A 115,343-nucleotide genomic window follows, 5' to 3' on the forward strand; every position below is an offset into this window, starting at 1 on the left:
TTGGGGTGAGTGCACAGCTGCTTCATCATATTGAGCGCGTAGTCATTGGGGTAGCAACCGGGAAAGCCGATTAAGTGCACCTGATCGGTGTTGTTCTGCATTTGGCTGCGCATGACGATTTGCCGAGTGACATGGTGGGCACATTCCACCAGATACGCCACTGCTATGACGTTGCGTATGCCTTTGCGGCCATCTTGTCGTAAATAACCGTTCATTTTTACCTCTATTGGCTAATGCCTTCCCGTGTATAGCTGGCGATATAGTCGCTCTTCATATTGTGCAGGTGCACATGGCGGCCGGTTTCGATAACAGCGGTGGCGGAGCCAATGGGCGCGCCGTATTTAAGGATTTTGTCGCCGTCGCTAATGTCCGCCAGAGCTACCTTATGGCCCACGGGAATATTTTCAGCGACGCGCACGGCCTGGCCATTGATGGTGATCATTTCATCCACGCTCAGGTTGCGGCGGCTGACACCAATATTGTCACTGCCGTGCAGCCGGATAATGTCGTCGATGGTTTCAGTCATCCCTATACCTCCTGTAGCTGGTAAAACACTGCGGCGTTTTTGCCCAGCAGCTGCTGTTGTTCGTGTTCGGGCAGCTCGGCCATCAACGCCAGACTCAACGCTCGCCAGTCGCTGTAGTCCATACTCAAATTAAGCACTGGCCAATCGCTGCCCCACATCAAACGATCGCCACCAAAGCTGTTGTACAGATGATCAAAGTAGGGCTGCAGATGCTCTTTGGCGGTACGCTCACCGGCTTCGGTCACCAGGCCAGAGACTTTGCAGTAAGCCTGAGTGTGTTCGGCAATAGCGGCGATATCGGCCTGCCATTGACTGCTGCTGTCGTTGGCAATATCTGGCTTGGCGCCGTGATCAACAACGGTGCGCAAAGTGGGGTAGCGCTTTAACAGGGTCAGCAGATTGGGCAGGTGCCTGGGCAATACCAGTGCGTCAAAGCTGAGTTTGTTGTCGAGCAGGGCATTAAACGCGCTATCCAACTCTGCGCGCAGCATCCAGTCATCGTCGGCGATGTCCTGGATCATTGGGCGAATGCCTTTTAAATAGGGGTTTTGCGCCAGCTCGCCAATGCATTCGGCGGCATCGCTGGCGGCCATATCCACCCAGCCCACCACACCGGCAATAAAATCCGTTTGCTCAGCCAGCCCCAGCATAAATTGGGTTTCTGCTTCGCTGTCGGCGGCTTGCACCAAGATGGTTTTTTTAATGCTGGCATCGGCGAGCATGGGAGCCAGATCGGCGGGCAAAAAATCCCGATAAATTGGCCCCAGATCCTCCGTCAACCAACCGTAGTCGCCCCGGGCAATTTGCCAAAAATGTTGGTGGCTATCGATCACAATCAAGCGCCTCCAGGTAGGGGTGCGGCATCTGCAACCAGACTTTTGCTGCGCAGTGCTTGCCAGAATTCGTCGGGAATCTGGGTGTCGATTAGCGTTTGGGTTTGGGCGATACGCCTTGCACTGCCCATGCCGGGAATCACCGAGGCCACTGCAGGGTGGGCAAGGGGGAACTGAAGGGCCGCGGCGGCCAGCGGAATACTGTACTCATCGCACAGGTCTTCCAGCTGACGCACTTTATCGACAACGGTCTGAGGGGCAGGGCCGTAGTCGTAGTGCAGGGTGCCGCCGCCGCGGGTTCCGGTGGCGAGGATGCCTGAGTTGTAGGCGCCGCCAATCACAATGGAACAGTTACGCTGCTCGCACTTGGGTAAAAAGGTTTGCAGGGATTCCTGCTCCAGCAGGGTGTAGCGCCCGGCCAACAGGAAGCAGTCCCAATCACCGTACTCTAGCGCCTGCTCGCATACTTCATGCTCGTTAACGCCGAGGCCGATGGCTTTTACCAAACCCTGGCTGCGCAGGCTGTCCATGGCTTTATAGCCGCCGTCCATGGCGATGGCAAAGTGGTGATCGTTGGCATCGCCGTGGGTGACGCGGCCAATATCGTGCATATAGAGGATGTCCACCCGGTCCAGGCCCAGCCTTTGCAGGCTGTCCTCGAAGGAACGCATAACCGCGTCGTAGCTGTAGTCGTAGTGAATATCGAAAGGCATGGGCGAACGGTAGCAGTGGCGTTCTTTCGCGTAGCCTGCCGGCTTCAGCAAACGGCCTACTTTGGTGGACAGCACATAATCATTGTGGCCGCGCAGAATGTCGCCGGTACGGCGCTCTGATAAGCCCTGGCCATAGTGAGGAGCGGTATCAAAATAGCGGTAACCACCGTCCCATGCAGTCTGTAGCGTGTTTTTAGCGTCTTCGTCACTGATTGGGTTGTAGAGGTTGCCCAGTGGCGCGCAGCCAAACCCAAAGGTGTGTATAGCCAGGCCGGTATTGCCTATTTGCCGTTGTTCAACGCTCATAGACTTGCCTTTTCTTTGTTTGCCAGCTTGGCGATACGTTGGTTGGCGATAAAGTCCACCAGCTGCGACAAGCCGTATTGCCATTCGGGGATGCGGTCGCAGTGGTTCACCCAGTTCACCAGTTTGCCCAGTTTGGCGGAGGATATTTCTACCCGGTCGCCTATCTGGTGAGTAAAGCCCAATCCCGCTTCGCCACGGTCTTCGGTGGGGGCAAACATGGTGCCCATAAACAGCACCAAACCGTCCGGGTATTGGTGAGAGCGATTGCAGGTTTGCGCGACCAGGCTTTCCGGGGTGCGACTGATTTGACTCATTTTGTTGGCACCGGAAGAGCGGAAGCCGTCTTCGCCCACCAGAGTCAGTTCCACTTCTGCGCTTTTCACATCTTCCAGGGAAAAGCTGTCGTCGAACAGACGGAACAGCGGGCCCAGGCAGCAGGTGCCATTCTGATCTTTGGCTTTGCCCAATAGCAGGGCACTGCGGCCTTCGTAGTCCCGCAAGTTGACGTCGTTACCCAAAGTAGCGCCAATGGCCCGGGCATCCGGTGTTACCAACAACGCGATTTCAGGTTCTGGGTTGTTCCAGTGGCTAGTGGATAGTACGCCCAGCTGAGCACCGCTGGTGATGGCGGACAACACCTGAGATTTAGTAAACACCTCGGCGTCGGGGCCGATGCCCACTTCCAGATACTGTGACCACATGCCTGCTTTGATCAGTTCGTCTTTCAGTGCCATGGCGGCTTCGCTGCCGGGCACCAGGCTGTGCAGGTCATCACCGATACTGTTGCGAATTACGGCGCGGATTTCGGCGGCTTTGTTGGGGTCGCCGCCAGCCCGTTCTTCAATCACCCGCTCCAACATGCTGACGGCGAAGGTAACGCCGCAAGCCTTAATGGCTTGCAGGTCGTTGGGAGCCAGCAAATGGGGTTTGTCGGCTTGAGTGGCATCCTCTGGCAAATTGTGAAACAGGCTGTTTTCCAGCAGCTCTTCCAGTGAGCAAACGGTGTTGCCGTTGGCATTGCGCACCGCACTCACCGGGTCGTCTTTGCTAACCAGGTCGGCGATGGTTTCCAAATGGCCAGATAGCTCGATGACCTGCTTATCGCGCACGGTAATCAAGTGCGGTCCCGCGGTGCCGGTGGGGCTGTAGCTGGCGGGCAGCCAGGCACGGCCTACCCAGGTACCTTCGCGGCAATTGTCTGGCAGGCTATTGGTCAGTGATGCGTCTTTGACGGTGTTGTAAGCAGCGATAGTCATGGGTTTTTATGCCTCCTGGCTAACGGCAGTCTGGGTAAATTGGCCATCCACTAAGCGCCATAAGCCCAGGGGGTTGGCGTTTTGCAGCTCCGCTGGCAGCAGGGAATCCGGGCAATTTTGGTAGGCGTTGCGCATGGTAAAGCGTGTTGCCGCGGCTGTGCCGACACTGGTGGCCACCGCAAAAGACGAAGCCGGATAGGGGCCGCCGTGTTGCATAGACGGACATACCTCCACCCCAGTGGGGTAGCCGTTAAACAGCACTCGGCCGGCAACTCGGCTTAGTTGCTGTAGCAATTCGCTGACTGCAGGACTGTCGTAATCTTGAGTGTGAATAGTGGCGGTGAGGTTGCCTTCCATCGCTTTGGCAACTTGCTGCATCTGTGCCACGGAATCGCATTCCACCAGCAGAGCGGCGGGGCCAAAGACTTCGTGCAACAGCTCAGGTGTGGCCAAAAAGCGCTCGGCGTCGATGCGCATCAGGGTATTGTTGGGCTGCAGTGGTTGATCGCCCACTGGGCCGCCTGCAAGCACATCAATGGCCTCATTACTGGCGCGCTGGGACAGGGATGTTTGCAGGGATTCAGCGATACCGGGGTTAAGCATTACTCCCCGGGCTTGAGCGGACAACTCATTGGCCAGTTGTTCGCCCAGATCACCTTTCAGGGTCACAATCAGGCCCGGTGAGGTACAGAACTGGCCCACACCCATGGAGATGGAGCCCGCCAGGCCGGTGGCAATCAGATTAAGATTGCTTTCCAGTGCGTCTGGCAAAATAAACACCGGGTTGATGCTGCCCATCTCAGCAAATACGGGGATGGGCTGTGGGCGTTTGGCGGCGATATCCATCAATGCGCGGCCACCGGCTACGGAGCCGGTAAAGCCCACTGCTTTAATGGCTGAATTCTCAACCAGGGCACCGCCCAGGGCATTACCGGTGCCTTGCAGCAGGGAGAATGTGCCCGCAGGGAAACCACAATTTTTGATGGCGCTATCCATGGCTTTGGCAAACAGGGTAGAGGTCATGGGGTGGCTGGGGTGGCCTTTCACTACGATGGGGTTGCCGGCTGCTAGCGCCGCTGCGCTATCGCCGCCGAGGCTGCCAAAGGCAAACGGGAAGTTGGAGGCACCAAATACAGCCACTGGGCCGATGGGATTGAGCAGGGCGCGCACGTCCGGTTTTGGCAGCGGTGCTCTGTCTGGTTGCGCAGTATCAATACTGGCCTGGCGCCAGGAGCCTTCTTCCACCATATCCGCAAAGGCGCGAATCTGGCCGCAGGTGCGCCCGCGCTCCCCTTGCAGGCGCGCTTCCGGCAGGCCAGTTTCGCTCATGCCAGTGGTGATCAATTCGTCCCCCAAGGCTTCTATTTCTGTAGCCAGCTGGCGCAAAAAACCAGCCAGTTCAGCAGGGGTCTTTTTCGTCAGTTCGTTGGTGGCGGAGACTGCCGCTGCACAGGCTAGAGCGATCTCGTCATCTCCGCAGGTGCCGCAGCTTTGCAGTGCCTGATCCGCGGTCGGATCCCAGGAGCTGAAGGTTGAGGCAGTAGGGGAATGCCATTGACCGGCGATATAAGACTGTGGGGTACTGGACATGAGCTTTCCTTAAACAGATTCGTTAGAGTCATCTACCAAGCAGTTGGGCAAATCCGCCACGGTGGCGCAGCCCAGCTGGTTCATGACCTGGGTTAATTGGGTAGTGAGCATATTGATGGTGTGTATACCGCCCTTGTCACCGAGGGCGCCCACGCCATAAACAAAGGAGCGCCCCAGAAAGGTAAAATCCGCGCCGCAAGCCATAGCGCTGGCGATGTTGGAGCCAGAATTGATGCCTGAATCCATAAATATCTTGATTTTGTCACCGTAAGAGCGCGCTGCTTTTTTCAGCGCTGGCACCGGAGATTCACCGGGATCGAGCTGGCGGGCGCCGTGGTTGGACATCACCACCGCATCGGCCCCCAATGAGATAGCGCTGGCTACGTCTTTTTCGTTAATCAGGCCCTTGATCACCAACGGGCCTTTCCAGAAATCCCGAATCGGCTTCAGCCCTTCCATATCCACCCGGCCCATCACGGTTTTGTTCATAAACGCGGCCAGTTGATCGGTGGGCATGCCCTTGGGCATATAGGGTTTTAAGGTCTGCATTTCAGGCTTGCCAGCTTTGGCCGTAGCCAGTAGCCAGGCGGGGCGGGCCAGCATCTGGCAGATGTTGGAAAGCGACATTTTTGGCGGCATGGCCAAGCCATTGCGAATGTCCCGTGGCCGGTAGCCAAAGGTGGGTACATCCACAGTGACCACCAATACTGGGTATTGGGCGGCGGTAATGCGTTTGAGCAGATCCTCTCGAATGGCAGGGTCTGTAGGGTTATACAGTTGGTACCAGGCTTTGCCTTCGGACAGTTCGGCGATGTCTTCCAGCTTGGCGGAAGACACCGTGCTTAATACAAACGGAATGTTTTTCTCAGCTGCGGCTTTGGCCAGAATCTCTGGTGCCTTGGGCCACATCAGCCCCTGCAGGCCTACTGGTGCAACCCCAAAGGGGGCGGAGTAGGTGTGACCAAACAACTCTACTTCCAGGTTGCTGCCAGAGAAAGGTTTAAGCAGTTCACTGCGCAGCTGCACTGCCTGAATATCCTGGCGGTTGCGTAACAGGCCAATTTCTTCGTGACAGCCGCCCTTTATGTATTCGTAGGCAAAGCGAGGAATGCGCTTTTTGGCCTGTTTTTTCAGGTCGGCTGTGCCGGGGAAGCGAGAGTCGAAGAATTGACTATTCATTTCATTTCTAAAATAATTTTTCTAATGTGAAAATTAGATAATGCTCGACTCGATAAGTCAAGTGAAAATTGGCCTTTCGAAGGAGGCGCTTTTAGGTGAAAATGGCTTTCAAATGAAAAAGAGTATGGATATCCAATGACCGCTAAAAAAACGGCAGCCCCCGCCTCTCGACGTCAATCCTATTCGGCACCCGCTTTAGAGAAAGGGCTGGATGTTCTTGAGCTGCTTTCCCGTGAGCCGGACGGGCTTAGTTTGAGTGATATCGCCAAACGCCTTGGGCGGTCAGTGGGGGAGCTGTTTCGCATGCTGGTGGTGCTGGAGCAGAGGGGTTATTTGATATTGCCCGCGGGCAGTGATCGCTACCAGCTGTCATTAAAATTGTTTGAGCTGTCTCACCAGTTCCCGCCGGTCAAGCGCCTTACTGCTGCCGCTACCAAGGTCATGAAACGACTGGCGTATCAAATAGAGCAGTCCTGTCATCTGGTGATTTATTACGAGGGAAGAGGGCACGTTGTGGTACAACAGGATGCCCCTTCAGCGCGAATTTTTAGTGTTCGCTTGGGAGCTGAAGCATCTTTGGTAGACACCTGCTCCGGACACATACTGCTTGCTTATGCGGATGAGGCTCAACAGGAGGCTATGTTCAATAGCATCCCCAAACACCACAAAAAGCCCACCAAAAAACTGGTTAAAGAGCTAAGTAAGCGAATCTGTACTCAGGGTTATGAAAGCATTTCCAGCGCTCAGGCTCACGGGGTGGAAGATATCGGTTGCCCTGTATTCGATCACAATGGTTCTATTGTCGCTGCTTTAGTCATGCCATTCCTCTCCTATAAAGATGGTTCACACCCCAAAACGCTGGACGAGGCTTTGGAACAGTTGCAAAAAGCAGCGGTGGATATTTCCGAGGCGTTGGGCTATCGAAGCGAGTAGCTTTACAATTCCCTCATGATCAAAACCATTGTTCGCCGTTCCGCTGACATGGGCGGAACGCATTTTTCTTCTGATATTCCATCCTTGTTGCAGCGTGTCTACGCCGCTCGTGGCGTGCGCGATGACAGCGAACTGCAAAATCATCTCAAACACCTGCCCAGCCCTCAGCAATTAAAGGGGGCAAACCGGGCGGTTGATTTATTGTGGGAGGTCCTGCGAACTCAGCAGTCCATCCTGATCGTTGGTGATTTCGATTGTGATGGTGCCACCAGTACCGCTCTGGGTGTTCTGGCGTTGACTGCCATGGGCTTTCAGCGGGTCGATTATTTGGTGCCTAACCGTTTTGATTACGGTTACGGCTTGACGCCGGAAATCGTTGGGCTGGCCGCAGCCAATAAGCCCGATTTAATTATTACCGTGGATAACGGTATTTCCAGCATCGCGGGTGTGGCAGCGGCGCAACAGGCAGGTATCAAAGTGATTGTTACCGATCACCACCTGCCCGGTGAGCAGCTGCCAGATGCGGATGCCATTGTGAATCCCAATCAAGCGGGCTGTGATTTTCCCAGTAAAAACCTGGCGGGTGTCGGGGTTATTTTTTATGTGCTCAGTGCACTCAGGGCTATATTGCGGGAAAACAACTGGTTTTCCGAACAGGGCATTGCCGAACCGAGTATGGCAACTTGGCTGGATTTAGTGGCACTGGGTACGGTGGCAGATGTGGTGCCTCTGGATCGAACCAACCGCATTTTGGTGCACCAGGGCTTACAGCGTATAAGAGCCGGTCGCTGTCGCCCGGGCATACTGGCGTTAATGGCTGCCGCCGGGCGCGATTATCGCCGCGCTGTGGCCATGGATTTCGGCTTTTTTGTGGGGCCGAGGTTGAACGCCGCGGGTCGCCTGGACGATATCAGCCACGGTATTGAATGCCTGCTTACCGACAGCCCGGATATTGCCCGCGAATTTGCCCAAGAGTTGGATGGGCTGAACCGGGATCGCAAACTGATTGAAGCGCAAATGCAAAAAGAAGCGGTTGCTTTGGTGGATCAGCTGCAATTGGATGATGATGGTTTGCCTTGGGGTTTGTGTTTGTACAATGCCGATTGGCACCAGGGTGTCGTGGGGTTGTTGGCGTCTCGTATCAAGGAAAAAGTCCACCGTCCGGTAATTGCCTTTGCAGACGCCGATAACGGCGATGTCAAAGGTTCTGCCCGTTCCATTCCTGGCTTACATATTCGCGACGCGCTGGATGCGGTGGCCGCTCGTCACCCGGATCTATTGAGCAAGTTTGGCGGTCACGCTATGGCGGCGGGTATGAGCTTGCCGGTGGAAAAGCTGGGCGACTTTAAAGCGGCCTTTGACGACGAAGTGCGGCGCCAGCTTCGGGATGATGATTTACAGGCTGTGCTGCACAGCGATGGTGAAATGACGTCGCAGGATTTTACCCTGGAGCGGGTAGAGCAGCTGCGCGACGGCGGCCCCTGGGGGCAGCATTTCCCGGAGCCGCTGTTTGATGGGGAATTTCGTTTGGTGCAGCAGCGCATCGTGGGGGAAAAGCACCTAAAGCTGGTGCTGGCCCATGATTCCGGCGAGGCCATTGACGCCATTGCGTTCAATATCGATCTCAATCAGTGGCCGGCAACCGATGTGGAGAGGGTACGATGTGCCTTCAAGCCGGATATCAATGAATGGCGAGGTAATCGCTCATTGCAACTGATTGTGGAGCAGATGGATAAGGTGGCCAGCTGATGCATTACGGTGTGGATGTGGGCGGTACCAAAATAGAATTGGCACTCTTCGATGAGAGCCTGCAACCCGTGGATTCCTGGCGAGTGCCAACGCCCAAGCACGATTATGCAGAGTTTGTGGATACGATTGTCGGGATGGTTGAAAGGGCGGATGCACTCACTGGTGTAAAAGGCTCAGTGGGGATTGGTATTCCAGGTTTTTTCGATGCGAACGAAAATACAGTGGCGGTGAATATCCCCGGTATCCATGGACGTCCGCTGTCGGTGGATTTATGCGCCAGGTTGGCTCGCCCGGTTGTATTTGAGAACGACGTGAATACATTGGCATTGTCGGAGGCTCATGGCGGTGCTTTGGCGGGGCATACTTACGCCATGGGGGTTGTATTGGGCACGGGTGTGGCCGGTGGCTTTGTGGCCAATGGGCAACTTTGCAAAGGCAGTCAGCACATTGCCTGTGAGCTCGGCCACTTACCGCTTTCCGCCCGGTTGCAACAGAAATACGACCTGCCTTTGCGCGACTGTGGCTGTGGCTTGCAGGGGTGCATTGAAAATTACCTGTCTGGCCCCGGGTTGGGCTGGATGTGCCAATATTTCGAGTCTGGTTACAACAGTCCAGAGTCTATGGCCGAAGGTTTAAGGCGCAAAGAGCCCAAGGCACAGCAGGTGTTTGATATCTATGTCGATTGCCTTGGCTGCTTTTTAGCGCAAGTCACGCTGAGTTACGACCCTGGCGCGATTGCACTGGCAGGAGGGCTTTCCAATTTGGCGGAAATCTACCCACGCATCGGTGAGTCCATGTCGCGGTATTTATTTTCAGCGGCAAAGCCGCCAGCAGTGGTACCTGCGCAATTTGGTGATTCCAGCGGCGTACGGGGTGCTGCTTTGTTGGGTCTTCAGGCCATGGAGAGCGGATGAAAACAGCGTTGATCAATGGTTGTGTCTTCGACGGTGAACAGCAGTTCGACGGCAGGGCGGTAATACTGGATGGTGGTCGTATTGATTCGCTGGTGGCTGACAAAGACCTTCCAGCTGATGTTGCCAGTACCGTCGATTTGCAAGGACACTTACTGGTACCCGGATTTATTGATCTTCAGGTCAATGGTGGAGGGGGAGTCATGTTGAACAGCTCGCCCACCGTGGATGCTATTCGCACGATGGCGTCAGGCCATCGTCAATATGGAACTACCGGGTTGCTGCCCACGTTGATTACGGCCAGTTTTGGCACTATGAGGCAAGCTATTGATGCGGTCGACCAGGCAATGGATGAAGGGGTTCCCGGTGTGTTGGGAATTCATTTGGAAGGGCCGTTTTTAAACCCGGAAAAAAAAGGCGCTCACGATGCTGGAAAATTCTGTACTTTGGATGAGCAGGGCCTGGAGTTGGTGTGCTCACTGAAGCGCGGTAAAACCGTTGTTACTATTGCACCAGAGTTAACGTCGCCAGAAATGATTGCCGACCTCAAAGCCCGCGGAGTAATTGTTTGCGCTGGCCACAGCAACGCTAGCTATGAGCAAGCCAGGCAGGCACTGCAAGCGGGTGTTGAGGGCTTTACCCATTTGTACAATGCCATGACACCATTGCAGAGCCGTGCTCCCGGTATGGTGGGTGCGGCTCTGGAAGATCCCAAAAGCTGGTTCGGCATTATTGCAGATGGCCACCATATGCACCCGGCGGCCTTTTCTGTGGCCGTGGCCGCAAAGCAAAGGGGTGGAGTTATTTTGGTGACTGATGCTATGTCTACTGTGGGTGCGGAAGATACTTCCTTTGTGCTTGATGGCGAGGTGATTCACGCGGAGGGGGGGCGCTGTATCAACGCTGCCGGTAACTTGGCGGGCTCTGACTTGAATATGATGTCTGCGGTGAATAACGCCTGCCATTTTGCCAACATTGATTGGCAGGAAGCGGTGCGAATGGCATCTGTTTACCCAGCGAAGGCACTGGGATTGGAGCATGAGCTGGGCTGTATTAAACCGGGTTTTCGGGCAAATTTTGTGTTGGTCAATAGCGACAAAACCGTGCTAAAAACATGGATTGACGGCGTTGCCAGTGACTGACTAAATCCCGTCGTCATCAGAATCGGGCGGACTATTTGTGAGGCAACCCCCCAAAGCCGCTCAGTGCCTCAATCAAACACTCTGTTGATGGGTCCCATTCGGTTGTCGCATCGTCGTTGGCCAATTGTTTGGCGATTTTTTTGCCCAATTCTACGCCCCACTGATCAAAGGAATTGATGCCCCAGATAACGCCTTCGGCAAACACTTTGTGCTCATAAAGAGCGATTAATGCCCCCAGGTTAAAAGGCGTGAGCTGATCCATTATTAAAGTTGTGGAAGGGCGATTGCCCGGGTATTTAGCATGGCCAGTGCCGCTGGGGTCGGATTGCCCCTTCATCAGAGCTGCGCCTTGGGCCAACATATTCTGAAGCAAGATGTTGTGATGTTCCGGGTTGCTCAATTCATCATTGGCCGCGCCAATAAATTGTACCGGTATTAAATGGGTGCCTTGGTGCAGTAGCTGAAAAAATGCGTGCTGACTGTTGGAACCAGGCTGGCCCCAGATAATACCCCCGGTGTTGTAGGTCACCGCTTGGCCATCTTGTCGCACCGATTTGCCGTTACTTTCCATTTCCAGCTGTTGTAGGTAGACCGGTAAAAAGTGCAGGCGTTCGCAGTACGGAATCACTGCTGTGGATTGTGCGTTAAGGAAGTTGCTGTACCAGATATTCAACAATGCCAAAATAACCGGTATGTTTTTTTCGAAATCGCTTTTAAAAAAATGTTGATCCATGGCTTTGGCGCCGTTCAGGAACTCCACAAAACGGTCGTAGCCGATGGTGATGGCAATGGTCAGACCAACGCCACTCCATAAAGAGTAGCGGCCGCCGACCCAGTTGCCAAACTCCACAATTTGGTTCGTGGGAATGCCGTACTTCAAACAATTGTCTCGGTTGGCGGTAATACCAATAACGTGGCTGGAGCTTTGTGGTTTATCCAGTTCCAGCTTTTCTCCCAACCAGGCTAATGCAGTTTTGGCATTGAGTAGGGTCTCCTGAGTGGTAAAGGTTTTGCTAACAATAATGATCAAGGTAGTTTCGGGGTTGAGTGTTTCCAGCAGGCTGAAAATTTCTGCCCCATCTACGTTTGAAATGAAATGACAGCGAATATCTTTGTGTGCAAATTGCTGCAAGGCTTGGCATGTCATTTTTGGCCCTAGGTCAGAACCTCCGATACCAATGTTGATAACATCAGTCAATGCTTTTCCTGTACTACCTAGCCACTGCTTGTCACGAATTTTTTCGCTGAATGCCTGGATGCTTTGTAAGCCGTCACCCACCAATTCGCTTACGCCGTTGCCGTCTACTTTAAAGTCAAAGCTCTCTGGGGCGCGTAAGGCGCAGTGAAGTACCGGGCGATCCTCTGAACAGTTAATAGCCTCACCGCTGACCATGGCCTCCATTCTTTGTTTCAGTGGGGAGACTTCGGCTAATGCAAACAGAGTATTCAGTGTCTTTGAGTTGATCAGACTTTTGGCGTAATCGAAGTAGAAATTTTCCCAGCTTACGCGCAGTCGATTTGCGCGATCTGATTCGTTGGCAAGTAAATCGGCAATATGGATACTGCTGCTATCTGCGGCTTGTTGCTGAAGCTGTTGCCATTGAAGGGTAGCAGAAGGGTCGAAACTTGAGTTGTTATTCATCGATTTATCATGGCCAAAAGAAAAGGAGTTTATGCCTCAATACTACCTGATCATAGGTAGAAAATTTGTTACAGCATGGCATAAACCCGAAAAGGATGACACCGGATTTACAGCGTACCGATAACCAGAGCATTGTCGAGCATGCGATTGGAGAAACCCCATTCGTTGTCGTACCAGGCAAGGATTTTTACTTGATCTGCAATTACTTTGGTTTGTGTCTTGTCGAATATGGAAGATGCGGGATTGTGGTTAAAGTCACTGGACACCAATGGCAAATCGTTGATTGTCAAAACAGAGCCAATCTCCCCGCAAACGGCTTCTTCAACAGAGCGGTTTATTTCTTCTACAGAAGTTGTTTTGCTGGCCTTAAAAGTGAGGTCAAGTAGCGAAGTATTGATGACCGGCACCCTTACGGACAAGCCGTCCAGCTTGCCACATAGCTCTGGAATGACTTCACCTATAGCCGCAGCGGCCCCGGTTTTTGAAGGAATCATTGATTGGGTGGCAGAACGGGCGCGTCGTAAGTCAGTGTGGTAAGTATCGTTCAGCACTTGGTCATTAGTATAGGCGTGAACGGTGTTAGCCAGTCCAGACTCAATACCCACCGTGTTGTGCAATACTTGTGCAATAGGGGCGAGGCAGTTAGTGGTGCAGGACGCATTGGATATAAGCCGATGCTTCTTTGACAGAATATGGTGATTGACGCCATGTACGATAGTTGCATCCAGATCTGTACCTGGAGCAGAAACCAGTACGCGCTTGGCGCCAGCAGCCAGATGCTTGCTGGCATCGGCACGTTTTGTGAACAATCCCGTGCATTCCATCGCCACGTCAATTTGCAGGTCTTCCCAAGGAAGCTCTGCGGGGTCACGTTTAGCAAATACCTGAATAGTGTCACCGTCAACTAAAAGCCCTTGCTTGGTAACCGCAATACTGGGGCCAAAGTCACCATGTACGGTGTCGTGACGCAATAGATGGGCATTTACCTCCGGGGAGCCCAGGTCATTAATGGCGACAATCTGAATGCGATCGCAGTAGCCACCTTCATAGCAGGCTCGGAGTACATTTCGGCCGATGCGGCCAAAGCCATTGATGGCAACCCTGATCATTGAATACCTCCCCAAGAATTGGTTAGCGGGGAGAGTATTCTGTAATTAAATTACAAAATCAACCAAAAAATTTCATTGAACTATGAAAAATGTAAGTAAATTAATTGGTGGTCTGCTTGTGTTTGCGGGTATTAATCAATGAGTCTTTGATTTTCTTTAGGTGGTTGGAAAACTGTGGGCCTCGTTTTACCGCCACGGCTGTTGCCAGTACATCGATCAGTACCAGGTGGTTAATGCGCGATGTCATGGGCGTGTAGAGATCCGTATCCTCTGGGGTGTCCACAGGTAGGACAATATCGCACTGCTCAGCAAGCAAGGATTTGGCGTCGGTAATGCCAATTACAGTAGCTCCAGCCTCTTTGGCAACTGCTGCATTGTCGATGATTGCGGTAGTGCGCCCTGTATATGAGATAAAAACCACCACGTCCTGTTGCCCCATTGCGGCACAACTCATACGCTGGTTAAGGATATCTGTATGGATAATTACCGGAGTGTTAAAGCGGAAAAATTTGTGCTGCGCATCCATGGCGACAGAGCCAGAAGCGCCTAGCCCGAAAAACGCGATACATTTGGCTTGCGCCAAAGCGTTGACGGCCATTTCCAGGGTGTGGGTGTCTATAGAAGACTGGGTGCTGTGAAGGGTAGCGCGAGTGGATTCAAAGATTTTTTCTGTCAGGGTGTCAAGGCTATCTGATGCTTCTACGTCACGGGTCATTAGGGGTTGTCCGCTGGAAAGCTCTTTGGCCAGCTTTACCTTGAAGTCGGGGTATCCCTTGCAGCCAAGGCGGTGACAGAAACGATTAACGGTGGGTTCGCTCACCTTGGCTTGTTTGGCTATTAAGGCGATAGGGGTGTGTATGGTCTCTTCTGGAGAAACCAGTACAGCATTGCAAACTTTGCGCTCCGATTTGCTGAGATGAAGGTTTGGGCTTTTCAGTAGCGACAGCAGGTTCATTGAGTCAGGCCTTTTTCTTGGTTGCCAGCTTGGCTTGATGGCAGTGTTGCCATGATACGTTCATTGTGGTCGGTGTGAAAGCTAAGCGATCAAAAATGTAATTTAATTACATTAATCATTGTTTTTTGTGATTGTGAGCTGTAGTTTGTAACCAAGTTAAGTGTTGAGGTGGCATTGTGCCTTGTGATGTATTGATTTTTGGCGGCGTAGGCGATTTGGCGTATCGCAAGCTCTATCCGTCTCTCTACCTACTCCATAAGAACGATAAATTACCTGATGGGCTGCGAATTTTCGGGGTGGCCAGAAGAGAGCTTCCCGAAGAGGAGTTCCTAAGTGCGGTACGTCAGGGTATCTGTCGTAATGGCGATGTTGATACAAATGTTTGGCAGGGCTTTACGAGCCGTTTGCAGCTGGTATATGCCGATGCCACCGCTGTAAAGGATATCCGTGCACTCAAGCATCAGTATTTTGAAGATGAACAGCGTGAATTGATGGTGTATTTGGCGACGCCGCCCAATATTTTTGCGCCTATCTGCCAAGCCATGGCTGCGGTTGGGATGAATCGGCCGGCCACCCGTATTGTGGTGGAGAAACCGCTGGGTGATGATCGCGATTCCTTCTTGGAAATCAATAGCCAGCTCACCGAAATCTTTGATGAGAGCCAGGTTTATCGAATCGACCACTACTTGGGTAAAGAAGCCGTTCAAAATCTACTTGCCTTGCGCTTCGCAAACGCTTTGTTTGAGCCTTTGTGGAACAACAATTTTATTGATCATATCCAGATCACCGTAGCCGAAACCGTTGGTGTGGAAGGGCGCTGGGGTTTTTACGACGAGGCGGGGGCGATGAGGGATATGGTGCAAAACCACCTGTTACAACTGCTCTGTTTGACCGCGATGGAACCGCCAGCTCACTTGGCAGCAGATGCGGTGAGGGACGAAAAACTTAAGGTATTGAGGTGTCTCAAGCCCATTACCGCCAACACGATCAAAGAGTCGGTTGTGCGTGGCCAGTATGTGGCCGGTGCTGTAGATGGTGCGCCTGTGCCTGGGTATGAGAGTGAAGAGGGGGCAATGAGCAATTCCGATACTGAAACGTTCATTGCTTTGAAGGCTGAAGTAGATAACTGGCGCTGGGCCGGTGTGCCTTTTTATTTGCGTACTGGAAAACGACTGCCGGTGCGCTATTCGGAAATTGTTATTCAGTACAAGGAAATCCCGCACTCAATATTTGGCAACTCCGCCAGTGCCCCGAATCGCTTAATCATTCGTTTGCAGCCAGATGACGGCATTCAATTGAGCCTGATGAGCAAAGTTCCCGGCCTGAAGAAGGGCATACCTCTGCAGTCCGTAGCTTTAGATTTGTTTTTTTCCGATGTCTTTGAAGGCAATCAGGGTGTCAGTGCTTACGAACGTTTGCTGTTGGATGTGATTAATGCCAATCCGACTTTGTTCGTGCGTTCTGACGAAGTGGAAGCCGCTTGGTGTTGGGTGGATGGTATTCGTGATGCTTGGCAAGAAGTTGGTCAAAAAGTGGCGCAGTATACGGCTGGTAGCTGGGGGCCGACTGCTGCCATCGCATTATTGGCGAAAGACGATCGACAGTGGTATGAGGAATTCTAAGATGCTTCAACAGCAAGAAGTGAATACAGGTTCGATCTCCCTGAACGATTATTCCAACTCAGAGCAATTAGCGGAACAGCTGGCGTCGACAGTGGCTTGTCAGCTACGTCAAGGTATTGATAAACACGGTGTAGCCAGCTTGGCGGTTTCTGGGGGCAGTACCCCAAAAGTCTTTTTTCGGGTGCTTTCCAGCCACCAGCTCCCCTGGGAAAAGGTAGTGGTTACTCTGGTGGACGAACGCTGGGTGGAGCCTCAGCACAGTGATTCCAACGCTCGTTTGGTGGCAGAGAATTTGTTGCGTCATAAAGCACAAAAAGCTCGTTTTATAGCACTGAAAAATCGTGGCGAGACTCCCTTTGAGGGAGAAGATGAGTTAGAGCAAAGCCTGCGCGAGCTGCCGTTGCCATTTGATGCCGTGGTTTTGGGAATGGGTGTTGATGGCCATACGGCCTCATTTTTTCCTGGTGCTGACAATCTGGCGGATGCTCTCGATATGCATAGTCAGCGTATTTGTTTGGCCACCAGGCCGCCGATGGCGGTGCATGGTCGCATGACATTGACTCTGCCAGCCATTCTCAACACTCGATTTCTGGCATTGCACTTTGAGGGTGCCAGCAAGTGGCAAATTTTCCAAAAAGCACTGGGCGCAGCAAGCCGAGGCACTTATCCAGTCTCTGCTGTTCTGCAGCAGGATAAGGTGCCGGTCAATGTTTTCTATACAAGGGGTGGCGAATGAATCCGGTTGTTGAGCAGGTAACAGCGCGTATTCGCCAACGCAGTCGCCAAGGTAGGGCGAACTACCTGTCTGCCATGGCTCAGGCGCTACGGGATAACCCACCAAAGAAGCGCCTCTCCTGTGGCAATTTGGCTCACGGTTATGCTGCCTGCAGTGAGGAAGACAAGCAAACGATTCGCCTGATGAACAGTGCCAACCTGGGTATTGTTACCTCCTACAACGATATGCTGTCAGCTCACCAGCCGTTGTTGGATTATCCAGAGCAAATCAAAAAAGTGGCTCGTGAGGTGGGTAGCAGTGCCCAAGTGGCCGGTGGTGTTCCCGCTATGTGTGATGGTGTCACCCAGGGGCAGCCGGGTATGGAGTTGAGCCTGTTCAGTCGCGACGTGGTCGCTATGGCAACTGCAGTGAGCCTTAGCCACAATCTGTTTGACGGGGTGTTGTGCCTGGGGGTATGTGACAAAATTGTCCCCGGCATGATGATTGGTGCGTTGCAGTTCGGCCATCTTCCAACGGCATTTGTACCTGCAGGCCCAATGCCGTCTGGTATTCCCAACAAAGAAAAAGCCGCTGTACGCCAGCGTTTTGCCGAAGGCAAAGCCTCTCGCGAAGAATTGTTAGAGGCAGAATCTGCCTCCTACCACAGCCCAGGTACTTGTACGTTTTACGGCACGGCTAATAGCAATCAAGTGCTGATGGAAATGTTGGGTGTACAGCTGCCAGGCAGCTCTTTTGTGAGCCCGGAAGACCCCATGCGCAGTGCGCTGACTACTGAGTCGGTGTTTAAAGTGATTGCAGCTGCCGACTCGACCAGTGGTATTAAACCCTTGTGTGAAACCGTCAGTGAAGAGTCTCTGGTGAATGCAGTAGTGGCCTTGTTGGCTACCGGGGGCTCTACTAACCACACCTTGCATTTGGTGGCTATTGCTGCTGCTGCTGGTATTGATTTGCGCTGGCAGGACTTTGATGAGCTGTCTCGAGTCGTGCCATTGTTAGCCCGTGTTTACCCCAATGGTGAAGCGGACATTAACGCCTTTCAGCGGGCTGGTGGTATGGCTTTTCTGGTGCGCGAGCTCCGCGCTGCCGGTTTGCTGAATGAGAACGTGCATTCCCTGATGGGTGATGGCTTGGACAGCTTCGAGCTGGCGCCCCAATTATCAGACAATGGCCGTGTTATATGGCACCAGCCAGTGCTTGAGTCCCGTCTGCCGGATGTATTGACAAGTGCTGCTGAACCGTTCGACAAAGAAGGTGGCTTGCGTGTGCTCAAAGGCAACTTGGGCGAGTCGGTAATCAAGGTTTCTGCGGTAAAACCGGAGCACCGGGTCGTCTCCGCTCCCTGCCGGATTTTTCATGCTCAGGACGACATTAAAACCGCTTTTGACGCTGGCGAACTGGAGGGCGACTTGGTTGCAGTGGTTCGTTTTCAGGGGCCTAGAGCCAATGGTATGCCTGAACTGCACAAGCTGACCCCTTACTTAGGCTTATTGCAGGATCGTGGCCATAAAGTGGCACTGGTTACCGATGGTCGTATGTCTGGCGCGTCGGGCAAAGTGCCTGCCGCCATCCACCTTTCTCCAGAGGCGGTGGATCAAGGGCCTATCTCATTATTAAAAGATGGCGATGTGATCACTCTGGATGCGGAGCGTGGAATTCTGGAGGTGGCTTTAAGTGATGCCGATTTAGCGGTTAGAAAGCCTGTTGTTGCCCCAAGGGAAACCCAAAATTTGGGCCGCAACCTGTTTGCCGCTTTTCGCCGAACAGTGGGGGAGGCCAGTAGTGGTGCCTCGTCCTTAAATAGCTGAGGTCGAATTTTTATGACACTTGTCAGAAAACTATCCGACATTAAGGTGCTGCCCGTTCTAATTATTGAAGACGAAGGCGTTGCAGTGGATCTCTGTCGAGCCTTATCCAATGGTGGAATTAAAGCGGTAGAGATTACCCTGCGAACGCCCAGTGCGGCAGCGGCTATCTCCCGGGTTAAGCAGGCACTGCCAGAGTTGGGAGTATCGGCTGGCACAGTAATCAGTCCGGACCATGCCCAGCTTGCTGCTGATGCCGGTGCGGATTTTTTAGTGAGCCCGGGTATTACCGAAGTGCTGGTAAAAAAAGCGGATGCTTTAAATATTCCTTTACTGCCTGGGGTCGCTACTGCGTCAGAGGTCATGCGTGGTACAGAGTTGGATCTGGACTGCTTTAAGCTGTTCCCGGCTGTGGCTGTGGGCGGTATACAGCTGTTGAAGTCTCTGGCTTCACCTCTGCCCAATGTCTCTTTTTGCCCCACTGGTGGCCTGAGCAGGGATAACTTTGTCGAGTTTCTTGCCTTGCCAAACGTGGCTTGTGTTGGCGGCTCATGGATGGCTCCGAGAAACGCTGTCGCAGAAATGGACTGGCAGAGCATAGAGCGGGAGGCCAGGGATACGCTACTGCAGATATCTCAGTAGCCAGTGTATTTGATCTGCTTTGCTTCAACCTTTGATTTCTAGCCAACAAAACTCTGATGCTGTGCTGCTAAAGAGTTCTTTCAAATTGCCAGGATCTTGCGCTATTGCGGCAGTATTGGCTTCAGTGTCGCCTTTATCTTAGTTGGTATCTGCAGCTGGCGACTTGCTTCGTAGTGACGAATATGCGGTCTTCCTGTAATATTCGGTTTTGTATTTATAAAAATTGATTTTATATTTAATATGCTGGTTTTGGCTTAGACGTTAATTAGCGCTCAATTTTGCACGCTAACTTCACGCAAAGCCTGCGTTATCAGATGGTCGATTTTTAAGTCATTACCTTTTTCAGGGCTTTGGATCTGACCACAGGGCTGCGACTTGGGGGAAATATGTCACTAGGTTTATACGTTTTAAATACTGTGATCTTTGAGGGTTTTCTACCCAGCCATGCGTCAAGAGTCATTTGGGGGCAAAAGTAAATATGACGGGTAAAGTTGCTGTGTCTAAAGGTTTATATCGTCTGGATGAGTTCAAGGACAGCTGCGGTTTTGGCCTGATCGCCCACCTGCGTGGTGTGCCGAGCCATGGTCTTTTACAGCAGGCTATTGGTGCTCTGGCCTGCATGACCCATCGCGGCGGTATCGCTCCAGACGGAAAAACCGGTGATGGCTGCGGGCTGCTGATGCAAAAGCCCGACAGCTTCCTGCGCAATATTGCCCGCAGTCACTTTGCGGTGGAATTGCCCTCAGTGTATGCGGTGGGCGCCATTATGCTGAGCCAGGAAGAAGTGCAGCGAGACAGTGCCAAAGCGGTGCTGGCAGAAGAAATTCTAGCCCAAGGATTAAAGGTTGTAGGCTGGCGCCATGTGCCGGTGGACGAAAGCTGTCTGGGGGAAATCGCCCTGGAATGTTTGCCCGCTATTGAGCAGCTATTCGTGGCCAGTGAGGAGTTGGATAAAGCCAATTTTGAAGCCCGCCTGATGATTGCTCGTCGCCGTGCTGAGAACCGCTTGGCGGGAGACGAAGACTTTCACGTGGTCAGCCTGTCCAGCGGTGTTTTGGGCTATAAAGGTCTGATGATGCCGGTGGATCTGTCGAAGTTTTATCTGGATCTGGCGGATAGTCGCCTGGAAACCGGTATTTGCGTATTCCACCAACGCTTCTCCACCAACACCTTACCCCGTTGGTCTCTGGCCCAGCCGTTCCGCATGTTGGCCCACAACGGTGAAATCAATACTATCGAAGGCAATCGCGCCTGGGCACGTGCGCGACGCAGCAAGTTTGCTTCGCCACTGTTGCCGGATTTACTGGATGTCGGTGAATTGGTGAGCAGTTCTGGTTCCGATTCCTTTAGCCTGGACAACATGCTGGAACTGCTGGTAGTGGGCGGCATGGATATGCACAAAGCGGTACGCCTGCTGGTGCCACCGGCCTGGCACAACGTGGAGGATCGCGATCCGGAAGTGCGCGCCTACTACGAGTACACCGCCATGCATATGGAGCCTTGGGACGGTCCTGCGGGCCTGGTACTCACCGACGGCCGCTACGCTATTTGTACGTTGGATCGAAACGGTTTGCGCCCTTCGCGCTGGACGTTGACTCGCGACGATCATTTGGTTGTAGCTTCCGAAATGGGGGTTTGTGCAGTGGCCCCGGAGGATGTGGTATCCAAGGGGCGCTTGGGGCCAGGAGATATTCTGTCAGTGGATACCCACACTGGGCGTATTTTCCACCGAGACGATGTAGAGCACGGCTTGGCTTCACGAAACCCTTATAAAAAGTGGTTGCGGGCGGGAATGACCCGCCTTGAATCCACTATGGAAGACGAAAGCATTGAGCTGGAAGGCACTCTGGAGCCGGACCAGATTCGCACTTACATGAAGATGTTTAATCTCTCCATGGAAGAGCGTCAGCAAGTGATGCGGCCCCTGGCGGAGGGCGGCAAAGAGGCGGTGGGTTCTATGGGTGACGATACGCCTATCGCTGTGTTGTCGAGCAAACACCGAGGTTTATTTGATTACTTCCGCCAACAGTTTGCACAGGTGACTAATCCGCCTATTGACTCTCTGCGAGAGGTCACCGTCATGTCCCTGGGTACTGTGGCAGGGCGTGAGCACAATCTGTTTGCAGAGACCCCAGAACACGGCATACGCATCAATATCAACAGCCCGGTGTTGTCGCCGCGCAAATACTTCGCCTTGAAGCACAATGAGCACCCGGATTTCCAGGCGCAAAAGTTTGACCTTAACTACGACCCGTCACAGAAAAACCTGGAGCAGGCCATTAAAGACCTGTGCCTAGACGTGGAGCAGAAAGTGCGTGACGGCGTGTTGTCGTGCATTTTATCCGACCACAGCATTCGCCCCGGTTACCAGCCTATACACATTCTGTTGGCAGTGGGGGCCGTGCACAACCATTTGATCAATACCGGCCTGCGGTGCGATTCCAATATTATTGCCAGTACCGGACAGGCTCGTGATGCTCACCAGATTGCCACGTTGATCGGTGTTGGTGCCTCACTGGTTTACCCTTATTTGAGCTATCACACCCTCTATGATTTGAGCTGCAGCGACGAACTTTCCTGCAGCGTCAACAAAGCGTTCAAGCAGTATCGCAAAGGCATCAATCAGGGGCTTTTGAAGATCATCTCCAAAATGGGCATCTCAACCCTGGCTTCCTATCGTGGGGCACAATTGTTTGAGGTGATTGGCCTGTCGAAAGAAGTGGTGGAACTGTGTTTCCCGCAGACCACCAGCCGCATTGCCGGTGCCACCTTTGAAGATTTGGAAAAAGATCAGAGCGCCCACGCCCGTCGCGCCTGGCAGATTACCCGCAAGCTGGAGCCCGGTGGCCTGCACAAATTTGTCTATGGTCAGGAGCAGCACGCCTATGACCCGGATGTGGTGAAAGCCCTGCAAAATGCAGTGCGCAATGGTGGTCAGGAGCATTGGAAGCCCTATGCGGCGCTGATTAACAATCGCCCCACACTGGCACTGCGGGATATGCTTAAGCTCAAACCGGGGCACCATTCAATTTCCATCGACGCAGTGGAGCCGGTAGAGAATATTGTTCGCTGCTTTGACTCCGCTGCCATGTCTTTAGGGGCGCTTTCCCCGGAAGCTCATGAAGCATTGGCGGTGGCCATGAATCGCCTGGGTGGGCGCTCCAACTCCGGTGAGGGCGGCGAAGACCCGGTGCGCTTTAACACCGAAAAAGTGTCGCGCATCAAACAGATTGCCTCTGGTCGTTTTGGTGTCACTCCCCACTATCTGGTGAATGCGGACGTTTTACAGATCAAAATAGCACAGGGGGCAAAACCCGGTGAGGGCGGTCAGTTGCCCGGTCATAAGGTCAATGATTTGATTGCTCGTCTGCGTCATTCGGTGCCGGGGGTAACTTTGATATCGCCACCGCCGCACCACGATATTTACTCCATCGAAGACCTGGCTCAGCTGATTTTTGACCTCAAACAGGTCAATCCTACGGCACTGGTGTCGGTAAAACTGGTGTCTCGCCCCGGGGTGGGCACCATCGCTGCGGGCGTGGCGAAAACCTATGCGGATCTGATCACTATTTCCGGCCACGATGGCGGCACTGGTGCCAGCCCCATTACTTCCATCCGTTATGCGGGCTCGCCCTGGGAGCTGGGATTGGCCGAAGCCCACCAAACCTTGCAGGCCAACAACCTGAGAGACAAGGTGCGATTGCAAACAGATGGTGGCCTGAAAACTGGCCTCGACGTGGTAAAAGCCGCGATTTTGGGCGCCGAAAGTTTTGGTTTTGGCACTGCGCCTATGGTGGCGCTGGGCTGTAAGTACCTGCGTATTTGTCACCTCAATAACTGCGCCACCGGCGTCGCCACACAGGATAAGCACCTGCGTGACAAGCACTTCGAAGGCACTGTGCAAATGGTGATGAACTTCTTCTTGGGGGTGGCGGAAGAGGTACGCGAGTTGATGGCACAGTTGGGGGTGAGCACCCTTCAGGATTTGATTGGCCGTGTGGATTTGCTGGAAACCCTGCCGGGGGAAACGGATAAACAGCGGCACCTGCAACTGGACCCGATTGTTCACACTGATGCCTACCTGGATAGCAAGCCGCGCTACTGTATGTTGGAGCGCAATCAGCCCTTTGATAAAGCCGAACTGGCCGAGCGCATACTCAACGACACTCGGGACGCCATTCACAGCGGCGAAGGCGGTGAGTTCCACTATCAAGTTAATAACGGTGACCGCTCCATCGGAGCCAAATTGTCCGGTGAAATTGCTCGCTGCCACGGTGCCGAGGGCATACCCAAACCACTGAAATTGCATCTCAGCGGCATTGCCGGGTTATCACTTGGCGTTTGGAATGCACCGGGCCTGGAGCTGTACCTGAAAGGGGATGCCAACGACTACGTTGGTAAAGGCATGGCCGGTGGCAAGATTGTGCTTTGCCCGGCGGAGGGCAGTCAGTTCTCTACTCAGCTGGCCCCCATTATGGGCAATACCTGCCTTTACGGTGCAACCGACGGACGGCTGTATGCATCCGGTACCGCCGGTGAGCGTTTTGGCGTGCGAAACTCCGGCGCTGTTGCGGTGATTGAAGGGGCAGGGGACCACTGTTGTGAATACATGACCGGTGGCGTGGTTGTGGTGCTCGGCAAAGTGGGTCACAACTTTGGTGCTGGTATGACCGGTGGTTTTGCCTTTGTGCTCGATATGGAGCGCAACATGATGGATCGCATCAATATGGATTCTGTGGACATTACCCGTATCTCCAACGAGGGTGCCCAAGCTTATCGTACCCTGCTCAAGCAGCTGATTCGCGAGCAAGTGGTGGAAACCGATAGCGCTTATGCCCGTGAGATCGTTGAAAACTTTGAGGACTACCGCTCCAAATTCTGGTTGGTGAAACCAAAAGCCGCCAACCTGGAAGGCTTGTTGTCCAGCTACCAGCAACGCGGCGAATAAGAGGGGTCAGTCAGTGAACAAGCCAGTAAAAATACCTGTACACAAGCCATCTTTCGACAACAACGACTTTCAGTTTGTGGAAGTGCCGAGAGAAGACCCGGTGAAAAAGCCGGTAGAGGTTCGCCGCGCCAAATACGTGGAAATTTACGACGTATTCGAAGCTGAACAAGCGGCGCAGCAGTCTCACCGTTGCCTGGATTGCGGTAACCCTTACTGTGAGTGGAAGTGCCCGGTGCACAACTACATACCCAACTGGTTGAAGTTGGTGAGTGACGGCAATATTGCCGAAGCGGTGGAGTTGTGTCACCAGACCAATTCATTGCCAGAAGTTTGTGGGCGAGTGTGTCCGCAAGATCGCTTATGTGAAGGTGATTGCACTCTTAACGACGGTTTTGGTGCGGTTACCATTGGTAATGTTGAAAAATACATTACCGATACGGCCCTGGATATGGGCTGGAAACCGGATCTCTCGCAAGTAAAGCCTGTCGACAAAAAAGTGGCCATTGTCGGCGCTGGCCCAGCGGGTTTGGCCTGTGCGGATGTGTTGGCACGCAATGGCATTCAAGCGGTGGTATTTGACCGCTATCCGGAGATCGGTGGTTTGCTGACCTTTGGTATTCCCGAGTTCAAGCTGGAAAAATCCGTGATGGTGAAACGTCGGGAACTGTTTGAAGGTATGGGTATTGAATTTCATCTCAACACTGAAATCGGCAAAGACATCCCATTTCAACAGCTAATGGATGATCATGATGCCGTATTCCTGGGCATGGGCACTTACACCTCTATGAAAGGCGGTTTGCCTGGCGAAGACCTGCCCGGTGTGTATCCGGCGCTGCCGTTTCTGGTGGGTAATGTGAAAAACAACCTGGGTATGGAACAAGGGGACAGTCCCTATATTAATCTTGAAGGCAAAAGAGTGGTGGTGCTGGGGGGCGGTGATACTGCCATGGACTGCAACCGCACCTCCATCCGCCAGGGGGCCGACAAGGTGACCTGTGCCTACCGTCGCGACCGGGAAAATATGCCCGGTTCCCGCAAGGAAGTAGAAAACGCAATAGAAGAAGGCGTACATTTCTTGTTTAACCGCCAGCCAGTTGAGATTATTGGCGACGGCCGGGTAGAAGGCGTCAAATTGGTGGAAACCCGCATGGGTGAGCCGGATGCCAGTGGTCGCCGCCGCCCGGAAACGGTACCTTGCAGTGAACAAATTATCCCTGCCGAAGCGGTGCTGGTGGCCTTTGGCTTCCGGCCCAGTCCGGCGCCCTGGTTTGCAGACTTCGACATCAAGCTGGACGACGGCGACTGTGTGGTTGCCCCGGAACATCAGGAACTGCCATTCCAGACCGGCAATCCAAAAATTTTCGCCGGTGGCGATATGGTACGGGGCTCGGATCTGGTGGTAACCGCCATCTGGGAAGGGCGCCAGGCGGCGCGGGGGATTATGGATTACTTAGAGGTATAAGTTAGAGGTGTGAGTTTAGAGGTCTAAGTTAGAGGTGTAAGACTTGAAGTGTGATCAGCCAGAGCGGCTTGCCTCCAGTTGCAGGCGTATCTCATGAGCTTTTTGCTCGGTGATTGGATAGCGGCTAACTGCCCAGATCGCCAGTAGTGAGGCGAACATGGGAATCAGTACATCGAACAACCGCATCAGGAAGATAGTTTGTTCACTTTGATTACCCTCAAGAGCCACGTCAAAGCCGGTGGCATTGAGTAAAAAGCCGCCGATAGCGATGGCCGCAGCCATGCCCAGCTTCACCACCCACCAGTAAATGGAACCAAACATGCCTTCCCGGCGTTGTTTGGTTTCCAGTTCATCCATGTCGCAGACATCGGCGATCATGGAACCCATTAACGTGAATAACCCGCCGAGACCAAATGCCATCAGTGGTGTTGGCAGCAGTAACAGCCATGGTGTGGCGGGTGAATAACACAGCCACTTCAGACCATAGCCGACCACAGAAATGCCGATAGCCACATAGAAGGTATTGCGTTTGCCGATTCTGGAAGACATCCAGCTGACAATAAAAATAACGCAAAATGTAGAGATTGCCGACAGCGTACCAGCCCAACCTGCATACTGTGCTCCCAGTTCTTGGTCGCCACCAAAAACGTAATAAATGATCACATAAAACTGGAAGGATGAAACCAGCATAAAACCATTAAAAACCAGGAAGGTAGCAGCGCACAGATAGAGAAACGGTTTAAATTTTATGGTGGCGACAAAGCCTGTAAAAAATCCTTTTATGCCTGTTGGAAACTCTTCAAATTGACTTTTGTTGTTACTGCCGATTTCTGTGCGTTGTGGCGGCGGACGTTTTCTGTGGACTTCTTTCAAAAAAATTGCCGGCAACACGCCAACAAAAATGGTGAAAGCCGCGATAATAATGGCTAGCCAGCCGGCCCCGTTGACCATGCCGCCAAACCACTCCAGCTGCATAAAAAATAGGAACCAGGGGGCAATTAAATAAGCCATTTGCCCCATAAAGTTTTGCACCGCCATCAACCGGGTTCGTTCGTGATAGTCCGGTGTTAACTCGTAGCCAAGGGCTACCCAGGGCGTAGCGAAAACCGTATAGGCCAGGTAGAAGATGAAAGATCCAGTGAGGAAAAACCAGAAATAGTAAGACTCATTTTTCCCTTCAGGTAGCTGCCACAAAAGGGCGAAAATAATACCGGCAGCAATGGCACCCCAAAATATATAAGGCCGCCTGCGTCCCCACTTTGATTTTGTATTGTCTGAGATGTAACCCATGAGTGGGTCGGTGATCGCATCGGTAAGTCGCGGCAGGGCACCCAAAAGACCCACCAATGCCGGGTTCATACCCAATCCTAAATTCAGCACAATAGTCATTCCACCAATGGCGGCAGCCAACAGGTTATTTACAAACGCCCCAGCACCATATACCAGCTTTTTAACAAGCGGTATGCGATCCTCAGGGGCAGTTTCGTAGTGTTGGTCAGTCATCGTTTTTAGGGAATATTTTTGTGACTTTGCATCAAGCCTATCCGGGATGATGCTGCAAAAATATGTTAATGCGTTGAATGGAGCTTGCGATGGGACAAGCTGGCCTTGGTGAGGCTGTATGTCAGGCAGTTCGTAGGTTACAGTCGATACAGATTTTTCTGTTCGATAAAGCTGTGCCGCTTATTTGTCCAAGTTATCTCAACCGTGATCCACCCCGTCCCATTTGAATTGTCTACATTGTCTCAAGTGCGTAGTTTTACACTGAGTTCGACTGTCTAATAACTACCGATTATAAAAGAGAAGAAGTGGCGTATGTTTGATTGCAACCCGTTGGAAGATCAATATAGCCAAGGAGGCGATATTCCACAAACCGTCGAAAGTAAAGTCTGTGATCTGATTCAGGGTATGAGCCTGGATGAAAAAATTGGCCAAATGAGTCAGTTACAAGCTGGTTGTGGTCACATTCCCGACTATCTATCTAATGCAATTCGTGAAGGCCAGGTTGGTTCGGTGCTCAACGAAGTCGATGTGAATGTAGTTAATGAGTTGCAGCGCATCAGTGTTGAAGAAACCCGCTTGGGTATTCCCTTGTTGATTGGCCGCGATGTTATACACGGCTACAAAACTATTTTCCCTATACCTTTAGGCTTGGCGGCGAGCTGGGACCCTGACGAGATTAAGCAGGCCTGCCATATCAGTGCCTTGGAAGCAGCCTCCAACGATGTTAATTGGACATTTGCCCCCATGATTGATATCAGTCGTGACCCTCGCTGGGGGAGAATTGCCGAATCTTTAGGAGAAGACCCTTATCTTTGCGCCGAGTTAGGCGCCGCGATGGTAGAGGGATTCCAAGGTAAAAATCTCGATGAGAACGGTGCCATTGCTGCCTGCGCAAAACACTTTGCCGCTTATGGTGCTGCAGAAGCCGGGAAGGACTACAACACAGCTAATGTTCCAGAAAACGAGCTGCGCAATGTGTATTTGCAGCCCTTTAAAAAACTGGCTGACACAGGTGTTGCTACGTTTATGACCGCATTCTGCGATTTGAACGGAGTTCCGGCGACAGGAAACAGCTGGCTGCTGGATGAGGTTCTGCGCAAGGAATGGGGGTACCAGGGGCTAGTGGTTAGCGATTGGGACTCAGTGATAGAGCTCAGTGTTCACGGCTTTACCCATGACGACAGAGAATCTGCTTACGAGGCGGCTAATGCAGGTGTCGATATGGAAATGGCCAGTTCAGCATACCGCCATCACCTCAAACAGCTTGTGGACGAAGGTAGGATTAATATTGAGCAGATCGACACTATGGTTGCTCGAATATTGACCCTCAAGTTCAAGCTCGGGCTGTTCGAAAATCCTTATACGTCAACTTCTGACTACCCGCCATTACTGAATTTGGAAAACCTGCAGAAAGCCAAAGCTGCTGCTGTAAAGAGCTGTGTATTACTCAAAAATCAACATCAGGTTTTACCTTTGTCTGCCTCTGTTTTGGAGTCTGTTGCGCTGATTGGCCCGTTGGCTGATGACGGCTATGAGCAACTGGGCACCTGGGTATTTGATGGTGAAGCGCAACACAGTATTACCTGTAAACAAGCCATGGAAGAACTGCTTTCCGGGGAAGTGACAGTTAACTACTGCAAAGCCATGGAAACCACTCGCTCAGATGGCCAGCAAGGCTTTTCTGATGCACTTGAAGTGGCTGCCGGGTCTGACGCGGTAATAGCCGTTGTGGGCGAAGAATCTTTTATGTCAGGGGAAGCCCATTCCCGGGCAGATATCAGCCTTCCAGGAAGGCAGGAAGAACTGATAAGAGCGCTGGGGGAATTGGGTAAACCATTAATAGTGGTAGTGATAGCAGGGCGTCCGCTGACACTGGGTAGTGTTGTAGACAGTGCGGACGCTATTCTGTACGCCTGGCACCCGGGAACGATGGGTGGGCCAGCTATTGCGGATCTTCTGTTTGGTAAGCAGGTGCCGTCGGCAAAGCTGCCGGTGAGTTTCCCCAGGTCAGTTGGTCAAATCCCCATGTACTACTCCCACAAAAGAACTGGAAGGCCGACTTCTGAGGAAAGTTGCTTGTCGATGGCAGATATTCCGAGTCGACCCGGCCAGACTTCTTTGGGGATGACCTCTTTCCATCTCGATGTTGACTATCGACCGCAGTTTCCATTTGGTTTCGGGTTGTCCTACAGCCACTTCGAGTATGCAGATATAGGTGTTTCTGAGAATAGAGTTTCTTTGGAATGTGATGTGGAAATCACAGCTCGGGTGACTAACGCAGGCCAATACGTTGCTGAAGAAGTTGTGCAGTTGTATGTGCGTGATCTTGTGGGTAGCGTCACGCGACCAGTCAAAGAGTTAAAGGGCTTTCAGCGGGTTCAACTCTCTCCAGGAGAGAGCAAGGTTGTAGTTTTTAAACTGAATACAAGCGATTTGGCCTTTTACGGAAGAGACATGACATTGAAAACCGAGCCAGGGGCTTTTCATGCCTGGGTTGGTGGTGATTCAAATGCGCACCTTCAGACTGAGTTTGAGATTTACGATGATCAATGAGAGAGGTGGTTATGATCTATTGGGCTAAAAACCTCACCAAAACCCTATGTGCTTTTGCAATTTTTGGGCTATTACTTGTAGAGACTTCTGTAGCATCCACTGCTGTAAAAGTCGAAATCGTGGAAAGTAATGGTAAGTACCAATTGCTGCGCGATGGAAAACCCTACTACGTTAAAGGCGCGGGCATTGATGATGGAGATATCGATACATTTGCCAAAAATGGGGGCAATTCGTTTCGCACCTGGTCAGTAGTGGATGGCAGTGGTAGAACAGCGCAACAGCTGCTGGATAAAGCCCAGAGTTTGGGTTTGACGGTATCGTTAAATTTACCTCTGGGAGCCGAGCACTGGGGGTTTGACTACAACGATGAAAAGGCGGTAGCAAAGCAATTTGATCAGGCCAGGGAATCGGTACTGAAATACAAGGATCACCCGGCGTTGCTGACGTGGATTATTGGTAACGAGCTGAATTACGATTTCGAAAACCCCAAGGTGTACGATGCTGTCAATGATATTGCCGAAATGATCAAAGAGCTGGATCCGAACCATCCGACAACCACAACGTTGGCAGGTTTTGATAAACGAGCTATTAAAGTCATTGAGGAGAGAGCACCAGCGGTAGATTTCCTCAGCTTTCAAATGTACGGATCGCTGGTGGTATTGCCGAAATTTCTTAAAGAGATTAATTACAAAAAGCCATTCTTTGTTACGGAGTGGGGTGCTGTTGGTCACTGGGAGGTGGGCAAGACTCTGTGGAAAGCACCGATAGAATTTACCAGTAGCGAGAAGGCCGACAATTACTTAAAGGGCTATCAAAAAACCTTAAACTCAGTCTCCGACCAGCTGATTGGGGATTACGTTTTTCTTTGGGGGCAAAAGCAGGAACGAACGCCCACCTGGTACAGTATGTTTTTAAAGTCTGGTGAAAGTACCGAGACCGTCGATGTTATGCACTATCTGTGGAATGGCAAATGGCCTGAAAACAGGGCTCCGGTGGTTAAAACATTACTACTCAGGGGGCGTAATGCACACAGTAATATTGCGCTTTTACCAGATAAAGAGGTAAAGGCACGCTTTATTGTAAAAGACCCAGATAAAGACAAATTGCGTTATGAATGGGTGTTAATGTTTGAAAGTACAGCCACAGAGGCCGGTGGTGCCAAAGAAGTTATTCCGCCGGTTATTACCGGGTTAATAAAAAATAATGGCAAATCGAAAATTACGTTGACTGCACCGGGCAGGGTGGGTGCTTACCGGCTTTTTGCTTATGCTTATGATGATAACGGCCATGTCGCCCATGCGAACATTCCGTTTTATGTGACCAAGTGATTAGCCGCGCACGATGAATGGATAGAAAGACTATGAAAAGTTCACTGACAAGCAAGGATGTGAAGCACAAAGTCGAATCTCTGCTGTCGCGAATGAGCATTGATCAAAAAATTGGTCAAATGACGCAGACAGAGAGAATGTCTTGTACGCCCGAAGATGTGAAAAATTTTCATCTGGGGTCTGTGCTTAGTGGCGGTGGATCATGTCCAGGAGACAACCGGCCCAACGATTGGGTAGAAATGAATGATGCTTACTGGACAGCCTCTATGGAGGAAAGTGATCAACATCTAGCGATTCCAATTATCTACGGCATTGACGCTATTCACGGTAATAACAATGTTCTGGGCGCGACTATATTTCCCCATAATATCGGTCTTGGTGCTGCGGATGATCCGGAGTTGTTGCATCGCATCGCCAAGGCGACTGCCCGCGAGATTTTAGCAACTGGCGTTGAATGGACGTTTGCACCGACATTGGCCGTGGCCCGTAATAATCGTTGGGGGCGAACCTACGAAAGCTATTCTGATCGCAATGTCATTACCAGTACCTACGCAGAACAGTTTGTTCGTGGCTTGCAGTCCAGTGATGATGAAGATGGCGTTGTGGCCTGTGTTAAGCACTGGGTAGGGGATGGGGGAACAACGAACGGAATTGATCAGGGTGAAACAACCCTGAGCTTTGATGAGTTAAAACGAACTCATATCACACCTTATTACCCGGCAATTGATGCTGGTGTTATGACTATTATGGTGTCTTTTAACAGTTGGAATGGTGATAAGTGCCATGGCCACAAATATCTTATTTCGGATTTGTTGAAAAAAGAAATGAGATTTGATGGTTTTGTCATTTCCGATTGGGATGGCATAGATTACTTATCAGAAGATTATTTTGAAGCCGTTGGCAAAGGTGTTAACGCCGGCATTGATATGTTTATGGTGTCTGAAGAATGGCGCCCATTTATCAGCCATTTGAAAACCCATGTGCGCAACGGCAGTGTGCCTCTGAGCCGGATTGATGACGCAGTACGGCGCATTCTCACGGTCAAGTATGCTTCAGGCCTTTTTGAGGTGCCTTGTCCTTCTCAGCGGCGTTGGTCTAACCACAGTTCATTTGGTAGTCATGAGCACCGCGAAATCGCTAGAGAGGCGGTGCGTAAATCGCTGGTCTTATTGAAGAATGATAATGGCTGTTTGCCTTTGGATAAACAGGCGCGCATCTTGGTTGCTGGGAAGAATGCTCACAACCGAGGTCACCAATGCGGCGGCTTCACTGTTGATTGGCAAGGTGTTCTCAACAATAAGAAAATCGAAGGTGGGACTTCCATATGGGAAGGCATTCAACAGCAAACATCCCAAGCAGTACTGGATGAAAGTGGTCTGAGTGCAGACCCTGAAAAACACGATGTTGCTATCGTTGTTATTGGGGAGTTGCCCTATGCCGAAGGTATGGGAGATATTCGTGACGGCAATGACTCAATTATCGAAGCGGGTTCGCAAATTCGTGGTCTGATGAAAGTTCTTGAGCCCTACGGTCACACCACAGAGCTCGCAGAACTGCATCCGGAAGATCTGCGTACGATCAAGCACATTGCTGACCAGGGCATTCCTGTTGTTACGGTGCTGATATCCGGAAGGCCCTTGGTTGTTAATAAAGAGCTTGCTGACTCAGAGAGCTTTATTGCTGCTTGGTTGCCCGGATCAGAGGGGCAGGGGGTGGCTGATGTCTTGTTCGGAGATTACGGCTTTCAGGGTAAACTTTCGTTTTCCTGGCCAAAAAATACAGAGGTAAACAGTTGTAATGATGAACCACTGTTTCCTTATGGGTATGGTCTCAATTAATTGTTCAGTCTTGCCCACCTCTGAATTCTACTCCTGCGAAAGCGGGATTTTTTTTGCGTTGTTTTTTCTTTAATAGCGATTTAATTCGAGTGTAACAGTGGCTGTAAAAAAGGCGTATCTCATAGAGATACGCCTGGTTTGAAGAAAGTTCGCGGATACAGAATTTGTGTTTAGAACAGTGCTCTGAGTCGCAGGCCGTAAGTCCGCGGACGAGAGAAGAAACGGGTATTGTCGAACTCAGTAATGATTATGGCCTGTTCTTTCTGCTCATCGGTTACGTTGTTCACGTAAAACTCAGCGCGGTATTTATTGTCGAAGCCGTAAGAGAATCCTAAGCCAAAGTCCAGAGTCCAATAGCCTTCGACTTCATCGTCCAAGCGCCCACGAGGGTTATCCGGGAAGCGGAAATCAACACCGTTAAAGATTGTTAGATGTTGACTTGAACGATAACCGGCAGAGAGAACACCATCAAATTGACCGTAGTTGGTCACAAAAGCTTTTGACAATGAAGCATTGAATTGTAGATTAGGTGTGCGGGGCAGTTCGTTGCCTTCAATGGAGACGTTCACGGCATCTTCCGGTGAAACGTCTGCTTGGAAACGACTGTCACTGACTTCAATGGAGTCTTTCACTTCCGTGTCGATGTACAGCAAGTTGTAACGAAAATTCCACTCGCCGGGGAAGTCAAATCCGCCTTCAAACTGGGCGCCTTTAATTTCCGCGTTGGAGGCATTGAAAGTGAAGTTGACTACGTTACCGCCCAGTGCTTCAAGTTCTGCATCGCTGAGTGTGGAAACATCAAAGCCTTCAAAGTTAAGGATTTGCAGGCTGGAAACCAGGGTGTTCAACTGCAGGTCTTTGTAGTCGTAGTAGAACGCTGTGGCGTTGAATGTAGCGGGGATGTCGCCCAGTGTGAAGGCGTTTTTCAAACCCACTTCGTATAGGGTAACTTTTTCCTCATCGTAGGTGGGCGCTAACGTGTCGGTATCAAACGCACGAGGGGCGCTCCCGGCAGGGTTGGGGGCAACTACGCCTTCGGTACCTGACAGGTTATCGTTAAAGCCGCCAGATTTATGGCCGGTGGCGACCAAACCGTAGAGCAAGCTGTCGTCGAAAACATCCATTTCTAGCCGAATGCGCCAGTCCACAAATTCGTTTTCTACACGGCCATTTTGCAGGGCTATGTCGTTACCGGGAACGATAAAGGATAAACGATCCGCGTTGCCAGGGAATATGCCATCTACAAAACCACCAGCTGTGGGGCACCCTGTGCCTGATACCAGAAACTCAGGACAAAGAGGCAAGGTAGTAACATCTCCGTCAATGCCGCTGCCGGGTACTTCGCCATTGGCGAGAATATCCCCCAGTCCATCGCGAGCACCGAAGGTACGCACGCCGTCCAGGAAGAAGTCAATAGACTCGTTGCTGGTCACCAGACCGTCGCCATCGGTATCGGGATTAAAAATGGTGCGATCAAACCCGTTAAACTCGAAGCCCTCTGTGCCAAAGGCACTGGCTCCCAGTTGGAAGCCTTCCACACCTTGGAAGAACACGTAGCGGGCATTGACGCCAAAACGTTCTTTTTCATCGGATGTGTAACGCAAACCACCAGTCAGGCGTACTTTTTCACTGATTTCCCAAGTGGCATCGGTGTAATAAGAAATACTTTCCGTATCAGTCGTTTGGTTGAATTCGTTGCCAGCAAAGAACGCGTTGCGGTCTGCAGTAGCACCCAGGAAGGTACGTTGGGCTTCTTCAAAGTAGAAGACGCCGGCAGACCAATAGCCTTTCGCTGAACCTATACCATCCCCGGAAAAGCGCAGCTCGTGGATGTCAGACTCCGAATCGGTGATAAATTTGACCCGTGCGAAATTATCAAAGGTTTCGCTGAACGGAGTAGCGCCGATAGGTGGTGTGTCATTGCGAAGGGTATCCAGTGCACCGGGATATAACGGTGACAGTGCCGCGCCTCCGAACTCGTAATCGTAGATCAGGTGACGACGGGAAACGGTGTATTCCACATCGAAGTTGTCGGCGCTGTACTTGACCCGGCCTTTCAAACCCCAGTGAGATGTATCTTCCTCGGGAGTAAACGCACGGCCAAATACCGCTCTGGGATCGCTAATGCTATCTGGGTCAATACCATTGCCCAAGAGGTTGGCGTAGTTGGTGCCGGTATAGCCAGTGCCTTTTTGTTCAACACGATCGTAGGTCAGTTGCATGTCCCATTGATCCGTTGGCTTATACAGGTAGGAAATGCGCACACCTTCATCGTCTGCAGCTTCAGCAACACCAATGCCTTCACTTTCTGCCACGGGAATATCCAGGCCCAACTCATCACTGGTTGGAGAGATATTGCTGTAGTAGCTATCGTGTTCGCTGATAAAGCCAGCAATTCTGAGTGCGGAGTTATCAGTTAAGGCAATATTGGCTACACCTTCAAGGCGTTGCTCCCCGAAGTTACCAAAGGAGAGATCAACGGCGCCATCCGTATTACCGATCCCTGGAGACCAAGGAATGATATTTACGGTTCCAGCAGTGGCATTACGTCCGCGCAATGTTCCCTGCGGGCCTACGTTAACTTCTACACGCTGAATATCAAAAAACGAAGCGCCGATACCTGCTGGTCGAGGCACGTAAACACCATCCAGGTGAGTGGCAGCTGCCGGATCGCCCAATTCGGTATTATTGGAGGAGCCGATACCTCGAATAAAAACTTCGATATTACCTTGGTTGTTGGCGATGGAAAGGCCAGGAATGGATGCGTCTATATCTTCAATACTGGCCACACCCAGCTGTTTGAGATCTTCACCGCTGATTTGAGCAGCGGTTCCAGCATAACTCTGAAGGGACTGTGCTCGTCTTTCAACGGTGACAACAATTTCCTCCATAACTGACTTGTTGTCGGTGTCCTCTTCGGCAATGCTGAGGGGAGATAACATCGCTACAACGGGCAGTATAGTAGCGTTTCGCTTAAACTTATCATCAAACACGGCATACCCTCTCACGTTAGTTTTTATTCGGCTAAGTTCATTACTTTGCTCAAAATACACCTTACGCCAGTGCTGTAACCTCCTCTATGTATTTGCGGTAAAGGGTACAGGGTATGAGATAAAATGGTTTATGAGGTTAGGCCCTGTTACTTATTATATTGACTAGCCTTAGTACCCAATAAGTTCTCCAGCTCTTCCAAAGATTTGCCTTTGGTTTCCGGTAGTAAGCGTAGCGTTAGAAAAACGCCTATCAAGGCAAATGTGCCGAATAGAGCAAAGGTAGGCGCCGCGCCGATGGTGGCGAGTTTCCATGGGAAAGCCAGCTGGATTAGAAAGCTGACAGCAGAGTTGATTAGCCCTACAAAAGAAATGGCTATTGCACGAATGTGATTGGGAAAAATTTCCGAAAATAAAACCCACATGACAGGGCCTATGGAAATGGCAAAACTTGCTACGAATCCGAGTATGGCAATTAAAATGAGTTTGGAGTTCATGGTGGCCGCCGCGGTCAGTATTGCTGCTTCGTGAGCTTTGGCGAGATTGTTGCCCAATGCATCAACAACTGCCGCTTTGAAACTGAGATCGCTTGTATAAACAACGCCTTCAAGTGCTTTTAGTGGTTCTCTAATGTTTTCGGAAAGGCCACTGATCGCTTGTTCCGTCAGTGTATAAGTTGCCGATTGAAAGCCGTAAGACAGCAAAAACATGAAGGCCGCAATACCCATGAGGCCAATAACGAGTAACGGCCTTCTACCCAGCTTATCGACCATTAGAATTGCCAGGATTGTAAACAACAAATTAACCAGCCCAACCAGGATAGCTTGCACAAAGGCCGCGTCGGTACCTATGCCTGATTGCTCAAAAATCATAGGTGCGTAGAAAAAGACAGCGTTTATTCCAGTAATTTGCTGAAGTATGGCTATGGATAATCCAAGAATCATCACCAATCTCAGCGAGGGATGTAAGAGTTCGACAAATGACGGCTTTACAGCTCTGGCCTCTGTATAAATGCTGTTGCGAATATTTTGCAGAGAGGAGCTTGCCTGGTGTTGATCGCCTGTTTTTTTCAGTATTTTTAGCGCCTGCTGGTCTAGCCCTTTCATGACCAGCCAGCGCGGGCTTTCAGGAACAAGAAACAGAAAAACAAAGTAAAGCAGGGCGGGAAGAGCCTCAATACCAAGCATCCAACGCCAATTCCAGTCGCCTAACCTCAGTGTGTTGGCCAGAGGCGAGTCTGCCTGCCCGGCTGTCAGAATCAGGTAATTGCTGAAGAAGGCAGCGGATATACCAATAACAATGTTGAGCTGGTTAAACGAAACCATGCGGCCGCGCAGTTTTGGTGGAGCAATTTCGGCGATATACATGGGGGCGATAATCAGAGCAGCACCAACGCCAAGCCCTCCGATCATGCGCGCCAATACCAAGGTAGAAAAAGAGGTGGCTAGCGCAGAAGCCAATGCTGAAATAAAGAACAGTAAGGCGGCTACCTTTAAGACTTTTTTTCGGCCCCAATGGTCGCTGATGGGACCACTTAGCAGCATTCCCAGTGTGGCTGTAAGGGTCAATGATGAAACTGCCCAGCCCAGCTCTATATCGCTGAGGCTGAATTCAACCTCGATAAAGCCTACCACCCCGGAAATTACCGAAGCGTCGAAGCCCATCAGAAAACCACCAAGAGCAACAATCAGGGCTACGTACGCTGTATAAAATCCGCTTAGGCGGTTCTGCATCAAGTTTGAGTTAGTTTTCGAATCATTGTTCATCAGGTGAGTGCCACTAAGACATCTTCGTATTCTGAAATTCGGGGAGCAGTGGAACAAGCTGGATGCGACGAACAGAACACTGTTTGCGGTAGAGTGGAATCGTCAGCAGATTTTGTGCGATATGCTCAATGTACTATGCTGTTACTGGTCTACTCAATAAATACACACGAGTGAAAAGTGGTTTGCGTTTCTAAAACTCGTCAATGCGAATAATATATCTTTGATAACAATTGATTTGATAGAAGCCTGATCCATGAGAGATAACCAGCATTTTCACCACATTTGGGTTTTGCAGATCGTTTTCTGGATAGGGTTTGTTATCGTTACCTTTACTACGCTGACGTTGTGGTACGGACAAACATCCTGGGTATACATTGGCCACAATCTGTTACAAGCAGCTACTGCGGCGCTGTTGTCAATGCTCTTGCACTCAGTCTTTGATCGTATCTGGGATTTTTCCATTACTCTGAGAATCGTCATAAGTCTCATGGCGGTGCTGGTGATTGCTCTTGTCTGGACGGCATTTAGAATCGCATCATTTATATGGATGACAGACGAGAGCAACGTTTGGGCGGATTTTGGTGGTTGGTTCTTCGGCGCTATTTTTATTTTTTTATGCTGGAGTACCTTGTATCACGGTGTTCGCTACTTTTACTTGCTGGACTCGGAACATCGAATGAAAGTCAAAGCAGAGGCGATGGTCGGTGCCGAGCAAATCAAACGCCTACACGCTGAGTCGGTAGCCAAGGAGTCACAACTGCAGATGCTGCGCTACCAGCTAAATCCTCATTTTCTGTTTAATACCCTCAACGCCGCAAGCTCTCTCGTACAATTAAAGAAACTCGATCAGGCCAACGGTGTTATCGTAAAGTTAAGCCGTTTTCTCCGCTATTCTCTGGATAATAATCCAGATATGAAAATCCCCCTGAGTCGGGAAATCGACGCGTTAATGCTCTATCTGGATATTGAAAAAACTCGATTTGAAGAGCGTTTGCAGTTGAACTTTGACGTATCAGAGAGTGCAAAAAGGGCGTTGATACCCAGTTTGTTGTTTCAGCCGCTTATCGAAAATTCAGTGAAGTATGCCATAGCGAAAAACCCGGATGGCGGGACAATTCACTTTTCTGCCAACAAAATAGGTGAGAGATTGCATATGTCGTTGAGTGATACGGGCAGTAATCAGGAGGTTTTGGGCAGTAGGGGGCAGCGCTCGAGTGGGCGTGGTATAGGATTGAGAAATACCTTGGATCGCTTAAAGGTAGCCTACGGAGATGATTACAGTTTTGATTTGGCGAGTGGCAGCGAAGGTGGTTTAAAAACCACTATTGAAATTCCATTCGAAGATTCTGGGGAGGATTTTAGCTAAATGAGCAACAAACTCGAAAGTATTGGGAGTGTCAGCTCTGCAGTGAAATTGCGTACCGTCATTGTGGACGATGAGTCTCTGGCTCTTGATTTATTGCGTTCCTACCTCAGTGAAATCGAATCCATAGAGATTGTGGCTGAGTGCAGAAACGGTCATGCGGCGGTCGATGCAATTTTGGAACATCAGCCGGACCTTGTATTCCTCGATATACAAATGCCAGGTCTTAATGGTTTTGATGTGATACATAAACTGCAGTCGGATATCGTGCCACTTATCGTTTTTGTAACCGCTTATGATGAATATGCATTGAATGCTTTTGATGTCAGTGCTGTCGATTACATACTCAAGCCTATTGATTCAGCCAGTATTACACGGGCGGTGAGTCGAAGCCTGGATCGTCATACCAGTGCCAATGGCCGAGTACGCGATAAGTCTTCAATCGTCAACGCAGTCACTAAGATAAATCAACGGAAAAACACTGAAGAAACGTCTATATCGTTTGAGCCGAGCACTACAAATTCTCATATCGTTGTCAAAGACCAAGGTGTCGTGACGCTGATTGAGCAGGAAGACATTGAGTGGGTTGATGCTGCCGGTGACTATATGTGTGTTCATGCATCCGGTGAGACCCACATTATGCGAAGTACTATGAAAGACCTGTTAGAGCAGCTCAACCCCAATGTCTTTAAAAGAGTTCATCGCTCTACGATTGTTAACCTTGCTTGCATTAGCAAAGTATTTCCCAGGGCAAAAGGTGAATACTTTTTGCAACTGCGGGGCTCTGAACAGGTAAAAGTCAGCCGTAATTATCGAGCGACTATCAAAGATTTTTTGGCAAGCTTTACGTCCAGGTCGGCTAACCATTCGCAGTCAGATTGAGCTCAGTGTCAATCGTGTTAACCGTAAATTATTGAGCGGAGCTCCAAGTGATTTCTAGTCTTGAAAATTGTTTAGTGGCGGATGTTGGCGGCACCAATGCCCGTTTTGCCACGATCGATAGCCGGGGGCGCCTGCAGGGCGTAGAAGTATTGGCGACGTCTGATTATGCGGGTCCTGAAAGAGCCATTGCGGCTTATCTAGAGAAAGCTGAGTTGAAGTCTGTTTCAGCAATTTGCTTTGCGATTGCCTGTCCGGTAAAGGGCGAAACTATTTATATGCCCAATAACCATTGGAAATTTACACGCGCACATCTTGAGAAATCCTTAGGGGTTCCCCTGTTGTTGATCAACGATTTCAGGGCGCAAGCGCTCTGTTTGCGCGATTTTTCGGAAGGTGGCATTCAATGGTTGGGGGGTATGCGCCCAAGCACTGATCGGATGAAGGTGATTATTGGGCCGGGAACTGGGCTTGGTGTTGCCATGATTACTCCCGATGGTGCTGTACTTTCATCTGAAGGTGGGCATATGGGCTTCTCTCCGTCGAGTGATCACCAGATGGCGCTTTTGAGTGTCTTGCGAAGAAAATACCACCGCATTTCCCTTGAGCGAGTGATATCCGGGCAGGGCCTGGAAAACTTGTATTGGGCTAATTCCGTTCTTAGTGGTGAAGAAGTGAATCTGCGAGCTCATGAGGTGACCGAACTGGCCCACGAAGGGGATACCTTGGCACTGAAAACCATTGATGATTTCTTCGAAATATTTGCTGTAGCCTGCGGTGATATGGCTTTGGCCTTTGGCGCTGAAGGGGGAGTTTATCTGGCCGGGGGTGTTATGGAAAAGCTCGCTTGCTTTGTTAGTGAGGAAAGCTTTCGGTTCCACTTTGAGGATAAAGGGCGCTTGGCCGATTATTGTGCAGCTATTCCGGTAGGAGTGGTGACGCTAAAAAACCCAGGTTTGCTAGGTTGCTACGCGGCGCTGAGGCAAGCTTTGGTTTCTGCTTAGAAGCTTTATATCTATTTCCTGTATTTTTAGAATTAAGGTTTTGCACTATATTGGTGCGATTAGGTTTTAGCTTTTATTTTTGCACTAAAGCTGTGCAATTAATGTTGTTTTTTTTATGGTGTACTGCTTAAGTTATTGAATAATAAGTAGATAAATAAGTTGGCACGGTATGTGTAATAGAGGGTTTGAATTTTTTTAACCCTCTAAAAGGAGTACATAACTGTGCGTAACTTGACGTTTAAATCCCTGATATTCGCTCTTGTTCTGCCTGCTGGCGTCGCCCAAGCGGAAGACTCGATTTCTGCCAACATAACCTTGAACACCGACTATGTATTCCGTGGTCAGTCCCAGACTGGTGAGCATGGTTCAATTCAGGGTGGCTTTGACTATGAAGCGGAATCCGGTTTTTACGCCGGTGCCTGGGCGTCCAATGTGGACTTCGGTTCCTCTGCTCAGGTTGAGTTGGACTTCTACGGTGGTTACGCCGGTTCTTTCTCTGAGGGCGTGGACTACGACATCGGTGTGATTTTTTACACCTACACCGGTGAAAGTGCTCTGGATTACGAAGAACTCACCTTCTCTGTCAGCTTCTCCGATATCAGCCTGGGGTTGATTTACTCGGACGAATACTTGGGGGAGGGGGGTGAAAGTTTCTACTACCTGTCTTCCGATTACTCCATTTCTTTGCCGCAGGAATACGCCCTGGATCTGCACCTGGGTCTTAACAGTGCCGACGATATGGACATCACCTTCGATGGCAGCGGCGATGACAGCTATATCGATTGGTCGGCGGTTGTCTCTAAAAACTTTGCTGGTGCGGACTTCAGCCTGGGGTATTACGGCACTGACATTGGTTCCGGTAACCAACTGGCTGATGACCGGCTGGTGTTCTCTGTCAGTAAGTCCCTGTAATCACTTATTGCTTCCCAATTATCTTTCTGGAGACCCATTGTGGAAAATCAAATTTTTGAACTGCAGTTCGCCATAGACACCTTTTACTTTCTGGTGTGTGGCGCTCTGGTTATGTGGATGGCGGCGGGATTTGCCATGCTGGAATCCGGCCTGGTGCGGGCCAAAAATACCACCGAAATTCTTACCAAGAACGTCGCACTGTTCGCAGTGGCCTGCACAATGTATCTGGTGTGTGGTTACCAGTTTATGTACGACGGCGGCTTCTTTTTGTCTGGAATTATGGGGGGTGATAATTACGCTGCTGAGCAGCTGGCGGCGTCTGCTGAAAACGGCTTTGGTGGTGATTCAGTCTACTCCGGTGCTTCAGACTTTTTCTTCCAGGTGGTGTTTGTGGCGACTGCTATGTCGATCGTCTCCGGCGCGGTTGCTGAGCGTATGAAGCTGTGGGCTTTTCTGTTGTTTGCTGTGGTAATGACCGGTGTTATCTACCCGCTGGAGGGTGGTTGGACTTGGGGCAGCAAAGATGTCTTTGGCCTCTATAACCTGGGTGACCTTGGTTTCAGCGATTTTGCCGGCTCTGGCATTGTGCACATGGCTGGTGCCGCTGCGGCGTTGGCGGGCGTTCTGTTGCTTGGCCCCCGTAAAGGCAAATACCGAAAGGATGGCAGTGTTGTGGCTATTCCGGGAGCTAACCTGCCAATGGCAACACTGGGTACTTTTATCCTGTGGATGGGGTGGTTTGGCTTTAATGGCGGCTCGGTGTTGAAGCTGGGTGATATTTCAAGTGCTCACTCGGTGGCTATGGTGTTTACCAATACCAATGCAGCAGCGGCAGGTGGTTTGGTTGCAGCGCTATTGGTGAGTAAGTTGGCTTTTAAGAAGGCTGATCTGACCATGTGCTTGAATGGTGCCCTCGCAGGCCTGGTGGCCATTACTGCAGAGCCATCGACCCCGACCCCTCTGCAAGCGACGCTGTTTGGTGCTCTTGGTGGAGTGTTGGTGGTGTACAGCATTGTGATGCTGGATAAGCTGAAAATCGATGATCCAGTGGGAGCCATTTCCGTACACGGTGTAGTGGGTTTGCTGGGGCTATTGTTGGTGCCATTGACCAACGATGGTGCCACTTTTGGTGGCCAATTGGCCGGCGCGGCAACCATCGCCCTGTGGACGTTTGGTGCCAGTGCACTGGTTTGGTTGCTGTTGAAAGCCACTATGGGTATTCGTATCTCTGAAGATGAAGAGTACGCTGGTGCCGATTTGGCCGAGTGTGGCTTGGAAGCTTACCCTGAATTCACCAATCGCTAATGGCTTTGCAGGAGAAAAAATCATGAAACTAGTATCAGCTATTATTAAGCCGTTCAAGATGGATGATGTGCGTGAAGCCTTGGCGGATGTTGGCGTGCAGGGTATTACTGCCACCGAAGTAAAAGGCTTTGGTCGCCAAAAAGGGCATACCGAGCTTTATCGCGGTGCCGAGTATGTGGTGGATTTTTTGCCCAAGGTTCGCCTGGATATTGCGGTTGCCGATGACCAGGTGGACGTGGTGGTAGAAGCCATCGTCAAGTCTGCGGCTACCGGAAAAATTGGTGATGGAAAAATCTTTGTTTCCGATCTGGAAGAGGTGGTGCGTATTCGTACTGGGGAAACCGGAGTGGATGCCATATAAAAGAAATCGGTAAAAGGCGACAATTATTAATGTGACGGACCACATTAATAATTGTCGTTAATAGAGAGTATGTCACATCAAGCGATATCCAATTCATATCTACCAATAATCCGATGATTACCAACTTAGAGCTTACTGATCCGGCCATTTTGTTTCCCGGAATCTCATTGTTACTGCTTGCCTACACCAATCGAAATCTGGCTTTGGCCAACATTGTGCGTACATTGAGTATCCTAACTGAGGATTGTGAGGACAAAAATCGCTACCAACAGATTCAAAATTTGAAAATTCGAATAGAGCTTATTAAATACATGCAAGCGCATGGAGTTATTTCATTTATATTTTGTGTCATCACGATGTTGTTTTTGCACATTTCTCTAGAAGCCGTGGCTCCATACCTATTTCTGATCAGCTTAATTAGTATGTTGGTTTCGCTCAGTTTTGCCTTGCTTGAAATATTGCAGTCCGGGAAAACGCTCGACTTGGAACTGGAGAGGACTCAAATAACCAGGTTTTAAAGGGAATACAAATAGCTGGCGCTTTGATCTGAAAGAGAAGTGCGAGCCACGTTGTTATTGGTTAATTTGATAGCGCCCTAAAAACACCGCAACAATTTCCGTCAGAGCGTGCTGCTTTTCTTTTTTGGTGGGGGCTGGCATGTCAAAAAACAGCATGGGATGGTGGCCGAGTTCGTGAATCATGCCTCTTAGCATGGCAGCAGCAAACTCCACCTCTATTGGTTTGATACGATGATCGGCAATGGCGGCTTTTAGCCAGCTGTTGAGGCCGTCTTCGTGTTGTGTAATGCGTTCCATGGTTCGCTGGGACATGGCTGGATTCTGCATATATTCGCTGAGAATGACCCGCGCGAGTTCAATAAGCTTTTTGGTGGTGAGGGCGTCCCAGGCTCCGGAGAGTATGTCAAAGAGTTGTTTATCCAGGGGTTGCTTACGGTCGTAGTTCACCGTACTTGAGCGCACCACACTTTCAATCAATAGATTGGTGATGTGCTGAAACAGCGCTTCCTTGTTAGCGAAGTGGTTATAAATGGTGCGCTTGGACACTTGTGCCCGTTCGGCAATGGCATCCACGCTGGCGCCGCGGTAGCCGCATTCAATGAATATCTGTTCCGCAGCCTGAATAATATCCTGCTGCTTTTGCTGTGATCGGGTGATCGTCTTTTCTTGTACTGAACTCATGGCGCCTCCGCAGTTGCGGCAAATAATACACTGATGAGTTTACTTTTGCATGTGGATTTATGTAAACTGTGCGGTGTACTTTATTGCTTGATGGCTGACTATAGGGCATCTCTAAAAATAGTGATATTTTCGTGACAGCAAGACGGCGGCGCACGGAGACCCGCAGTGTATAAGACATACATGAGGAGTCGAGTACGACGCCAACGCCGCTGTTGCGGAAATAGCGCATTTTTAGATGTGCCCTATACTCAATCAGTAGTCTCAGGATTATTAGATATGAACTTTTTTACCCATACTCGGCTTGTGTCACTGCGGCTGTTGGCGGCTCTGTTGTTAGTGCAAGTGTTTGCACAAGCAGCAGCGGCCAGGGATTACCGCATTGCAGTCATCAGCGACGGCCCAGATCAGCAGCTGAGTTTTATTGAACAGCTGTATCGCCAGGAGATCACGGCTCTTACCGAAGGTGAGTTTGATGTCAGCTTCAAATCCTTCCAGGGCGGTTGGCGTGCAGAAGATATTCAACGGGCATTCCAGCAGGCCTATTCGGATCAAAATGTGGATATGTTGCTGGTGTCCGGTGTTGCAGCTAACCAAATAGGCGCTGCCCGCAAGAGCTTCCCGAAGCCCACGTTTTTGCCGCTGGTATTTGATGCCCAGTTGCTGGGTGTGCCATCCAGTGGTGCGGGCTCTGGTGTGCGTAACCTCAATTACCTGGTGGACAGGGTGGAGTTCAGCGAACAGCTGGCCAGCTTCCGGCGGGTGGCTCCGGTACGCAATGTCGCTCTGTTGGTGGATGAAGTGATTCTGGCCGCTGTACCGGTACTGGCTGAAAAAGCCCGGCAGTTGGCAAGGCAGCAGGGCATCAATATGCACTTTGTCGGCCACGATGGTGTTGATCACAACCTTCTGGACAAGCTGCCTGCCGACGCAGACGGCTTGATGATTGCCGGATTACCACGGCTGCCCAAAGCACAAATGGCGCAGTTGATAGAGGGGGCTATACGGCGTCAACTACCCAGTTTCAGTTTGCTGGGCTCCGATGGAGTGCGTCAGGGCATGCTGGTGTCTGATTCTCCGGCAACAGACTGGCAACGTATGGCCCGCCGCAATGCCTTGAATATGCAGGCGGTGATGCTGGGCGAAAAAACGGCTGATCAACCTATTCAATTTGAAGGCAAAAGGCAGCTGACCATCAATATGGCCACCGCTCGTCAAATCGGTTTGTCGCCGCGCTTTGATGTACTCAGTGAAGCCATTTTGTTGAATCAGGAACAACAGGATCAAGGGCCGACATACAGTCTGGCCAAAGTGGCGCAACTGGCTCTGGCTCACAACCTGCAGCTCAGCGCCGAGGCTTATGGTGTCGCCGCGGGGCAGAATGACGTGATCAGTGCTCGCGGTAATTTACTGCCGCAATTGTCGGTGGGTGCCGCCACTACCCGGCGCAAAGTATCGCCTTTGGTATTAGCGGGCCAGCAAGCGCAGCGCTCTACCGACGGTTCGGTGGATTTCAGTCAACTGGTTTACTCCGATGACGCCTGGAGCAACTACCACATTCAAAGTCATTTGCAGCGCAATCGCGAAGCGGTTTTTGATCAATTACAGCTGGACATTATTCAAGCGGCCACCGTGGCGTACCTGAATGTGTTGCGGGCAAGGGAGCAGTTACGCATTCAACAGGACAACCTGAAACTCACCCGCGATAACCTCAGTCTGGCGCAGGATAGAGTCAAGGCCGGTTCCAGTTCCGCTGCCGATCAGTATCGCTGGGAAAGCCAGTTAGCCAGCGATCGCAGTGCACTTCTGCAAGCGAGGGCGGTGTTTAAACAGGCTCAGGAAAATTTGAATCTCTTGCTGCACCGTCCTATTACAGAGTCTTTTCAGCTAGCCGGTGCGCAGATTAACGAGCCTTTTGTGATGTCTGAGGCTGAGTTTAATGAGCTAATCGACAACCCCAGAAACCTGGCGTTTTTGACGGATTTTTCCGTACAGCGAGGCGTTGAGTTATCGCCCCAACTGCGACAACTAGAGGCCCAGTTGGCGGCCAAAAAACGGGAGATTAGCAATCGCAAACGGGATTTCTGGTTACCGGATTTCAGTGTTCGCGGTCAGTACGGCAGCAACCTGAGCCAATCCGGTGTGGGCGCAGGCCCCAATGAATCCTTGGACGATTGGTCGGTATCCCTGAATGCCACACTCCCTCTGTTTGCCGGTGGCAGTCGCAAGTCGGCACTGTCAAAAAGCAAGCTGGAATTGCAGCAGCTAAATACTCTGGTGGCTGCCACCCGTGAACAGATTGAACAGCAAGTTCGTGCCCAGGTGCACAGCACCAATGCGGCGTATTCATCCATCGAACTGTCTCGCCAAGCGGCGCAAGCAGCCAGTAAAAACCTCGAGCTGATCAGTGATTCTTACGCCAAAGGCGTGGTGTCGGTGATTGATTTACTGGATGCCCAAAATGCCGCCCTGCAAGCCCAGGGCGCTGCCGCCAATGCAGTCTATGACTTTTTAATTACGGTGATGAATTTGCAGCAGTCAGTGGGCGAGTTTGAATTTTTGTTGCCGCCGGAGCGCCGCGGACAATTGGCGGAGCAGCTGCGCGACTATATTCGTGGGCGGCAATAACATGAAACTGATTCAGGTATCCAAAATGAAAAATACAGTAGTTTATCTAGCACTGACGTCTGCAGTTGTTTTGCTGTCGGCCTGTGACAACAAAACCGAGCAAGCTGAACCGCAACTGCGTCCGGTGCGCACCATCACTTTGGAACAGCCTACCAGTATGCGCTCCCGTACCTTTTCGGGCAGCAGTCACTCCAGTCAGGAGTCCCGCCTCAGTTTTAAAGTCTCTGGCACCATCGTTGAAATGGCTGCTCAGGTGGGTGATCGTTTGCAGCCCGGCGAACTTATTGCCCGGCTGGATGAAACTCCCTATCGCCTGCGGGTTCAGCAGGCGGCAGCTTCCCTTGAGCAAGCCAAGGCCACGGCCCGCAGTGCCGATGCCAGCTACCAGCGCACTAAAGACCTGTACCAAAACAGCAACGCTTCCCGCAATGATCTGGACACCACCCGGGCGCAGGCGGAATCCACGAAAGCCCAGCAGCGGGCAGCACAAAAAGCCCTGCAGCTGGCAGAGCTTGAACTCTCCTACACCAGCCTGTTGGCAGAGGGCGACTGCAGCGTTGCCGAGTTAACCGCCGAGGTGAATGAGAACGTAGGGCAGGGCAATCCTGTGGCCAAAGTGAATTGTGGCGATGAGATTGAAATTACCGTCAATGTACCGGAAAACCTGATTGCCAATGTGCAGGCAAACGACACTGCCAGCATTCGCTTTGGTTCGGTGCCGGGTCAGGTATTTAACGGCAGGGTAACGGAAGTGGGGGGCGTGGCCGATGGCGCCGCATCAGTATTTCCTGTGAATGTAAAAGTGCTTCAGCCCTCCGCAACGGTTCGTGCTGGCCTGGCCGCAGAAGTGACCTTTACGTTTGCTGGCGATGGCAACCAAAGCGCTTATTTATTGCCGCTGTCCGCCATTGTCAAAGGCAGTGAAGGCACCTTTGTGTTTGTGGCCAAAGCCAATGGCGCTAAGCAGGGTGTTGTTGAGCGCAGAACAGTGGCCTTGGGAGAACTGACTGAGCAGGGTGTTCAAGTGCTCAATGGCCTGAATATTGGTGACCGGGTAATTACCGCCGGCGTCAGTGTGATTCGCGAAGGCCAGCAGGTGCTGTTGCCATGAGTGTAAAACAAACATTAACCGGCTTTGCCATCGCCAAAAACCGCATTACCTTTGCGTTGGTGGCCGTGTTGTTTATTTCCGGCCTGGCGGCCTATTACGCGTTGCCCAAAGCCATGGATCCTGGTTTTACCGTGCGCACAGCAGTGATTACCACTCGCTTGCCCGGTGTGGCACCAGAGCGCATGGAGCAGCTGGTTACCGACAAAATTGAGAAAAAAGCTCAGGAAATGCCGGAGGTGGATTTTATTGTCAGCGAATCCCGCACCGGTATTTCTGTAGTGAACGTCAATTTTAAGGAGAGCTATAAAAATATGCGCCCGATCTTTGACGATCTGCGGCGCAAGATTGGTGATGTGGAAGGGGATCTGCCCAACGGTGTTGATGGCCCCCATGTGAACGATGAATTTGGCGATGTGTTTGGCAGCGTCTACACCCTGAGCGGCGATGGTTTCAGTTACGCAGAACTGAAAACCGTTGCCGACGAAATTCGCGACCGTTTGTTGAAAGAGCCGGATATCGCCAAGGTGGATATTCATGGCGCTCAGCAAGAAGTGGTCTTTATCGATTACAACAACGCTCGCCTGACGGAGCTGGGCTTGTCGCCACAGCAACTCAGTGGTGTGCTCAACAGCGTGAATATTTTGTCGTCCGGCGGCAACATTACCAGTGGCCGAGAGCGCATTACTCTGGAACCCACGGGCAACTTTGAGTCTGTGGACGACTTGCGCAATACCGTGATTCAGTTGCCTCGTGGTGGGCTGATTTCTTTGGGGGATATTGCTGAGGTCTACCGGGATTATGTGGATCCGCCATCCAGTATCGCTCGTGCCAACGGTACCGCGGCGCTGACGCTATCGATCTCCATGACGGACGGTGGCGATATTCTCAAACTGGGCAAAAAACTGGATCAATTGATTCCGCACATTCAGCAGCAATACCCCTGGGGTATTGAGTTGGAAAAGGTATGGTTTCAGGCCAGCCTGGTGGAGGAAAACGTCAACAACTTTATGTCCAGCCTGTTGCAGGCTATTGCCATTGTGGTACTGGTGATGGTGGCATTTTTGGGGCTACGAACCGGTGCCGTAGTCGCCACGTTGATTCCCACTACCATGGTGATTACGTTTTTTGTGATGCAGCAGTTCGGTATTACCGTGAACCAGATTTCACTGGCGGCGCTGATTATTTCCCTCGGTTTGTTGGTGGATAACGCCATTGTGATGGTGGAATCTATTTTGCTGAAACGTGAAGGCGGTATGGGTGCTGTCGCTGCAGCGATAGAAGCTGGCAGCGAATTAAAAGTGCCACTGTTAGTATCGTCACTCACCACTGCTGCGGCGTTTATGCCTATCGGTTTGGCGGAATCCGCAGTGGGTGAATACACCGCCGATATTTTCTATGTGGTGGGCATTACTTTGCTGTGTTCCTGGGGTTTGACCATGACCCTGATTCCGGTGCTGACAACAGTGATGCTGAAAATCAAACAGAAACACAGCAAAGACGACTCTATTTTTGATGGTGGCGGCTACCGTTTTTATCAGAAATTTTTGCTTACCTCGTTGCGCCATCCAAAAACATTTCTGCTGAGTGTGGTGGTGGTGTTCTTCCTTGCCATGCAGGGTATGGGGTTGGTGCCGCAAATATTTATTGCCCCCTCGGAAGACCCGGTGTTTACCGCCAAACTGGAAATGCCTTTGGGGACGTCCATTGAAACCACAGAAAGCGTTATTGCCGATCTCGACAAATTTATGCGAGAGCGTTTTTATAATCCGGAAAGCGGCGAGGCAACTGCTGGTATCGCAACGGTAAGCAACTGGATGACGTTTATTGGCACGGGCGGCCCCCGTTTTGCGCTTGGACTTGACCCAGCCAACCCCAACCCTGCCAATGCTTTTATGATCGTCAACACCGCCAATGGCAAAGTGGTGGACGAGATTATTACCGATATCAACGGCTACTTGCGTCAAGCCCATCCGGATTTGGCCACGCAATTGTCTCGCCTGGAAAATGGCCCGCCGGTGGGCTACCCCATCCAAGTGCGTTTGTCGGGCAGTGGCTCTGAGCAGCTGTATCGAATGGCGGAACAGGTAACCGATCAGCTTTATGCTACGCCCGGTGTCAGTTCGGTAAAAAATAACTGGGGCTTGCCCACCAAAAAATTATTGGTGAATGTGGATCAAGATCGCGCTCGGCTGGCCGGTGTGACCAGCGACGATGTGGCCTATTCATTGCGTACCGGGCTGGCTGGTATTGAGCTGACCCAATACCGGGAAGGAGATAAGTTGATTCCGGTTAAGCTGCGCACCGTGGCTAGCGACCGCCAGGATGTGGGCAAGCTGGATGGCCTGAGTATTTACGCGCAGTCCTCTGGTGATCGGGTGCCGCTAAAACAAGTGGCGGATGTGGAGCTGGTGTTTGAGCCCGGCATCGTGCGACGTCGCGACCGCGAACGCACCCTTACTCTGAATGTGCAATTGCAAGACGGTGCCACCGCCGCCGAAGTCAACAGTAGCCTGGTGCCCTGGCTGAAACAAACTGCTAATCAATGGCCCAGTGGTTACCGTTTTGAAATGGGTGGTGAATCGGAATCGTCTGGTGATGCCAACGCCTCCATCGCCGCCAAATTGCCATTGGCATTGATGGTGATTGTGTTGCTGCTGGTGGCGCAATTTAATTCCATTCGCCGGCCGATTATTATTCTCACCACCATTCCGCTGGGGCTGATTGGCGTTACCATCGGCCTGTTGGTGGCCAATTCGTCCTTCGGGTTTTTTACCATTCTCGGCATCATTTCTCTGGCGGGCATTATTATTAACAACGCCATTGTGTTGATCGACCGCATCAAAATCGAAATCGAAGAGCAGGGCAAGGCCCCGGCAGATGCGGTGGTACACGCCTGCCTGCAACGGCTGCGGCCGATTATGCTTACTACCGCCACTACGGTGCTCGGCATGATGCCCCTGTGGTGGGGTGGCACCGCCATGTTTGTGCCCATGGCAGTCACCATTATTTTTGGGCTGGCCTTTGCCACATTACTGACGTTGTTGGTGGTGCCGGTGTTGTACGCGGTGTTTTTCAGAGTTCGTTTTAACTGATAACTCTTGACGTTCCTGCTGCTGGAAGGTTTATAGTGCTGTTCATATCTGGAGTAGCACTATGAACATTGGCGATCTATCCAAACAAAGCGGCATATCTGCCAAAACCATCCGTTACTACGAAGCGCAGGGCTTGTTGCCTGCGCCACCACGGCTTGAAAATGGCTACCGGGATTATCCGGATTCTGCAGTTTCTGAATTGGGCTTCTTGCGCCGTGCCAGACAGTTCGGTTTTTCTCTGGAAGAGTGTGGTCAATTGGTGCAATTGTGGCGCAATCCCAAACGCCGCAGTGCAGAAGTTCACCAATTGGTCACCGAACGCCAGCAGCAGGTGGTTCAACAAATCGCTGAACTGCAGGAAACTCAGCAGTTGCTAACTGACCTGCTTTCTCGTTGTGCCGATAACAACTCGCCTCATTGCGCCATTATCGATTCCCTATCGGAGCGTTCCAATGGCTAACTGCTGTCCGCCAAAACCACAAAAGCCAACAACCAGCTGCTGCCCAACCCCGGAAGGCGAAAAGGCCAGGCCAGATTATCTGTTGTGGGGTTCGGGCCTGATAGTGGCCGTCAGCTATGGGCTGTATTGGCTGTTTGGGGATAACTCAACCCCGCAATGGTTATGGATGATCACTTCTGGCACTGCCCAACTACTTCACGAAATGTGGTGGGGGCTGTTGGCCGCGGTGGTGTTTGTGGGGCTCTTGGAGCGGGTGCCGCGAGAACTGGTGATGTCGGTGCTGGGGCACGGGGGCTCGGTGCGCGGTGTGGTGCGGGCGACCGGTGCCGGAATATTGCTGGATTTGTGTAACCACGGCATCTTGATGGTGGGGGTCAAACTCTACGAGCGTGGCGCCAGCCTGGGGCAGTTGATGGCGTTCCTGATTGCCAGCCCGTGGAATTCCCTGTCGCTGACCATTGTGATGATTGCCCTGATTGGCTGGCAGTGGACACTGTTGTTTATTCTGCTGTCAGCGGTGATTGGTATTGTTACCGGAATAATTTTTGATCGTCTGGTAGCGCGAGGTACGTTGCCAACTAACCCCAATCAGGTAGAAGCTGTTGAGCCGGTAAAGTTTTGGCCAGAACTGAAAAAGCTGCTCAAATCTGCACAGATAACGCCAAAATCCACCGGTGCTGTTCTCAAAGATGGAATACGTGATTCAAAAATGGTGTTTCGCTGGCTGCTGTTCGGCATTGTGCTGGCGGTGCTGATTCGCGCCTTTGTGCCGATGGATATTTACCAAACCTATTTTGGCCCCACTATGATTGGGCTGTTCCTGACTTTGGCAGCCGCTACCATTATTGAAGTGTGCTCCGAAGGCTCAACCCCCATCGCGGCGGATTTGCTGACACGCGCCGTCGCGCCGGGTAACAGCTTTACCTTTCTGATGGCGGGTATTGCCACTGACTATACTGAGGTGATGGTGCTTAAGGATCTGACCAAATCCTGGAAAGTGGCGTTATTTTTGCCACTGGTTACCTTGCCTCAGGTGTTGATTATTGGTTGGGCACTAAATACGCTCGCTGGGTAAGTACCAAAACCACAAGTGATTAGGGAAATAAAAATGAATAGGACTATTTGCAGTTTTTCGGGGATGCTTTTTATTGCTTGTGTAGCGTTTTTGTCGGCGTTGTGGCCAAACCAGGCAAACGCTCAGGCACAACGAGACGACAGCCTTAAATACGCCTGTCTAGCCCAAAAAGAACTGATCGGTACGGATGTCGATGAAAATTGGTGTCAATGCCGCAACGATTATTTTGCCGGTCTGCTGACTGACCAAGACTGGGTAAAATACACCCAAGATTACTTTGCGCTGACCACCCGCGAAGCCAGCCAGAGATCCACCAAGCCCTACAGTTACGACCGCTATATTACGTTGGCTAACAGCCATTGCCGCACCTGCAAAGCAAAAGACTTCAAGGGCTGTATCAGTGACGATGGCCGCACTCCCTCCCATAAAGCCTACACCCGAATACTCAACGATATTGGCGACGGTATCTTTAACAGTGTCCCCCGTGATTTACTTTATGAGAAGTTTTTTATGGACTATTTGGCGGGGTATTCCGCATTCTGCCGCCATAACTTGCGCAGCGACTATACGGTTCGCACAACGGTTTGGGAGGAGTGGACCCGTTCTGGTTTTTTTGAGTACAAGTCAGATGGAGGTGTATACCAACTGTTCATTCATAACCGTTTCCTGGACAGTTTTGATCGCTACACGGCAAATCGATCCCGGCAGGAATCGTTGGACTTTATTACTGGATTACTGAACGATCTCAAACGCCAAGACATCAACTTTCCATCAATGCAGGACTACCTCAAATCAACAGTTGATAGTCTTGTGTTTATGAAAGGGCATTTGCAAAATCGTTGCGATGCGCCAGATGTTCAACGTGCCTATCAAAACCTCCATCGGTTTGAAAAAGGTCAGGCGCCTCTCGTTGCTCCCGGCGCTGTGGCAGCAAGGCAGCAACGCCAACAGCTCGAACAGGTAAAGCGTAAAAGCATCGAAGACGCTACCCAAAAATCCTACGAACTGGCAAAAATCAACTGGGAAAAAGAAAAGGCTCGCCGTGCGGCTTTGCCAAAAAAACAAATCGCCTGCGATGCTCAGTTAGAAAAAGCCACAACACTCTGGCATGGCAGAGGCTCACAAGATGGCATGAAACTGAATGACATGAATGGGGTCTGGCGCGGCAGTATCAATGGCACAGCGGCAGAGCTTGCACTGTGGAGTCGGCGGCCGGGGCCTTATGGAACAGGCTTTATATTTTTCCCGGAGAAAAACTGTTTGATGCAGGCTGGCTTTTCCCCTCGTAAAGTGGGTCGCAGTGTAAATAGTCGTCGCAGCGTCGGTAATTTCACGCTGACTGCCTACAGCCCTAAATGGCGGCCGAATAACTGCGCCTCTTTGGTGTTAGAGGATCGTGATCGGGAAATCCACTTTTTCTCTGGGGGTGGGGTTACCAGTCATGCAGCCAATACTCGCGAATTTGTTTGGTACCCCTCAAATCTTAAACTCAGCCGATTGACGCCCCAGAGTTGCGGCGGTCTTGAAGTGACATTCAAGCCGGCAAAATTGTCACCGGCCTTTGCTAGAGAGTTAAAGAAATACAAACAGCCGGGGCGTTATGGAGAAAAAGCGTCACCGCAGTTTATTTCTCGGCATAGCCGATGAGAAACAGTATGAGAGTGGTTAGCCTGGGCGCTTTCCGGTAAAATCGCCGCCTTTCGATTTGATGACTGGAAGCCCACTGTGCTGGAAGTAGCCCCCCTGAAAAATACCCTCGACGACCTGCAGGCGCGCACTGACGTGCTTAGGGGGTATCTTTGACTACGATAACAAGAAAGAACGCCTTGCTGAGGTAGAACTGCTGCTGGCAGAGCCAGATGTGTGGAACGAACCGGAGAAAGCCCAGGAGCTGGGTCGCGAACGCTCTATGCTGGAGTCGGTAGTCAAAACCATCGATGACCTGGACGGCGGTGTGGGCGATGCCCGGGAACTGCTGGAATTTGCTGTGGAGGAAGACGATGCTGACGCGGTGGCTGATATCCAGGGTGAGATCAATACCATGCAGGCTCAGCTGGGTAAGCTTGAGTTTCGCCGTATGTTTTCCGGCGAGATGGACCCCAACAACGCATTCTTAACCATTCAGTCTGGCTCCGGTGGCACCGAAGCCCAGGACTGGGGCGAGATGCTGTTGCGTATGTATCTGCGCTGGGGTGAAGGTAAGGGTTTTAAAACCACCTTGGAAGAATGTTCAGCCGGTGAAGTGGCGGGCGTCAAAAGCGCCACCATTCGTTTTGAGGGGGAGTATGCCTACGGTTGGCTGCGCACCGAAACCGGTGTTCATCGTTTGGTGCGCAAGTCGCCCTTCGATTCCGGTGGCCGTCGCCATACCTCGTTTACCTCCGTGTTTGTGACTCCGGAGATCGATGACAATATCGACATCGATATCAACCCTGCGGATGTGCGCACCGACACTTACCGCGCTTCCGGTGCCGGTGGTCAGCATGTGAACAAAACCGATTCCGCAGTGCGTTTGACTCACGAACCTACGGGCATTGTTGCCGAGTGTCAGAGTCAGCGCTCGCAACACAAAAACCGCGACCAGGCCTGGAAAATGCTGCGCGCCAAGCTCTACGAGCTGGAAATGCAGAAGCGCAATGAAGAGAAGCAGGCCATGGAAGACGGCAAGGCCGATATTGGTTGGGGCAGCCAGATTCGCTCCTACGTGCTGGACGATTCCCGTATTAAAGACCTGCGTACTAGCGTGCAGACCAGTAACTGCCAGGCGGTGCTGGATGGCGACCTGGACCAGTTTATTGAGGCCAGTTTGAAAGCAGGGCTGTAAAAATTCGTCATTCCCGCCTTCGCTGGGATGACAACCATTACGAGATACACAAATGACCGAGCAAAACACCCAACAAGACACTTTCCATGAAGAGAACAAACTAGTCGCCGAGCGCCGCGCCAAGCTACAAGCCATGCGCGACGAGGCTGCTGAAAATGGTGGCACCGCATTTCCCAACAGCTTTCGCCGCGACAGTTACTGCGGAGACCTGCAGGCTGAGCACGGTGAAAAGTCCAAAGAGGAATTGGCAGAAGCGGGTTTGGTATTTGCCGTCGGCGGCCGTGTGATTCGTAACCGCGGCGCCTTTATGGAAATCCAGGATATGAGCGGCCGTATCCAGTTATACGTCACCAAAGAGGCACGCCCGTTTGCCAAGTCTCTAGATTTGGGCGACATCATCGGTGTTAAGGGTGAGCTGCATAAATCCGGTAAGGGCGACCTGTATATCCAGCTCGATGAATACCAGCTGCTGACCAAATCTTTGCGACCACTTCCGGACAAGTACCACGGCCTGGCGGATCAAGAGCTGCGCTATCGCCAGCGCTACGTGGATTTGATCGTCAATCCGGAAGTTCGAAATATTTTTAAGATTCGCTCGAAAGTTATTGATTTTATTCGTGGTTATCTTGGCGGTGCAGACTTTATGGAGGTGGAAACCCCCATGCTGCAGGTGATTCCCGGCGGTGCCACTGCGCGCCCCTTTGTTACCCATCACAACGCGCTGGATATCGATATGTATCTGCGCATCGCGCCAGAGCTCTACCTCAAACGCCTGGTGGTAGGCGGCTTTGAACGGGTGTACGAGATCAACCGCAACTTCCGCAACGAGGGTTTGTCCACCCGCCATAACCCCGAATTCACCATGCTGGAGTTTTATCAGGCTTACGCGGATTACAATGACCTGATGGATCTTACCGAAGATATGTTGCGCAAGCTCTGTGAAACGGTTTTGGGCACTACGGAAGTATGCAGCACCGAGAAAAATGATGAGGGTGAAGTGGTATCGGAAAAGACCTACGACTTTGCCAAGCCGTTCCGTCGCATCAGCGTGTTTGACTCAATTCTGCACTTTAATCCGGACATCAGCTCCGAGGTTCTGGCGGATGAAGAGGGTGCCCGCCAGATTGCCGAACAGCTACATATTCCGCTGAAGGGCAGCTGGGGCTTGGGTAAAGTGCAAATCGAAATTTTTGAGAAGACGGTGGAGCATCGCCTCGACGACCCCACCTTTATCACCGAATACCCAACGGAAGTGTCGCCTCTGGCGCGCCGCAATGACAGCAACCCGTTTGTTACCGACCGCTTTGAGTTCTTTGTGGGCGGTCGCGAGCTGGCTAACGGTTTCTCGGAGCTCAACGACGCCGAAGATCAGGCCGAGCGTTTTCAGGCTCAGGTGGCGGAAAAAGACGCTGGCGACGACGAAGCCATGCACTATGACGCCGACTACATTCGCGCTCTGGAATACGGCCTGCCACCCACAGCGGGTGAGGGCATTGGCATTGATCGTTTGGTAATGCTGTTGACCGACTCTCCATCAATTCGCGACGTGCTGCTGTTCCCCCATATGCGGCCGGAATAAATGGCTATAGCATAAAAAAGCCCACCCAAGGAGGGGCGGGCCAAAGGCTGGATGGATGCCCAGCTGCTCCTACGCTAAGCAATTTAGGCATTTGTTGCTGTGAACTGGGTTTTCTCCAGCTGCTAACTGCACCTACTTTTCCAATTCGAAGCGTACCCGAGCGACGACGCCTGTGGTTGTTACTGCTTTGCCGTTGACCATCTGTGGCCGGTATTTCCACTGCTTTACGGCATTGATGGCGCTGCGATTAAACACCCGCTGAGGCTCCGCTGCCAACACTCGTAAATTCGTTGTAGTTCCCTCTGGTGTTACGTCGAAAATAATATCCACATAGCCCTCAGTACCTCGTGATGCCTGATTTGTCGGATACTTAGGGGAGGTTGCTCTTTCAAGGCTCACCATGCGATCTCCCTGGCTGCTGAATAGAGCGGTGCTGCCACCGGGAATAGCGTCAATTCCTGTCAGATAGTCACTTTCATTAATACTTTTGGCTTGCAGAGTAATGGGTGAAATTTGAAGCTGCTGATCGTTTGGCAGATCTGTGCTCGGTGTAGCTATTGGCTTGGGCTTTGGGATTACTGGGGTTATTCGGGTTTTGTATTTGTTGTCGATCTCGACTTTCGGCTGGAAAATCGGTATTTCGTAGGTAGGCACTTCAGCGACTGGCTTTACATCAGAAGCTACCAGTGCGGCCATAAACAGTAGCAGTACAAACGTGGCGATAATGGCAGATAATAAAGCCTTTAATGGCCGTATAGATGATGAGTGAGAAAGTAACATTAATCCTCCTTGGGCTATTGTGTTCGATCAAGGGGGTTAACGTTTTTGGTGTTACTTCGGGTTATGTAACCTCTGTTTTGCAGGCTTTAAAAAGTCCGGTATAGTCTTGGTTAATGTAAAACTATATAACCCAGGAAGGGCTTACAGATGCTTTCATACAAAAAACACAGCTTATCCATGATTTTGACATCTCTTTTGGTCTTTGTCGGAGGCTGTGCTACAGAGAGTCACAGGAAAGTGGTATCACAGTCTGTGGAAACCTATGGCACCCAGTTTCATGGTGAAAAAACTACCCTTGTAGTCGGTAGTTTTGAAAATCGATCTGGGTACCTCAGGGGGATGTTTTCCTCAGATGTTGACCGCCTAGGTAATCAGGCCAAAACCATCCTGAAAACCCACCTTCAACAAACAGGTCGTTTTAAAGTGGTTGATCGGGAAAATATGAAGCGTCTTGTTGAAGAAGCAAAGTTGAGTGGTGTTTCTCAGGAACTTCAGGGCGCTCGTTATGTGGTTACTGGTGATGTGACCGAGTTTGGCCGAAAGGTATCTGGAGATCAGCAATTGTTTGGTATTTTGGGATCTGGTAAAAAACAGACTGCTTATGCCAAAGTATCACTTAATGTTGTAGATGTTGTTACCTCAGAGATTGTTTATTCCATTCAAGGTGCTGGCGAATACGCATTGAGCAACCGTGAAATTATAGGCTTTGGTGGAACGGCGGGTTATGACGCAACCCTCAACGGAAAGGTATTAAATTTCGCCATTCAGGAAGCAGTTAATAATATAGCGAGAGACTTGGAGTCTGGAAAGCTGAAAATACAATAGGGATTTAATATGAAAATAATAAGATCAGTGCTAGCCGCACTTTTCTTGGCTATTGTCTTATCTGGCTGTGTAGCTCAACCAAATTACAAATATTACTGGGGTAGTTACGAAGATATCTTGCGAGAAACTTTTGTGAAAGCTGACGAGCTGTCCACTGCTGGTCAAATCGATCGTTTTAACCAAGATATACAAAAAGCACAGGCCGAGGGTAAGCCTCTTCCTCCTGGTTTCTATGCCCATTTAGGAATGTTATATGCAGCTGAAGGTCAGGCTGAAAGAGCAGCAGAATCTTTAGTGCGTGAAAAAGAGTTGTATCCAGAGTCGACGATTCTGATTGATAAGCTTCTGAAAAATTATGGTAAAGGAATATCTAGTGAACTTTAAAAAAAGCTATCTGATTATTCTTGCCGTTTGGGGAATGGCATTGGGCGGCTGTGTGCAGCAGCAACCTTACGATTATACTAAGCTCTTAGAAAGCAAACCTGTCTCTATTTTAGTGATTCCCCCCTTGAACAACAGCATTGAAGTAGATGCTCCTTATGTATATCTGTCGACCGTATCAAAGCCGCTTGCAGAAAAAGGGTATTATGTGTTTCCCGTTGCAGTGGTTGATCGTTTTTTAAAAGAGAACGGGTTGCAAACACCCGCAGATATGCATGATGTTCCTATCGATAAACTGGTAGAACATATCGGCCCTGATGCAATATTGTATGCGTCTATTGAAGAATGGGGCCAGAAATATCAAGTGATCTCTTCTTCAGCAATAGTGAGAGCAAAGGTGCGTTTGATTGATGCACGGTCTGGTGAATTGCTATGGGATGGTACATCACAAGCTGTTCAGTCGTCAGGAGATGGTGGCGCTGGCTTGACTGGTGCCTTGGTAAGTGCCTTGGTGACTCAGGTAATAAATTCTACGATGGTTGATCCTACCTATAGATTGTCGAAACAGGCTAACACTCAATTGTTCAATAATAAAATCAATGGTTTGCTGGATGGACCATACAAAGAGGCAAAAAATTGAAGAGCTTCAGTGGGCTGGCATAAAAGTGACATTGCCTAGCTTGGCGTAAAGCAATAACATGCTCTATGCGAGACTCGCGACAATAACAAAGTAAAAGGAAATGGAATATGAAATCTATCAAGATTGCTTCATGCATAGCTCTAGCAGTATCTATAACGCCCATCCAAGCCGAAGAGGCGGAGAAGAGTAAAGCCCCGGGAAGTGGTCCCAACCCTTACGTTGATTGTGGTATTGGTGCCGCCCTTTTTCCAAATACTCACTGGGCCGCAGTTACATCTAATACTATTTGGGATGCAGGTTCGACAGCGTTAACTTCAGCCACGGCTAGTCCGGAAACTTGTAACAGTAAAAACGTTCAAGCCGCTACGTTTATTCTCGATACATATGACACTTTAGTGGAAGAGACTGCTAAAGGTAACGGCGAGCATGTTGTTGCGCTTTTGAATATTATGGAGGTTCCTGAAAATGAGAGGGAGCAGCTTATCTCAAACATTCGTTCTAGTATGGGCGAAGAGGTAACAAATCCTGGTTATCAATCATTGACTCGAATAGAAAAATCTAATGTTTATTATCAACTGCTGAGTTCCGCTGTTAACCACAGCTAAAGCCTATGCCTATGCTCTCACAGAAAATTCTGTGAGAGCTATCTTTTAAAAAATTTCAAAAAACTATGGTTAACTCATCTTTTTATAGGTACCTCTGTGTATCTATAATTTGTTTTTTTACTTCTCAATATTGTTTCTCTTCCATCCCCAGAGATAATCTGATTGCTAAAGCTAACAACTTAGAGCTCAGTAAGCACCCATCTTGGCGAAAACTGATTTTTTATGAGTCAGGTACTCTCGGTGTTAGTAGTCTTAGAAGTGCGATCCATAGTGATACTTTTTTCCTGTCAAGCACTGGTAAAGTGTCTCCGCAAGATGAAATGGAAGCAACACTATCAGCGTTTTTCTTACCAGAAACTGAAGATGTCGATGGACATGCCCAGTGTAAATTCCGGGGTAGGTACGAGTGGTTAAATAGTCAACTGGATTTGTCGGGTAGTGGTTTGAAAGAGATCAATTGCGCAGGTTTTAGGACATGGTCTCTTAACGGTAGTACGGGTTCCGTCAGTATAGTTTTCGCAACTGGTTATCTGGGCAATCCCGCATCTTACTATGGCCACACATTTTTAAAGTTTAATGCTAGACACAATAAATCTGTTACAGAGCTTGAAGATGTAACGGTAAATTACGGAGCCATTGTGCCAGAGGGGGAAGGGCCGATTCCGTATATTTTTAAAGGTCTATTTGGTGGCTATGATGCTGGTTTTAGTGAAATTCAGTATTACTACCATAATCACAATTATGGCGAAAATGAACTTCGAGATTTGTGGGAGTATGAACTTGATTTGAAGCCAGAAGAGCTTGCGATTCTTATTGGCCATGCATGGGAGGTTCTGTCGCAACGGTATACGTACTACTTTACACGGAGAAACTGTGCCTACCGCATGGCAGAAATGCTTGAGGTAATAGAAGGTGTGAAGGTTATTCCTGATAATAGGCCTTGGACGGTACCTCAAAAGATAGTCCAGAATGCGTTTGACAGCCGTCGTGATGGAAAACCGTTGGTGAAAAATGTTTTTTATCACCCCTCTAGACAAAGTCGCCTTTATAAGCGCTTTGAGTTGCTTTCAATTGAAGAGCGTCGGTTGGTGAGAAAAATTGTGGTCGATATTGATGCCCTTGACGGTCCAGAGTTTCAGGAGTTTTCTCTCAGTAGCCAACAACGGATACTTGACGCGCTTTTGGATTACTTTCAGTTTGTCCGAGATGCAAAAAAACTGGATAAAGACCAAGCAAATGATCATTACAGGCTGGTATTGGCAAAGCGTTATCAGCTACCACCGGGAGAGACGCCTTTAAAGTTTTCAAAAGACAGATCTCCACACCAGGGGCGCAACCCTAGCTTGCTGTCTGTCTCAGCTGTAAACAACAGTGTCTATGGAAATGGTGCCGTGATTAGACTAAGGCCGGTTTACTATGACTCCTTGGATGCAGATTATGGCCATATCAACAACTCGTCTTTATCAATGGGCGATGTTTTGCTGGATGTATTCGATGGTGATGTAAAGCTTCGTAAGCTAAATATTGTAAATGTTGAAAGTGTAAAAAATTTAGCGACAGGGTTGCCAAAAGACGGTGGTGATGCATGGAAGCTGGATTTGGGGGTAGAGCGCCAAACACTTGGTTGTGAAAGTTGTCTGGTGACTTATTTTCGCGGTGATATTGGTTATGCCCATTCGCTAAGTCAGAAAGTCTTTGTAGGTGCTTACGTTGGCGGTAGTTTGCAGCAGGACAAAAATAACTTTGGCTCTTTGTTTGGCCGTACATCTGCATTCGCAAATTTTGAGTTGAGTAACTCATTCAGGGTTCGTGCGTACACCGAGTATCGCCGATACATTGACGGTGATGGCAAGGGAGACTGGGTAAGTGATATAACAGGTCGGTGGCGGCTGTCAGCAAACACCGACCTCAGGTTTTCCTACCAGCGCAATATAGCTCACGAAGCTGGTATTGCTTTCAGTTGGTACTGGTAGTTATATCGACTTTGGGTATAGGCGTTCTATTGAGACTTTAAGCTGGAAAAATACTCCGCCAAATTCTCAATATCCGCATCGGTCAAATTTTGCACCATGGGTTTCATCAGCGGATCATTACGTTTCCCGGCTCGAAAGTCTTTTAGCTGTTTGATCAGATAGCCTTTTTTCTGGCCGGCCAGGTTAGGCCACAGATTGTTGTTGCTAATACCTGCCGGGCCATGGCAGGCAATGCAGGTGGCGGCTTTGGCTTTGCCTGCAGCGGCGTCGCCTGCCAGAGCGTTGGTGGCCAATAGGGGAAGGGTGGCTAAAATTGCGGTAATCACTGGCTTTTTCATGGCTGGATCTCCATCGGTTTTTTGTCAGCTATGGCTTGTATTTCAGCAGCACTTGCACTGCTGCATTTTGACGTGCGTCAACCGGGTGTACTTGGGTTACTATGCGTGGCGTGAGCAACACAAGTCTTTTATCGGAGAGTGTTATGGCAACACCCATTCAGCTGCACGAGTCCTGGTTGCACGTATTAAAGCAGGAATTTGAACAGCCATACATGGTTAATCTTAAAGCCTTTCTGCAAGGGGAAAAACAGGCGGGTAAGGTTATCTACCCAAAAGGCGGTGAGTGGTTTGCAGCGTTTGATCGCACGCCCTTTGATCAAGTCAAAGTCGTTATTCTTGGGCAGGATCCATACCATGGCCCGGGCCAGGCTCATGGCTTGTGTTTTTCGGTGCAGCCCGGTATCCGGGTGCCGCCGTCTCTGATTAACATCTACAAAGAAATTCACACGGACCTGGGTATTTCACCGCCACAGCACGGTTGCCTTAACCGTTGGGCGGAGCAGGGGGTATTGCTGTTGAATGCGACCCTGACCGTTGAGCGAGGCCGGGCCGGGGCACATCAGGGTAAGGGCTGGGAGGAATTTACAGACCGAGCTATTGCTGAACTCAATCAGCAACGGGATGGCTTGGTATTTATGCTTTGGGGTAGTTATGCCCAGCGCAAAGGTGCGTTGATTGATGACAGTAAACACCTGGTTTTGAAGGCGCCGCACCCGTCACCATTGTCCGCTCACCGCGGCTTTTTAGGCTGCAAGCACTTTTCCCGCGCTAATCAGTACTTGCAGGAACGAGGGCAGCAGTCTATCGACTGGTCGGTGGATTAGGGGGCGTTCTCAATTAAGGAGTATCGCTGTCTGGTGAGCGCAATGGTGGGTGTTTGGCTTTGGCACGCAACCAGTTCAAGCCATTAAATATGGCGGGCACGGCGGCGATGCGTCGTTCCAGTTTGAATTTGCCGGGGTAATCCATTAGCAACAATCCCATGGCGATGGTGAGCAGGCCCTGGCCGGGCAAGAACAGCATCAAAATACCTCCCGCCAGCAATATTGCACCGAGGATATTTTTGCCAATCAGCAACAGGCTGCGCATCAGAGGACGCTGCTGTTTCCAGTCACTGGGTTGCCGTTTTTGGGGCAGAAAGTAGTCTTCCGGTATGCGGGACACCAGCCAGGGCAAGGACAGCAAACTGACCACAAAAGTAAACAGCGAAGCCAGACCCAGCCAGGTGAGCAGCTGCTGATGTTGTTGCAAGTACTCCAGCAGTTCTGCCATTCAGTCAGGGTTCCAGGGAGTAGGGTAATGGCAGCTGTGATACCGCTATTGGCTGTGTGCTGTCAGGGCTGGTACCAAACGCCAGTTGTTCACTGGCAGCGGCTTTTTCCGTCAGTACGGCCAGTAATTCCATCGTTCCTTGATCACTGCGGGCAACGCTGATCACATTTCCCTGACTCTGTGTTTGATCCGGCAAGTAGCAATGGTCACCAATGGCAACCTCTGGCGAGTGAGTTTGTAAGCGGTACATACGCCGCTTCAGCTTGCCCAAATAGTGCATGCGCGCCACCACTTCCTGCCCGGTGTAGCAGCCTTTCTTAAAGCTGATGGCACCATTCTCGCCATGGCTGGACTGCATATTTAACATTTGAGGAATAAATTCCTCACTGGTTGCGGCCTGTATATGGCCAATGCCAGCGCGTATATCCAGCAGTCTCCACAGTTCTGGCCCCACGGGTTTGGCTTGGTCACAAACAGTCTGCCAGGCAGTTTCGATGACTTGGGGGTTTACTATCAACAGTAAGCGTTTTTGGCCCAACACGAGAATGCTGATTTCGGATGTGTGTACGCAGTGGCCGGTATCTTGAGGGGCAGTAGCTGTTGCGCCGATAAGTTGTTGTGCTATGCCATTGGCTTGTGGCCCGGCCAAGCCAAGTAAGCATTGTTGCCCTTGCTGCAGAGACACTTTAAAAAAGGGTGCGTATTTCCCCAGGCTTGTCGTGGTGGTAGCTTGCTGGTTTGCTGGCAGAATCAAAGTGACATTGCCGCTATTGGTTTCCACAATCTGAAAATTGGCTACAGCGCGCCCCTTGGGGGTGCAGTGAGCGCCAAACAGGCTTTGTTCAGTGGACAACTTGTCTATATCGCAAGTGACCTGGCCTTGCAGAAGCTTTTGGCTGCCGTGTTCCAGAGCACCATCCACTAGTTGTAAGGTGGCTAACTCGGTAAGGGGGGCCAAGATGTTGCCATCCAGCAACTTTGGATAATCCGTGGGCTGTTCCCCAAACCCCAAAAGTCCTTCGTTTTCAAAAATAGCTCCCTGCTGCTGCAGGAACTGTGGCCATGAGTTCATAGCTCAATTTACTCGATGCAAATAAAACCCGTATCTTATCAGTGTTGGCTTATAATGCGGCGTCAAATTACCGGGTTTAAAGAGTGCGTAATGGATAAGAATCGTTTGTTTTGGGGCAGCCGGCGCGGAATGCTGGAGCTGGACTTGATATTACTGCCTTTTGTGGAGCAAATTTACCCTACGTTGACGGAGGAGGATAAGCACCGTTACCACCTGTTATTGGAAGAGCAGGATCAGGATTTATTTGCTTGGCTGCTCAAACGCATGGATCCGGACAATCCAGATCTGTTAAAAATTATTCAGATCATCCGCGACACTCGCTCGCAAATTCAAAGATAGGCAATGACAGCAAGTGCCAATGCACAGGGAATTTTGCTTACATCGCTCTCGCTTACAGCTTGCTTATACCTGCACAGCTCATTTGCTGCCATTGCTAGCAACCTGGTTGGCACCTTTGTCTGTGGTTTGGATTCTGAGTATTTGGGTATTGGTGGTTGCCAGTTTTGTTCGTTCAATCTTCTGCTATTGGCGTGCGCTGCCGGTGCTGATTTACTTTGATGAGAGTTGGCAGTTGCGAAGCCACGATGGCAAACAACAAGCCTTTCAGCTCCAGGCCCCTTGTTATATAGGTCGTTGGCTGAGTGTGATTGGAATGCGATTTGCCAACGGCAAACTGCGCCACCTGGTGGTGCCTTTCGACAGTTTGAGTGCAGAAAGCTATCGCCGCCTCAGAGTGCAACTCAGTTTGGCGTTGAACTGACGATGATGTCTTGCCCGGCGTAATTATCGGGCACCATGATGGAGTCTTTGGCCAACGGCGCCAGCTTTGGAAAGTCCAATGTGTAGTGCAGCCCACGGCTTTCTTTGCGTTTTGCCGCAGAGCGAATAATCAGCTCTGCCACCATAGTCAGGTTGCGCACTTCCAGCAGATTCTTACTGATCTTGTAATTGCTGTAGTACTCGTGAATTTCTTTTTGCAGAACCTGAACCCGGTGCAGCGCTCGTGCCAACCGCTTGTTGGTGCGCACGATGCCAACATAGTCCCACATAAAGCGACGCAGCTCGTCCCAGTTGTGAGACAGCACCACGTCTTCATCGGAGTGGGTTACCTGAGATTCATCCCACAATGGCGCCTCTCCGTAATCGGCAATATTGGCAAAGTTCTCGGCAATATGGCTGGCAGCGCTGCGGGCGTACACTACGCATTCAAGCAGTGAGTTGCTTGCCAGGCGATTGGCGCCATGGAGGCCGGTAAAGGCGGTTTCCCCCACAGCGTAAAGGTTTTGCAGGTCGGTGCAGCCCCATTGATCCACCATCACACCACCACAGGTATAGTGGGCCGCAGGCACCACCGGAATGGGCTCACGAGTGATATCGATGCCGTATTCCAGACACTTATTACGCACAGTGGGGAAGTGCTTCTCGATAAAATCCGCTGGTTTGTGAGAGATATCCAAATACAGGCACTCGCAGCCCAGGCGCTTCATTTCATGGTCGATCGCCCGGGCGACGATATCCCGGGGGGCCAACTCTGCATCTGAGTGGAAGCGCTTCATAAAACGCTTGCCATTGGGCAACAACAGATAGGCGCCTTCCCCCCGCAGGGCTTCGGTAATCAGAAAAGTACGAGCCTCTGTGTGGTACAAACACGTAGGGTGAAACTGATTGAATTCCATATTGGCTACCCGGCAGCCGCGGCGCCAGGCCACTGCAATGCCATCGCCGCTGGCCCCATCCGGATTGCTGGTGTAAAGGTACGCTTTACTGGCACCCCCGGTGGCCAATACCACGGCTTTTGCCTGCATCACCGCACTGCTGTCCGCTTTTACGTCGAGCACATAGGCGCCAATACAGCGCAACTTGCGGGAGTTGGGGTCGGGAGCGGTAATAAGGTCAATGACCGCGTGGTGGCTGTGGACCTGAATATTGGGGTGCTGAACCACGCGTTCGATCAGCGTTGTGGATATGGCCTGACCGGTGGCATCGGCACTGTGAAGGATGCGCCGGTGGCTGTGACCACCTTCTTTGGTGAGGTGATAGCCGTTGCTGCCCGGGTCGTCGTCGCTGCGCGTAAATTGCACCTGTTGTTCAATGAGCCACTGCAGGGCTGCAGGGCCGTTCTCGGCGGTAAACTGTACTGCGTCCATATGGCAAAGACCAGCACCGGCGCGGGCGGTATCCGCCACATGGGATTCGACGCTGTCGTCGCGATCAAAAACCCCGGCAATACCCCCCTGGGCCCACTGGGTAGAGCCACTTTTTAACTCGCCTTTGCTGATTAAACCTACCTGAAAACGATCTGCCAACTGCAGGGCGGCAGTTAGGCCGGCCGCCCCAGAACCGACGACCAAAACATCGAATTGATAACGTTTTGTCATAGAATTTAATCACTTGCGAGGAAATCCGGAAGGCATGATAGTATAGCCCGCGCCCAATGCCTACTGCGGTGAACTTATCGGCCTGCTGTGAGTCCCATGACTCACTTTTTGGCAAATAGTTTGCCGGTTCACTTACCGGTAGGTATTGCCAGGCAAATTTCTCACCCTTTGATTGCTGATAAAAATAAGGATCATCTATGGCAGTACAGTCGGCCCAAGAATCTGACAAGCAGTTAGTCAGCCGCGTCCAAAAAGGGGATAAACGAGCATTTGATTTATTGGTGCTGAAGTACCAACACAAAGTGGGAGCCATTGTCAGTCGTTATATTAGCGACCACGAAGAAGTCAATGACGTTTCCCAGGAAGCATTTATTAAAGCGTACCGAGCGCTGAAAAATTTCCGTGGCGACAGTCAGTTTTATACCTGGCTCTATCGTATTGCTGTGAATACCGCGAAAAACCATTTGGTTGCCCGCAGCCGCCGCCCCCCGGCCAGTGATGTGGACGTCGGTGATGCGGAATACTACGCCGGTAGCGATAACCTCAAAGACATCGCCAGCCCGGAACAGCAACTGTTTCGCGATGAGCTGAAAGTGGTGGTTGATGAAGCCATTACCAATTTGCCCGAAGAGCTGCGCTCAGCGGTCACTTTGCGAGAGTTTGAAGGTCTGAGCTACGAAGATATTGCCAATGTGATGGACTGCCCGGTAGGCACGGTGCGCTCGCGCATATTCCGTGCCCGGGAAGCCATTGACCAGAAAGTAAAAGCGCTGATGAGTGGGGCCATGTAACCCATAACCGAAAGGTATAAATTCAGCGACACAATTATGGCGCTATTTTGGAACAAACAGTCTTTGAGCGGGTCTGAATGGCAGATGATAACGGCGTATAAGCCGATTTACCGTTAATTTGACTACAGATATTTCTATCAAGAGGTACAGATTCAATGAGTGACAACGATACTCGCCTTAAAGAATCCCTATCCGCTGTTATGGATGGCTCAGCAGATGAGTTGGAGCTGCAACGGGTTTTGAAGGCCACTGCTGAAAACGACGAGCTGCGCGCTACTTGGGAGCGTTACCAGCTGGCCAGCAGTGCAATGCGCAATGAAGCGCCTGTTCGTACTATGGATCTGTCAGCCTCTATTTCTGCTGCCATTGCCGACGAGCCAGCGCATAAGTCCAATCAGGGTGTATTCAAAAACCTGAGCCGTGTGGCGATTGCCGCTTCGGTAACCTTGGCAATTGTGGTGGGCGTTCAGCAGGTCAATCAATCTTCTGACTCTGCGGTAGCACCGCAAGTGGCTGCCAGTAACAGTGCCAATGTAGCACCGCTGCCCTCTGAATTTTCTAACCCTATCGACACCGCCCCGGTCGGTTATGGTGAGATTCAGGAACTGGTCGTCGAGCCTTTGTCCGAATTGGATGAAGACTCCAAAAAGGAATTGGAGCAGCGTTTGAATGAGCTGCTGAAAGAACACACTGAAGATGCCGCTCTGGACGGCGGGCAAGGTTTACTGCCTCACGCTCGCCTGCCTGAGGAAAAGTCACCTCAAGGTAAATAGTGTTTTCTTCTCAAAATCGCCCGCAGCGTTGGCCGCTTTTAAAAGCTGGACTCTGCGGGCTTTTTTTATGCTTGACGATTGTTAGTGCGTTTTCCCTGGCCGGTGAGCGAAATAATTCGCTGGCAGCCCACCAGATGCTGGTCGATATGCGCCAGGCGGGGCGTCAGGTGGATTATCAAGGTGTATTTACCTACCAACAGCGCAGTCAGCTCAACGCCTTTCAAATCATTCATCAAGTGCGAGATGGCAAAGAGTACGAATACCTGCGCCGACTTGATGGCAGTAGCCAGGCAGCTGTCTCCCAGCCTGGTAATCCACTGGATTGCAAACGGGTCGGGCAAGGTCTATTGGAGCAGAGTGAATCGCTGCATCAGCTGTACCGCTTTTCAATCATGGAAGAGCAGCGTATTGCCGGCCGTCCAGCAATTCAACTGTGGCTGACGCCCAAAGATTACATGCGCAATGGCTACCGACTTTGGCTGGATAAACAATCAAACTTGCTGTTGAAAGCAGAAGTGATCAGTCAGGTAGACGGTAAACTTTTGGAGCGCTTTCAGTTTGTGAAGCTGACCGTTTCCCAGCCAGGAGAGTTACGGCCAGCTGATGAACACAAAGGCTGGTTGGTAGACGTCGACAAGCTGCCCTGTAATAGCTCAGAACAACCGGTCGCTGCTGGGCGCTGGCGTATCGACCAGCCCCCGAAAGGGTTTCTATTGGCGGATATTCGCCGCCAGGACAATGGCAGAGAACGCTTGCTGTATTCCGATGGCATGGCATTTTTTTCGGTATTTATCGAACCGGCTACTCAATTGATGCCAGATGGCCACAGTCATCGGGGTGCTACCGTAGCCTACATGACCTATCTGCAATCTCACCCACAAAAACTGTATTCCGTTTCCGTAGTAGGTGAAATCCCTATGCCCCTGGCGAAGCGCATTGCCCGTTCGATCAGGCTCGCTGACCATTGAAAAATGCCTGGGCGATACCTACATTTAAAGGTATCTCCCGAGCTCGGTATTTTCTGAAATACCCTTAACACTATTTAACTTCATTGGGGTGCACTTATGCTTGAGGAAACCGTTACTATCAACGCGGTTGAATCAGACTGTCTCTGGGTTGAAGCTGATGCTAAATCTGCCTGTGGAAGCTGCGCCGCGCGTACCGGTTGTGGGCAAAAAGTATTGGCTAAATTGATGGCAAAGCCGAATTTACTGCGTGTGCCGCTGCCTGCTGAATGGCAAAACCGATCCCATGCTTTTCAGGTAGGCCAGCAGGTTACGGTGGGTGTGCCGGAAGAGGCGCTGATAACCGGTTCATTGCTTCTTTACCTGTTACCTCTGATGGGGTTGTTTGTCGGAGGGGGTATTGCTCAGTTCGCAGCCGCAGGAGAATTCATAATAGCGCTTTCTTGTCTGGCTGGTTTGGTGGTTGGTGCGGTTGCGGTGCGACTTTATGCGTTGCGAAAAAACAATTTGAAGCGTTATAGCCCGGTGCTATTGAATTAACATCGATATTATTTTTTATTTTTATTACGGAGTTTATCCATGCTGAACAAGGTTGTAAGGCTGTTTGTTTTTGTAACGGTCACCCTGTCTGTTAGCGCCTATGCAGAATTGCCCGACTTTACATCGCTGATCGAAAAGAATTCCCCAGCGGTGGTGAAGATCGAAGTAGAAGGTCGTGCTGCCAGCAATTCCCAACAGGAACAAATGGATTTGCTGATGCGCCGTTTCTTTGGTCAGCGGGGTATTCCGCGCCAACAGCGCCCCAAGCGTTCACTGGGCTCTGGTTTTGTCGTTACCGATGACGGCTATATTCTCACCAACAACCACGTGATCGAACAGGCTGAGACCATCGTGGTTCGCTTCAGCAATCGCGAAGAGTTTAAAGCAGAAGTTGTGGGCACCGATCCAGCTACGGATTTGGCGTTGCTTAAAATTGAGGCCGGTGATTTGCCGACGGTCAGTTTTGGTGATTCCGAAGATTTAAAAGTGGGTGAGTGGGTAGTGGCTATCGGCTCACCTTTTGGCTTGGATTATTCCGCCAGTGTGGGCATCGTCAGTGCGATTGGCCGCAGTATTCCCACGGTTAACCAGGAGGATTTTGTGCCTTTTATCCAAACGGACGTGGCCATTAACCCGGGTAATTCCGGTGGCCCACTGTTTAATTTGGACGGTGAAGTGGTGGGCATCAATTCACAGATATACACCCGTTCCGGTGGTTCCAACGGTATTTCATTCTCCATTCCCGCCCATGTTGCCCAAAGAGTGGTAGAGCAGCTGAAAGAGGGCGGTTCTGTAGATCGCGGCTATCTGGGTGTTCAGGTTGATTCTATTGGTAAGGAGCTGGCTCAGGCACTTGGACTGAAAAAGGCCCAGGGTGCCATTGTTACCCGCCTGTTTGAAGACACGCCTGCTGCTGAAGCTGGCCTCGAAGAAGAAGATGTGATTATTTCCATTGACGGTAAAAAAGTAATTACCGACCGTGATGTGTTCCACATTGTGGGTAATACGCCTCCGGGTAAAAAAGTGCGGGTCGGCGTGCTTCGTGAAGGTAAGCGCAAAACCTTTACTGTCGAAGTCGGTTCAAGAGCTGAGCTGGCCGGTGGCCCAGTGGGTGGTGCTAACTTGGACAGATTGGGGCTTGGTGTAGAGCCGCTTTCCAAAGACGAACTCGCCCAGCTGCGTTTACGCTACGGGGTGCGTGTTGCCCAAGTAGGTGAAGAAAGCCCTGCGGCGGAAGCGGGTCTGGAAGAGGGCGATGTGATTGTCAAAATCGGTTACGCCCGTGTTACCAGTGTTAGTGCTTATCGCGAACTGGAGAAGAAAATCCCCAATGGCCAGCCGGTAGCCATTAAGGTGTACCGCAATGGTCAGGCAGGTTATGTAACGATTACGTTGTAAATCTGCTGAGTTGTTGTGAAAAAACCACCTCAATTTGAGGTGGTTTTTTATTAGTTTTCTTATTACATAGTTATCTCATCATACTTTTGGTAATGTAAAAATAGTTAAGCCCCTTGATGACCGGGTAGGGGCTATATAGACTGCCCCCTCAAACTTTATCCACCCAAAGTCATGCCAAAACCGCTGATAACACTGTTACTTACCGTACTGATTGCCCTGCAATCCGTCGGCAGCTTTGCTGGCAGTGATGGTCCACACTTGCAAGACAGTCACTACACCGGCTTTGATTTGAGTCATCACCAGGATGATGACCACGACTATGGTCATGCCCCTGAGCCTGTCCACGATTGCCAATCCCCATTGGAAGGCTGTGCAGCACCAGAATGTCACACCCATTCCCATGGGGCTCATATCGTTTTTATACTGCCGACAGAGCTGTCCTGGTCGATTTTGTCTGCTTCTTTCTTTGCTGCCCCTGCTGGCAACCAATACCTGCACTCCCATCCGGAGTCTCTGCTGCGCCCCCCCATTAGCTGATTCTGTAATTCATTCTTCATACCAGTAACCCTCTAATTGGGCAGCTGGTGAGCGAACTATTTACAGGATTCAAATCATGTTTCGTTTTTTGATGGCACTCAGATTGAGTGCAAGTAATACCGCTGCCGGATTTAAAAACTGGCCCGCGGTGATGGTGTTGATGTTTGCCGGGCCATCCTTGGCAAGTATCGAGACCCAGATATCCCTACAAACGGCCATTGAAAAAACCCTGGCCAACAATCCCCAGTTACAGGTGTACGGCTACCGTGAGCGCGCCTTGCAAGGGGCGTTGCAAAAAGCCAGTTTGCGCCCGGCACTGGCGCTGGAAACCGAGCTGGAAAATGTGGCAGGCACTGGCCGTGTTAGTGGGCTTGGCGGTGCTGAGCTGACGGTAGCTCTGTCGTCAATTATTGAACTAGGTGATAAACGCTCCGCCCGTATATCGGTTGCCAATGCTGGACGTGATCAGCTACAGGTGCAGCGGCAAATGCAAGCCCTCGATCTGATGGCTGCGGTTACCCGTGCCTATATCGATGTGTTGGCCACCCAGGAACGCCTGATAGTTGCCCGTGATGCCCAACAGCTGGCCAAGGTAACTTTGCGCAGCATCAAGGAGCGAGTTGCCGCTGGTGCCACACCGGAAGCGGAGTTAAGCCGCGCCAAAGTTAGCTTGCTTCAGGCCGAACTGGCGGTTAAGCGTGAAAAGAGCCGTTTGCAACAGAGCCGCGTTATGTTGGCCACCTTTTGGGGGGAACGCGAACCGGGTTTCCTCGGCGTTGAGGGTAGCCTTTACCAATTTGGCGATAGCGATGACTTTGATGCCCTTTACCGCCGTATTCAACGCAATCCATACATTCATCAATTCGCGTCCGAGCAACGCTTGCGCGAAGCCCAGTTGCGTTTTGCACAAACCCAAGCCAGGGCAGATATCGACTGGTCCCTAGGGGTGCGCCGTTTGCAAATCCGCAGTGATACGGCGCTGACAATGGCTTTCAGTATGCCGTTATTTACCGGTAAGCGAAGCAGTGGTGATGTGACTGCTGCACGGGAAGCCCTGGGTGAAGTTGCCGTTCGCCGCCAGGCGGAAGATACCCGCCTTTATACCCGGCTTTACAGCGCCTACAGCAATCGCCAGCAGGCCATGGAAGCTGCCACCAGTTTGCAAAGCAACATTATTCCCACTCTCAGTGCTGCTTACGACAGTACACGCGCTGCTTATGAGCGAGGCCGTTACCGCTATCTGGAATGGGTGTCGGCGCGCCAGGAATTGATTGGCGCTCGCCTTAACCTTATCGACACCGCCGCTGCCGTATTGCGCTACGGCGCGGACATAGAACAACTCACCGCTGAGCCACTGCAAGCTCAACCTGGTATGAGGAAGTAAACAATGGATACCGCAAAAAATACGATCCGAATGGTCTTTATAACTGCGCTGGCTGTTATTTTTTCTGCTTCTGTTCAAGCCGGTCCTCACCATCATGGTGGCGGCCATGACGAACACCATCAAGAAGAAGCCAAAGGCCCTAACGGCGGTAAATTATTAGTTGATGGTGGCGTCGTTGTTGAATTGTCGATCTTTGAACGGGACGTGCCGCCGGAATATCGGGCCTGGATTGCCCAAAACGGCAAACCTGTCGAGGCCGCCAAACTGACGGTTCAACTGGATCGCCTGGATGGCGAAGTCAATCTGTTTAACTTCCGCCAAGAGGGCGCTTACCTGCGTGGTGATGGTGTGGTTACCGAGCCACATTCTTTTGATGTCACCGTCGCTGCCACGGTGGAAGGCAAGCAATACCAGTGGAAGTACCCATCCTACGAAGGGCGAGTGCAACTCAGCGATGCCATGGCGGAAAAAGTGGGCATTACTACCACTACAGCAGGCCCTGGAATTATTAACGAAACCACCAAGCTGTATGGCCGTGTAGTGCCAGGGCATGAAAACGAAAGCCATATGCGGGCGCGCTTTCCCGGCCTGATTACCAAGGTCAATGTAAACATAGGCGACCGGGTGAAGAAGGGCGACGTGCTGATCGAGATAGAATCCAACGAAAGCCTGAAACGCTATTTTATGGTGGCACCTTTCGATGCCTTAGTGACCTCACGCCACGCCAACCCCGGCGAATTCGCCAGTGAACAAGAGTTGCTTACACTCATCAACGATCAGTCCCCTTGGGCAGAGGTGTTGGTGTTTGCCAAACACGGCCGCGCTGTACGCAATGGCCAAACGGTAGAAGTTACCTCCGGGCCCATGAGCGCCACCACGGTTATTGAACACATCGTTCCGGATGCAGATGGCAAGCCCTTTATGGTGGCGCACCTGCTGTTAAAAAATGGCCCGCTTAACGGCGAACAACCCCGCTGGATCAGCGGCATGATGTTGGAAGCACAAGTGCAAACCAGCCAGATCGACGCACCGCTGGTGGTCGATAATCGTGCCCTGCAGGGGTTTCGCGACTTTACCGTGGTATTCGCCAAAATTGGCGAAACCTACGAAGTGCGCATGCTGGAATTAGGTCGTACCGACGGTCGCTTTACCGAAGTATTGGGTGGCCTGAAACCGGGTACTGAATACGTGGTGGAAAACAGCTACCTGCTGAAAGCAGATCTGGAGAAATCCGGCGCTGCCCACCACCACTGATGGAGGTGCCCCATGATTGAATCGATTTTACGTTTCTCCATCGAACGCCGCTGGTTAGTTTTATCCATGGTGTTTGCCATTGTGGGTATCGGTGTTTGGAGTTATCAAAAACTGCCCATTGATGCAGTGCCGGATATCACCAACGTGCAGGTGCAAATCAACACCGAAGCGCCAGGTTACTCGCCGCTGGAGGCGGAACAGAGAATCACCTTCCAGGTGGAAACCGCACTGGCAGGTTTACCGCGCCTGGCGTACACCCGCTCCCTGTCTCGTTACGGACTGTCTCAAGTCACTGTGGTGTTTGAAGAGGGCACGGATATTTACTTTGCTCGCAGCCTTATCAACGAACGCCTGGCTACACTTAAAAGTTCGCTGCCTCAGGGACTGGAACCGGAAATGGGACCTATCGCCACCGGCCTTGGTGAAATTTTTATGTACACCATTGAGGCAGAACCCGGCGCGCAACAGGCCAATGGCGCTGCTTTTGATGCTACGGCATTGCGTGAAATCCAGGATTGGATTGTGCGCCCGCAGCTGGCTCAAGTGCCGGGGGTCATTGAAGTTAACACCGTCGGCGGCTACAACAAGCAGTACCACATTACTCCGCAGCCGGGACAGTTACTTGCCCATGGGCTCACCATGGAGCAGGTGGTCACCGCAGTGCGCAACAACAACGACAACCGCGGTGCTGGGTATGTTGAACGCAACGGCCAGCAATTGCTGGTGCGCTCCCCCGGCCAACTGCAAACCATCACCGATATTGAACAGGTGGTGATTGCCACCCACGAAGGTGCCCCCATCACCGTTGCCGATGTGGCGGAAGTGGCCATTGGCAAAGAACTGCGAACCGGTGCCGCCACCAGTAATGGTCGCGAAACCGTGATTGGTACGGTGATGATGTTGGTGGGAGAAAACTCCCGCACGGTAGCCAGAGATGTGGCAGCGCGTTTAGAACAGATTGCCACCTCGCTGCCCGCTGGCGTCAAAGCCAACTCTGTTTACAACCGCACTACCTTGGTAGATAAAACCATCGCCACAGTCACCAAAAATTTGCTGGAAGGGGCCTTGTTGGTGATTGCAGTATTGTTCTTTTTGTTGGGCAATATTCGCGCAGCACTGATTACCGCAGCGGTGATTCCGTTATCCATGTTGGCCACTTTATTTGGCATGGTAAAAACCGGTGTGTCTGCCAACCTGATGAGTTTGGGTGCGCTGGATTTTGGTCTGATTGTGGACGGCGCGGTGATTATTGTGGAAAACACTACCCGGCGATTGTCTGAAGCCCAGCACCAGCAGGGTGGCAAATTGCCACTGCAACAGCGTTTGCGTTTGGCCTACAGCGCCACCAACGAAGTGATTCGCCCCAGCCTGTTTGGGGTGCTGATTATCACTGTGGTTTATATTCCGCTGTTTTCGCTCACTGGTGTGGAAGGCAAAATGTTCCACCCTATGGCGGCTACGGTGGTGATGGCGTTGTTGGCGGCCATGGTGCTGTCGCTCACAGTGGTGCCTGCTGCGGTTACTGTGTTTATGAGCGGTAAAGTCAGTGAGAAAGAAAGCAAAGTTATCAGTTCCGCGAAATCCGTTTATCAGCCAGTATTGGAATTGGCACTGAAATTTCGCTGGACCGTATTGTCGTTTGCTATGGCGCTGGTGCTGTTATCCGGCTGGCTGGCATCCACTATGGGGTCGGAATTTATTCCCCAGTTGGACGAAGGCGATATTGCTCTACATGCACTGCGCATACCTGGTACTGGTTTGGAACAGGCAGTGGAAATGCAGCAGGTGTTGGAAGAGCGCATTAAATCCTTCCCGGAAGTGGACACCGTATTTGCCAAAATCGGCACTCCGGAAGTGGCCACCGACCCCATGCCTCCCAGTGTCGCCGATAATTTTGTAATGGTTAAGCCTAGAAGCCAATGGCCCGATCCATCCAAAACCAAAGCGGAATTGGCGGCGGAAATACAGGCGGCGGTGGAGCAATTTCCGGGCAATCAATACGAATTTACCCAGCCTATTCAAATGCGTTTTAACGAACTGATTTCCGGGGTGCGTTCGGACTTGGGCATCAAAGTATTCGGCGACGACTTGGATCAATTGCTGCAATCCGCCAACGATATTCTCGCGGTGCTGGAATCCATCGATGGCAATGCGGATGCCCGCGTTGAGCAAATTACCGATTTGCCGGTACTGGCCATTGAGCCGGATCGCACTGCTCTGGCTCTGTATGGCATCAATGTAATGGATTTACAAAATCTGGTGGCTACTGCCATTGGGGGCGAACCCGCCGGTTTGATTTTTGAAGGGGATCGTCGCTTTGAAATAGTGGTTCGTTTACCGGAGCAGGTGCGCGGTGATATTCACGGTTTGAAAAACTTGCCAGTGCCACTGCCCAATGGCGACTATGTGCCGCTGGCGGAAGTAGCCGAACTGAACACAAAGCTGGAGCCTAATCAGATAAGCCGTGAAAATGGCAAACGCCGAGTCGTCGTTACCAGCAATGTACGTGGCCGTGACCTGGGTTCTTTTGTGGGAGAAGCCAAGCAGCGCATTGCCACAGAAGTGGCGTTGCCCGCCGGTTACTGGCTCGGTTATGGCGGCACGTTTGAACAACTGCAATCCGCCAGCCAACGTTTGTCTATCGTGGTGCCCATCACCTTGGTATTAATTATCGCGTTACTGGTGATGGCGTTTGGCTCGCTGAAAGACGCGCTGATTATTTTTACCGGTGTGCCCCTGGCATTAACTGGCGGCGTATTGGCGTTGTGGCTGCGGGATATGCCCCTGTCTATTTCTGCTGGGGTTGGCTTTATTGCCCTGTCGGGTGTGGCGGTGCTGAACGGCCTGGTGATGGTGTCGTTTATTCGCGACCTGTGGCGGCAACAGGGGGATTTGCTGTTAGCTATTACCCAAGGCGCGTTAATTCGTCTGCGCCCGGTGTTAATGACCGCTCTGGTAGCCAGCCTTGGGTTTGTACCCATGGCGCTGAACACCGGCACTGGCGCAGAAGTTCAGCGCCCGCTGGCGACGGTGGTAATTGGCGGCATACTCTCTTCCACCTTGCTGACCTTGGTTGTGCTGCCGGTGTTGTATCGGCTGGTTCATGGACGGGAAACGGCACCCCGCCAACAATCGGCAGTGAATCTTGCCGTGGAGTAAGCACAAACAGCCCCTTTTGTGGATAAAAAAGGGGCTTTCCACTAAAATCGCCGCCTTATTTGCTTACCCTCCGGATTCCAAAACACGTGTCAGACCTGAGCCATATTCGTAACTTCTCCATCATTGCCCATATCGACCACGGCAAATCCACCATTGCTGACCGGTTTATTCAGGTGTGCGGTGGTCTTAGCGAGCGTGAAATGGCCGCTCAGGTGCTGGATTCCATGGATATCGAGCGGGAGCGGGGCATTACCATCAAGGCCCAGAGCGTGACTCTGGATTACACTGCCCGAGACGGCAAAACCTACCAACTCAACTTTATTGATACCCCGGGGCATGTGGACTTTACCTACGAGGTGTCTCGTTCTTTGTCCGCCTGTGAAGGTGCCTTGCTGGTGGTGGATGCGGCTCAGGGTGTGGAAGCGCAATCTGTGGCCAATTGTTACACCGCTATTGCTGAGGGCCTGGAAGTGATTCCGGTTCTCAACAAAATGGATTTGCCCCAGGCAGAACCAGAGCGGGTAAGTGAAGAGATTGAGGACATTATCGGCATCGACGCCACTGATGCGGTGCGTTGCAGTGCCAAATCTGGTTTGGGCATTGAAGACGTCCTCGAAGAGTTGGTCACCAAAGTGCCGCCGCCGGAAGGAGATTTGGATGCTCCTTTGCAAGCACTGATTATTGATTCCTGGTTCGATAACTATCTGGGTGTTGTCTCGTTGGTGCGGGTCAAACAGGGCACCCTGCGTAAAAAAGATCGCATTATCACCAAGACTCTGGGCAAAGCCCATGTGGTGGACAGCATCGGTGTGTTCACCCCCAAGCGCCACGAAACCGGTGAGCTAAAAGCTGGCGAAGTGGGTTTTGTAGTGGCCGGAATTAAAGACATTCACGGCGCGCCGGTGGGGGATACCATCACCCACCAACAGAGCCCGGATGTGGAAGCCGTACCCGGTTTCCAGAAAGTGAAGCCCCAGGTATATGCGGGTATGTTCCCGGTGAGCTCTGACGATTTTGAAGATTTTCGTGAGGCACTGGCCAAGCTCACCCTCAACGACGCTTCGTTGTTTTTTGAGCCGGAGTCCTCCGACGCTCTGGGTTTCGGCTTCCGCTGCGGTTTCCTGGGTATGCTCCATATGGAGATTATCCAGGAGCGTCTGGAGCGGGAATACGATCTCGACCTGATTACCACTGCACCCACCGTGGTCTATGAAGTGGTTCAAAGTGATGGCGAGGTGGTACAGGTATCCAGTCCGTCGGCATTGCCTGATCCTGGCCGAATCGACGAAATGCGCGAGCCTATCTGTGAAGCCAATATTCTGGTGCCCAAGGATTACGTGGGTAATGTGATTTCACTGTGTGTGGAAAAGCGTGGTGTGCAGAAGGATATGCAGTTTGTGGGTGGTCAGGTGCAAATCAGCTACGACTTGCCCATGAGCGAAGTGGTGATGGACTTTTTCGACCGCCTCAAATCCGTCAGCCGTGGCTTTGCCTCCCTGGATTACAGCTTTTCTCACTTCCAGGCTGCACCACTGGTGAAGATGGATGTGTTGATTAATGGCGACAAGGTAGATGCCCTGGCGTTGATCGTGCACCGTGACCTGGCTCAGTCCAAGGGCAGGGTGCTTACCGAGAAAATGAAAGAGTTGATTCCCCGCCAGATGTTTGATGTGGCCATTCAGGCGGCGCTGGGGGGGCATATTATTGCCCGCACGACTGTGAAGGCGTTACGCAAAAATGTCACCGCGAAGTGCTATGGTGGCGATGTATCGCGGAAGAAGAAACTGCTTGAGAAGCAGAAAGCGGGTAAAAAACGCATGAAACAGGTGGGCAATGTGGAAATTCCTCAAGATGCCTTCCTGGCCGTTTTGAAAACTGACGGTTAACAAACTTTTATAGTGGATAACGCATAATGGATTTCGATTTTTCAATCATTTTGGTTGCTGCCTTTTTTATTACCGGCATCAGCTGGGTGCTTCACAAACTCAAGGTAGAGTTTGCTGGCAATGTCATAGAGTTTCTGGGCTCGTTGTTTTCGGTGGTGGCCCTGGTGCTGGTGTTGCGCTCTTTTTTGTTTGAGCCGTTTCAAATTCCCTCGGGCTCCATGATTCCCACCCTGAAAGTGGGCGACTTTATCCTGGTGAATAAATACGCTTACGGATTGCGGTTGCCGGTAAGCGGTACTAAAGTGGTGGACATTGGCGAGCCAGAACGCGGCGATGTGATGGTGTTTATTCCGCCACACAAAAAACAGCATTATATTAAGCGGGTGATTGGTTTGCCCGGTGATACGGTGGAAGTACGCCGTGGTGTATTGTTTGTGAATGGTCAGGAAATGACGCAATCCGAGTATCGGGATATTCCGGTGAATAACGATACCTGTTCACACTTGGGGTTGTATGAATGTGTGGTGCAGCTGGAAAATCTTGGCGGGGTTGAGCACGTTGTGCAACGGATCAAATACCCGAATCCCAACCACTCTGTGAGTTTTGCGTTTGCCGCCAAGGTACCGGAAGGTCATTATTTTATGGTGGGTGATAACCGCGATAACAGTAATGACAGCCGTGGTTGGGGTGCGGTGCCGGAGCAAAATATCGTTGGCAAAGCAGTGGCAGTATGGATGCACTGGAACCAGTTCTTTAGCTGGCCCGACTTCAGTCAGGCCCGTTCTATTCAATAGATATCGGCAAAATAACAAAAAATGGAAGGAGGCAGCACCATGAATAATGCAGCACTCACACACAAACACCAACGGGGCATGTCCAGCCTTGGACTTTTGTTAATTATCGGTATTGTCGCGTTCTTCCTGCTTTGTGCATTCCGGGTAGGTCCACTGTATCTGGATAACTCGTTTGTGGGCAGCTCCCTGAAAAAGCTGCAAGACGATGACCTTACCCGCATGTCCAACAGCGAAATTCGCAGCCAGATCAGCCGTTATTTTACCGTCGACGGGGTGCGCGATATTTCCACCAAACAAATCAAGATAGACCGCAAAAGCAACAGCGTAGTACTTTCTCTGGATTACGAAAAACGCGTGGAATTTCTGGGTAATCTCGATGTAGTGGTTCGTTTTAGCCATAAAATCGACAGCGGAGACGACAACAAAAAGTAGCCTACGGCTCACTTTGACCCTCCATGGATATCGCCCGTCAACGCTTGCTTAACCGCCTCGGCCATTCGTTTGCCGATCAACGCTTACTCGACCTCGCACTGACTCACCGCAGCTGTGGCAGCCATAATAACGAGCGCCTGGAATTTCTGGGGGACTCGGTATTGGGTACCGTAGTCAGCGAGTATTTGTACCGCCATTTTCCCGCTGCCAGAGAGGGTGACCTCAGCCGGGTGCGCTCTTCACTGGTAAAGGGCACGTCCCTGGCAGAGGTGGGCCGGCAGCTGGAGCTGGGCGAACACCTGAATTTGGGCGGTGGCGAACGCAAAAGCGGTGGTAACCGCCGAGACTCCATATTGGCAGATGCCGTAGAAGCCATTATCGGTGCCATTTACCTGGATGCGGGCCTGGAAATCGCGAGAACCTGTATCGAGCAGTGGTTGCAACCGCGTTTGCAGCTGTTGCTCGATAATGGCGATCTTGAAAATAGCGCCAAAGACGCCAAAACCCGTTTGCAGGAATTTCTTCAGGCTCGCGGCAAAGCTTTGCCGGATTACGAGGTAGAAACCGTGAGCGGTGAGGCGCACAATCAACAATTCACCGTCAGCTGTCGGGTTGGCTTATTGTCAGACCCCGTAACAGCTACCGATTCCAATCGTCGCAAAGCCGAGCAACGCGCTGCCGAGCTGGCTTTGCAAAAATTACAGCCCTGAAAACACTATGTCTGATTTGGATACTCCTCAAAAATGTGGCTTTGTGGCCATTGTTGGTCGTCCCAATGTGGGTAAATCCACACTGCTCAATCATCTGATGGGGCAAAAACTCAGTATTACCTCGCGCAAACCTCAAACCACTCGCCACAATCTGCTCGGCATTAAAACCGAGGGCAACACGCAGCTGATTTTTGTGGATACTCCCGGCATGCACACCAACCAGGATAAAGCCATCAACCGCTATATGAACCGCGCTGCCAGCAGTGCGGTGCGAGATGTAGATGCGGTGGTTGTGGTATTGGATCGCACTACTTGGACCGAGGCGGATCAAGCGGTCGTGGATCAGGTACAACAAGTGCGTTCGCCGATTATTCTGGCGCTGAACAAAGTAGATCGGGTGGACGACAAAAAAGCCATGTTGCCCTGGCTTGAGCAGCTGGAACAGCAGCTCAAGCCCGCGGCCATTGTTCCAGTATCTGCACTCCATGGCCATAACCTGGATGTGCTGGAAGCTGAAATCAATAAACACATTCCGGAAGGCGATTATTACTTTCCCGAAGATCAAATTACCGACCGCACCGAACGCTTTTTGGCGGCGGAGCTGGTGCGCGAAAAAATTACTCGCCAGCTGGGGGCGGAGTTGCCCTATCAGGTGGCGGTGGAAATTGAAGAGTTTCGTCGTGAGCAGGGCCGCAATGGTAAAACAGTGCTCCACATCAGTGCGTTGATTTTGGTGGAACGGGATGGCCAGAAGAAAATCCTTATCGGCGACAAAGGCGACCGCATCAAAAAAATTGGTCAGCAGGCTCGCGAGGATATGGAAACCCTGTTTGATGAAAAAGTCATGCTTCGGCTGTGGGCGAAAGTGCGCAGTGGCTGGTCTGATGATGAACGCGCATTGCACAGTCTTGGCTTTCGCGACGAATAAGCCGCGCTTGAGATAGCCCGGAGAGAACCAAATGAGGGTTGAAGCCGAACCCGCCTACGTATTGCATACTCGCCCTTACCGGGAAACTAGCCAGTTGGTTGAGCTGTTTACCTTTAACTACGGCCGTATACGAGCTGTGGCCAAAGGCAGTAGAGGGCGTGCTAAAGGCCGCGGCACCTTGTTTCCTTTTGTGCAGCTTTCCGTTGGCTGGGGTGGGCGTGGTGAATTAAAAAGCCTGTACGGTGCCGAGTCCGATGGCTACCCCATACACTTACAGGGGGAGCAACTGTATACCGGTTTTTACCTGAATGAATTGTTGCTGAGAACACTCCCGGAACAGGATGCCCATCAAGCGGTTTTTCACCAATACAGCCGGTTATTGCACAGCCTGGCGGGCGACTGTGAACTGCAACCGTTGCTGCGCCAGTTTGAGCTGACCCTGTTGCAATCTTTGGGCTACGAACTGGTGCTGGATACAACGGCGGATACCTGTGAGCCGGTGAAACCCGGCAGAAGTTACGGATACTCCCCACAGCTTGGTTTACTCAGCGAGTACGATCCACGCACTCATACGGCCAAAACTCTTTATGATGGCGGGCATTTACTAGCCATCGCACGGTCAGAATATAGCGATGCCAGCATATTGCACACTGCCAAACGCCTGCTGCGAACTGCTTTGGCCCCCCACCTTGGGGACAAGCCACTACAAAGCCGTGAACTGTTTCGCCAGGCCCGAAAAATCGATAGTGAGAATGACACCTGATGGTTCAAATTCGCGATGATCACCCGTTACATCACAGTGGCGACATTGATATCGGCCACTGGGTAGAACGGCTTGCCGAAAAGGCGCGCTTGGAGCCTGCAGAAAGTCAGGAGCTGTTGCGGGCTTGTGAATTTATCCAGCAGCTTGAACAGCAACACCAGGATGACAGCAAAGCGTTGGCGCCAGGAACCAGTAGCTTACACACGGGCTTGGAAATGGCAGATATCCTCGCTGACTTACACCTGGATTGTGCGGGTCTGATGGCGGCGCTGATTTACCGCTCGGTGCGTGAAGAAAAAGTGCCATTGCGGGTGGTGGAAAAGTACTTCGGCAGTACGGTTTCCCAGTTGATTGGTAATGTTCTGCAAATGGCGGTTATCAGTACCTTGCGCAACGACTCCGGTGACCGGGTGTTTGGTCTCGAACGCGGCCAGCAGGCGGCCAAAGTTCGCGAGATGTTAGTGTCGTTGATCGACGATGTTCGTGTGGCACTGATCAAAATAGCCGAGCGTACCTGTGCCATTCGCGTGGTCAAACGTGCGTCACCGGAAAAACGCATTCGCGTGGCTCGGGAAATTTTTGATGTTTATGCGCCTTTATCCCATCGCCTTGGCATTGGCCACTTGAAGTGGGAATTGGAAGATCTGGCGTTTCGTTACCTCAAGCCTGAAGAGTACAAGCACATCGCCAAGCTGCTGGATGAGCGCCGCATGGACCGTCAGGAATTTATCGATGATGTACTGAATACGCTCAACCGTGAATTGGCCGATGCGGGTATTGAGGCAGAAATTAACGGCCGCGCCAAACATATTTACAGTATTTGGCGGAAAATGCAGCGCAAGCAAATTAGCTTTTCCCAAGTGTACGATATTCGCGCTGTGCGTATTTTGGTGTACAGCCAGGCAGAGTGCTATGGCGTACTGGGGATTGTCCATTCTCTATGGCGCAATGTCCCCCATGAGTTCGACGATTACATCGCCTCGCCGAAGGAAAACGGTTATCGCTCCCTGCATACCGCAGTCATTGGTCCTCACAACAAAGTGCTTGAAGTGCAGATACGCACCCACGAAATGCACGAAGAAGCCGAGTTAGGGGTTTGTGCTCACTGGCGCTACAAAGGCAGCGATAAGAAATCCACTGCAGACAGTTACGAAGAAAAAGTAGCTTGGTTACGCCAGGTACTGGAGTGGCACGAAGAAATTGAAGGTGGCCAGGAAGTTCAGGATTTATTGCAAACAGAAAGTCAGCCCGACCGCATTTATGTGTTTACTCCCGAAGGCCATGTGATCGATCTGCCTCAGGGCTCCACCGCTCTGGATTTTGCCTACCGAATTCATACCCAGGTTGGCCACAGTTGCCGGGGTGCCAAAGTGAATGGCCGCATGCTGCCGCTAAACAGCCCCTTGAAAACATCCGATCAGGTCACCATCCTCACCGGCTCCAAAGAGTCCCCCAGTCGCGATTGGTTGTTGCCGTCGTTGGGGTATCTGCACACCGCCAGTGCCCGGGGCAAAGTACAGCAATGGTTCCGCCACCAAGATCGGGACAAAAATACACAGGCTGGTCGGGCCATGGTCAATCGTGAGCTAAAACAGCTGGGGGTTAGCGATCTCGACTTCGAACCTCTGGCCGCCCGTTTTAACAAACAGGGAGAAGAGGGCATTTACGCGGCGATTGGGGCTGGTGATGTCAGCCTGGTGCAATTTCTCAATGCGGTTCAGATGCAGCTGGACACCGATGACGATAGTGACTTTATCGCCATCAAACGCTCACAAGGTACCAGTCGTTATCAGCAGTCGGATGTCTATATCCACGGTGTTGGCAACCTGCTTTCGCACATGGCCCAGTGCTGTAACCCAGTACCCGGTGATGCCATCAGTGGTTATATCACTCAGGGCCGGGGGGTCAGTGTGCACCGTGCCGATTGCGGTAATCTGCTGCGCCTGCAAAGCGATGAGCCGGAGCGGGTTATTCAAGTGCAGTGGGGCGGTGCGCCTCAGCAAGTGTATCCGGTGACTATTCAAGCCATGGCTTACGAGCGCTCTGGCCTGATGCGGGATATATCTGCAGTGCTCGATCGCATCGGAGCGCAGATTGTGGATTTGTCCGCTCACCGCAAAACCCATGATGGCGATTTGGTGTTTTCCGTGGAGATGAACTTGGAAGTAACTGGCTTGGAACAATTGAGTGAAGTGATGGCGAAACTGCGTCAGCTGGCGAATTTAATCGATATTAAAAGAGTGAGTGAATAATGGCGGCGACGGGCTACGACCTCAATGACATGCTTTATCTAATGGCGCGATTGAGAGACCCTGTGGATGGCTGCCCTTGGGATTTAAAGCAGGACTATCGCAGCATTGTGCCCCACACCCTGGAAGAAGCTTACGAAGTGGCAGACGCCATTGAGCGGGGTGATTATGAACACCTGAAAGAAGAGCTGGGGGATCTATTATTTCAAGTGGTTTTTTACAGCCAGTTGGGCCGCGAAGAGCAACGCTTTGATTTTTACGATGTGGTGTCTTCGCTGGTGGAAAAATTGGTTTTCCGCCACCCTCATGTATTCCCGGAAGGCACATTGGCCAGCCGCAGAGATGTGAACCATGACGTTAAGGAAGCGGACATCAAACAGTCTTGGGAGGCGCTGAAAAAACAAGAGCGCGGCGCCAAGGGTCGCCACAGCGTACTCGATGATGTACCGGTAGGGCTGCCCGCGGTGACTCGTGCCCAGAAAATTCAGAAACGCGCCTCTGGAATCGGGTTTGATTGGCCAGATGCATCCGGTGTGGTAGACAAAATTAAAGAAGAAGCGGATGAGCTAACGGCTGCGCAACAGTCTGCAAATACTGAAGCCATTGCCGAAGAATTGGGTGATTTGTTGTTCAGCTGCATCAATTTGGGACGCCACTTGGGGGTGAATTGTGAAACCGCTCTGCGAGCCACAACACGCAAATTTGAGCAACGCTTTCATTTTATCGAGTCTGTAGCGTCGGAAAAGGGTATCTCAGTAGAACAGCTGTCGCTGGATGAAATGGATCAATTGTGGGAGCGTGCGAAAGGGCAAACTCCCTAGGGTCTGTTGACGTTTCATATCCACCTCTGCTGAGAGCGATTTTTGCGCTCAACAAGACGTAAAGAGTGCCGTGTAGTCATTCTACATCAGCGATTTACAACGCAGTGGAGCTGCAAAATAGCCTCAGCCCTGCGGGTTGGGACTTAAAAGGCGCCCCTCGTTGTTGCTCGTCAATCATTTGGAATGACCAAACCGCATTCCTCGCGCCTAGATGGACGCCTTTTCAGCCGCCAACAGTGGTGGATATGAAACGTCAACAGACCCTGGTAGTACTGATCCAGTGCCTGACAGCGTCAGTGCTACAGCCCCCGCCATAGTTGTGATAGCGGGGCAATGGGAGTAATATCGCGCCTTTTTAGCAAACACCAAAATGCCCAGGTTTTTAACAAACTCAGGGTTTTAAAGAGGAAAGACTATGCGCGTTATCCTGCTTGGCCCGCCAGGTGCTGGCAAAGGCACTCAGGCAAAATTCATTACCGAAAAGTATGGCATCCCACAGATCTCCACCGGTGATATGTTGCGGGCTGCGATCAAGGCCGGCACCGAGCTTGGCCTTCAGGTAAAAGACGTTATGGCTTCCGGTGGGTTGGTATCCGATGATTTGATTATTGCGCTGGTCAAAGATCGTGTTGCACAACCGGATTGCACCAACGGGTTCCTGTTCGACGGCTTTCCTCGCACTATTCCACAAGCGGAAGCACTGGCCGAATCTGGCATTCCCATTGACCATGTGGTGGAGATTTCTGTTGCCGATGATGAAATTGTGTCTCGCCTCAGTGGTCGTCGCGTGCACGAGGCCTCTGGCCGTGTTTACCACGTTGTTCACAATCCGCCACAACAGGAAGGCATGGATGACGAAACCGGTGAGTCTTTGGTTCAGCGCGAAGACGATCGCGAAGAAACCGTTCGCAACCGACTTTCTGTTTACCATGAGCAAACCAAACCACTGGTGGATTTTTATCAACAGCTGCGCTCTGCAAATCCGGAAACCGCTCCAGCCTATGGAAAAGTAGACGGCATTGGCGGACTGCCAGAGGTTCAGCAACGGATTGTCGACGTGCTGTCGTAAATGTAAAAAAATTGAAAAAGGCCCCATATGGGGCCTTTTTTTATGAGCGAAAAAAATGAAATTATTTTGGCCCATAAAAAATTAATTGAGCCGGTTTCAATAAAAAGCGGCATGTTTTTTAAAAAAAGCAAAAAAAAGAGTGCTTTTTTGCGATATAGGCCCCCTTTTTGCTGGAAATATAAAAAATATTCCTTAAACTTTAGTCAAGCCCGAGCGGTGGTAATTTTTATTCCGTTTGCTGTCGGGTTGTTCTTTGCCGACACGTATTATTTTTACAAGTTCTGAGGAGAAAAAAATGGCAGCAGCCGCTAAAAAAACTTCCCCCAAAAAGCCAGCAGCAAAAAAGCCTGCACGCAAACCCGCCGCTAAAAAAGCTCCGGCCAAAGCCGTTGCACCAGAAGTGGCAGCGAACAGGGTGCTTGCCGCTGCTCAGAAGGAACTGAAAACGCACACTGCCAGTCTCACCAAGGCACGCGCGAAAGTAAAAACCCTACGTGCTCAAGTTGCACAGAAAGCCACTAAAGCTCGCGAAGCGGCGCTGGTAAAAGCCCGTGCGGATGTTAAAGCCGGTGCGGCGACAGCCGCTGGCCTGCGCGACAAAGTAAACCAAGCCAAAGTTGACGCCAAAGTTGCCAAGGCAAAAGCAACAGTTGCAGAGATAGAGAAAAAGTCTGCTGCAAAAGTGGCGCAACTGGAAAAACGTCTGGCAGCCAAGAGCAAGGCAGACTTGAAAGCGGCAGTTGAGAAGTTTGCGGCTCGCTGGGAGAAAACTCGCAACGCAGCTGACGCCAAAAAGGTGAAGGCGGCAGAGAAAAAAGCCAACGCCAGTGTAAAAGCGGCTGAAAAGAAGGCAGAGCAAAGCGCCAAAAGCATTGCTCGCCAGGCAGCGGCTAAAGCCAAAAAAGCTGCAGCACCCAAAAAAGCGCCGGCCAAACGCGGTCGTCCTGCCAAAGCCGCAACTGCGACTAAAAAAGCAGCTCCAGCCAAGAAGGCACCAGCTGCCAAAAAAGCGCCGGCTAAAAAGGCACCCGCTAAGCGCGGTCGCCCTGCTAAAGCCGCTGCTGTGAAAAAAGCGGCACCAGCCAAGAAGACTGCTGCCAAAAAAGCACCAGCTAAAAAGGCGCCCGCCAAGCGTGGACGCCCAGCCAAGAAGAAGTAAATAGCGGTTATATCCGCCGTTGGCGTTCTTTTCAAAGCGCCAAACCGTTAGAATCCCCCGGTAATTGTTATCGGGGGATTTTTTTGTCTGCCTTACTTGCCATTGAGACCTCTACCCAAGCCTGCTCGGCAGCTCTTTTGTGGAAAGGGCACAGCTATCAGGAAATCTCAGTAGAGCCGCGCTCACACACGCGTTTGTTGCTACCTATGGTGGATAAGTTGCTGGCTGATGCGGGTATCTCGCCAGCGCAGCTGGACGCTATTGCCTACACCGCTGGCCCGGGTTCATTCACTGGGCTGCGCATTGGTTTTGGTGTGGTTCAGGGCTTGGCGTTTGGCTGCGATTTGCCGGTTATTGGTGTATCCACCTTGCAGACACTGGCTTTAGCCGCTCAGCGTGAGCTGTCGCTGTCGGCAAAAACACAGCTGCTCACCGCGTTTGATGCTCGCATGGGAGAAGTGTACTGGGGCCTTTATCAGCTTGAATCCGGTTCTGTGCCAGAAGCTGTGATTGACGACTGCCTTACTGCGCCACAACAGGTCGGCCAGGGAGCTTCCGACGCGAATCTGGTTGGTGTAGGAGAGGGGTGGCATCTGGCAGAGCAATTTCCCCTGAGCCCTCAACACGTTTACGAGGGTTTGTTTCCGCAGGCAGTGGACGTACTTACTTTGGCCAGTGAAGGATTCAACAACGGGCAAGCAGTGCCAGTGGAGCAGGCACAGCTAACCTATCTCAGGGATACGGTTTCCTGGAAAAAGCGGCAGCGTTTGAGAACGCAATAATTAGGATGTGATAACAGTGGATATTTTCCAAGCGATTGTGTTGGCCGTTGTACAGGGTCTGTCGGAGTTTTTACCCATCTCCAGCTCGGCGCATTTGATCCTGCCTTCCCAGATTCTCGGTTGGCCAGATCAGGGTCTGGCGTTTGATGTGGCGGTGCATGTTGGCTCTCTCGCAGCGGTTGTCATCTATTTTCGTCGGGATTTGGCTGAGTTAATTTCAGCATTTTTTGTCAGTGTTACCCGTGGCCAGCACAGCCCTGAAAGCCGCCTGTGTTGGTACATTGTGCTAGGTACCATACCAGTGGGTTTGTGCGGTTTACTGTTGGGGGACTTCATTGAGGCGCACCTGCGCTCCGTATTGGTCATTGCGGCCACTACCATTATTTTTGGGGTGTTGTTGGGCCTGGCAGATCGTCGGGCCAGTGAAAATCGCGATATAAGTCAGCTAAGCTGGCGCTCTGTTCTCTGTATCGGTGCTGCCCAGGCACTGGCGTTAATTCCCGGCACCTCCCGTTCGGGAATTACCATGACAGCCGCTTTGGCCATGGGCTTTAATCGGGTGACAGCGGCGCGTTTTTCGTTCCTTTTGTCCATTCCAGTGATTTTGCTGAGCGGTGGCTTAAAAACCATTGAGTTGCTGGGGCAAACAAATACCCCGTGGTTGGAGATTGGCATTGGCGCTTTACTCTCTGGTATTACCGCCTATATCTGCATTGCGTTGTTTTTGCGCTGGATAGAGCGAGTAGGGATGATGCCATTTGTGTGGTACCGCCTGGCTCTCGGTGGAGTGCTGCTCTACATTGCGCTGGGCTAAAGGCAGGTAACTTATGCGTATTGCGTTTATTGGCTTGGGAGTGATGGGCTATCCCATGGCGGGGCACCTGAAAAAAGCCGGCCTCGATGTGGTGGTGTATAACCGCACAATTTCGAAGGCTCAACAATGGGTGGAACAGTATGGCGGTACTTATGCGCCAACGCCTACAGAAGCGGCAGCCAGCGCTGAGATGGTTTTTTGTTGTGTGGGCAATGACGATGATGTTCGTCAAGTAACCTCTGGCCCGGAAGGGGCCTTTCACAGCATGGCGCCGGACACCCTGTTTGTGGATCACACCACCACATCGGCACAGTTGGCCAATGAGCTTGCCGAACAGGCTGGGCGCAAACAGATAGGCTTTGTGGATGCGCCGGTTTCCGGTGGTCAGGCAGGGGCCGAGAACGGTGTATTGAGTATTATGTGCGGTGGCGAGCCAACCCTGTTTGCTCGCGCCTTGCCGTTACTGGAGCACTACGCTCGCGCAGTACAACTGTTGGGCCCGGTGGGCAGCGGCCAATTGGCCAAAATGGTGAACCAGATATGCATTGCAGGTGTTGTGCAGGGGTTATCTGAAGCGGTGTTGTTTGCCCAACAAGCGGGTTTGGATGGCAAGCAGCTATTTCCCCTGTTGGCACAGGGAGCGGCGGGCTCCTGGCAGATGGAAAATCGCCACAGCACCATGATTGATGGTGAGTACGACTTTGGCTTTGCTGTGGATTGGATGCGTAAGGATTTGGGTATCGTGCTGGCAGAAGCCCAGCAAAAAGGTATCAAATTGCCAGTGACCGAGCTGGTGGATCAATTTTACAGCGAAGTACAAGACATGGGCGGCAACCGCTGGGACACATCCAGTCTGCTGGCTCGATTAAAACAATGTCAAAAACAGTGTGATTGAAAAACATGAAGACAGTTCTTACGGGTATCACTACAACCGGCACGCCCCACCTGGGCAATTATGTCGGTGCGATTAAACCCGCTATCGAAAGCAGCCGCCGGGACGATGTACGCCCGTATTTTTTTCTGGCAGATTTTCACGCGCTCATTAAATGCCAGGACCCCCAGCAAGTGCAGCAATCCACCCGCGAAATCGCCGCCACTTGGTTGGCGTTGGGCCTGGATACCGACAATGCGGTGTTTTATCGCCAGTCGGATGTTCCGGAAATTCCAGAGCTGACCTGGCTGCTCACCTGTCAGGCGGCCAAGGGCTTGATGAACCGGGCTCACGCCTACAAAGCCGCAGTTCAGGCCAACGAAGAAGCGGGAGAGGACCCGGACTACGCGGTTACTATGGGGCTATTTAGCTACCCGGTGCTGATGGCGGCAGATATTCTAATGTTCAACGCTCACGAAGTACCTGTGGGTAAAGATCAAATACAGCATGTGGAGATGGCTCGGGATATTGCCGCTCGTTTTAACCATCATTACGGCGATCACTTTGTGCTGCCAGAAGCCAAGGTGGATGATCATGTGGCGGTGCTGCAGGGCCTTGATGGTCGCAAGATGAGCAAAAGTTACGGTAATACCATTCCATTATTTTTGCCTGAAAAACAGCTTAAAAAACACATCAACAAAATCAAAACCAACTTGTTGGAGCCCGGCGAGCCCAAAGATCCAGACACCGCAACGGTTTTCCAGGTTTGGCGTGCATTTGCCACTCAGGAACAAACAGAATACATGCGCAAGGAATTTGAAAACGGTATTGCCTGGGGCGAAGCGAAAAAGCAGCTGTTTGAACTGGTCAACGACGAGTTGAAAGACGCCCGCGAGCGCTACAACGAGCTGTTGGAAAATCCGGGCCATATTGAAGAGGTCCTGTTGAAAGGTGCCGAAAAAGCCCGGGCATACAGTGCACCGTTTTTACAAAAACTGCGACAGGCGGTGGGAATTAGGCCATTAGGCTGAGCGATTTTGAATAAACAGCCCACTGACAATGAGCAGCAAACCGGCAACGGTGGACAGGTGAATGGTTTCGCCGATCACCGTTGCCAGTAAAACCAATGAAATAAACGGCGAGATAAAAATCAGGTTGCTGATGCGCGACGTGTTCTCGGCTTTTTTCATCGCCATCAGCCACAGTACAAAGGTCACTCCCATTTCAAACAAGCCTACGTAACTCACCGCTATGAGGGCTTGCCAATTGAGATTGCCGAAGCCATCGCTGAATGCACAAATAAGCGCAGACAAGGGCAATGACAGCAAAAACGACAATAAAACACTCACCACAGGATCTCTGCTATTGCGGGTGTTGATAATCCAATAGCTGGCCCACAGCAAGGTGCTCAACAGCGCCAACCCCACACCCAGTGGGCTTTCAAATGTGAGTGCCAGCAGGTTTCCCTGAGTGGCAATAATCACCACACCAAAATAACCGAGCCCACAGGCCAACCAATCGCGATTGCGAATTTTCTGACCCAGAAACGGACCGGATAACAGTGTTAATGCAATGGCCCAGGTGTAGTTGAGCGGCTGGGCTTGGGAGGCGGGTAACAACTCGTAAGCTTTGAACAATACCAGGTAATAGATCAGCGGATTGATTAAGCCAAGCCCCAGATAAAAAAGCGTATGCCTCTTCAGATAATCGGCCAATAGAGGCAGTTTGCCTTGCACTATGGATATTATCAGCAGCGCTATTGTTGATATCACGCTGGCGTAAAACACCATCTGTGTAGGCGTCAGGTAGCTCAGAGTAATTTTGAAGGCAGTGGCAACGGTAGACCAAAACAGTACCGCGCCAATGGCAAATACAAAAGCCTGTTTTTGGTTTTTTGCGGTCATTCTATTGAGCAAACAACCTCTACAATTTTTTCTGTTAGCACGCCCAAGTCTGCATCACTAATGATGTAGGGGGGCATGGTATAAATTAATTTGCCAAACGGTCTGAGCCAAATACCTGCGTCAACGAATTGAGGCTGTATCTCAGCCAGAGTGACTGCTTGTTTCATCTCTACAACCCCAATACCCCCCAACACTCTGACGTCTGCCACTGAACTAAGGTCGCGGCAGGGAGATAAGCCCATTTCAAGGCCACGCTGTAAACGCTCTATGTTGGCTTGCCAATCGTTGTTTAATAACAATTCCAGATTGGCATTGGCGGCTGAACAGGCCAGCGGGTTGCCCATAAAAGTAGGCCCGTGCATAAAAACGCCAGCTTCTCCCTGGCAAATTCCCTGGGCTATTTTGTCGGTGCACAGTGTTGCTGCCAGTGTCATATAACCTCCAGTCATGGCCTTGCCGACGCAGAGAATATCTGGACAAACGTTGGCCCACTCGCAAGCAAATAATTTTCCGGTACGGCCAAAACCGGTGGCAATCTCATCGGCGATCAACAAGACATTGTGTTGATCGCACAGTTCTCGAACCCGCTTCAGATAATGGGGAGAGTAAAAACGCATACCGCCAGCGCCCTGAACAATGGGTTCCAGAATGACCGCTGCCAAGGACTGTTGGTGCTGTTCGATCTTTTGCGCAAAGTCCTGGATATACTTTTCGTCCCAGTCGCTGTCAAAGCCGCACTGTGGCGCTTCGCTAAAGATATTCTGCTGCAAACTTTCTGCAAACAAGTGGTGCATGCCCGTTACCGGATCGCACACCGACATGGCACCAAAGGTATCCCCGTGGTAGCCGTTTCTTAAGGAAAGTATTTTGTTTTTGTTCGGTTGGCCCTTGGAATGCCAATATTGAATCGCCATTTTGAGTGCGACTTCCACACTCACCGAGCCTGAATCTGCCAAGAATACTTTTTGCAGTGGGACAGGGGTGATATCCACCAAGGTTTGGATCAATTGTGCCGCTGGCTCATGGCACAGGCCACCAAACATCACGTGAGCCATACGCCCCAGTTGTTGGGTGACGGCCTGGTTAACGTGGGGGTGGTTGTAACCGTGCATCACCGACCACCAGGAGGCCATACCATCAATCAGTTGACGCCCATCTGCCAGGGTCAGGCGCACACCTTCTGCGCTAACCACCTGCCAACAGGGGGAAGTACTCGCCGAATCTACCGACGAATAGGGGTGCCAAGTGTGTGAACGGTCGATGCGTTCAATCTGTGACGGAGTTAACGATGCCATGGTGTGACGCTGCCAGAAATGACCAGTGGGCAATTGTAAGGTAGCAACAACGTTGTCGGAAGCACTGGCGCGTTTCGCCTACAATAACTACAAATGGGAGCTAATCGTGAAACCGTTTCTTTCAACTTTTGCCTTGATTCTAACTGCGGCTATCCTTGTGGGCTGTAATTCCAGCTCAAAGCCCAGTGGTAACTTTTCACAGCCTTTTTGGGCGGCTTCCAATGAGCAGAGTACAGCGACCATCAACCACAGTCGTTGGAACCAGTTGTTGGGTAAGTATGTGGTTGCCAATCACCCGTCAAAGATTAACCGCTTCCGTTACGGTGATGTTAGTCGCACCGATAAAAAATCCTTGGACAAATACATTGCCCAACTGGCAGCTGCGGACCCTCGCCTTTATCGCAAGCCTGAGCAGAAGGCTTACTGGATTAACCTCTATAACGCTCTCGTGGTTCAACAGATTCTGAGCCACTATCCCATTGCCAGCGTTGATCAGATCGGTGAAATGTCATTAGACAGCACGCTAGTGACTATTCAGGGTAAATCTCTCAGTCTCAACGATATTGAGCACCGTATATTGCGTCCTTTGTGGCGGGATCATCGGGTGCACTTCGCTTTGGTCGACGGCTCCTTAGGTGCGCCGAACCTGCAGCCAGTGGCCTATACCGGACGCACTGTGCGCGCTATGTTGAAACAGGCGGGTAGGGAATACCTGAATCACCCTCGTGCCCTACAAGTGGAAAAAGGCAAAATGCGAGCTGCGCGCCTGTTTTCCGATCACTCCGGGGACTTCGCCACAAACCAGGCCGGGTTGCTGAAGTTGTTTGCCCATTACGTAGATGACCGCAAGGCACTCTATCTGTTGGGTTTTCAGGGGGATATTGAATACCACCAGGACCTGGCGCTGAACGCGCCGTAAACCTGGCCACGAGCTGCGTGCTTCGGGTCGCGAGCAGTTTGCCCGAGGCCCGAAGCGCGTAGCCCGTAGCTGTCTGTTTCGGTACAATGGCGCCCCTTTTATTAGCCGCTAAATCCCATGCTCAGTACCGATAACCAAGCGCTCGACACACGCAAGCAGCGCCTGGAATTCAACAAATTGCAAAAACGCCTGCGTCGCCATGTGGGCGAAGCCATTGCCGACTACAACATGATTGAAGACGGCGACAAGGTGATGGTGTGCCTGTCCGGTGGTAAAGACTCCTATGCCATGCTGGATATTTTGCGTGGATTGCAGCAGAGCGCGCCGGTGCAATTTGAGCTTGTTGCGGTGAATCTGGATCAGAAGCAGCCGGGCTTTCCGGAACATATTCTGCCGGAGTACCTGGAATCCATTGGTGTGCCGTACACCATTCTCGAAAAAGATACCTACAGCGTGGTGAAGTCGGTAATCCCCGAAGGCAAAACCACCTGTGGGCTGTGTTCGCGCCTGCGGCGCGGCACCCTGTACGGCTACGCTCAGGAAATTGGTGCTACCAAAATTGCCCTGGGCCACCATCGCGATGACATTATTGAGACCATGTTCCTCAATATGTTCTACAACGGCAAGCTTAAGGCGATGCCGCCCAAACTGCTGTCCGACGACAAACAGAATATCGTGATCCGTCCGTTGGCTTACTGCAAAGAGTCGGATTTGATCCGCTACGCCGACGCCAAGGAATTCCCGATTATTCCCTGTAACCTCTGCGGTTCTCAGGAAAACCTGCAACGGCAGGTGATCAAGGAAATGCTGAACGGTTGGGACAAACAGTTCCCCGGCCGCATCGAAACTATCTTTTCCAGTATCAAAAATGTTGCGCCGTCTCAGTTGGCAGATGCCGAGTTGTTTGACTTTAAAGGCCTGCAGTTGGGCCGCGTGGAAGTGGACGATTCCCTGTTTCAACGCATCGACGTTGTTAACGTCTAAGCCAATACATCTAAGTCATGATCCGTTTAGAAAATATCGAACTGCGACGCGGCGGCCGCGCATTGCTGCAAGACAGCTCTGCCACTGTTCATCCGGGTCAAAAGTTCGGCTTGGTAGGCGCTAATGGCTGCGGCAAATCCACATTATTTACTCTGTTGCGCGGCGAGCTGGAAGTGGATCAAGGCAATGTATCTTTGCCCTCAGAATGGCGCATTGCTGATGTGGCTCAGGAAACCCCAGCGCTGGAAAAGACGGTTCTCAACCACACTCTTGACGCCGACACTCACTACCGTCAACTGCAACAAGCTATGGCCAGTGCCGAAGGTGAGCAGCTGGCGGAGTTGATGCATCAGTTTGAAGCTGCGGATGGTTACAGCATGGAAGCCAAGGCGGGCAAACTGTTACACGGCTTGGGGTTTTCCGATGCCGATCAAAAACGTACCGTGGCCAGCTTTTCCGGTGGCTGGCGTATGCGGGTTAACCTTGCCAGGGCATTGTTGGTGCCCTCAGAGCTGTTGCTACTGGACGAGCCTACCAACCACCTGGACCTGGATGCCATTTACTGGTTAGAAGGGTGGTTGCAAAAATACCCAGGCACTTTGCTGTTGATTTCCCATGACCGGGAATTTCTTGATCGAGTGGTTAACGGTATTATTCATATCGAACACCAGCAGCTGTTTGGCTACAGCGGCAACTACTCCAGCTTTGAGCGACAGCGTGGCGAGCGCCTTGCGCAACAACAGGCCATTTACGAAAAAGAGCAGCGCCAAAAAGCACACCTGCAAAAGTACATCGATAAATTTCGCTACAAAGCCACCAAAGCCCGGCAGGCTCAAAGCCGTATTAAAGCGCTGGAAAAACTCACCGCCACGGCACCGCTACTGGCAGCCAGCGGTTTTGATTTTGAGTTTGCCGAGCCCAAAGCACTTAGTTCTTCTCTGCTATCACTGGATCAGGTGCAAGCTGGCTACGGCGACAAAACCATTCTTCATAAGATTCGCTTCAACCTGCAACCGGGCCACCGAATTGGCCTGTTGGGACGCAATGGTGCCGGTAAGTCCACTCTGATCAAACTGTTGGCCGGTGCACTGCCGCCACAAAGCGGAGAATTGATGCGCAGCGCCAATCTGGCGGTTGGTTACTTTGCCCAGCATCAGCTTGAGGCTCTGGATATTAACGGTTCTCCATTACTGCACCTGCAACGCTTGGCACCAGATGTCAGGGAACAACAACTGCGGGATTTTCTCGGCGGTTTTGGCTTTCGCGGTGATAAAGTCAGCGACCCGGTAGGGCCGTTTTCCGGTGGTGAAAAAGCGCGCCTGGCACTGGCGCTATTGGTGTGGCAGCAGCCCAACCTGCTGCTGTTGGATGAGCCCACCAACCACCTGGATCTGGATATGCGCGAAGCCCTGGTATTTGCTATTCAGGCATTTACTGGAGCGGTTGTGGTGGTTTCCCACGATCGGCATCTGCTCAGTACCGTAGTGGATGAATTCTATTTAGTGGCTAATGGCAGGGTGGCTCCCTTCGATGGGGATTTGGAGAGCTACCACAAGTTGTTGCTCAGTGCGGACAAAGCGCCAAATGCTGAGCAAGAAACTGCCGCACCATCCCTACAACGCAAAGAACGCAAACGTCTGGAAGCGGAATTTCGCGCCACGCTTAGCCCGATTAAAAAAGAAATCAGCCAGTTGGAAAAACAGCTCGAAAAAGATCAACAGGTGCTGGATAAGCTGGAACAAGACTTGGCTGACCCAGCGCTTTACGAAGCCGATAACGCTAATCAAATGACTGATTTACTGAAGCAGCAGGGCACCTTAAAGGCGGCTATGGATGAGCGGGAAGGGCGTTGGATGGAGCTGGAAGAATTGCTGGAAAGTAAACAGCGGGAATTTGACGGCGCCTAGCCCAACACCGAGCAACAAGTCTATACTCAATGGCAACCCACTCGGTAAGAGGTTGCCATGCACAGAATCCAGGTTTACCAAGGCGATATTACCCAGCTGCAAGTAGATGCCATCGTCAATGCCGCCAACAGCAGCTTGAACGGTGGTGGCGGGGTGGATGGTGCCATTCACCGGGCCGCTGGCTCGCAATTAATGGAAGCCTGCCTGCAACTTAATGGTTGCCCCACTGGCCAGGTGAAGATGACCCACGGTTTTGATCTACCTGCGCGCTATGTGCTACACGCCGTTGGACCGATCTGGCAAGATGGCAACCACAGCGAAGCTGAGCTGCTGGCCAGCTGCTATCGCAATGCATTGGATATTTCTGCCAGTGAGCGGTTTCGCAGTATCGCCTTTCCGGCAATTAGCTGTGGCGTTTATCGTTTTCCGGCAGAACAGGCCGTGGATATTGCGGTGCGGGAAGTCGTCACCGCCCTGGCGAACAATGATCATTTGGAAGAGGTGATATTTTGTTGTTTTGATGAAGAAATGGCAGAGCGATATCGTCAAAAACTCCATGTGGCCGGAGGTCCGAACGATGCTTAAAAAAATAAAAAATGAAAACCAACTGGTGAAAGAGGCAATTCGCGTTGGCATTATTTACGCAGAGAAGCGAGGCGTCGCCAAGTTTGAAGCCACTGACTCCGCCCACGATAAAATAGAATACATCTACCGACTGTTGGTGCATGACAAACTGCTGCAGCCGTTACCCAAACAACACGAAGATGAGCGCAACATGAAGCACAAACTGGCGCTGTGGATATCCCGGCAGCTGCCGGAGGGACATGAATTATTGCAGTGATATCTTGCAGGCACTCTGAGCTGAACTCAGGGTGCCCAAAGGTCACATCTGCTCCATTACCTCAATACCCAGTAAATCTAAGCCTTTCGCCAATGTGGTTGCAGTTTGCTTACACAGCAGCAAGCGGCTATTGCGGGTGTTGTCGTCCACATCACTGCGCAGCACCGGGCAGTGTTCGTAGAAGCTCATATACTGGCTGGCCAGCTCATACAGGTAGTTACAGAGTACGTGTGGGTAGGCTTCAACCGCGACTTGCTCAAGAGCCTCGCCAAACTGCAGCAGCTTTAATGCCAGGGCTTTTTCTTGAGGGGTTTGAATAACGATATCGCCGTTTAGATCTTCCGCATTAACTTCAGCCTTGCGGAAGATGCTGTTGATACGGGCGTAGGCGTATTGCAAATAAGGCGCGGTGTTGCCCTCGAAGCTGAGCATGCTGTCCCAGCTGAAGATATAGTCGTTGGTGCGGGTTTTGCTCAGGTCGGCGTATTTTACAGCACCGATGCCCACTTTTCGGGCTACTTCTTCGCGCAGTTCGGCGGGCATTTCTGGGTTCTTCTCTGCCACCAGTTTAGCTGCCCGTTCTTCTGCTTCCACCAACAAGTCTGCTAATTTGATGGTGCCACCATCACGGGTTTTAAAGGGTTTACCGTCGGCTCCCATCATGGTGCCAAAAGGGCAATGTTTGAAATCCAGTTGCTCACTTGCAAAGCCTGCTTTACGCGCAGTTGTAATCACTTGTCTAAAATGGAGTGCTTGGCGGTCATCGGTGAAAATTACAATGCGATTAGCACCAAGATCGTGACAGCGGTGATTCATGGCTGCCAAATCCGTAGTGGCGTACAGATAACCACCGCCGGATTTCTGCACAATCATGGGGCTGGGGTTGCCGTTTTTGTCTGCGAGCTCTTCCAGAAATACCACCTTGGCGCCATCGTCCTCTACCGCCAGGCCTTTTTCTTCCAGCGTTTGAATAACGCCTGCCAAAGCGTCATTGTAGGCGCTTTCGGGTTTGATATGGTCGTGGTTCAGGGTGACATTCAGAGCGCGGTATATCTCCTCGCTGTGCTGTACAGAGATATCGATAAACTGCTGCCACAGTTTCAGACAGTGTTCGTCACCACCTTGGAGTTTAACTACATAATCCCGGGCTTTTTGGGCAAATGCCTCGTCGTCATCAAAGTGTTTTTTCGACTGCTGATAAAAACTTTCTAAGTCTTTTAACGCCAGCTCCGCTTGTTCGCCTTCACCCAATTGTTCTTCCAGCTCGGCGATTAACATGCCGAACTGAGTGCCCCAGTCACCCATATGATTTTGGCGAATCACGTTGTGGCCTAAAAACTCCAGAGCCCGTACTACTGCATCGCCAATAATAGTGCTGCGCAAGTGGCCCACGTGCATTTCTTTAGCCAGGTTGGGGGCGGAGTAGTCCACCACCACGGTTTGCGCAGTTTGTTCAGCGATGCCCAGGCGCTGATCACCACATAGCGCATTGACCTGACCACTGAGAAAGTCATCGCTCAGATGAACATTGATAAAACCGGGTCCGGCCAGTTCTACCTTGGCAGCAATATCGGTGATATCCAGCGTATCCAACACCTGTTGAGCCAGCTCGCGAGGGTTGGTTTTCAAACGTTTGGCCGCTGCCAGCACACCGTTGGCCTGGAAATCGCCAAACTCCGGTTTGGTACTGCGAGTAATATTGGCTCCGCATTCGGCGGGAATGTCACAGGCGGCCATTGCTGCCTGAATGCGCTGGGAAAGTTGCTGTTTAATGCTCATGCTGTATGTAGGGTGTACGCTAATTCAGGTGTGTAAAAAAGGCCTGCATTGTAGGGCTTTTCCATTTCCAAATACAGGTTGAAGCGGGTTGCAGGGATTGCATTTACTCTGAGCTTGCCGCATATTCAAAACCTTTGCCCGACTATAACAACAATCTATTCTGCACAGAGACCACTATGACTGATTCATTATTGCAGCAAGGAGCCAACCTGATGCTGATGGGCATGGGCACCGTATTTGTGTTCCTTGCCATCCTGGTGGTGGCCACCACGGTGATGTCGCGAGTGGTAAACCGTTTGTCACCGGAGGAGGTGGTGCCGGAACCAGAGCCCGTTGTGGCGCCTTCCGGTGCGGTGGACAAACGCGTTGTCCAAATTATCCAGGCGGCGCTGGATAAGCATCGTGGACGTCATTAAGTCTCAGCGAATTTATCGACATTAAAGCACCAACTGAATTACTTTCCGGGGAATAACACGTTATGTCCGAAGCGACTTCTGCAAACAACCCAGTTTCCATTACCGATGTGGTCTTGCGCGACTCGCACCAATCCCTGTTTGCTACGCGGCTGCGTATTGACGATATGCTGCCCATCGCCGAAAAGCTGGACCAAGTGGGCTTTTGGTCATTGGAAACCTGGGGCGGAGCGACCTTTGACGCTTGCATTCGCTACTTGGGGGAAGATCCTTGGGAGCGTATTCGCGAGCTGAAAAAAGCCATGCCCAATACCCCGCAGCAAATGTTGTTCCGTGGCCAGAATATTCTCGGCTACCGCCACTACGCCGACGATGTGGTAGAAAAGTTTGTGGAGCGCTGCGCGGTCAATGGTGTGGATGTGTTTCGGGTGTTCGACGCCATGAACGATATGCGCAATCTGGAAACCGCCCTCAAAGCTGTTAAGAAAGTAGGTATGCACGCCCAGGGTACGCTTTCGTATACCTTGAGCCCGGTTCACACCATCGATACCTGGATGGGCATGGCCAAGCGCATTGAGGACATGGGTGCCGATTCTATTTGCATTAAAGACATGGCCGGGCTGCTGAAGCCTTACACGGGCGAGGAGCTGGTCAAGCGCCTGAAAACCGAAACCGACCTGCGCGTACACCTGCACGCCCATGCCACCACTGGCCTTTCTACCGCCACCGCCCTGAAGTGCATTGAAGCGGGCATTGATAACGTAGACACCGCTATTTCCTCCATGTCTATGACCTATGGCCACAGCCCCACGGAATCCCTGGTGGCCATATTACAGGGCACCGAGCGGGATACTGGCCTGGAGCTGGGGCCACTGGAAGACATTGCCGCCTACTTCCGTGAGGTGCGGAAAAAATACGCCAAGTTTGAAGGCTCACTGAAGGGTGTTGATTCTCGCATCCTGGTGGCGCAAGTGCCCGGTGGCATGCTCACCAATATGGAAAACCAGCTGCGCGACCAGGGCGCAGAAGACAAGTTTGACGAAGTACTGGCAGAAATCCCCAAAGTGCGGGAAGACCTGGGCTTTATCCCTTTGGTAACCCCCACCTCGCAAATTGTTGGCACCCAGTCAGTGCTTAACGTACTGACCGGCGAACGCTACAAATCCATCTCCAAAGAAACCCAAGGAGTTCTGAAAGGGGAGTACGGTGCCACGCCTGCACCGGTCAACAGCGAGTTGCAAGCCAAGGTGCTGGATGGTGCTGAGCCGATCACCTGCCGCCCTGCGGATTTGCTGGAGCCGGAACTGGATAAACTCACCGACGAGGTGGAGCAGCTGACTGCCGAAAAAGGCATTGAAATGGTGGGCGGCGACAATCGCATCGACGATGTACTCACTTACGCACTGTTCCCGCAAATCGGCCTCAAGTTCCTGCAAAACCGTGGCGATCCGTCTGCCTTTGAGCCAGTGCCTACCGGTAAGGATGTACCTACAACCGACAGTGGCGAAGAAATCTACACCGTTAACGTAGAAGGCAAGGACTATACGGTGACTGTTAACGCCGGCGGCGATGTCAGCGGTATTGTGCCGCCTTCTGCAGGTGCTGGCGGTGGTGCCGATGCTGGCAGTGCGCCTGCCGCCCCAAGTGCCCCAGTAGCTGCCGGCGGCGACCCTGTGCCATCGCCATTGGCGGGCAATATCTTTAAGGTGCTGGTGTCTCCAGGGCAGCAAGTGGCGGAAGGCCAGAACATTATTATTCTGGAAGCCATGAAAATGGAGACCGCGGTATCTGCGCCCAAGGCAGGAACCATTGGCGAGATCAAGGTGGCAGAGGGCGACTCCGTCGCCGTCGGCGCCACTCTGGCCACCATAGGGTAAGGGGCAGATCATGGACTCCTTACTGAACTTGTGGGCCGACTCCGGCCTGTCGCAGCTTACCGGCGGCCAGTGTGTGATGATTGTGGTGGGCCTGGGCCTACTGTTTTTGGCCATCAAAAAAGGCTTTGAACCGCTGTTGTTGGTGCCTATCGGCTTTGGTACTGTGTTGGTCAACATTCCTGGCGCAGGCTTTGAAGCGGCTCCGGTGTACGACGCTCTGGGCCATCTGGAAAGCCCCGGCGGCTTGATGTACTACATCTACCACGTGGGTATCGAATCCGGCATTTTCCCGCTGATTATCTTTATGGGCGTGGGCGCCATGACCGACTTTGGCCCCATGCTCGCCAACCCCAAAACCCTGTTTTTGGGGGCAGCGGCCCAGTTCGGTATTTTTACCACGGTGATTGGCGCAGTGGCGTTAAGCGCCGCTGGTATTTTTGATTTCAGCATTCAGGATGCGGCCTCTATTGGCATTATCGGCGGTGCCGACGGGCCAACGGCTATTTTTGTTACCAGCAAACTGTCGCCGGATTTATTGGGAGCCATTGCGGTAGCGGCTTATTCCTATATGGCACTGGTGCCCATTATTCAGCCGCCCATTATGAAAGCGCTCACCACCCCGGAAGAACGCCAGATCAAAATGGAACAGCTACGCCATGTATCCAAAGCGGAAAAAATCGTCTTCCCTTTGACACTGTTGGTACTGGTGGCGTTGTTCCTGCCCAGTGCGGCGCCGTTATTGGGCATGTTCTGTTTCGGTAATCTGATGAAAGAATGTGGCGTGGTAGCGCGCCTGAGCGATACTACCCAAAATGCCCTGATCAATATTGTCACCATCTTCCTGGGCCTGGGTGTGGGCTCAAAAATGAGTGCTGACAAATTCCTTAACGGAGAAACTCTGGGCATTCTGGCTCTGGGTATGGTGGCCTTCTGCATCGGCACCGCCTGTGGCGTGCTGATGGCCAAAGCCATGAACAAATTTGGCAAAACCCCCATCAACCCGCTGATTGGCTCTGCCGGTGTCTCCGCTGTGCCCATGGCGGCGCGGGTATCCAACAAAGTGGGCTTGGAAGCCAACCCTCACAATTTCCTGTTGATGCATGCCATGGGGCCGAATGTGGCCGGTGTGATTGGTTCCGCGGTAGCGGCAGGGGTGATGTTGTCGATGGTGGGGTGATACGCCAGAAAATGCACTGTCTGAGCGGGCCTTTTCAGGCCCGTTTTTTATTTGTAGCGCTCTGCTGTGCTATACAAAGAGTACTAAAAATAAAAGGAGCACATTATGAATCTGGGTGCATTTTCTATCAGTTTGGCAGTGAAAGACCTTCAAGCTTCAAGGCAGTTTTACGAAAAGCTGGGTTTTTCGGTGTATTGCGGTGAACCGGAACAGAACTGGTTAATTCTGAAAAACGGTGATCATATTATCGGTCTGTTTCAGGGTATGTTCGAAAATAACATCCTTACGTTTAACCCTGGTTGGGATCAGAATGCGCATCCCACAGATGAATACACAGATGTTCGCCAATTGCAGCAATCCTTAAAGGAGCAAGGAGTGGACATTACCAATGCAGTGGACGAAGCGGGTTCAGGGCCAGGCAGCTTTATGGTGACAGACCCGGACGGCAATCAAGTACTGATCGATCAGCATGTCGGCTAAGGCTAAATAGCTCTATAATCCCCCCTTTTGGGCACAGCCCGGACAATTGCGTTCCTTTTATGAAGATTCAAAACCAAATTGAGCAAAAGCTCCAGGCGGAGTTCAGCCCAGCTTATTTGAGTGTGGTGAATGAAAGCCACATGCACTCGGTACCCGTCAACTCAGAAACCCACTTCAAAGTGGTTATTGCCGCTGAAGGCTTTGTGGGAAAACGCCAGGTGCAGCGCCACCAATCGATTTACGCCCTGTTGGCCGAAGAGCTGGCAGGGGAGGTGCACGCCTTGGCGCTGCACACCTATTCGCCTCAGGAGTGGGCAGAGCAGGGTACAGCTGCAGAGTCACCCCAGTGCCTGGGAGGCAGCAAGCGTGACCAGTGAGACAACTGCGCCAACTCAGGCCACTTTGTTTGAAGACTTACACCTGCACCAGCGCCTTCTACAGGCGCTGGGCAAAGAGGGGTTTAGTGAAGCGACCCCTGTGCAGGCACAAGTGATTCCGCAAGCTCTGGACGGTCGAGACTTGCTAGTAACCGCAGAGACCGGCAGTGGTAAAACCGCGGCCTTTTTATTGCCAGTGATGCAACGGTTGATGGAAACCGATGCCCCTAAAAGCGGCACCCGTGCGCTAGTGCTTGCCCCTACTCGTGAATTGGCACGTCAGGTATTGGCTCACTGTATCAAGCTAAAAAAAATGACCCACCTGAAGGCAGACGTGATTACCGGTGGTGTGGAATTTCGTTACCAAAAAGCGATGCTGCGCAAGAACCCGGAAATTATTGTAGCCACGCCAGGACGTATTCTTGAACACTTGGAAAAGGGTTCTGCGGATTTTTCCGATCTGGAAGTACTGGTGCTGGACGAAGCCGACCGCATGCTGGATATGGGCTTTAGCGATGATGTGTTGACCATTGCCAGTGCTTGCAACACCGAACGCCAAACCTTGCTGTTATCTGCCACCTTAAAACATCGTGGTATTCGCAAAGTGGCGGATGCGGTGCTTCGCAATCCGCAAACCATTGCGGTCAATGCGGTTCGGGCAGAACACAGCAGCATCCGCCAGCAAATCGTGCTGGCAGACGATGTGGAACACAAACAGAAACTGTTGTTGAAGTTGCTACAACAGGAAGGCGCTCAAAAAGCCGTGGTATTTACCAATACCATTGCTGGCGCAGAAAAATTGGTTGGCTGGTTGTACAACAGCGAATTTCAAGCGGGCGTTTTGCATGGGGATATGATGCAGGACGAGCGCAATCATGTGATGCAGCTGATGCGTCGCGGCCAGTTGGATGTTCTGGTAGCCACGGATGTGGCGGCTCGTGGCCTCGATGTGCAGGGCGTTGGTCTGGTGGTTAATTTTGATATGGCCCGCAGTGGTGATGATTATGTACACCGCATTGGCCGCACTGGGCGTGCCGGTGAACAGGGCTTGGCGGTGTCATTTATTGTGTCCACGGAATGGAATTTGATGGCGTCCATCGAGCGCTACCTGAAAACCCGCTTTGAACGCCGCAAGATTGCCGGCTTGGAGGGCAAGTACAAAGGACCGAAAAAACTTAAGTCATCCGGTAAGGCGGCGGGCACCAAAAAGAAAAAACAAGCCAAAAAAACCGGCAAGCCAGTGGCGAAAAAAGCGCCTTCTCCGCGCCGTTCATCGGGGCGAAGAAGTGCTCATGACAGCTCCAAGGAAGAAGGTTTTACGCCGTTGAGGAAGAAGTAGATAAAGCTGCGGGCAACGGGCTGCTGCAGCGAGCAGATATGCTGTTATACTTTGCGTAGCCCGTAGCCCGTAGCCCGTAGCCCGTAGCCCGTAGCCCGTAGCCCGTAGCCTAAATCTTTTCTAACACGACCTCCAAAGCCTTGTCGACAGTCACAAAATGATTCACCGGTACCCGTTGCCATTGAGGGTCGTCGTTAAGGCCCTCTGAGGTAATAATCACCGAGCGATGTTGTGCTTCGGTGTCTGTCATTGAACAAAATCCATCTTCGCAGCAATAGCTGCCGCCACTTTGTACATAAAGTGAATTGGCTTCTTCCGGGTTGCCGTCGGTATAGCGGCTGGCGACAACTCGCTGCCCGTCGGCGACCACCAGGTTGAGGGTACTGGTGCCGTAACGGTTCCTGTCCGACAATTCGGCGGCTTTTTGTATGGTTTGCCTCAGTGCTGTTTTCAGCCGTTGTAGTGGTGTGCTGTCACTGGGTAGCTCCCAATACTGGTCCAGAAACAGGGCGAATAAAAATTCTGAATCGGTGGTGCCCTTAATCACTCGGTAAGCGCGGTCAGAGAGCATCGCCAAACCCTGGCGACGTTTTTCTGTAAAGCAGCTCAACTCACCGTTGTGCATAAAGCTTAGCTGCTGTTCCCCAAACGGGTGGCAGTTGGTGTAAGTCACTGGTAGCCCAGCAGTGGCGGCACGAACATGAGCGAGTATGCAACGGCTTTTGGTCACGCGTGCCAGATGGCGTAGGTTGGCATTGCTCCACGCCGGAGAAATGTCCTTAAATAGCGCCGGTTCTGCATTGCTCTCTGCGTACCAGGCAACCCCAAAACCATCACCGTTCAGGGGCTCGCTGCGTTCGCGGCTTTGGTAACTCTGATGGATTAGAGAATGCTCTGGTTCAGTAACCAGTGCACTGACCGGGATGGCCTGGTCGCCAAGATAAAGCGCAAAACGGCACATAATCTTCTCCTTTCAGCATAAGGCGTGCCCCTTTTGGAGTCCGCCGCTGCAAAAGCGTTCACCAGGGTCTGTTGACGCTTCATATTTACCTCTGCTGATAGCAATTTTTGCGCTCAACAAGGCGTAAAGCGTGTGGTGTAGTCATTCTACATAAGCGATTTACAACACAGTGGAGCGCAAAAATAGCTTCAGCCCCGTATTTTCTAACGAAAGGGGTTGGGCCTGAAAAGGCGTCCCTCGTTGTTGCTCGTCGCTCATTTGGAATGACCAAACCACTCTCCTCGCGCCTAGATGGACGCTTTTTCAGTCTCCAACAGTGGTAGATATGAAGCGTCAACAGACCCTACCCAATGGGGGTCACTATTTATCAAATAGCAAAGGTTGGTTAATCCAGATCAATTACGGCATCGAACAGGAAAGGTTTAATAGCGCCAGTTTTTGACCTATTGGAGATTCCAACATGAAAAATCGCAAAGCCCTCTCTCTGGCCATCAATGCCGTTCTGGGTAGTGCACTGTTATTTGGCACCGCGGCAGCCACTGCCCACGAAGCCGGTGACTTTATCGTTCGCGCCGGTTTGGCTTCTGTTCAACCGGGTAATGGAAATGGCCCCCTGGATTTGAATGGGGCAGCCATTGCCAACTCTTCTGCACGGGTCGAAAGCGACGAAGCGCTGGGTATTACCGCTACCTATATGATCAGTGACCACTGGGGCATTGAGTTGCTGGCCTCTTCCCCGTTTGACCACGACATTACCGCGGATACCGGTGATTTGGGCTTTGGTGTGATTAACGCCGGTAGCACTGAGCACCTGCCACCTACCTTGAGTATTCAGTACTTCCCTATGGACAACAGCAGTGCCTGGCAGCCTTACGTGGGCCTGGGTGTGAACTACACGCTGTTCTTCTCTGAAGACGTGTCCAGCACCTTGCAGGGCGCCGTGGCACCGGCCACTTTGGATATTGACGACTCCATCGGTATTGCCGCTCAGGTGGGTGTGGATTACAGCATTGATGAACACTGGCTGGTTAATGCCGGTATCTGGTACGCCGATATCAATGCCGACGCTACCTTTACCTTCAACAATGGCGCCACCCTGAGCAAAGATGTCGATATCGACCCTGTGGTGTACATGATCTCTGTCGGCTACAAATTCTAATTTGTTTTGCTGATAGCGCTCTAAGCGTAAAAAAAACGCCGATGGTAATGCCATCGGCGTTTTTTTATGGAGTTATCATTGGCAATGAACGATCAGGTATTGGCCATTTCCTGTAACCGTTCCACATCCAAAATTTCAATTTCTTTTTTGTCCACCGCAAGAATACCTTGCTTTTGGAAGCGGCTGAATACCCGACTGACCGTTTCCACAGTCAGGCCCAGGTAATTGCCAATATCTGCTCGAGACATGGGCAAACGCAGTTGGGTGCTGGACAGTTTGCGGCGGGCATTGCGGCTGGAAAGGCTGAGAACCAGAGTGGCGATGCGTTCCTCGGCACTGTTTTTGCTCAGCTGGGTAATCAGCTGTTGATCGTTAGTGATTTCACGGCTCATCAATTGGAAGAAGTGTCGCTGCAGTGATGGAATCTGCATGCTCAATTCTTCCAAGCGGGAAAACGGGATTTCACAAATGGCCGAAGTCTCAAGCGCGATAGCGGAGTTTACATAGCGATTGTGGCCAATGCCGTCGACGCCAAATATTTCACCGGGCAGGTGGAAGCCAGTAACCTGTTCCTGGCCGTCGTCATTGATGTAGTAAGACTTGATGCAGCCACTGCGCACCGCATACACCGATTTAAATTCGGTACCGGCGTTGTATACGTGATCTTCTCGGTGAAATGGCCGGCCTCGCTGCACAATGTTGTCGAGGCGATCAATTTCTTCACTTTGCAATGCCAGAGGTAAGCAGAGTGCATTCATACGGCAATCGCCACAGCTTACCTGGCTGTGAGGGCACTTTTTATCCGTTGCTGCTTGAGCCATGGTGGTGTTATCAAGTGGTGGAAAAACCCGATTATACGATTTTCCAGCTCTTAAAGAACAGCCATTCTGAATCTCTCTGATTGGGAGAACGCCCTAATCCGTGTTACGGCGCTAGCTGCAGGTCGTGCAGAAGGGCTTGCAGGTTGGTTCTGCCGGTGGCGGTTAGCTGCCATTGGTTGGTGTTGGATTCCAACCACAAACGCTCGCAGGCGCGGGCAATAGCTCGGTCTGCCTGTTGTTTGCTGTTTGCTGGCAGAGCTTCTAACAGATCATTATTAACTTGCCCGTAGCACAATAACGATTGGACCAATGCTTGATCTACCGTTTGCTGTTCGCCGATTAAATGACGCCATTGGTAGGGGAGGTAGCCGCTGGACAATTTGTCTCGATAGCAACGGAGGTTACTGCAATTGCGGTAATAGAATGCCCCGGTGTGGCCAGTGGCAGAAAGGCCAAGGCCAAACCATGCCGTCAAATCTGTGGCGCAGTAGCCCCAGGGGGTAAAGTGCAATTGGTGTTTGTCGTACAGCTGTTTGAGCTTGCTGCCAGCGGGTATCAATATCTGGTTGCCCAATACCTGGTAGCCCCTTTGCTGGGCACGTTTCAGAATATTCAGGTAGGCTTTGGTGGTTTGGGGGCTAATTTTTCCCGATTTCTCTCGTACCGAACCTATCAGTTCGATCTGTTGCGGGTTATAGAGCTGTAGGCTCAGCAGCAAGCGGTTCAGTGCTTCAATATCAGTAAATTCTGTCAGCTTTACCTGGCACTCCACTTGGTCAAAGCCGGCGTTATCCAAAAGTGACAGAGTGGTATCTACCCGGCGCATCCAGCCACCGTTGCACAGCTCCGGGGTGTTACCAAAGTGGATACGCAGGCGATTAAAATGCAACCCTTGCAGCAGTGCCAGTCTGTCTGCGGTGATTTGCCGATGATCAATTTCAAAACCGTAGACGATATTACTGCTTTGATGCTTCAGAGCACTGCTTATCTGGTAACACAACAAAGTCAGGTCGGCCGGTGACAGCCGATGTAACTCGCCCCCCTTTAGCCACACTTGATCCACGGGTCGTTGGCTCAGGTCTTTGCTGTAAAGTGCCAGCTCCATGGGTAACAGCTGTAACTGCTGCTGCCAGTCTTCCCCATCAACGGTCAGGGAGAGCCCGGTACGGCCATTGTGATTGTTCGATTCAGCAGGGCCAATAGGCAAACAAGACCTTTCCGGACAGGTGTTGATAGGCTCTTGCTTCTCCAGCGGGTAGCGGATGGGAATGTCGGCGATTTCCCAATTTGTGGGTGAGTATTCCATCTGAGGCCAGTGCAAATCTGTGATAGAGCCACCTTAGTGCTTGCAAGAGCTTGGCCATATGATGTGTGTCAATCATTGTCTTTTGGTTTGAGATCAGTTGCATTCCCAAGCAACTGGTTGAAAAATTCCGGTACTAGCTCAGTGGCCGGCCCGTATTCCTGTTCGGCGAACTTTGAAGCCGATGCGCTGGGCTCCAGATTCAGCTCTACGGTATGGGCACCTGCCTGGTGAGCAACTTGAAAAAATCCGGCGGCGGGATAGACATTGCCGGATGTGCCAATGGAAACAAACAGATCGCACTGTTCCAGGGCCTGATAAATGCGCTCCATTTCCAGGGGCATTTCACCAAACCAAACCACGTGAGGCCTTAGCTTTGCCGCGGGTGAACAACACTCGCACAAGCTGTCCACGGTGCTTGCCTCGCGCCATGGGTAGAGCTGCCCGCTGTTTGAACAACGCATTTTCAGCAACTCTCCGTGCATATGAATCAGGTTTTGGCTGCCACTGCGCTCGTGCAAATCGTCGATATTTTGGGTAACTAGCAGAAAATTGCCTTGCCAGGCTTGTTCAAAGTGGGCCAGGGCCTGGTGTGCCAAATTGGGTTTTATGTCATCGCCGAGTAATTGCTGACGGCGCTCGCTGTAGAAGCGGTGTACAAATTCTGGATTGCGTTGAAACCCTTCTGGTGAGGCGACGTCCTCAATTCTGTGCTCTTCCCACAAACCATCGATGGCACGAAATGTACGGATACCGGACTCAGCAGAGATACCCGCGCCGGTGAGCACTACGATAGAATGAAATTGATTGGCCATCTCAGTATCCTGTCGGCTCCAAAGAGAGTGATTGTGGCAGAAAACTTCCACTCATTGGCGCTGTCTGACCAACAACCGGACATAAAACCACCAGACTCAACGTTTCTCAGGAGCTGCACCGAATGCTTGATACCCGCCCACTGTTGCTGGATACAGATTTTCCTCCGCTGCGTCGCGGAGCACTGACCACTTTACAGGTGAATCTGGGGTATTTGTGCAATCTCAGCTGCACCCATTGCCACGTGAATGCCGGCCCCAAGCGTACTGAATTGATGAGTCGTGAAAACGTGGAACTGGTGTTGCAAGTATTGAAACATCATCGCCTGCAGACCCTCGACTTAACGGGTGGCGCCCCGGAAATGAACCCTCACTTTCGCTATCTGGTCGAGCAGGCAACCGAGTTGGGGGTGGAGGTGATTGATCGCTGCAACCTGACCATTTTGCAAGAGCCCGGTTATGAAGATTTGGCTGAATTTCTCGCGGATCACAAAGTGACCATAGTGGCGTCGCTACCCTGTTACTCAGAGCAGAACGTCAATAAGCAGCGTGGCAAGGGGGTTTTTGGTGACAGTATTGATGCGCTGCAAAAACTCAACAAGCTGGGTTACGGTATCCGTGACGATTTGCCCCTGAATCTGGTTTATAACCCCAATGGCGCCTTTTTGCCGCCGCCGCAAATGCAGCTGGAAAACGATTACAAGCAGCAGCTGAGAGAGCAGTTTGGCATCGAGTTTCACAGCCTGTTTACCATCACCAATATGCCCATCAGCCGTTTTGGCGGCATGCTGTTGGCCAAGGGTTTGTTTAACGACTACATGGATTTGCTTAAACAGAGCTACAGCGATAACAATTTGGAAACAGTCATGTGCCATTCTTTGATCAGTGTGGACTGGCAGGGCAACCTGTATGACTGCGATTTTAACCAGATGTTGGAGCTGCCCTTGCAGGAAGTCAGCTCCCTGATTGCCAGTGACCGCCAGCGCCACCTGAGCCAATTGTTGCAAAGTGATTTTAATGGCAACCCCATTGTGATTGGCGAGCATTGCTACGGTTGTACCGCCGGGCAGGGCAGCAGTTGCGGGGGCGCACTGGAAGAGTAGACAATAGCCACCACTTTGATTTCCAATAGCAGCCATTACCAATAACAAAAAGCACCGCTGACAATAATGCACCAAAAGCTGTCGATTATTATTCCTGCGCTCAACGAAGCGCAGTTAATTGAAGACACCCTAAAGCCGCTGCAGCCCCTTCGTCAGGAAGGGGTCGAAATTATTTTGTGCGACGGTGGCAGCCGCGATAACACCACTCAATTGGCCGAACCCTTGGTGGATATAGTCTGGCTTTGCGATCCTGGGCGAGCTCGGCAAATGAATGCCGGGGCCATGATTGCCTCCGGTGACTACCTGTTGTTCCTCCACGCAGATACCCAGTTGCCAGATGATTTTCTGGAATGTTGGCAAAGCATTCAAAAGCATCAGCCCCTGTGGGGCTTTTTTAAAGTGCGCCTCAGTGGCTCCGAGGCGCTGCTGAAAATGGTGACTTTCTTTATCAATTTGCGTTCCCGACTTACCTCCGTGGCCACCGGGGATCAGTGCATCTATGTGCAGCGCACCTTGTTTGATCAACTGGGAGGCTATCGGGATATTCCATTGATGGAAGATGTCGAATTGACAACCCGGTTGCGCCAGCAAAAGCGCGCCCGTTTGGTGGAGCCACCGGTATTGACCTCCAGCCGGCGCTGGGAGCGTGATGGTGTTTGGCGCACGGTGTGGCTGATGTGGCGATTGCGCTGGCGCTTTTTTCGCGGTGCAGACCCCGGTGAATTGGTAAAACAGTATTACTAGCCTCTACAAGCTTCAAAATGACAACCACTTACCTGTACCCCAACTACCGCATTATTCAATACGCCAAGGCGCCGCAAACGGGTAAGGTAAAAACCCGCTTGCAGCCAGTACTGGGGGAGCAGGGCTGCCTGCAACTGCATTGCCGTTTGGTGGAACATTGCTTTCAGCGTGTGCACAACGCAGCGGTAGCGCCTCACCGATTTTCTATCGCTGGCAGTGATGACAATTTTTTCCAATCTATAGTGACTTCATCCAATATTGAATATCAGCAGGGTGCTGATTTGGGTGAGCGTATGCAGCGCACGGCTGAAAAGGCGCTGGCCTCAGTCAAAGGCGTGCTGATTATTGGCAGCGATTGCCCCTTCTTCGATCGGAATTACCTGGCCAGTGCCTGCGAAGCTTTGGAGCAGGGCAACGATTGTGTGCTCGGGCCAGCGAATGATGGCGGTTATGTGCTGATTGGCCTGCGCCGTGTAGACGCTAAGCTTTTTTGCAATATGCCCTGGGGCACTGAGCAGGTGCTGGCGTTGACCCGGGAGCGCCTGCAGGCGCTTCAATGGCGGTATCGGGAGCTGCCTGCACTGGCGGATATTGATCGCCCGGACGACCTGGTGCACCTGTCTCGGGTATTTCCGGATTGGCAGCCACAGGGCCCACTGGAGTCATCTGCGCTATAACCTGAAAAAGTGGCTTGAAATTACCGTCAAAGCGTACTAATTTTCGCATCATGGGCTTTGAGTGTAACCACTCATAACGCTATTGAGACGCTGGTTTTGTCTGTTTACTGTCTGTGGAGGGTTGTACCTTAATGGGCACTGAAGAACTTGATGATACTGACTTCGACGATATGGATATGGAAAACAACGATTCTGAGCCTGAATCCACCACTGAGTCGGCGACATGCCCTGATGTCCGACGACGTTTGGAAGACCGCCTTGAAGAGCAGCGATTAAAGCGCCAGCTCAGTGATTACGACTTCGAT

General features: G+C 51.4%; 102 protein-coding genes (2 of these 102 running past the window's edge). 76 read left to right on the forward strand and 26 right to left on the reverse strand.

The features are described from left to right. The 7 genes in view from KFE80_00565 to KFE80_00595 are tightly spaced (at most 9 nt apart) and all read right to left on the reverse strand, a layout consistent with a single transcriptional unit that may run on beyond the window. On the reverse strand, positions 1 to 215 hold the 5' end (the start) of the coding sequence (locus tag KFE80_00565; GenBank protein UTW45460.1) for a UxaA family hydrolase. The gene continues 991 nt to the left of window position 1, outside the view; only the first 215 of its 1,206 coding nucleotides appear in the window; it begins with the start codon at positions 213 to 215; its stop codon lies off the left edge, out of view. An 8-nt stretch (positions 216 to 223) separates the two neighbouring features. Next, positions 224 to 526, reverse strand: a complete 303-nt coding sequence (locus KFE80_00570) for a UxaA family hydrolase (GenBank protein ID UTW45461.1) — start codon at positions 524 to 526, stop codon at positions 224 to 226. A gap of 2 nt (positions 527 to 528) precedes the next feature. Then, positions 529 to 1,362, reverse strand: coding sequence for an amidohydrolase family protein (locus tag KFE80_00575; GenBank protein UTW46563.1), 834 nt, complete (start codon positions 1,360 to 1,362; stop codon positions 529 to 531). Beyond that, complete coding sequence (locus tag KFE80_00580; protein UTW45462.1) at positions 1,362 to 2,378, reverse strand: aldo/keto reductase; 1,017 nt, start codon at positions 2,376 to 2,378, stop codon at positions 1,362 to 1,364. The genes KFE80_00575 and KFE80_00580 overlap by 1 nt, the downstream gene beginning before the upstream one ends. Then, positions 2,375 to 3,634 (reverse strand): fumarylacetoacetate hydrolase family protein, encoded by a 1,260-nt coding sequence (locus KFE80_00585; GenBank protein UTW45463.1) that lies wholly within the window; start codon positions 3,632 to 3,634, stop codon positions 2,375 to 2,377. The genes KFE80_00580 and KFE80_00585 overlap by 4 nt, the downstream gene beginning before the upstream one ends. Positions 3,635 to 3,640: 6 nt before the next feature. Then, positions 3,641 to 5,224, reverse strand: coding sequence for an aldehyde dehydrogenase (NADP(+)) (locus KFE80_00590; protein UTW45464.1), 1,584 nt, complete (start codon positions 5,222 to 5,224; stop codon positions 3,641 to 3,643). Between the two features lie 9 nt (positions 5,225 to 5,233). Further along, positions 5,234 to 6,403, reverse strand: coding sequence for an alpha-hydroxy-acid oxidizing protein (locus KFE80_00595; GenBank protein UTW45465.1), 1,170 nt, complete (start codon positions 6,401 to 6,403; stop codon positions 5,234 to 5,236). A 135-nt stretch (positions 6,404 to 6,538) separates the two neighbouring features. Between KFE80_00595 and KFE80_00600 the strand changes: the two genes are divergently transcribed. The 4 genes from KFE80_00600 to nagA are packed head-to-tail and all read left to right on the forward strand — an operon-like array spanning position 6,539 to position 11,138. Beyond that, entirely contained in the window at positions 6,539 to 7,336 is a 798-nt protein-coding gene (locus KFE80_00600; GenBank protein UTW45466.1) for an IclR family transcriptional regulator, read from the forward strand. A 15-nt stretch (positions 7,337 to 7,351) separates the two neighbouring features. Then, positions 7,352 to 9,085: a single-stranded-DNA-specific exonuclease RecJ gene (gene recJ / locus KFE80_00605; GenBank protein ID UTW45467.1), complete on the forward strand. Its 1,734-nt coding sequence runs from the start codon at positions 7,352 to 7,354 to the stop codon at positions 9,083 to 9,085. Beyond that, a complete protein-coding gene (locus KFE80_00610; GenBank protein ID UTW45468.1) occupies positions 9,085 to 9,999 on the forward strand; it encodes an ROK family protein in 915 nt (304 codons plus the stop codon). Before recJ ends, KFE80_00610 begins: the two co-directional genes overlap by 1 nt. Further along, positions 9,996 to 11,138 carry an N-acetylglucosamine-6-phosphate deacetylase gene (gene nagA / locus KFE80_00615; GenBank protein ID UTW45469.1) on the forward strand — a complete coding sequence of 381 codons (1,143 nt, stop codon included), beginning with the start codon at positions 9,996 to 9,998 and terminating at the stop codon, positions 11,136 to 11,138. The genes KFE80_00610 and nagA overlap by 4 nt, the downstream gene beginning before the upstream one ends. Before the next feature lie 31 nt (positions 11,139 to 11,169). Here nagA and pgi read toward each other — a convergent pair whose 3' ends face one another. The 3 genes from pgi to hexR all read right to left on the reverse strand — a co-directional run bounded on the left by pgi (position 11,170) and on the right by hexR (position 14,844). After that, positions 11,170 to 12,780: a glucose-6-phosphate isomerase gene (gene pgi, locus KFE80_00620; protein ID UTW45470.1), complete on the reverse strand. Its 1,611-nt coding sequence runs from the start codon at positions 12,778 to 12,780 to the stop codon at positions 11,170 to 11,172. A 107-nt stretch (positions 12,781 to 12,887) separates the two neighbouring features. Continuing rightward, a complete protein-coding gene (gene gap, locus KFE80_00625; GenBank protein UTW45471.1) occupies positions 12,888 to 13,889 on the reverse strand; it encodes a type I glyceraldehyde-3-phosphate dehydrogenase in 1,002 nt (333 codons plus the stop codon). A 100-nt stretch (positions 13,890 to 13,989) separates the two neighbouring features. Continuing rightward, the gene (gene hexR / locus KFE80_00630) at positions 13,990 to 14,844 is read right to left on the reverse strand and encodes a transcriptional regulator HexR (GenBank protein UTW45472.1); all 855 of its coding nucleotides are present in this window, start codon (positions 14,842 to 14,844) and stop codon (positions 13,990 to 13,992) included. Positions 14,845 to 15,017: 173 nt separating this feature from the next. On the opposite strand from hexR, the gene zwf reads away from it, so the two are divergent. From zwf to KFE80_00660, 6 genes are all read left to right on the forward strand, one after another. Further along, a complete protein-coding gene (zwf, locus tag KFE80_00635; protein ID UTW46564.1) occupies positions 15,018 to 16,466 on the forward strand; it encodes a glucose-6-phosphate dehydrogenase in 1,449 nt (482 codons plus the stop codon). A 1-nt stretch (position 16,467) separates the two neighbouring features. Further along, a complete protein-coding gene (gene pgl, locus KFE80_00640; GenBank protein UTW45473.1) occupies positions 16,468 to 17,202 on the forward strand; it encodes a 6-phosphogluconolactonase in 735 nt (244 codons plus the stop codon). Further along, positions 17,199 to 19,007 carry a phosphogluconate dehydratase gene (gene edd / locus KFE80_00645; protein UTW45474.1) on the forward strand — a complete coding sequence of 603 codons (1,809 nt, stop codon included), beginning with the start codon at positions 17,199 to 17,201 and terminating at the stop codon, positions 19,005 to 19,007. Before pgl ends, edd begins: the two co-directional genes overlap by 4 nt. Positions 19,008 to 19,019: 12 nt before the next feature. Next, a complete protein-coding gene (gene eda / locus KFE80_00650; protein UTW45475.1) occupies positions 19,020 to 19,646 on the forward strand; it encodes a bifunctional 4-hydroxy-2-oxoglutarate aldolase/2-dehydro-3-deoxy-phosphogluconate aldolase in 627 nt (208 codons plus the stop codon). Between the two features lie 496 nt (positions 19,647 to 20,142). Then, positions 20,143 to 24,594 (forward strand): glutamate synthase large subunit, encoded by a 4,452-nt coding sequence (gltB, locus tag KFE80_00655; GenBank protein UTW45476.1) that lies wholly within the window; start codon positions 20,143 to 20,145, stop codon positions 24,592 to 24,594. Between the two features lie 31 nt (positions 24,595 to 24,625). Beyond that, positions 24,626 to 26,056, forward strand: a complete 1,431-nt coding sequence (locus KFE80_00660) for an FAD-dependent oxidoreductase (GenBank protein ID UTW46565.1) — start codon at positions 24,626 to 24,628, stop codon at positions 26,054 to 26,056. 54 nt (positions 26,057 to 26,110) lie between these two features. On the opposite strand, the gene KFE80_00665 is transcribed toward KFE80_00660, so the two are convergent. Then, entirely contained in the window at positions 26,111 to 27,559 is a 1,449-nt protein-coding gene (locus tag KFE80_00665) for an MFS transporter (protein ID UTW45477.1), read from the reverse strand. A 312-nt stretch (positions 27,560 to 27,871) separates the two neighbouring features. Between KFE80_00665 and bglX the strand changes: the two genes are divergently transcribed. The 3 genes from bglX to KFE80_00680 are packed head-to-tail and all read left to right on the forward strand — an operon-like array spanning position 27,872 to position 33,278. Further along, positions 27,872 to 30,112 carry a beta-glucosidase BglX gene (gene bglX, locus KFE80_00670; protein UTW45478.1) on the forward strand — a complete coding sequence of 747 codons (2,241 nt, stop codon included), beginning with the start codon at positions 27,872 to 27,874 and terminating at the stop codon, positions 30,110 to 30,112. An 11-nt stretch (positions 30,113 to 30,123) separates the two neighbouring features. Beyond that, positions 30,124 to 31,440: a hypothetical protein gene (locus KFE80_00675; GenBank protein UTW45479.1), complete on the forward strand. Its 1,317-nt coding sequence runs from the start codon at positions 30,124 to 30,126 to the stop codon at positions 31,438 to 31,440. 32 nt (positions 31,441 to 31,472) lie between these two features. Continuing rightward, positions 31,473 to 33,278 carry a glycoside hydrolase family 3 protein gene (locus KFE80_00680; GenBank protein ID UTW45480.1) on the forward strand — a complete coding sequence of 602 codons (1,806 nt, stop codon included), beginning with the start codon at positions 31,473 to 31,475 and terminating at the stop codon, positions 33,276 to 33,278. A 170-nt stretch (positions 33,279 to 33,448) separates the two neighbouring features. On the opposite strand, the gene KFE80_00685 is transcribed toward KFE80_00680, so the two are convergent. Both KFE80_00685 and KFE80_00690 read right to left on the reverse strand, forming a co-directional pair. Continuing rightward, entirely contained in the window at positions 33,449 to 36,220 is a 2,772-nt protein-coding gene (locus KFE80_00685) for a TonB-dependent receptor (GenBank protein UTW45481.1), read from the reverse strand. Positions 36,221 to 36,417: 197 nt separating this feature from the next. After that, positions 36,418 to 38,034, reverse strand: a complete 1,617-nt coding sequence (locus KFE80_00690) for a sugar porter family MFS transporter (protein ID UTW45482.1) — start codon at positions 38,032 to 38,034, stop codon at positions 36,418 to 36,420. A 418-nt stretch (positions 38,035 to 38,452) separates the two neighbouring features. On the opposite strand from KFE80_00690, the gene KFE80_00695 reads away from it, so the two are divergent. The 7 genes from KFE80_00695 to KFE80_00725 all read left to right on the forward strand — a co-directional run bounded on the left by KFE80_00695 (position 38,453) and on the right by KFE80_00725 (position 44,376). Then, positions 38,453 to 39,400, forward strand: a complete 948-nt coding sequence (locus KFE80_00695; GenBank protein ID UTW46566.1) for a histidine kinase — start codon at positions 38,453 to 38,455, stop codon at positions 39,398 to 39,400. Then, a complete protein-coding gene (locus KFE80_00700; GenBank protein UTW45483.1) occupies positions 39,401 to 40,279 on the forward strand; it encodes a response regulator transcription factor in 879 nt (292 codons plus the stop codon). Between the two features lie 47 nt (positions 40,280 to 40,326). After that, on the forward strand, positions 40,327 to 41,280 hold the full coding sequence (gene glk, locus KFE80_00705) for a glucokinase (GenBank protein ID UTW45484.1): 954 nt from the start codon (positions 40,327 to 40,329) through the stop codon (positions 41,278 to 41,280). 222 nt (positions 41,281 to 41,502) lie between these two features. Next, positions 41,503 to 42,192, forward strand: coding sequence for a TorF family putative porin (locus KFE80_00710; GenBank protein ID UTW45485.1), 690 nt, complete (start codon positions 41,503 to 41,505; stop codon positions 42,190 to 42,192). 39 nt (positions 42,193 to 42,231) lie between these two features. Next, positions 42,232 to 43,497: an ammonium transporter gene (locus KFE80_00715; GenBank protein ID UTW45486.1), complete on the forward strand. Its 1,266-nt coding sequence runs from the start codon at positions 42,232 to 42,234 to the stop codon at positions 43,495 to 43,497. Positions 43,498 to 43,519: 22 nt separating this feature from the next. Continuing rightward, positions 43,520 to 43,858, forward strand: a complete 339-nt coding sequence (gene glnK, locus KFE80_00720; protein ID UTW45487.1) for a P-II family nitrogen regulator — start codon at positions 43,520 to 43,522, stop codon at positions 43,856 to 43,858. Positions 43,859 to 43,971: 113 nt separating this feature from the next. Beyond that, positions 43,972 to 44,376, forward strand: coding sequence for a DUF2721 domain-containing protein (locus KFE80_00725; GenBank protein UTW45488.1), 405 nt, complete (start codon positions 43,972 to 43,974; stop codon positions 44,374 to 44,376). A gap of 54 nt (positions 44,377 to 44,430) precedes the next feature. Here KFE80_00725 and KFE80_00730 read toward each other — a convergent pair whose 3' ends face one another. Then, complete coding sequence (locus KFE80_00730) at positions 44,431 to 45,057, reverse strand: TetR/AcrR family transcriptional regulator (GenBank protein ID UTW45489.1); 627 nt, start codon at positions 45,055 to 45,057, stop codon at positions 44,431 to 44,433. Between the two features lie 276 nt (positions 45,058 to 45,333). On the opposite strand from KFE80_00730, the gene KFE80_00735 reads away from it, so the two are divergent. The 8 genes from KFE80_00735 to lysS all read left to right on the forward strand — a co-directional run bounded on the left by KFE80_00735 (position 45,334) and on the right by lysS (position 57,823). Then, the gene (locus KFE80_00735) at positions 45,334 to 47,682 is read left to right on the forward strand and encodes a TolC family protein (protein UTW45490.1); all 2,349 of its coding nucleotides are present in this window, start codon (positions 45,334 to 45,336) and stop codon (positions 47,680 to 47,682) included. Positions 47,683 to 47,707: 25 nt separating this feature from the next. Beyond that, positions 47,708 to 48,793, forward strand: coding sequence for an efflux RND transporter periplasmic adaptor subunit (locus KFE80_00740; protein ID UTW45491.1), 1,086 nt, complete (start codon positions 47,708 to 47,710; stop codon positions 48,791 to 48,793). After that, positions 48,790 to 51,885 carry an efflux RND transporter permease subunit gene (locus tag KFE80_00745; protein UTW45492.1) on the forward strand — a complete coding sequence of 1,032 codons (3,096 nt, stop codon included), beginning with the start codon at positions 48,790 to 48,792 and terminating at the stop codon, positions 51,883 to 51,885. Before KFE80_00740 ends, KFE80_00745 begins: the two co-directional genes overlap by 4 nt. A gap of 61 nt (positions 51,886 to 51,946) precedes the next feature. Further along, positions 51,947 to 52,345 (forward strand): MerR family DNA-binding transcriptional regulator, encoded by a 399-nt coding sequence (locus KFE80_00750; protein ID UTW45493.1) that lies wholly within the window; start codon positions 51,947 to 51,949, stop codon positions 52,343 to 52,345. After that, on the forward strand, positions 52,338 to 53,420 hold the full coding sequence (locus KFE80_00755; protein UTW45494.1) for a permease: 1,083 nt from the start codon (positions 52,338 to 52,340) through the stop codon (positions 53,418 to 53,420). Before KFE80_00750 ends, KFE80_00755 begins: the two co-directional genes overlap by 8 nt. Positions 53,421 to 53,453: 33 nt before the next feature. Then, positions 53,454 to 55,067, forward strand: coding sequence for a hypothetical protein (locus tag KFE80_00760; GenBank protein UTW45495.1), 1,614 nt, complete (start codon positions 53,454 to 53,456; stop codon positions 55,065 to 55,067). An 81-nt stretch (positions 55,068 to 55,148) separates the two neighbouring features. Further along, positions 55,149 to 56,244 (forward strand): peptide chain release factor 2 gene (prfB, locus tag KFE80_00765; GenBank protein UTW46567.1). Its coding sequence is split into 2 segments (ribosomal slippage): positions 55,149 to 55,220 and positions 55,222 to 56,244, totalling 1,095 coding nucleotides; the frame shifts between segments, so codons are not numbered across the junction. A 52-nt stretch (positions 56,245 to 56,296) separates the two neighbouring features. Further along, positions 56,297 to 57,823, forward strand: coding sequence for a lysine--tRNA ligase (gene lysS, locus KFE80_00770; GenBank protein UTW45496.1), 1,527 nt, complete (start codon positions 56,297 to 56,299; stop codon positions 57,821 to 57,823). 132 nt (positions 57,824 to 57,955) lie between these two features. Here lysS and KFE80_00775 read toward each other — a convergent pair whose 3' ends face one another. Then, the gene (locus KFE80_00775) at positions 57,956 to 58,603 is read right to left on the reverse strand and encodes a TonB family protein (protein UTW45497.1); all 648 of its coding nucleotides are present in this window, start codon (positions 58,601 to 58,603) and stop codon (positions 57,956 to 57,958) included. 147 nt (positions 58,604 to 58,750) lie between these two features. Here KFE80_00775 and KFE80_00780 point away from each other — a divergent pair, with 147 nt between their 5' ends. The 5 genes from KFE80_00780 to KFE80_00800 all read left to right on the forward strand — a co-directional run bounded on the left by KFE80_00780 (position 58,751) and on the right by KFE80_00800 (position 63,027). Further along, on the forward strand, positions 58,751 to 59,428 hold the full coding sequence (locus tag KFE80_00780; protein ID UTW45498.1) for a CsgG/HfaB family protein: 678 nt from the start codon (positions 58,751 to 58,753) through the stop codon (positions 59,426 to 59,428). Positions 59,429 to 59,437: 9 nt separating this feature from the next. Then, on the forward strand, positions 59,438 to 59,812 hold the full coding sequence (locus KFE80_00785) for a DUF4810 domain-containing protein (protein UTW45499.1): 375 nt from the start codon (positions 59,438 to 59,440) through the stop codon (positions 59,810 to 59,812). A 34-nt stretch (positions 59,813 to 59,846) separates the two neighbouring features. Further along, entirely contained in the window at positions 59,847 to 60,449 is a 603-nt protein-coding gene (locus KFE80_00790; protein ID UTW46568.1) for a DUF799 family lipoprotein, read from the forward strand. Positions 60,450 to 60,556: 107 nt separating this feature from the next. Next, a complete protein-coding gene (locus KFE80_00795) occupies positions 60,557 to 61,054 on the forward strand; it encodes a DUF3015 family protein (protein UTW45500.1) in 498 nt (165 codons plus the stop codon). A 302-nt stretch (positions 61,055 to 61,356) separates the two neighbouring features. Beyond that, positions 61,357 to 63,027, forward strand: coding sequence for a DUF4105 domain-containing protein (locus KFE80_00800; GenBank protein ID UTW45501.1), 1,671 nt, complete (start codon positions 61,357 to 61,359; stop codon positions 63,025 to 63,027). Between the two features lie 26 nt (positions 63,028 to 63,053). Here the strand turns inward: KFE80_00800 and KFE80_00805 are convergent, their stop codons facing one another. Continuing rightward, complete coding sequence (locus KFE80_00805) at positions 63,054 to 63,365, reverse strand: cytochrome c (protein UTW45502.1); 312 nt, start codon at positions 63,363 to 63,365, stop codon at positions 63,054 to 63,056. A 143-nt stretch (positions 63,366 to 63,508) separates the two neighbouring features. Between KFE80_00805 and ung the strand changes: the two genes are divergently transcribed. Then, positions 63,509 to 64,189, forward strand: coding sequence for a uracil-DNA glycosylase (gene ung / locus KFE80_00810; GenBank protein ID UTW45503.1), 681 nt, complete (start codon positions 63,509 to 63,511; stop codon positions 64,187 to 64,189). Between the two features lie 13 nt (positions 64,190 to 64,202). On the opposite strand, the gene KFE80_00815 is transcribed toward ung, so the two are convergent. Next, positions 64,203 to 64,637 (reverse strand): hypothetical protein, encoded by a 435-nt coding sequence (locus tag KFE80_00815; GenBank protein UTW45504.1) that lies wholly within the window; start codon positions 64,635 to 64,637, stop codon positions 64,203 to 64,205. Positions 64,638 to 64,641: 4 nt separating this feature from the next. Further along, complete coding sequence (locus tag KFE80_00820; protein ID UTW45505.1) at positions 64,642 to 65,709, reverse strand: folate-binding protein YgfZ; 1,068 nt, start codon at positions 65,707 to 65,709, stop codon at positions 64,642 to 64,644. 90 nt (positions 65,710 to 65,799) lie between these two features. Between KFE80_00820 and KFE80_00825 the strand changes: the two genes are divergently transcribed. Continuing rightward, positions 65,800 to 66,048, forward strand: a complete 249-nt coding sequence (locus KFE80_00825; GenBank protein UTW45506.1) for a succinate dehydrogenase assembly factor 2 — start codon at positions 65,800 to 65,802, stop codon at positions 66,046 to 66,048. 19 nt (positions 66,049 to 66,067) lie between these two features. Continuing rightward, the gene (locus KFE80_00830; GenBank protein UTW45507.1) at positions 66,068 to 66,469 is read left to right on the forward strand and encodes a hypothetical protein; all 402 of its coding nucleotides are present in this window, start codon (positions 66,068 to 66,070) and stop codon (positions 66,467 to 66,469) included. Here the strand turns inward: KFE80_00830 and nadB are convergent. Next, the gene (gene nadB / locus KFE80_00835) at positions 66,450 to 68,087 is read right to left on the reverse strand and encodes an L-aspartate oxidase (protein ID UTW45508.1); all 1,638 of its coding nucleotides are present in this window, start codon (positions 68,085 to 68,087) and stop codon (positions 66,450 to 66,452) included. The genes KFE80_00830 and nadB overlap by 20 nt on opposite strands. A gap of 197 nt (positions 68,088 to 68,284) precedes the next feature. Between nadB and rpoE the strand changes: the two genes are divergently transcribed. The 24 genes from rpoE to KFE80_00955 all read left to right on the forward strand — a co-directional run bounded on the left by rpoE (position 68,285) and on the right by KFE80_00955 (position 93,197). Further along, on the forward strand, positions 68,285 to 68,878 hold the full coding sequence (rpoE, locus tag KFE80_00840; GenBank protein ID UTW45509.1) for an RNA polymerase sigma factor RpoE: 594 nt from the start codon (positions 68,285 to 68,287) through the stop codon (positions 68,876 to 68,878). 155 nt (positions 68,879 to 69,033) lie between these two features. Then, a complete protein-coding gene (locus KFE80_00845) occupies positions 69,034 to 69,651 on the forward strand; it encodes an anti-sigma factor (GenBank protein UTW45510.1) in 618 nt (205 codons plus the stop codon). 71 nt (positions 69,652 to 69,722) lie between these two features. Continuing rightward, positions 69,723 to 70,619: a MucB/RseB C-terminal domain-containing protein gene (locus tag KFE80_00850; protein UTW45511.1), complete on the forward strand. Its 897-nt coding sequence runs from the start codon at positions 69,723 to 69,725 to the stop codon at positions 70,617 to 70,619. A gap of 96 nt (positions 70,620 to 70,715) precedes the next feature. Further along, the gene (locus tag KFE80_00855; GenBank protein ID UTW45512.1) at positions 70,716 to 71,156 is read left to right on the forward strand and encodes a SoxR reducing system RseC family protein; all 441 of its coding nucleotides are present in this window, start codon (positions 70,716 to 70,718) and stop codon (positions 71,154 to 71,156) included. Between the two features lie 39 nt (positions 71,157 to 71,195). Next, positions 71,196 to 72,554 (forward strand): Do family serine endopeptidase, encoded by a 1,359-nt coding sequence (locus KFE80_00860; GenBank protein ID UTW45513.1) that lies wholly within the window; start codon positions 71,196 to 71,198, stop codon positions 72,552 to 72,554. A 171-nt stretch (positions 72,555 to 72,725) separates the two neighbouring features. Continuing rightward, the gene (locus KFE80_00865; GenBank protein ID UTW45514.1) at positions 72,726 to 73,091 is read left to right on the forward strand and encodes a hypothetical protein; all 366 of its coding nucleotides are present in this window, start codon (positions 72,726 to 72,728) and stop codon (positions 73,089 to 73,091) included. A gap of 76 nt (positions 73,092 to 73,167) precedes the next feature. Beyond that, entirely contained in the window at positions 73,168 to 74,475 is a 1,308-nt protein-coding gene (locus KFE80_00870) for a TolC family protein (GenBank protein ID UTW45515.1), read from the forward strand. A gap of 3 nt (positions 74,476 to 74,478) precedes the next feature. Continuing rightward, positions 74,479 to 75,729 carry an HlyD family efflux transporter periplasmic adaptor subunit gene (locus KFE80_00875; protein UTW45516.1) on the forward strand — a complete coding sequence of 417 codons (1,251 nt, stop codon included), beginning with the start codon at positions 74,479 to 74,481 and terminating at the stop codon, positions 75,727 to 75,729. A gap of 12 nt (positions 75,730 to 75,741) precedes the next feature. Further along, positions 75,742 to 78,888, forward strand: a complete 3,147-nt coding sequence (locus KFE80_00880; protein ID UTW45517.1) for a CusA/CzcA family heavy metal efflux RND transporter — start codon at positions 75,742 to 75,744, stop codon at positions 78,886 to 78,888. Positions 78,889 to 78,974: 86 nt separating this feature from the next. Next, on the forward strand, positions 78,975 to 80,774 hold the full coding sequence (gene lepA, locus KFE80_00885; protein UTW45518.1) for a translation elongation factor 4: 1,800 nt from the start codon (positions 78,975 to 78,977) through the stop codon (positions 80,772 to 80,774). Positions 80,775 to 80,800: 26 nt separating this feature from the next. Further along, a complete protein-coding gene (gene lepB / locus KFE80_00890) occupies positions 80,801 to 81,568 on the forward strand; it encodes a signal peptidase I (GenBank protein UTW45519.1) in 768 nt (255 codons plus the stop codon). A 39-nt stretch (positions 81,569 to 81,607) separates the two neighbouring features. After that, positions 81,608 to 82,000 carry a DUF4845 domain-containing protein gene (locus KFE80_00895; GenBank protein UTW45520.1) on the forward strand — a complete coding sequence of 131 codons (393 nt, stop codon included), beginning with the start codon at positions 81,608 to 81,610 and terminating at the stop codon, positions 81,998 to 82,000. Positions 82,001 to 82,023: 23 nt separating this feature from the next. Further along, positions 82,024 to 82,710: a ribonuclease III gene (rnc, locus tag KFE80_00900; protein ID UTW45521.1), complete on the forward strand. Its 687-nt coding sequence runs from the start codon at positions 82,024 to 82,026 to the stop codon at positions 82,708 to 82,710. 7 nt (positions 82,711 to 82,717) lie between these two features. Next, positions 82,718 to 83,638 carry a GTPase Era gene (era, locus tag KFE80_00905; protein UTW45522.1) on the forward strand — a complete coding sequence of 307 codons (921 nt, stop codon included), beginning with the start codon at positions 82,718 to 82,720 and terminating at the stop codon, positions 83,636 to 83,638. Positions 83,639 to 83,669: 31 nt separating this feature from the next. Beyond that, a complete protein-coding gene (gene recO, locus KFE80_00910; GenBank protein ID UTW45523.1) occupies positions 83,670 to 84,401 on the forward strand; it encodes a DNA repair protein RecO in 732 nt (243 codons plus the stop codon). After that, positions 84,401 to 86,653: a GTP diphosphokinase gene (gene relA / locus KFE80_00915; protein ID UTW45524.1), complete on the forward strand. Its 2,253-nt coding sequence runs from the start codon at positions 84,401 to 84,403 to the stop codon at positions 86,651 to 86,653. Before recO ends, relA begins: the two co-directional genes overlap by 1 nt. Next, complete coding sequence (mazG, locus tag KFE80_00920; protein UTW45525.1) at positions 86,653 to 87,471, forward strand: nucleoside triphosphate pyrophosphohydrolase; 819 nt, start codon at positions 86,653 to 86,655, stop codon at positions 87,469 to 87,471. Before relA ends, mazG begins: the two co-directional genes overlap by 1 nt. A 415-nt stretch (positions 87,472 to 87,886) precedes the next feature. Then, positions 87,887 to 88,540 (forward strand): adenylate kinase, encoded by a 654-nt coding sequence (gene adk / locus KFE80_00925; GenBank protein ID UTW45526.1) that lies wholly within the window; start codon positions 87,887 to 87,889, stop codon positions 88,538 to 88,540. A 42-nt stretch (positions 88,541 to 88,582) separates the two neighbouring features. Continuing rightward, entirely contained in the window at positions 88,583 to 88,825 is a 243-nt protein-coding gene (locus KFE80_00930; GenBank protein UTW45527.1) for a hypothetical protein, read from the forward strand. 10 nt (positions 88,826 to 88,835) lie between these two features. After that, positions 88,836 to 89,699 carry a hypothetical protein gene (locus KFE80_00935; protein UTW45528.1) on the forward strand — a complete coding sequence of 288 codons (864 nt, stop codon included), beginning with the start codon at positions 88,836 to 88,838 and terminating at the stop codon, positions 89,697 to 89,699. An 83-nt stretch (positions 89,700 to 89,782) separates the two neighbouring features. Beyond that, positions 89,783 to 90,481: a tRNA (adenosine(37)-N6)-threonylcarbamoyltransferase complex dimerization subunit type 1 TsaB gene (gene tsaB / locus KFE80_00940; GenBank protein UTW45529.1), complete on the forward strand. Its 699-nt coding sequence runs from the start codon at positions 89,783 to 89,785 to the stop codon at positions 90,479 to 90,481. Positions 90,482 to 90,497: 16 nt separating this feature from the next. Next, positions 90,498 to 91,295: an undecaprenyl-diphosphate phosphatase gene (locus KFE80_00945; protein ID UTW45530.1), complete on the forward strand. Its 798-nt coding sequence runs from the start codon at positions 90,498 to 90,500 to the stop codon at positions 91,293 to 91,295. A 13-nt stretch (positions 91,296 to 91,308) separates the two neighbouring features. Beyond that, positions 91,309 to 92,190 (forward strand): NAD(P)-dependent oxidoreductase, encoded by an 882-nt coding sequence (locus KFE80_00950; protein UTW45531.1) that lies wholly within the window; start codon positions 91,309 to 91,311, stop codon positions 92,188 to 92,190. A gap of 5 nt (positions 92,191 to 92,195) precedes the next feature. Beyond that, entirely contained in the window at positions 92,196 to 93,197 is a 1,002-nt protein-coding gene (locus KFE80_00955) for a tryptophan--tRNA ligase (GenBank protein ID UTW45532.1), read from the forward strand. On the opposite strand, the gene KFE80_00960 is transcribed toward KFE80_00955, so the two are convergent. Together KFE80_00960 and bioA are read right to left on the reverse strand one after the other, a co-directional pair. Continuing rightward, positions 93,189 to 94,070 carry a DMT family transporter gene (locus KFE80_00960; GenBank protein UTW45533.1) on the reverse strand — a complete coding sequence of 294 codons (882 nt, stop codon included), beginning with the start codon at positions 94,068 to 94,070 and terminating at the stop codon, positions 93,189 to 93,191. The two genes, KFE80_00955 and KFE80_00960, sit on opposite strands and share 9 nt — an antisense overlap. Next, a complete protein-coding gene (bioA, locus tag KFE80_00965) occupies positions 94,067 to 95,365 on the reverse strand; it encodes an adenosylmethionine--8-amino-7-oxononanoate transaminase (protein UTW45534.1) in 1,299 nt (432 codons plus the stop codon). The genes KFE80_00960 and bioA overlap by 4 nt, the downstream gene beginning before the upstream one ends. A 106-nt stretch (positions 95,366 to 95,471) precedes the next feature. On the opposite strand from bioA, the gene KFE80_00970 reads away from it, so the two are divergent. The 5 genes from KFE80_00970 to KFE80_00990 all read left to right on the forward strand — a co-directional run bounded on the left by KFE80_00970 (position 95,472) and on the right by KFE80_00990 (position 100,016). Then, complete coding sequence (locus KFE80_00970) at positions 95,472 to 96,284, forward strand: DUF547 domain-containing protein (protein UTW45535.1); 813 nt, start codon at positions 95,472 to 95,474, stop codon at positions 96,282 to 96,284. 117 nt (positions 96,285 to 96,401) lie between these two features. After that, the gene (ttcA, locus tag KFE80_00975) at positions 96,402 to 97,268 is read left to right on the forward strand and encodes a tRNA 2-thiocytidine(32) synthetase TtcA (protein ID UTW45536.1); all 867 of its coding nucleotides are present in this window, start codon (positions 96,402 to 96,404) and stop codon (positions 97,266 to 97,268) included. Positions 97,269 to 97,285: 17 nt separating this feature from the next. After that, complete coding sequence (locus tag KFE80_00980) at positions 97,286 to 99,175, forward strand: ATP-binding cassette domain-containing protein (GenBank protein UTW45537.1); 1,890 nt, start codon at positions 97,286 to 97,288, stop codon at positions 99,173 to 99,175. Between the two features lie 57 nt (positions 99,176 to 99,232). Beyond that, positions 99,233 to 99,760 carry an O-acetyl-ADP-ribose deacetylase gene (locus KFE80_00985; protein ID UTW45538.1) on the forward strand — a complete coding sequence of 176 codons (528 nt, stop codon included), beginning with the start codon at positions 99,233 to 99,235 and terminating at the stop codon, positions 99,758 to 99,760. After that, on the forward strand, positions 99,753 to 100,016 hold the full coding sequence (locus KFE80_00990; protein UTW45539.1) for a DUF5062 family protein: 264 nt from the start codon (positions 99,753 to 99,755) through the stop codon (positions 100,014 to 100,016). The genes KFE80_00985 and KFE80_00990 overlap by 8 nt, the downstream gene beginning before the upstream one ends. A 42-nt stretch (positions 100,017 to 100,058) precedes the next feature. On the opposite strand, the gene argS is transcribed toward KFE80_00990, so the two are convergent. Continuing rightward, complete coding sequence (argS, locus tag KFE80_00995) at positions 100,059 to 101,795, reverse strand: arginine--tRNA ligase (protein ID UTW45540.1); 1,737 nt, start codon at positions 101,793 to 101,795, stop codon at positions 100,059 to 100,061. 176 nt (positions 101,796 to 101,971) lie between these two features. On the opposite strand from argS, the gene KFE80_01000 reads away from it, so the two are divergent. From KFE80_01000 to KFE80_01025, 6 genes are all read left to right on the forward strand, one after another. Then, on the forward strand, positions 101,972 to 102,211 hold the full coding sequence (locus KFE80_01000; protein UTW45541.1) for an OadG family protein: 240 nt from the start codon (positions 101,972 to 101,974) through the stop codon (positions 102,209 to 102,211). A 62-nt stretch (positions 102,212 to 102,273) separates the two neighbouring features. Next, positions 102,274 to 104,085 (forward strand): sodium-extruding oxaloacetate decarboxylase subunit alpha, encoded by a 1,812-nt coding sequence (oadA, locus tag KFE80_01005; protein UTW45542.1) that lies wholly within the window; start codon positions 102,274 to 102,276, stop codon positions 104,083 to 104,085. A 10-nt stretch (positions 104,086 to 104,095) separates the two neighbouring features. Beyond that, a complete protein-coding gene (locus KFE80_01010; protein ID UTW45543.1) occupies positions 104,096 to 105,262 on the forward strand; it encodes a sodium ion-translocating decarboxylase subunit beta in 1,167 nt (388 codons plus the stop codon). Positions 105,263 to 105,367: 105 nt separating this feature from the next. Continuing rightward, complete coding sequence (locus KFE80_01015) at positions 105,368 to 105,742, forward strand: VOC family protein (GenBank protein UTW45544.1); 375 nt, start codon at positions 105,368 to 105,370, stop codon at positions 105,740 to 105,742. 59 nt (positions 105,743 to 105,801) lie between these two features. Beyond that, a complete protein-coding gene (locus KFE80_01020) occupies positions 105,802 to 106,119 on the forward strand; it encodes a BolA/IbaG family iron-sulfur metabolism protein (GenBank protein ID UTW45545.1) in 318 nt (105 codons plus the stop codon). A gap of 25 nt (positions 106,120 to 106,144) precedes the next feature. Continuing rightward, the gene (locus tag KFE80_01025) at positions 106,145 to 107,458 is read left to right on the forward strand and encodes a DEAD/DEAH box helicase (GenBank protein UTW46569.1); all 1,314 of its coding nucleotides are present in this window, start codon (positions 106,145 to 106,147) and stop codon (positions 107,456 to 107,458) included. A gap of 109 nt (positions 107,459 to 107,567) precedes the next feature. Here the strand turns inward: KFE80_01025 and KFE80_01030 are convergent, their stop codons facing one another. Continuing rightward, positions 107,568 to 108,419, reverse strand: coding sequence for a class II glutamine amidotransferase (locus KFE80_01030; protein UTW45546.1), 852 nt, complete (start codon positions 108,417 to 108,419; stop codon positions 107,568 to 107,570). A gap of 460 nt (positions 108,420 to 108,879) precedes the next feature. Here KFE80_01030 and KFE80_01035 point away from each other — a divergent pair, with 460 nt between their 5' ends. After that, positions 108,880 to 109,578, forward strand: a complete 699-nt coding sequence (locus KFE80_01035; protein UTW45547.1) for an outer membrane beta-barrel protein — start codon at positions 108,880 to 108,882, stop codon at positions 109,576 to 109,578. 92 nt (positions 109,579 to 109,670) lie between these two features. Here the strand turns inward: KFE80_01035 and fnr are convergent, their stop codons facing one another. From fnr to cobB, 3 genes are all read right to left on the reverse strand, one after another. After that, the gene (gene fnr, locus KFE80_01040) at positions 109,671 to 110,399 is read right to left on the reverse strand and encodes a fumarate/nitrate reduction transcriptional regulator Fnr (GenBank protein UTW45548.1); all 729 of its coding nucleotides are present in this window, start codon (positions 110,397 to 110,399) and stop codon (positions 109,671 to 109,673) included. Between the two features lie 103 nt (positions 110,400 to 110,502). Further along, entirely contained in the window at positions 110,503 to 111,705 is a 1,203-nt protein-coding gene (locus KFE80_01045) for a hypothetical protein (GenBank protein UTW45549.1), read from the reverse strand. 68 nt (positions 111,706 to 111,773) lie between these two features. Then, complete coding sequence (cobB, locus tag KFE80_01050) at positions 111,774 to 112,517, reverse strand: NAD-dependent protein deacylase (protein ID UTW45550.1); 744 nt, start codon at positions 112,515 to 112,517, stop codon at positions 111,774 to 111,776. 122 nt (positions 112,518 to 112,639) lie between these two features. On the opposite strand from cobB, the gene arsS reads away from it, so the two are divergent. From arsS to KFE80_01070, 4 genes are all read left to right on the forward strand, one after another. Continuing rightward, positions 112,640 to 113,617 (forward strand): arsenosugar biosynthesis radical SAM protein ArsS, encoded by a 978-nt coding sequence (arsS, locus tag KFE80_01055; protein ID UTW45551.1) that lies wholly within the window; start codon positions 112,640 to 112,642, stop codon positions 113,615 to 113,617. A gap of 66 nt (positions 113,618 to 113,683) precedes the next feature. After that, positions 113,684 to 114,361, forward strand: coding sequence for a TIGR04283 family arsenosugar biosynthesis glycosyltransferase (locus tag KFE80_01060; protein UTW45552.1), 678 nt, complete (start codon positions 113,684 to 113,686; stop codon positions 114,359 to 114,361). Positions 114,362 to 114,378: 17 nt separating this feature from the next. After that, a complete protein-coding gene (locus KFE80_01065) occupies positions 114,379 to 115,038 on the forward strand; it encodes a TIGR04282 family arsenosugar biosynthesis glycosyltransferase (GenBank protein ID UTW45553.1) in 660 nt (219 codons plus the stop codon). Between the two features lie 131 nt (positions 115,039 to 115,169). Then, positions 115,170 to 115,343, forward strand: the 5' portion of a protein-coding gene (locus KFE80_01070; GenBank protein ID UTW45554.1) for a hypothetical protein. The gene runs 12 nt beyond the window's last position; 174 of the gene's 186 nt are visible here — the first part of the coding sequence; the start codon lies at positions 115,170 to 115,172; its stop codon lies off the right edge, out of view.

Source organism: bacterium SCSIO 12696, assembly GCA_024397955.1.
Lineage (GTDB): Bacteria > Pseudomonadota > Gammaproteobacteria > Pseudomonadales > Porticoccaceae > SCSIO-12696.

Excerpts from the sequence above, each read along its gene's own strand:
- KFE80_00570 (UTW45461.1), bottom strand. The coding sequence starts at position 526 with ATGACTGAAACCATCGACGACATTATCCGGCTGCACGGCAGTGACAAT.
- KFE80_00580 (UTW45462.1), bottom strand. The coding sequence starts at position 2,378 with ATGAGCGTTGAACAACGGCAAATAGGCAATACCGGCCTGGCTATACAC.
- KFE80_00585 (UTW45463.1), bottom strand. The coding sequence starts at position 3,634 with ATGACTATCGCTGCTTACAACACCGTCAAAGACGCATCACTGACCAAT.
- KFE80_00590 (UTW45464.1), bottom strand. The coding sequence starts at position 5,224 with ATGTCCAGTACCCCACAGTCTTATATCGCCGGTCAATGGCATTCCCCT.
- KFE80_00595 (UTW45465.1), bottom strand. The coding sequence starts at position 6,403 with ATGAATAGTCAATTCTTCGACTCTCGCTTCCCCGGCACAGCCGACCTG.
- KFE80_00600 (UTW45466.1), top strand. The coding sequence starts at position 6,539 with ATGACCGCTAAAAAAACGGCAGCCCCCGCCTCTCGACGTCAATCCTAT.
- recJ (UTW45467.1), top strand. The coding sequence starts at position 7,352 with ATGATCAAAACCATTGTTCGCCGTTCCGCTGACATGGGCGGAACGCAT.
- KFE80_00610 (UTW45468.1), top strand. The coding sequence starts at position 9,085 with ATGCATTACGGTGTGGATGTGGGCGGTACCAAAATAGAATTGGCACTC.
- nagA (UTW45469.1), top strand. The coding sequence starts at position 9,996 with ATGAAAACAGCGTTGATCAATGGTTGTGTCTTCGACGGTGAACAGCAG.
- pgi (UTW45470.1), bottom strand. The coding sequence starts at position 12,780 with ATGAATAACAACTCAAGTTTCGACCCTTCTGCTACCCTTCAATGGCAA.
- gap (UTW45471.1), bottom strand. The coding sequence starts at position 13,889 with ATGATCAGGGTTGCCATCAATGGCTTTGGCCGCATCGGCCGAAATGTA.
- hexR (UTW45472.1), bottom strand. The coding sequence starts at position 14,844 with ATGAACCTGCTGTCGCTACTGAAAAGCCCAAACCTTCATCTCAGCAAA.
- pgl (UTW45473.1), top strand. The coding sequence starts at position 16,468 with ATGCTTCAACAGCAAGAAGTGAATACAGGTTCGATCTCCCTGAACGAT.
- edd (UTW45474.1), top strand. The coding sequence starts at position 17,199 with ATGAATCCGGTTGTTGAGCAGGTAACAGCGCGTATTCGCCAACGCAGT.
- eda (UTW45475.1), top strand. The coding sequence starts at position 19,020 with ATGACACTTGTCAGAAAACTATCCGACATTAAGGTGCTGCCCGTTCTA.
- KFE80_00665 (UTW45477.1), bottom strand. The coding sequence starts at position 27,559 with ATGACTGACCAACACTACGAAACTGCCCCTGAGGATCGCATACCGCTT.
- bglX (UTW45478.1), top strand. The coding sequence starts at position 27,872 with ATGTTTGATTGCAACCCGTTGGAAGATCAATATAGCCAAGGAGGCGAT.
- KFE80_00675 (UTW45479.1), top strand. The coding sequence starts at position 30,124 with ATGATCTATTGGGCTAAAAACCTCACCAAAACCCTATGTGCTTTTGCA.
- KFE80_00680 (UTW45480.1), top strand. The coding sequence starts at position 31,473 with ATGAAAAGTTCACTGACAAGCAAGGATGTGAAGCACAAAGTCGAATCT.
- KFE80_00685 (UTW45481.1), bottom strand. The coding sequence starts at position 36,220 with ATGTTATCTCCCCTCAGCATTGCCGAAGAGGACACCGACAACAAGTCA.
- KFE80_00690 (UTW45482.1), bottom strand. The coding sequence starts at position 38,034 with ATGAACAATGATTCGAAAACTAACTCAAACTTGATGCAGAACCGCCTA.
- KFE80_00695 (UTW46566.1), top strand. The coding sequence starts at position 38,453 with ATGCTCTTGCACTCAGTCTTTGATCGTATCTGGGATTTTTCCATTACT.
- KFE80_00700 (UTW45483.1), top strand. The coding sequence starts at position 39,401 with ATGAGCAACAAACTCGAAAGTATTGGGAGTGTCAGCTCTGCAGTGAAA.
- glnK (UTW45487.1), top strand. The coding sequence starts at position 43,520 with ATGAAACTAGTATCAGCTATTATTAAGCCGTTCAAGATGGATGATGTG.
- KFE80_00725 (UTW45488.1), top strand. The coding sequence starts at position 43,972 with ATGATTACCAACTTAGAGCTTACTGATCCGGCCATTTTGTTTCCCGGA.
- KFE80_00730 (UTW45489.1), bottom strand. The coding sequence starts at position 45,057 with ATGAGTTCAGTACAAGAAAAGACGATCACCCGATCACAGCAAAAGCAG.
- KFE80_00735 (UTW45490.1), top strand. The coding sequence starts at position 45,334 with ATGAACTTTTTTACCCATACTCGGCTTGTGTCACTGCGGCTGTTGGCG.
- KFE80_00740 (UTW45491.1), top strand. The coding sequence starts at position 47,708 with ATGAAAAATACAGTAGTTTATCTAGCACTGACGTCTGCAGTTGTTTTG.
- KFE80_00745 (UTW45492.1), top strand. The coding sequence starts at position 48,790 with ATGAGTGTAAAACAAACATTAACCGGCTTTGCCATCGCCAAAAACCGC.
- KFE80_00750 (UTW45493.1), top strand. The coding sequence starts at position 51,947 with ATGAACATTGGCGATCTATCCAAACAAAGCGGCATATCTGCCAAAACC.
- KFE80_00755 (UTW45494.1), top strand. The coding sequence starts at position 52,338 with ATGGCTAACTGCTGTCCGCCAAAACCACAAAAGCCAACAACCAGCTGC.
- KFE80_00760 (UTW45495.1), top strand. The coding sequence starts at position 53,454 with ATGAATAGGACTATTTGCAGTTTTTCGGGGATGCTTTTTATTGCTTGT.
- lysS (UTW45496.1), top strand. The coding sequence starts at position 56,297 with ATGACCGAGCAAAACACCCAACAAGACACTTTCCATGAAGAGAACAAA.
- KFE80_00775 (UTW45497.1), bottom strand. The coding sequence starts at position 58,603 with ATGTTACTTTCTCACTCATCATCTATACGGCCATTAAAGGCTTTATTA.
- KFE80_00780 (UTW45498.1), top strand. The coding sequence starts at position 58,751 with ATGCTTTCATACAAAAAACACAGCTTATCCATGATTTTGACATCTCTT.
- KFE80_00785 (UTW45499.1), top strand. The coding sequence starts at position 59,438 with ATGAAAATAATAAGATCAGTGCTAGCCGCACTTTTCTTGGCTATTGTC.
- KFE80_00790 (UTW46568.1), top strand. The coding sequence starts at position 59,847 with ATGGCATTGGGCGGCTGTGTGCAGCAGCAACCTTACGATTATACTAAG.
- KFE80_00795 (UTW45500.1), top strand. The coding sequence starts at position 60,557 with ATGAAATCTATCAAGATTGCTTCATGCATAGCTCTAGCAGTATCTATA.
- KFE80_00805 (UTW45502.1), bottom strand. The coding sequence starts at position 63,365 with ATGAAAAAGCCAGTGATTACCGCAATTTTAGCCACCCTTCCCCTATTG.
- ung (UTW45503.1), top strand. The coding sequence starts at position 63,509 with ATGGCAACACCCATTCAGCTGCACGAGTCCTGGTTGCACGTATTAAAG.
- KFE80_00815 (UTW45504.1), bottom strand. The coding sequence starts at position 64,637 with ATGGCAGAACTGCTGGAGTACTTGCAACAACATCAGCAGCTGCTCACC.
- KFE80_00820 (UTW45505.1), bottom strand. The coding sequence starts at position 65,709 with ATGAACTCATGGCCACAGTTCCTGCAGCAGCAGGGAGCTATTTTTGAA.
- KFE80_00825 (UTW45506.1), top strand. The coding sequence starts at position 65,800 with ATGGATAAGAATCGTTTGTTTTGGGGCAGCCGGCGCGGAATGCTGGAG.
- KFE80_00830 (UTW45507.1), top strand. The coding sequence starts at position 66,068 with ATGCACAGGGAATTTTGCTTACATCGCTCTCGCTTACAGCTTGCTTAT.
- nadB (UTW45508.1), bottom strand. The coding sequence starts at position 68,087 with ATGACAAAACGTTATCAATTCGATGTTTTGGTCGTCGGTTCTGGGGCG.
- rpoE (UTW45509.1), top strand. The coding sequence starts at position 68,285 with ATGGCAGTACAGTCGGCCCAAGAATCTGACAAGCAGTTAGTCAGCCGC.
- KFE80_00845 (UTW45510.1), top strand. The coding sequence starts at position 69,034 with ATGAGTGACAACGATACTCGCCTTAAAGAATCCCTATCCGCTGTTATG.
- KFE80_00855 (UTW45512.1), top strand. The coding sequence starts at position 70,716 with ATGCTTGAGGAAACCGTTACTATCAACGCGGTTGAATCAGACTGTCTC.
- KFE80_00860 (UTW45513.1), top strand. The coding sequence starts at position 71,196 with ATGCTGAACAAGGTTGTAAGGCTGTTTGTTTTTGTAACGGTCACCCTG.
- KFE80_00865 (UTW45514.1), top strand. The coding sequence starts at position 72,726 with ATGCCAAAACCGCTGATAACACTGTTACTTACCGTACTGATTGCCCTG.
- KFE80_00870 (UTW45515.1), top strand. The coding sequence starts at position 73,168 with ATGTTTCGTTTTTTGATGGCACTCAGATTGAGTGCAAGTAATACCGCT.
- KFE80_00875 (UTW45516.1), top strand. The coding sequence starts at position 74,479 with ATGGATACCGCAAAAAATACGATCCGAATGGTCTTTATAACTGCGCTG.
- KFE80_00880 (UTW45517.1), top strand. The coding sequence starts at position 75,742 with ATGATTGAATCGATTTTACGTTTCTCCATCGAACGCCGCTGGTTAGTT.
- lepB (UTW45519.1), top strand. The coding sequence starts at position 80,801 with ATGGATTTCGATTTTTCAATCATTTTGGTTGCTGCCTTTTTTATTACC.
- KFE80_00895 (UTW45520.1), top strand. The coding sequence starts at position 81,608 with ATGAATAATGCAGCACTCACACACAAACACCAACGGGGCATGTCCAGC.
- rnc (UTW45521.1), top strand. The coding sequence starts at position 82,024 with ATGGATATCGCCCGTCAACGCTTGCTTAACCGCCTCGGCCATTCGTTT.
- era (UTW45522.1), top strand. The coding sequence starts at position 82,718 with ATGTCTGATTTGGATACTCCTCAAAAATGTGGCTTTGTGGCCATTGTT.
- recO (UTW45523.1), top strand. The coding sequence starts at position 83,670 with ATGAGGGTTGAAGCCGAACCCGCCTACGTATTGCATACTCGCCCTTAC.
- relA (UTW45524.1), top strand. The coding sequence starts at position 84,401 with ATGGTTCAAATTCGCGATGATCACCCGTTACATCACAGTGGCGACATT.
- mazG (UTW45525.1), top strand. The coding sequence starts at position 86,653 with ATGGCGGCGACGGGCTACGACCTCAATGACATGCTTTATCTAATGGCG.
- adk (UTW45526.1), top strand. The coding sequence starts at position 87,887 with ATGCGCGTTATCCTGCTTGGCCCGCCAGGTGCTGGCAAAGGCACTCAG.
- KFE80_00930 (UTW45527.1), top strand. The coding sequence starts at position 88,583 with ATGAGCGAAAAAAATGAAATTATTTTGGCCCATAAAAAATTAATTGAG.
- KFE80_00935 (UTW45528.1), top strand. The coding sequence starts at position 88,836 with ATGGCAGCAGCCGCTAAAAAAACTTCCCCCAAAAAGCCAGCAGCAAAA.
- KFE80_00950 (UTW45531.1), top strand. The coding sequence starts at position 91,309 with ATGCGTATTGCGTTTATTGGCTTGGGAGTGATGGGCTATCCCATGGCG.
- KFE80_00955 (UTW45532.1), top strand. The coding sequence starts at position 92,196 with ATGAAGACAGTTCTTACGGGTATCACTACAACCGGCACGCCCCACCTG.
- KFE80_00960 (UTW45533.1), bottom strand. The coding sequence starts at position 94,070 with ATGACCGCAAAAAACCAAAAACAGGCTTTTGTATTTGCCATTGGCGCG.
- bioA (UTW45534.1), bottom strand. The coding sequence starts at position 95,365 with ATGGCATCGTTAACTCCGTCACAGATTGAACGCATCGACCGTTCACAC.
- ttcA (UTW45536.1), top strand. The coding sequence starts at position 96,402 with ATGCTCAGTACCGATAACCAAGCGCTCGACACACGCAAGCAGCGCCTG.
- KFE80_00980 (UTW45537.1), top strand. The coding sequence starts at position 97,286 with ATGATCCGTTTAGAAAATATCGAACTGCGACGCGGCGGCCGCGCATTG.
- KFE80_00985 (UTW45538.1), top strand. The coding sequence starts at position 99,233 with ATGCACAGAATCCAGGTTTACCAAGGCGATATTACCCAGCTGCAAGTA.
- KFE80_00990 (UTW45539.1), top strand. The coding sequence starts at position 99,753 with ATGCTTAAAAAAATAAAAAATGAAAACCAACTGGTGAAAGAGGCAATT.
- argS (UTW45540.1), bottom strand. The coding sequence starts at position 101,795 with ATGAGCATTAAACAGCAACTTTCCCAGCGCATTCAGGCAGCAATGGCC.
- KFE80_01000 (UTW45541.1), top strand. The coding sequence starts at position 101,972 with ATGACTGATTCATTATTGCAGCAAGGAGCCAACCTGATGCTGATGGGC.
- oadA (UTW45542.1), top strand. The coding sequence starts at position 102,274 with ATGTCCGAAGCGACTTCTGCAAACAACCCAGTTTCCATTACCGATGTG.
- KFE80_01010 (UTW45543.1), top strand. The coding sequence starts at position 104,096 with ATGGACTCCTTACTGAACTTGTGGGCCGACTCCGGCCTGTCGCAGCTT.
- KFE80_01015 (UTW45544.1), top strand. The coding sequence starts at position 105,368 with ATGAATCTGGGTGCATTTTCTATCAGTTTGGCAGTGAAAGACCTTCAA.
- KFE80_01020 (UTW45545.1), top strand. The coding sequence starts at position 105,802 with ATGAAGATTCAAAACCAAATTGAGCAAAAGCTCCAGGCGGAGTTCAGC.
- KFE80_01030 (UTW45546.1), bottom strand. The coding sequence starts at position 108,419 with ATGTGCCGTTTTGCGCTTTATCTTGGCGACCAGGCCATCCCGGTCAGT.
- KFE80_01035 (UTW45547.1), top strand. The coding sequence starts at position 108,880 with ATGAAAAATCGCAAAGCCCTCTCTCTGGCCATCAATGCCGTTCTGGGT.
- fnr (UTW45548.1), bottom strand. The coding sequence starts at position 110,399 with ATGGCTCAAGCAGCAACGGATAAAAAGTGCCCTCACAGCCAGGTAAGC.
- KFE80_01045 (UTW45549.1), bottom strand. The coding sequence starts at position 111,705 with ATGGAATACTCACCCACAAATTGGGAAATCGCCGACATTCCCATCCGC.
- cobB (UTW45550.1), bottom strand. The coding sequence starts at position 112,517 with ATGGCCAATCAATTTCATTCTATCGTAGTGCTCACCGGCGCGGGTATC.
- arsS (UTW45551.1), top strand. The coding sequence starts at position 112,640 with ATGCTTGATACCCGCCCACTGTTGCTGGATACAGATTTTCCTCCGCTG.
- KFE80_01060 (UTW45552.1), top strand. The coding sequence starts at position 113,684 with ATGCACCAAAAGCTGTCGATTATTATTCCTGCGCTCAACGAAGCGCAG.
- KFE80_01065 (UTW45553.1), top strand. The coding sequence starts at position 114,379 with ATGACAACCACTTACCTGTACCCCAACTACCGCATTATTCAATACGCC.